General features: G+C 66.7%; 108 protein-coding genes (2 of these 108 cut by a window edge). 49 read left to right on the top strand and 59 right to left on the bottom strand.

Features of this window, described 5'->3' with window-relative positions:
- Window positions 1-6, bottom strand: partial view of a tRNA (adenosine(37)-N6)-threonylcarbamoyltransferase complex dimerization subunit type 1 TsaB gene (gene tsaB / locus VEA80_RS19250; protein ID WP_325062417.1) — the start only. 663 nt of this gene lie to the left of the window's left edge; only the first 6 of its 669 coding nucleotides appear in the window; the start codon lies at window positions 4-6; its stop codon lies beyond the left edge, outside the window.
- A protein-coding gene (locus VEA80_RS19245) for a DUF4160 domain-containing protein (RefSeq protein ID WP_325062416.1) crosses the window boundary here: on the bottom strand, window positions 1-230 show its 5' portion. The gene continues 61 nt to the left of window position 1, outside the view; the window shows 230 of its 291 coding nt (coding positions 1-230); its start codon is at window positions 228-230; the stop codon falls past the left edge of the window. Before VEA80_RS19245 ends, tsaB begins: the two co-directional genes overlap by 67 nt.
- Window positions 231-387: 157 nt before the next feature.
- On the bottom strand, window positions 388-966 hold the full coding sequence (locus VEA80_RS19240) for a NifU family protein (protein ID WP_325062415.1): 579 nt from the start codon (window positions 964-966) through the stop codon (window positions 388-390).
- A 31-nt stretch (window positions 967-997) separates the two neighbouring features.
- Complete coding sequence (locus VEA80_RS19235) at window positions 998-1,519, bottom strand: universal stress protein (protein WP_325062414.1); 522 nt, start codon at window positions 1,517-1,519, stop codon at window positions 998-1,000.
- A gap of 25 nt (window positions 1,520-1,544) precedes the next feature.
- Complete coding sequence (trpS, locus tag VEA80_RS19230; RefSeq protein WP_325062413.1) at window positions 1,545-2,591, bottom strand: tryptophan--tRNA ligase; 1,047 nt, start codon at window positions 2,589-2,591, stop codon at window positions 1,545-1,547.
- A gap of 113 nt (window positions 2,592-2,704) precedes the next feature.
- A complete protein-coding gene (murJ, locus tag VEA80_RS19225; protein ID WP_325062412.1) occupies window positions 2,705-4,306 on the bottom strand; it encodes a murein biosynthesis integral membrane protein MurJ in 1,602 nt (533 codons plus the stop codon).
- A gap of 40 nt (window positions 4,307-4,346) precedes the next feature.
- Complete coding sequence (locus VEA80_RS19220; protein WP_325062411.1) at window positions 4,347-7,166, bottom strand: [protein-PII] uridylyltransferase; 2,820 nt, start codon at window positions 7,164-7,166, stop codon at window positions 4,347-4,349.
- A 147-nt stretch (window positions 7,167-7,313) separates the two neighbouring features.
- Between VEA80_RS19220 and VEA80_RS19215 the strand changes: the two genes are divergently transcribed.
- Complete coding sequence (locus VEA80_RS19215) at window positions 7,314-7,682, top strand: hypothetical protein (RefSeq protein WP_325062410.1); 369 nt, start codon at window positions 7,314-7,316, stop codon at window positions 7,680-7,682.
- Between the two features lie 3 nt (window positions 7,683-7,685).
- Here the strand turns inward: VEA80_RS19215 and mutS are convergent, their stop codons facing one another.
- The gene (mutS, locus tag VEA80_RS19210; RefSeq protein ID WP_349257290.1) at window positions 7,686-10,307 is read right to left on the bottom strand and encodes a DNA mismatch repair protein MutS; all 2,622 of its coding nucleotides are present in this window, start codon (window positions 10,305-10,307) and stop codon (window positions 7,686-7,688) included.
- Between the two features lie 137 nt (window positions 10,308-10,444).
- On the opposite strand from mutS, the gene VEA80_RS19205 reads away from it, so the two are divergent.
- Complete coding sequence (locus VEA80_RS19205; protein WP_325062408.1) at window positions 10,445-12,739, top strand: NADP-dependent malic enzyme; 2,295 nt, start codon at window positions 10,445-10,447, stop codon at window positions 12,737-12,739.
- Here the strand turns inward: VEA80_RS19205 and VEA80_RS19200 are convergent.
- The 6 genes from VEA80_RS19200 to rsmI all read right to left on the bottom strand — a co-directional run bounded on the left by VEA80_RS19200 (window position 12,736) and on the right by rsmI (window position 20,002).
- Window positions 12,736-14,493, bottom strand: a complete 1,758-nt coding sequence (locus VEA80_RS19200) for an AmpG family muropeptide MFS transporter (protein ID WP_325062407.1) — start codon at window positions 14,491-14,493, stop codon at window positions 12,736-12,738. The genes VEA80_RS19205 and VEA80_RS19200 overlap by 4 nt on opposite strands.
- 18 nt (window positions 14,494-14,511) lie before the next feature.
- The gene (locus tag VEA80_RS19195; protein WP_325062406.1) at window positions 14,512-16,311 is read right to left on the bottom strand and encodes a response regulator; all 1,800 of its coding nucleotides are present in this window, start codon (window positions 16,309-16,311) and stop codon (window positions 14,512-14,514) included.
- 24 nt (window positions 16,312-16,335) lie between these two features.
- Window positions 16,336-17,856 carry a YifB family Mg chelatase-like AAA ATPase gene (locus VEA80_RS19190; protein WP_325062405.1) on the bottom strand — a complete coding sequence of 507 codons (1,521 nt, stop codon included), beginning with the start codon at window positions 17,854-17,856 and terminating at the stop codon, window positions 16,336-16,338.
- Window positions 17,857-18,013: 157 nt separating this feature from the next.
- Entirely contained in the window at window positions 18,014-18,694 is a 681-nt protein-coding gene (locus tag VEA80_RS19185) for a BON domain-containing protein (protein ID WP_325062404.1), read from the bottom strand.
- Between the two features lie 43 nt (window positions 18,695-18,737).
- A complete protein-coding gene (locus VEA80_RS19180) occupies window positions 18,738-19,103 on the bottom strand; it encodes a YraN family protein (RefSeq protein WP_325062403.1) in 366 nt (121 codons plus the stop codon).
- The gene (gene rsmI, locus VEA80_RS19175; protein ID WP_414731526.1) at window positions 19,100-20,002 is read right to left on the bottom strand and encodes a 16S rRNA (cytidine(1402)-2'-O)-methyltransferase; all 903 of its coding nucleotides are present in this window, start codon (window positions 20,000-20,002) and stop codon (window positions 19,100-19,102) included. The genes VEA80_RS19180 and rsmI overlap by 4 nt, the downstream gene beginning before the upstream one ends.
- 79 nt (window positions 20,003-20,081) lie before the next feature.
- Here rsmI and VEA80_RS19170 point away from each other — a divergent pair, with 79 nt between their 5' ends.
- Window positions 20,082-21,236 carry a penicillin-binding protein activator gene (locus VEA80_RS19170; protein ID WP_325062401.1) on the top strand — a complete coding sequence of 385 codons (1,155 nt, stop codon included), beginning with the start codon at window positions 20,082-20,084 and terminating at the stop codon, window positions 21,234-21,236.
- Here VEA80_RS19170 and hemW read toward each other — a convergent pair.
- Complete coding sequence (gene hemW, locus VEA80_RS19165) at window positions 21,233-22,366, bottom strand: radical SAM family heme chaperone HemW (RefSeq protein WP_325062400.1); 1,134 nt, start codon at window positions 22,364-22,366, stop codon at window positions 21,233-21,235. The two genes, VEA80_RS19170 and hemW, sit on opposite strands and share 4 nt — an antisense overlap.
- Window positions 22,363-22,956: an RdgB/HAM1 family non-canonical purine NTP pyrophosphatase gene (gene rdgB, locus VEA80_RS19160; RefSeq protein WP_325062399.1), complete on the bottom strand. Its 594-nt coding sequence runs from the start codon at window positions 22,954-22,956 to the stop codon at window positions 22,363-22,365. The genes hemW and rdgB overlap by 4 nt, the downstream gene beginning before the upstream one ends.
- A 97-nt stretch (window positions 22,957-23,053) precedes the next feature.
- On the opposite strand from rdgB, the gene VEA80_RS19155 reads away from it, so the two are divergent.
- Window positions 23,054-23,659 (top strand): DUF2975 domain-containing protein, encoded by a 606-nt coding sequence (locus VEA80_RS19155; protein WP_325062398.1) that lies wholly within the window; start codon window positions 23,054-23,056, stop codon window positions 23,657-23,659.
- On the top strand, window positions 23,659-23,910 hold the full coding sequence (locus tag VEA80_RS19150; RefSeq protein ID WP_325062397.1) for a helix-turn-helix transcriptional regulator: 252 nt from the start codon (window positions 23,659-23,661) through the stop codon (window positions 23,908-23,910). The genes VEA80_RS19155 and VEA80_RS19150 overlap by 1 nt, the downstream gene beginning before the upstream one ends.
- On the opposite strand, the gene VEA80_RS19145 is transcribed toward VEA80_RS19150, so the two are convergent.
- From VEA80_RS19145 to VEA80_RS19130, 4 genes are read right to left on the bottom strand one after another with little or no spacing between them, the layout of a single operon-like run.
- On the bottom strand, window positions 23,907-24,365 hold the full coding sequence (locus tag VEA80_RS19145; protein ID WP_325062396.1) for a hypothetical protein: 459 nt from the start codon (window positions 24,363-24,365) through the stop codon (window positions 23,907-23,909). The two genes, VEA80_RS19150 and VEA80_RS19145, sit on opposite strands and share 4 nt — an antisense overlap.
- Before the next feature lie 8 nt (window positions 24,366-24,373).
- On the bottom strand, window positions 24,374-24,883 hold the full coding sequence (locus tag VEA80_RS19140) for a hypothetical protein (RefSeq protein ID WP_325062395.1): 510 nt from the start codon (window positions 24,881-24,883) through the stop codon (window positions 24,374-24,376).
- 27 nt (window positions 24,884-24,910) lie between these two features.
- On the bottom strand, window positions 24,911-25,624 hold the full coding sequence (gene rph, locus VEA80_RS19135) for a ribonuclease PH (protein ID WP_325062394.1): 714 nt from the start codon (window positions 25,622-25,624) through the stop codon (window positions 24,911-24,913).
- A 57-nt stretch (window positions 25,625-25,681) separates the two neighbouring features.
- Window positions 25,682-26,548 (bottom strand): hypothetical protein, encoded by an 867-nt coding sequence (locus VEA80_RS19130; protein ID WP_325062393.1) that lies wholly within the window; start codon window positions 26,546-26,548, stop codon window positions 25,682-25,684.
- Window positions 26,549-26,635: 87 nt separating this feature from the next.
- On the opposite strand from VEA80_RS19130, the gene hrcA reads away from it, so the two are divergent.
- The 4 genes from hrcA (at window position 26,636) to VEA80_RS19110 (ending at window position 31,806) form a co-directional block, all read left to right on the top strand.
- Window positions 26,636-27,715, top strand: coding sequence for a heat-inducible transcriptional repressor HrcA (hrcA, locus tag VEA80_RS19125; protein ID WP_325062392.1), 1,080 nt, complete (start codon window positions 26,636-26,638; stop codon window positions 27,713-27,715).
- A gap of 13 nt (window positions 27,716-27,728) precedes the next feature.
- Window positions 27,729-28,292 carry a nucleotide exchange factor GrpE gene (gene grpE / locus VEA80_RS19120; RefSeq protein ID WP_325062391.1) on the top strand — a complete coding sequence of 188 codons (564 nt, stop codon included), beginning with the start codon at window positions 27,729-27,731 and terminating at the stop codon, window positions 28,290-28,292.
- A 181-nt stretch (window positions 28,293-28,473) separates the two neighbouring features.
- Complete coding sequence (locus VEA80_RS19115) at window positions 28,474-30,657, top strand: PPC domain-containing protein (protein ID WP_325062390.1); 2,184 nt, start codon at window positions 28,474-28,476, stop codon at window positions 30,655-30,657.
- Between the two features lie 135 nt (window positions 30,658-30,792).
- Window positions 30,793-31,806, top strand: coding sequence for an SDR family oxidoreductase (locus tag VEA80_RS19110; RefSeq protein ID WP_325062389.1), 1,014 nt, complete (start codon window positions 30,793-30,795; stop codon window positions 31,804-31,806).
- On the opposite strand, the gene VEA80_RS19105 is transcribed toward VEA80_RS19110, so the two are convergent.
- The gene (locus tag VEA80_RS19105) at window positions 31,803-32,861 is read right to left on the bottom strand and encodes an aldo/keto reductase (protein ID WP_325062388.1); all 1,059 of its coding nucleotides are present in this window, start codon (window positions 32,859-32,861) and stop codon (window positions 31,803-31,805) included. The genes VEA80_RS19110 and VEA80_RS19105 overlap by 4 nt on opposite strands.
- Window positions 32,862-33,066: 205 nt before the next feature.
- Window positions 33,067-33,945, bottom strand: a complete 879-nt coding sequence (locus tag VEA80_RS19100) for a dienelactone hydrolase family protein (protein WP_325062387.1) — start codon at window positions 33,943-33,945, stop codon at window positions 33,067-33,069.
- A gap of 101 nt (window positions 33,946-34,046) precedes the next feature.
- On the opposite strand from VEA80_RS19100, the gene VEA80_RS19095 reads away from it, so the two are divergent.
- From VEA80_RS19095 to VEA80_RS19085, 3 genes are read left to right on the top strand one after another with little or no spacing between them, the layout of a single operon-like run.
- A complete protein-coding gene (locus VEA80_RS19095) occupies window positions 34,047-35,414 on the top strand; it encodes a M48 family metallopeptidase (protein ID WP_325062386.1) in 1,368 nt (455 codons plus the stop codon).
- Window positions 35,411-35,830 carry a PIN domain-containing protein gene (locus VEA80_RS19090; protein WP_325062385.1) on the top strand — a complete coding sequence of 140 codons (420 nt, stop codon included), beginning with the start codon at window positions 35,411-35,413 and terminating at the stop codon, window positions 35,828-35,830. The genes VEA80_RS19095 and VEA80_RS19090 overlap by 4 nt, the downstream gene beginning before the upstream one ends.
- Window position 35,831: 1 nt before the next feature.
- Window positions 35,832-36,095, top strand: a complete 264-nt coding sequence (locus VEA80_RS19085) for a hypothetical protein (protein ID WP_325062384.1) — start codon at window positions 35,832-35,834, stop codon at window positions 36,093-36,095.
- Here the strand turns inward: VEA80_RS19085 and VEA80_RS19080 are convergent.
- Window positions 36,092-36,718, bottom strand: a complete 627-nt coding sequence (locus VEA80_RS19080) for an alpha-ketoglutarate-dependent dioxygenase AlkB (RefSeq protein ID WP_325062383.1) — start codon at window positions 36,716-36,718, stop codon at window positions 36,092-36,094. The genes VEA80_RS19085 and VEA80_RS19080 overlap by 4 nt on opposite strands.
- Window positions 36,719-37,018: 300 nt before the next feature.
- Between VEA80_RS19080 and dnaK the strand changes: the two genes are divergently transcribed.
- The 4 genes from dnaK (at window position 37,019) to VEA80_RS19060 (ending at window position 41,717) form a co-directional block, all read left to right on the top strand.
- Window positions 37,019-38,929, top strand: coding sequence for a molecular chaperone DnaK (gene dnaK, locus VEA80_RS19075; RefSeq protein WP_325062382.1), 1,911 nt, complete (start codon window positions 37,019-37,021; stop codon window positions 38,927-38,929).
- Window positions 38,930-39,037: 108 nt separating this feature from the next.
- Window positions 39,038-40,198: a molecular chaperone DnaJ gene (gene dnaJ, locus VEA80_RS19070; protein ID WP_325062381.1), complete on the top strand. Its 1,161-nt coding sequence runs from the start codon at window positions 39,038-39,040 to the stop codon at window positions 40,196-40,198.
- Window positions 40,199-40,411: 213 nt separating this feature from the next.
- Window positions 40,412-40,789, top strand: a complete 378-nt coding sequence (locus VEA80_RS19065; RefSeq protein WP_325062380.1) for a DoxX family protein — start codon at window positions 40,412-40,414, stop codon at window positions 40,787-40,789.
- Window positions 40,790-40,874: 85 nt separating this feature from the next.
- Window positions 40,875-41,717, top strand: coding sequence for an alpha/beta hydrolase (locus tag VEA80_RS19060; RefSeq protein ID WP_325062379.1), 843 nt, complete (start codon window positions 40,875-40,877; stop codon window positions 41,715-41,717).
- A 44-nt stretch (window positions 41,718-41,761) separates the two neighbouring features.
- On the opposite strand, the gene VEA80_RS19055 is transcribed toward VEA80_RS19060, so the two are convergent.
- On the bottom strand, window positions 41,762-41,935 hold the full coding sequence (locus VEA80_RS19055; protein ID WP_325062378.1) for a hypothetical protein: 174 nt from the start codon (window positions 41,933-41,935) through the stop codon (window positions 41,762-41,764).
- Between the two features lie 244 nt (window positions 41,936-42,179).
- Window positions 42,180-42,572, bottom strand: a complete 393-nt coding sequence (locus VEA80_RS19050) for a hypothetical protein (RefSeq protein ID WP_325062377.1) — start codon at window positions 42,570-42,572, stop codon at window positions 42,180-42,182.
- A 969-nt stretch (window positions 42,573-43,541) separates the two neighbouring features.
- Between VEA80_RS19050 and dapB the strand changes: the two genes are divergently transcribed.
- Window positions 43,542-44,348, top strand: a complete 807-nt coding sequence (gene dapB, locus VEA80_RS19045) for a 4-hydroxy-tetrahydrodipicolinate reductase (protein WP_325062376.1) — start codon at window positions 43,542-43,544, stop codon at window positions 44,346-44,348.
- Window positions 44,349-44,468: 120 nt separating this feature from the next.
- On the opposite strand, the gene VEA80_RS19040 is transcribed toward dapB, so the two are convergent.
- Complete coding sequence (locus VEA80_RS19040; protein WP_325062375.1) at window positions 44,469-44,966, bottom strand: DUF2244 domain-containing protein; 498 nt, start codon at window positions 44,964-44,966, stop codon at window positions 44,469-44,471.
- 47 nt (window positions 44,967-45,013) lie between these two features.
- Between VEA80_RS19040 and nth the strand changes: the two genes are divergently transcribed.
- Window positions 45,014-45,712, top strand: a complete 699-nt coding sequence (nth, locus tag VEA80_RS19035; protein WP_325062374.1) for an endonuclease III — start codon at window positions 45,014-45,016, stop codon at window positions 45,710-45,712.
- On the opposite strand, the gene VEA80_RS19030 is transcribed toward nth, so the two are convergent.
- Both VEA80_RS19030 and VEA80_RS19025 read right to left on the bottom strand, forming a co-directional pair.
- Window positions 45,637-46,512: a hypothetical protein gene (locus VEA80_RS19030; RefSeq protein ID WP_325062373.1), complete on the bottom strand. Its 876-nt coding sequence runs from the start codon at window positions 46,510-46,512 to the stop codon at window positions 45,637-45,639. The genes nth and VEA80_RS19030 overlap by 76 nt on opposite strands.
- Window positions 46,512-46,907: a hypothetical protein gene (locus tag VEA80_RS19025; RefSeq protein ID WP_325062372.1), complete on the bottom strand. Its 396-nt coding sequence runs from the start codon at window positions 46,905-46,907 to the stop codon at window positions 46,512-46,514. Before VEA80_RS19025 ends, VEA80_RS19030 begins: the two co-directional genes overlap by 1 nt.
- 90 nt (window positions 46,908-46,997) lie before the next feature.
- Here VEA80_RS19025 and VEA80_RS19020 point away from each other — a divergent pair, with 90 nt between their 5' ends.
- Window positions 46,998-47,996 (top strand): adenosine kinase, encoded by a 999-nt coding sequence (locus tag VEA80_RS19020; RefSeq protein ID WP_325062371.1) that lies wholly within the window; start codon window positions 46,998-47,000, stop codon window positions 47,994-47,996.
- Here the strand turns inward: VEA80_RS19020 and hslU are convergent.
- From hslU to VEA80_RS18990, 6 genes are all read right to left on the bottom strand, one after another.
- A complete protein-coding gene (gene hslU / locus VEA80_RS19015) occupies window positions 47,993-49,297 on the bottom strand; it encodes an ATP-dependent protease ATPase subunit HslU (protein ID WP_325062370.1) in 1,305 nt (434 codons plus the stop codon). The two genes, VEA80_RS19020 and hslU, sit on opposite strands and share 4 nt — an antisense overlap.
- A 55-nt stretch (window positions 49,298-49,352) precedes the next feature.
- A complete protein-coding gene (locus VEA80_RS19010; protein ID WP_325062369.1) occupies window positions 49,353-50,528 on the bottom strand; it encodes a hypothetical protein in 1,176 nt (391 codons plus the stop codon).
- Window positions 50,521-51,066, bottom strand: a complete 546-nt coding sequence (gene hslV / locus VEA80_RS19005) for an ATP-dependent protease subunit HslV (protein WP_325062368.1) — start codon at window positions 51,064-51,066, stop codon at window positions 50,521-50,523. The genes VEA80_RS19010 and hslV overlap by 8 nt, the downstream gene beginning before the upstream one ends.
- Window positions 51,067-51,097: 31 nt before the next feature.
- Entirely contained in the window at window positions 51,098-53,197 is a 2,100-nt protein-coding gene (locus VEA80_RS19000) for a putative bifunctional diguanylate cyclase/phosphodiesterase (protein WP_325062367.1), read from the bottom strand.
- 100 nt (window positions 53,198-53,297) lie between these two features.
- The gene (locus VEA80_RS18995) at window positions 53,298-53,819 is read right to left on the bottom strand and encodes a Smr/MutS family protein (RefSeq protein ID WP_325062366.1); all 522 of its coding nucleotides are present in this window, start codon (window positions 53,817-53,819) and stop codon (window positions 53,298-53,300) included.
- Window positions 53,816-54,436, bottom strand: a complete 621-nt coding sequence (locus tag VEA80_RS18990; protein ID WP_325062365.1) for a Tim44/TimA family putative adaptor protein — start codon at window positions 54,434-54,436, stop codon at window positions 53,816-53,818. Before VEA80_RS18990 ends, VEA80_RS18995 begins: the two co-directional genes overlap by 4 nt.
- 121 nt (window positions 54,437-54,557) lie before the next feature.
- Between VEA80_RS18990 and secB the strand changes: the two genes are divergently transcribed.
- On the top strand, window positions 54,558-55,079 hold the full coding sequence (gene secB, locus VEA80_RS18985; protein ID WP_325062364.1) for a protein-export chaperone SecB: 522 nt from the start codon (window positions 54,558-54,560) through the stop codon (window positions 55,077-55,079).
- Here secB and dnaQ read toward each other — a convergent pair.
- The 5 genes from dnaQ to VEA80_RS18960 are packed head-to-tail and all read right to left on the bottom strand — an operon-like array spanning window position 55,076 to window position 58,652.
- Window positions 55,076-55,816, bottom strand: coding sequence for a DNA polymerase III subunit epsilon (gene dnaQ, locus VEA80_RS18980; protein ID WP_325062363.1), 741 nt, complete (start codon window positions 55,814-55,816; stop codon window positions 55,076-55,078). The genes secB and dnaQ overlap by 4 nt on opposite strands.
- A gap of 10 nt (window positions 55,817-55,826) precedes the next feature.
- Entirely contained in the window at window positions 55,827-56,420 is a 594-nt protein-coding gene (coaE, locus tag VEA80_RS18975; RefSeq protein ID WP_325062362.1) for a dephospho-CoA kinase, read from the bottom strand.
- Window positions 56,417-57,238, bottom strand: a complete 822-nt coding sequence (gene aroE / locus VEA80_RS18970; RefSeq protein ID WP_325062361.1) for a shikimate dehydrogenase — start codon at window positions 57,236-57,238, stop codon at window positions 56,417-56,419. Before aroE ends, coaE begins: the two co-directional genes overlap by 4 nt.
- Window positions 57,235-57,828 (bottom strand): Maf family protein, encoded by a 594-nt coding sequence (locus VEA80_RS18965; RefSeq protein ID WP_325062360.1) that lies wholly within the window; start codon window positions 57,826-57,828, stop codon window positions 57,235-57,237. The genes aroE and VEA80_RS18965 overlap by 4 nt, the downstream gene beginning before the upstream one ends.
- Window positions 57,825-58,652 carry a pyruvate, water dikinase regulatory protein gene (locus VEA80_RS18960; RefSeq protein ID WP_325062359.1) on the bottom strand — a complete coding sequence of 276 codons (828 nt, stop codon included), beginning with the start codon at window positions 58,650-58,652 and terminating at the stop codon, window positions 57,825-57,827. The genes VEA80_RS18965 and VEA80_RS18960 overlap by 4 nt, the downstream gene beginning before the upstream one ends.
- Before the next feature lie 340 nt (window positions 58,653-58,992).
- On the opposite strand from VEA80_RS18960, the gene hemE reads away from it, so the two are divergent.
- The 5 genes from hemE (at window position 58,993) to VEA80_RS18935 (ending at window position 63,920) form a co-directional block, all read left to right on the top strand.
- The gene (hemE, locus tag VEA80_RS18955; protein ID WP_325062358.1) at window positions 58,993-60,033 is read left to right on the top strand and encodes a uroporphyrinogen decarboxylase; all 1,041 of its coding nucleotides are present in this window, start codon (window positions 58,993-58,995) and stop codon (window positions 60,031-60,033) included.
- A gap of 62 nt (window positions 60,034-60,095) precedes the next feature.
- On the top strand, window positions 60,096-61,127 hold the full coding sequence (gene hemH, locus VEA80_RS18950) for a ferrochelatase (RefSeq protein WP_414731525.1): 1,032 nt from the start codon (window positions 60,096-60,098) through the stop codon (window positions 61,125-61,127).
- Window positions 61,128-61,143: 16 nt separating this feature from the next.
- Window positions 61,144-61,614, top strand: coding sequence for a CopD family protein (locus VEA80_RS18945; protein WP_325062356.1), 471 nt, complete (start codon window positions 61,144-61,146; stop codon window positions 61,612-61,614).
- Window positions 61,615-61,819: 205 nt separating this feature from the next.
- Window positions 61,820-63,112 (top strand): transcription termination factor Rho, encoded by a 1,293-nt coding sequence (gene rho, locus VEA80_RS18940; RefSeq protein WP_325062355.1) that lies wholly within the window; start codon window positions 61,820-61,822, stop codon window positions 63,110-63,112.
- Between the two features lie 202 nt (window positions 63,113-63,314).
- Window positions 63,315-63,920 (top strand): glutathione S-transferase family protein, encoded by a 606-nt coding sequence (locus VEA80_RS18935; protein WP_325062354.1) that lies wholly within the window; start codon window positions 63,315-63,317, stop codon window positions 63,918-63,920.
- A gap of 99 nt (window positions 63,921-64,019) precedes the next feature.
- Here VEA80_RS18935 and VEA80_RS18930 read toward each other — a convergent pair whose 3' ends face one another.
- Genes VEA80_RS18930 through VEA80_RS18920 form a run of 3 tightly spaced genes read right to left on the bottom strand, consistent with a single transcriptional unit; the run spans window position 64,020 to window position 66,604 of the window.
- On the bottom strand, window positions 64,020-64,991 hold the full coding sequence (locus tag VEA80_RS18930; RefSeq protein ID WP_325062353.1) for a quinone oxidoreductase: 972 nt from the start codon (window positions 64,989-64,991) through the stop codon (window positions 64,020-64,022).
- 45 nt (window positions 64,992-65,036) lie between these two features.
- On the bottom strand, window positions 65,037-65,918 hold the full coding sequence (locus VEA80_RS18925) for a glycerophosphodiester phosphodiesterase family protein (RefSeq protein WP_325062352.1): 882 nt from the start codon (window positions 65,916-65,918) through the stop codon (window positions 65,037-65,039).
- Window positions 65,915-66,604 (bottom strand): dienelactone hydrolase family protein, encoded by a 690-nt coding sequence (locus tag VEA80_RS18920; RefSeq protein WP_325062351.1) that lies wholly within the window; start codon window positions 66,602-66,604, stop codon window positions 65,915-65,917. Before VEA80_RS18920 ends, VEA80_RS18925 begins: the two co-directional genes overlap by 4 nt.
- Window positions 66,605-66,684: 80 nt before the next feature.
- Between VEA80_RS18920 and VEA80_RS18915 the strand changes: the two genes are divergently transcribed.
- The 8 genes from VEA80_RS18915 (at window position 66,685) to VEA80_RS18880 (ending at window position 74,884) form a co-directional block, all read left to right on the top strand.
- Window positions 66,685-66,942 (top strand): DUF6489 family protein, encoded by a 258-nt coding sequence (locus VEA80_RS18915; RefSeq protein WP_325062350.1) that lies wholly within the window; start codon window positions 66,685-66,687, stop codon window positions 66,940-66,942.
- 21 nt (window positions 66,943-66,963) lie between these two features.
- On the top strand, window positions 66,964-68,283 hold the full coding sequence (mnmE, locus tag VEA80_RS18910; protein ID WP_325062349.1) for a tRNA uridine-5-carboxymethylaminomethyl(34) synthesis GTPase MnmE: 1,320 nt from the start codon (window positions 66,964-66,966) through the stop codon (window positions 68,281-68,283).
- A gap of 265 nt (window positions 68,284-68,548) precedes the next feature.
- The gene (gene mnmG, locus VEA80_RS18905; protein WP_325062348.1) at window positions 68,549-70,513 is read left to right on the top strand and encodes a tRNA uridine-5-carboxymethylaminomethyl(34) synthesis enzyme MnmG; all 1,965 of its coding nucleotides are present in this window, start codon (window positions 68,549-68,551) and stop codon (window positions 70,511-70,513) included.
- Window positions 70,510-70,860, top strand: a complete 351-nt coding sequence (locus VEA80_RS18900) for a DUF3088 family protein (protein ID WP_325062347.1) — start codon at window positions 70,510-70,512, stop codon at window positions 70,858-70,860. Before mnmG ends, VEA80_RS18900 begins: the two co-directional genes overlap by 4 nt.
- A 124-nt stretch (window positions 70,861-70,984) precedes the next feature.
- Window positions 70,985-71,620, top strand: coding sequence for a 16S rRNA (guanine(527)-N(7))-methyltransferase RsmG (rsmG, locus tag VEA80_RS18895; protein ID WP_325062346.1), 636 nt, complete (start codon window positions 70,985-70,987; stop codon window positions 71,618-71,620).
- Between the two features lie 27 nt (window positions 71,621-71,647).
- Window positions 71,648-72,436, top strand: coding sequence for a ParA family protein (locus tag VEA80_RS18890; protein WP_325062345.1), 789 nt, complete (start codon window positions 71,648-71,650; stop codon window positions 72,434-72,436).
- 91 nt (window positions 72,437-72,527) lie between these two features.
- Window positions 72,528-73,631 carry a ParB/RepB/Spo0J family partition protein gene (locus VEA80_RS18885; protein WP_325062344.1) on the top strand — a complete coding sequence of 368 codons (1,104 nt, stop codon included), beginning with the start codon at window positions 72,528-72,530 and terminating at the stop codon, window positions 73,629-73,631.
- A 107-nt stretch (window positions 73,632-73,738) separates the two neighbouring features.
- Complete coding sequence (locus VEA80_RS18880) at window positions 73,739-74,884, top strand: aminotransferase (protein WP_325062343.1); 1,146 nt, start codon at window positions 73,739-73,741, stop codon at window positions 74,882-74,884.
- Here the strand turns inward: VEA80_RS18880 and VEA80_RS18875 are convergent.
- Window positions 74,876-75,964 (bottom strand): DUF5694 domain-containing protein, encoded by a 1,089-nt coding sequence (locus VEA80_RS18875; protein ID WP_325062342.1) that lies wholly within the window; start codon window positions 75,962-75,964, stop codon window positions 74,876-74,878. The genes VEA80_RS18880 and VEA80_RS18875 overlap by 9 nt on opposite strands.
- Window positions 75,965-76,417: 453 nt before the next feature.
- Complete coding sequence (locus VEA80_RS18870) at window positions 76,418-77,743, bottom strand: dicarboxylate/amino acid:cation symporter (protein ID WP_325062341.1); 1,326 nt, start codon at window positions 77,741-77,743, stop codon at window positions 76,418-76,420.
- 1,099 nt (window positions 77,744-78,842) lie between these two features.
- Here VEA80_RS18870 and VEA80_RS18865 point away from each other — a divergent pair.
- Window positions 78,843-82,019 (top strand): FG-GAP-like repeat-containing protein, encoded by a 3,177-nt coding sequence (locus tag VEA80_RS18865; RefSeq protein ID WP_325062340.1) that lies wholly within the window; start codon window positions 78,843-78,845, stop codon window positions 82,017-82,019.
- Between the two features lie 16 nt (window positions 82,020-82,035).
- Here VEA80_RS18865 and holA read toward each other — a convergent pair whose 3' ends face one another.
- The 4 genes from holA to VEA80_RS18845 form a co-directional block, all read right to left on the bottom strand.
- Complete coding sequence (gene holA / locus VEA80_RS18860; protein ID WP_325062339.1) at window positions 82,036-83,058, bottom strand: DNA polymerase III subunit delta; 1,023 nt, start codon at window positions 83,056-83,058, stop codon at window positions 82,036-82,038.
- Window positions 83,055-83,549: an LPS assembly lipoprotein LptE gene (lptE, locus tag VEA80_RS18855; RefSeq protein ID WP_325062338.1), complete on the bottom strand. Its 495-nt coding sequence runs from the start codon at window positions 83,547-83,549 to the stop codon at window positions 83,055-83,057. Before lptE ends, holA begins: the two co-directional genes overlap by 4 nt.
- 161 nt (window positions 83,550-83,710) lie before the next feature.
- Window positions 83,711-86,431, bottom strand: coding sequence for a leucine--tRNA ligase (leuS, locus tag VEA80_RS18850; RefSeq protein WP_325062337.1), 2,721 nt, complete (start codon window positions 86,429-86,431; stop codon window positions 83,711-83,713).
- Between the two features lie 54 nt (window positions 86,432-86,485).
- Complete coding sequence (locus VEA80_RS18845; protein WP_325062336.1) at window positions 86,486-86,989, bottom strand: DUF3576 domain-containing protein; 504 nt, start codon at window positions 86,987-86,989, stop codon at window positions 86,486-86,488.
- Between the two features lie 290 nt (window positions 86,990-87,279).
- Between VEA80_RS18845 and VEA80_RS18840 the strand changes: the two genes are divergently transcribed.
- A complete protein-coding gene (locus VEA80_RS18840; protein WP_325062335.1) occupies window positions 87,280-87,741 on the top strand; it encodes an NtrZ family periplasmic regulatory protein in 462 nt (153 codons plus the stop codon).
- Here VEA80_RS18840 and VEA80_RS18835 read toward each other — a convergent pair.
- A complete protein-coding gene (locus VEA80_RS18835) occupies window positions 87,738-88,325 on the bottom strand; it encodes a thiamine phosphate synthase (protein ID WP_325062334.1) in 588 nt (195 codons plus the stop codon). The genes VEA80_RS18840 and VEA80_RS18835 overlap by 4 nt on opposite strands.
- Between VEA80_RS18835 and VEA80_RS18830 the strand changes: the two genes are divergently transcribed.
- The 6 genes from VEA80_RS18830 (at window position 88,324) to VEA80_RS18805 (ending at window position 93,207) form a co-directional block, all read left to right on the top strand.
- A complete protein-coding gene (locus VEA80_RS18830) occupies window positions 88,324-88,998 on the top strand; it encodes a YggS family pyridoxal phosphate-dependent enzyme (RefSeq protein ID WP_325062333.1) in 675 nt (224 codons plus the stop codon). The two genes, VEA80_RS18835 and VEA80_RS18830, sit on opposite strands and share 2 nt — an antisense overlap.
- Before the next feature lie 76 nt (window positions 88,999-89,074).
- Window positions 89,075-89,764, top strand: coding sequence for a response regulator transcription factor (locus tag VEA80_RS18825; protein ID WP_325062332.1), 690 nt, complete (start codon window positions 89,075-89,077; stop codon window positions 89,762-89,764).
- A 1-nt stretch (window position 89,765) separates the two neighbouring features.
- A complete protein-coding gene (locus tag VEA80_RS18820; protein ID WP_325062331.1) occupies window positions 89,766-90,263 on the top strand; it encodes a hypothetical protein in 498 nt (165 codons plus the stop codon).
- Window positions 90,263-90,793, top strand: coding sequence for a hypothetical protein (locus VEA80_RS18815; protein WP_325062330.1), 531 nt, complete (start codon window positions 90,263-90,265; stop codon window positions 90,791-90,793). The genes VEA80_RS18820 and VEA80_RS18815 overlap by 1 nt, the downstream gene beginning before the upstream one ends.
- A 57-nt stretch (window positions 90,794-90,850) precedes the next feature.
- Window positions 90,851-92,362, top strand: coding sequence for a serine hydrolase domain-containing protein (locus tag VEA80_RS18810; protein WP_325062329.1), 1,512 nt, complete (start codon window positions 90,851-90,853; stop codon window positions 92,360-92,362).
- A gap of 116 nt (window positions 92,363-92,478) precedes the next feature.
- A complete protein-coding gene (locus VEA80_RS18805; RefSeq protein WP_325062328.1) occupies window positions 92,479-93,207 on the top strand; it encodes a hypothetical protein in 729 nt (242 codons plus the stop codon).
- Between the two features lie 80 nt (window positions 93,208-93,287).
- Here the strand turns inward: VEA80_RS18805 and VEA80_RS18800 are convergent, their stop codons facing one another.
- The 5 genes from VEA80_RS18800 to VEA80_RS18780 all read right to left on the bottom strand — a co-directional run bounded on the left by VEA80_RS18800 (window position 93,288) and on the right by VEA80_RS18780 (window position 99,289).
- Window positions 93,288-93,455, bottom strand: a complete 168-nt coding sequence (locus tag VEA80_RS18800) for a hypothetical protein (RefSeq protein ID WP_325062327.1) — start codon at window positions 93,453-93,455, stop codon at window positions 93,288-93,290.
- An 18-nt stretch (window positions 93,456-93,473) separates the two neighbouring features.
- Window positions 93,474-95,381 carry a phosphoenolpyruvate carboxykinase (GTP) gene (locus VEA80_RS18795; RefSeq protein WP_325062326.1) on the bottom strand — a complete coding sequence of 636 codons (1,908 nt, stop codon included), beginning with the start codon at window positions 95,379-95,381 and terminating at the stop codon, window positions 93,474-93,476.
- Window positions 95,382-95,631: 250 nt separating this feature from the next.
- The gene (locus VEA80_RS18790; RefSeq protein WP_325062325.1) at window positions 95,632-97,488 is read right to left on the bottom strand and encodes a DUF885 domain-containing protein; all 1,857 of its coding nucleotides are present in this window, start codon (window positions 97,486-97,488) and stop codon (window positions 95,632-95,634) included.
- A 72-nt stretch (window positions 97,489-97,560) separates the two neighbouring features.
- Window positions 97,561-98,352: an exodeoxyribonuclease III gene (xth, locus tag VEA80_RS18785; protein ID WP_325062324.1), complete on the bottom strand. Its 792-nt coding sequence runs from the start codon at window positions 98,350-98,352 to the stop codon at window positions 97,561-97,563.
- A gap of 277 nt (window positions 98,353-98,629) precedes the next feature.
- Window positions 98,630-99,289, bottom strand: coding sequence for an outer membrane lipoprotein carrier protein LolA (locus tag VEA80_RS18780; protein WP_325062323.1), 660 nt, complete (start codon window positions 99,287-99,289; stop codon window positions 98,630-98,632).
- Between the two features lie 102 nt (window positions 99,290-99,391).
- On the opposite strand from VEA80_RS18780, the gene VEA80_RS18775 reads away from it, so the two are divergent.
- The 5 genes from VEA80_RS18775 to VEA80_RS18755 all read left to right on the top strand — a co-directional run bounded on the left by VEA80_RS18775 (window position 99,392) and on the right by VEA80_RS18755 (window position 101,248).
- Window positions 99,392-100,069, top strand: a complete 678-nt coding sequence (locus VEA80_RS18775; protein WP_325062322.1) for a hypothetical protein — start codon at window positions 99,392-99,394, stop codon at window positions 100,067-100,069.
- Window positions 100,070-100,303: 234 nt separating this feature from the next.
- Entirely contained in the window at window positions 100,304-100,510 is a 207-nt protein-coding gene (locus VEA80_RS18770; RefSeq protein WP_325062321.1) for a cold-shock protein, read from the top strand.
- 2 nt (window positions 100,511-100,512) lie between these two features.
- Window positions 100,513-100,761 (top strand): hypothetical protein, encoded by a 249-nt coding sequence (locus VEA80_RS18765; protein WP_325062320.1) that lies wholly within the window; start codon window positions 100,513-100,515, stop codon window positions 100,759-100,761.
- Window positions 100,762-100,776: 15 nt separating this feature from the next.
- Window positions 100,777-100,977, top strand: coding sequence for a hypothetical protein (locus VEA80_RS18760; protein WP_325062319.1), 201 nt, complete (start codon window positions 100,777-100,779; stop codon window positions 100,975-100,977).
- Window positions 100,970-101,248 (top strand): hypothetical protein, encoded by a 279-nt coding sequence (locus tag VEA80_RS18755; protein WP_325062318.1) that lies wholly within the window; start codon window positions 100,970-100,972, stop codon window positions 101,246-101,248. The genes VEA80_RS18760 and VEA80_RS18755 overlap by 8 nt, the downstream gene beginning before the upstream one ends.
- Window positions 101,249-101,252: 4 nt before the next feature.
- Here VEA80_RS18755 and VEA80_RS18750 read toward each other — a convergent pair whose 3' ends face one another.
- Window positions 101,253-102,635, bottom strand: a complete 1,383-nt coding sequence (locus VEA80_RS18750; protein WP_325062317.1) for a DNA-packaging protein — start codon at window positions 102,633-102,635, stop codon at window positions 101,253-101,255.
- A gap of 809 nt (window positions 102,636-103,444) precedes the next feature.
- On the opposite strand from VEA80_RS18750, the gene VEA80_RS18745 reads away from it, so the two are divergent.
- The 3 genes from VEA80_RS18745 to VEA80_RS18735 all read left to right on the top strand — a co-directional run bounded on the left by VEA80_RS18745 (window position 103,445) and on the right by VEA80_RS18735 (window position 106,045).
- A complete protein-coding gene (locus tag VEA80_RS18745) occupies window positions 103,445-103,768 on the top strand; it encodes a DUF1778 domain-containing protein (protein ID WP_325062316.1) in 324 nt (107 codons plus the stop codon).
- A 109-nt stretch (window positions 103,769-103,877) separates the two neighbouring features.
- Window positions 103,878-104,414 (top strand): GNAT family N-acetyltransferase, encoded by a 537-nt coding sequence (locus VEA80_RS18740; protein WP_325062315.1) that lies wholly within the window; start codon window positions 103,878-103,880, stop codon window positions 104,412-104,414.
- 185 nt (window positions 104,415-104,599) lie between these two features.
- Window positions 104,600-106,045: a hypothetical protein gene (locus tag VEA80_RS18735; RefSeq protein WP_325062314.1), complete on the top strand. Its 1,446-nt coding sequence runs from the start codon at window positions 104,600-104,602 to the stop codon at window positions 106,043-106,045.
- A gap of 136 nt (window positions 106,046-106,181) precedes the next feature.
- Here the strand turns inward: VEA80_RS18735 and VEA80_RS18730 are convergent, their stop codons facing one another.
- The 4 genes from VEA80_RS18730 to VEA80_RS18715 all read right to left on the bottom strand — a co-directional run bounded on the left by VEA80_RS18730 (window position 106,182) and on the right by VEA80_RS18715 (window position 111,036).
- The gene (locus tag VEA80_RS18730) at window positions 106,182-107,774 is read right to left on the bottom strand and encodes a DNA translocase FtsK (protein WP_325062313.1); all 1,593 of its coding nucleotides are present in this window, start codon (window positions 107,772-107,774) and stop codon (window positions 106,182-106,184) included.
- 85 nt (window positions 107,775-107,859) lie between these two features.
- Complete coding sequence (locus tag VEA80_RS18725) at window positions 107,860-108,567, bottom strand: DNA translocase FtsK 4TM domain-containing protein (protein WP_325062312.1); 708 nt, start codon at window positions 108,565-108,567, stop codon at window positions 107,860-107,862.
- A 208-nt stretch (window positions 108,568-108,775) separates the two neighbouring features.
- Entirely contained in the window at window positions 108,776-109,888 is a 1,113-nt protein-coding gene (locus VEA80_RS18720; RefSeq protein WP_325062311.1) for a serine hydrolase domain-containing protein, read from the bottom strand.
- A 110-nt stretch (window positions 109,889-109,998) separates the two neighbouring features.
- Window positions 109,999-111,036 carry a helix-turn-helix transcriptional regulator gene (locus VEA80_RS18715; protein ID WP_325062310.1) on the bottom strand — a complete coding sequence of 346 codons (1,038 nt, stop codon included), beginning with the start codon at window positions 111,034-111,036 and terminating at the stop codon, window positions 109,999-110,001.
- Window positions 111,037-111,204 lie beyond the last annotated feature (168 nt).

Below are 111,204 nucleotides of genomic sequence, written 5' to 3'. Positions count from 1 at the left end.
TCCCAATGAGCGACGATGATGTCGCGGTTGAGCTCAATCCACTGACGAACCAGCTCAAGATCCCGATTGCTGAGATCGCCCGCAAGCAGCTCCACGCTCGGGCGAACGGACACGGCAGCGACGAAGTTCGGCGGCTTTCCCACCTTCACCCGAACGTCGTGCCGGCCCTGCTTCTCGGAAATATAGACGACGAACGGCAATCCGCTCTCTGACGGCTGCACGTTCGACATGAGATACAGGTCCTCGCCCAAATCCTGCGTAGAGACGCTAGTATCCATCGGATGGTGTTCCCTGGGCAAGCTTGGCAAAAGCTGGCGGCCCTTTTGTGCGTACTACGCACATTATCACAAGGGACTTTGGAAGTAACCCTGGGGGGGTTAGCAGCAGCTAGACCACCTGCTCCACCCGGTTCACTTCCGGCACATAGTGGCGGAGCATGTTTTCGATGCCCTGCTTCAAGGTCAGCGTCGAGGACGGGCAGCCGGCGCAGGAGCCGCGCATGTTGAGACGGACGACGCCCTGATCGTGGTCCCAGGAATGGAAGGTGATGTCGCCGCCGTCGCGCGCCACAGCCGGGCGCACGCGCGCTTCGATGATTTCCTTCAGCTCCTTCACGATGTCGGCCGCCTCGCCTTCATAGGCGATGTCGGCTTCATCGGCGCCGTCCGCGGGCGCCGCGGCGTCGCCCAGCACGGGGCGGCCAGCGGTGAAGTGGTCCATGATCGCCGCCAACACATGCGGCTTCAGGTGCGGCCACTCGATCGCTTCGCTCTTGGTGACGGTGATGAAGTCGCCGCCCAGATAGACGCGCTCGACGCCGTCCACATCGAACAGCGCCATCGCCAGGGGCGACGCGAGCGCGGCGTCCGCGTCGGCGAATTCGCGGCTGCCCTGCCCCAGCACGTCGCGGCCGGGGAGAAACTTGAGCGTGCGCGGATTCGGCGTCGATTCCGTTTGGATGAACATGGCCGTCAGGTGGGCCTTTGCGCAAAACGGGTCAAGCGGGCGGCGGCGCCTCGGGCGGCGGCGGCGCAGCGCCGATGATGGCGAGTCGGCGAATCTCCTCGCGCGAAAGCGCGCCGGGCACCACCAGCACCGGCACCGGCCGCGGCCCGAGCCCGCCGGCTTTGCCCAGCTGCGCCACCAAGGGGCCCGGCCCGCCCGCGCCGGCCGCCGCCGCGAGCACGACCAGCTTGATCGAGCTATCCTCGTCGAGAAGCTTGCGCAGCTCCGGCTTCAAATCCCCTTCGCGCAGCACGGGCTCTGCGGTGACGCCGCATTCGGCCCACACTTCGGCAGCGAAGCGCTGGGTGAGCGATTCCGCCGCATCCCGCGCTTGCCGGCGCATCTCGTCGGTGATCGAGGCCCAAGGCGCCGGATCAGACGGTTCGATCACGCGCAGCATGACGAGGCGCCAGCCGCTGTTCCGGCACAGCAGGCCGGCATAGATCAGCGCGTCCGGAAACTCTTCGCTCTCGTCGGCGACGACGAGACAGGCGTAGGTCTTGGCCTCACTCATGGGCGGCGATGCTGGCGCAAAAGCCTCACGCGCGCCAGAGGCCGACCACGTCGCGGACCTCGGCCATGATCGGCTGCGCCACCGCGCGCGCTTTTTCGGCGCCGTCCTTCAGAATCGCGTCGAGCGTTGCGGTGTCGGCCTGAAGCCGGCGCATCTCGGCGGCGATCGGCGCCAGCTTGGACGACAGCGCCTCCGCCAGCGCCGGCTTGAACACGCCGAAGCCTTTGCCGCCGAATTCCGTCAGCACGTCCTCGACGCTGCGTTCGGTGACCGCGGCGAAGATGCCGACCAGGTTCTCCACCTCCGCTCTGCCGGCGAGACCATCCTTGGTCTCCGGCAGCGGCTGCGGGTCGGTGGTCGCCTTCTTGATCTTGGTGAGGATGGTGTCGGCGTCGTCGGTCATGTTGATGCGCGTCATGTCCGAGGGATCGGACTTCGACATCTTCTTCGTCCCGTCACGCAGACTCATGATCCGCGCGCCGGGGCCTTGGATCAAAGGCTCCGGCAGCGGGAAAAAACCCGGCGCATTGTGGTCGTTGTTGAACTTCTGGGCGATGTCGCGGGAGAGCTCCAGGTGCTGCTTCTGGTCTTCGCCGACCGGCACGTGGGTCGCCTTGTAGAGCAGGATGTCCGCCGCCTGCAGCACCGGATAGTCGAACAGCCCGACGCTGACGCGCTCGCTGTGCTTGCCGGCCTTGTCCTTGAACTGGGTCATGCGCTCGACCCAGCCCATGCGGGCGACGCAGTTGAACAGCCACGCGAGCTCCGTGTGCTCGCGCACGGCCGACTGGATGAAGATGGTCGAGCGCTTGGGATCGACGCCGGCGGCGACATAGGCGGCGGCGACTTCGCGGCAGCGGCTGACCAGATTCTCCGGATCGGGGCCGGTGGTGATCGCGTGCAGGTCGACGATGCAATAGATGCACTCGTACTGGTCCTGCAGCGCGACGAACTTCTGCAGCGCGCCGAGATAATTGCCGAGATGCAGGCCGTTGGTCGGCTGCATGCCTGAGAATACGCGTTTGGGGCCCTTGTAGTCGGGCGCCCTCGTCTCTTGGGGGGCGTCGGTCATGGGAAACTCCGGAACATGAGAACGGGCGCGCGTTTCGCTGCGCGCGGAAGCGGCGTCAGGTCAGGCCCGCCATCGCCAGAGGTGCGTTCTCGTGTTCATGACGCGCGCTTCTATCAGCCGTCCAAGCCCGGCGGCAAGCCGTCTCCCCCGTCCGGCGCCACGCGCTCCCGCCGCAGCGCGCCGCGGATCTCCGAGAGTCGGACCGCGCCGAAGGCCAAGGCGAGCACGGCGTACAGCAGGAATCCGGCGAGGCAGACCGCCAGAACCGCCACCTCCTTTGAGCCCAACGCTTCGACTACGACCGGCCGATAATAAGCGGCCGCGCCAATCGCGCCCGCCATGAGCGTCGTCGCCAAGGCGATGCGCACCAGTCGGGACGCCGCTGCGCCGCCGAGCCGATACATGCCTCTGCGGGCGAGCGTCAGGGAAAGCAGCAGCACGTTGACCCAGGAAGCGAGGCTAGTGGCGATGGCGAGGCCCATGAAGCCCGGTACGCCGAACTCGCGCAAACCGAAGAACAGCGCGACGCCGAAGACGACGTTGAGCGCCACGGTGACCAGCGCGAACTGCATCGGCCGCCGTGAATCCTCGCGCGCGAAGAATGGCGGTGTGAACACCTTCACGAGCACGAACGCCGGCACTCCCCAAGCAAAGTGCTGCAGCGCCAGCGCGGACATGCGCGCGTCCGCCGACGTGAATTCGCCGCGCGTCCAAAAGCCGTCGAGTAGGAAGAACGGCGCCACGCCGAGCGCGGCCGCAGCCGGCAGGGTAAAAGCCATCGACAGGGTGATGGCGTCGTCCATTGTGCGCGCCTCATCCGCTGAGTCGCCAATCCGCGTGGCGCGGGCGAGGCGCGGCAAAATGGCGATGCCGATGGCGACGCCGATTAGCCCGAGCGGCAGCTGATAAAGACGGTCGGCGAATGCCAGCCACGACTTGGCGCCGACTTCGAGCGACGCCAGCACCTGACTGACGACAATATTGATCTGCATCGCGGAGCCGGCCACCGCTCCGGGCACAGCCACGGCGACGATGCGCTGAAGGTCCGGCGTCCATCGCGGCAACGCGAAGCGCAACTTGACGCCGAGCCGCAGCATGCCGAACGCCAGCAAGACCGCTTGCAGGACGCCGGCTATGGTGACGCCAATGGAGGCGGCATAGGCAGCTTGGTATGGATCTTCGAAAGGCAGCACCGCCGCCAGTACGACGAGGTTCAGGAGCGTCGGCGCGAACGCCGAGAGCGCAAAGCGGCCGGCGCTGTTCAGGACGCCCGAGAACAGCGACGACATCGCCATGCCGACGAGATACGGCATCGTCAGCTGCGTCATCGCCACGGTGAGATTGAAGTGCAGCGGGTCGTCGCGATAGCCGGCGTGCACGACCAGCATGATCCACGGCATCGCGATCTGGGCGAGGATGGAGAACGCCGCCGTCGCCGCGAGCAGACCATTCATCGCTTCCGACGCCGCCTGCTGCGCCGCTTCGGGCCCGCGTTCGGCTTCGATGCGCGCGTAGATGGGCACGAACGCCTGGGCGAAGGCGCCTTCGGCGAAGAGGCGGCGGAAGAGGTTGGGAAACTGCAGGGCCGTTTGCCACGCATCACCGACCGGGCCGGCGCCGATGCGCGCAGCGATGACGGCGTCGCGCAGAAACCCGAACACGCGGCTGCCAAGCGTGAACGCGGATTGCACCAGCGTATTGCGGGCTAAGCTCATCGATTCCCCGGAGAAAGCAGCGCGCGTGTCTAGCGCAGCGTCAGCGCGCCGTCGAGGCGCGGGCGACTGCGAGCGGCGCCTTGGCCGGATCGGCCGGCGCCGCAGGTTCGGCGGCCCTTAGCACGCTCTCGAGTTTCGCCCGCACCGCCGCGATGCGGCGCGCGCTGGCGATCTGGCCCCCACCCTCCTGCTCCTGCACATAGAACACGTCCGAAGCACGCTCGCCGTACGTGTCGATATGCGCGCTGACGATCGAGACCTGCGCCTCAGCGCACACGCGCGCAAGCTCGGCCAGGAGACCCAGGCGATCGCGGCCCGACGCCTCGATGACGGTCGCTCCGGGCGTGATGTCGTTGTCGAGCCGCACCCAAGGCTCGATCGCGAACGCGGCGTTGCGGCGCGACGCCGGCTTGGCCGCAGGCGGGGGATGATCCGCCACTGCCGCATCTTTCAAACGCGCGATCAGCGCTTCCAACGCGTACGTGTCGTGCGCGCCGAACGGGCGATGGTCCGCGGTTTGAATCGAGAATACGTCGAACGCCGCCCCGTCCCTCGTCGTATGGACGTGCGCCCAGGCGATATCCGCGCCACTGGCGGAGATCGCGGAGGCGAGGCTTGCAAACAAGCCGGGCCGATCTTGCGCGTAGATCAGCACTTCGGTCACGCCCTGCACTTCGCGTATGCGGGTGGCGACATGCGGAATTGCTTGCGCGCTGCGCGCGCGCATGATTTCGAGCGCGTGCCAGCGCAGCGCGTCGGCGTCGTGGTTGAGCCAGTAGCCGTCCTCCAGCGCCTCGAGCCAGCCTTGCAGCACTTCCGCGCGCGCGCCGCCGATGCCGGAGATCAGCTCCTGCTTGGCGGCGGCGGCGATCTCGGCCATGTGGCCGCGTACGCCGTCTTCGTCGGAGCGGCCGCCGTGCAGCGCCGCCTCGGTGAGGCGATAGAGGTCGCGCAGCAGCTGGCCCTTCCAATCATTCCACACTGTGGGCCCGACGGCGCGGATGTCCGCCACGGTGAGGACGAGCAGCAGACGCAGGCGCTCGACATTGCCGACCACCTTGGCGAACTGCGCGACGGTGCGCGGATCGCCGATATCGCGCTTCTGCGCGAAATCGCTCATCACCAGGTGGTGGCGCACCAGCCAGCCGACGAGATCGACCTCTTCCTGCGGCAGTCCCAAGCGCTCGCATGCCGCGCGCGCGGATTTCTCGCCTTCGATCTGCTGATCGCCCTCGCCCTTGCCGGTGTCGTGCAGCAGCATGGCGAGATAGAGCGCGCGCCGGTTGATAATCTTGGAGAAGATCTCCGTCGACAGCGGATGCCGATCCTTGTGCCGGCCGTGCTCGATTTCCGCCATCGCATCGATGGCGCGCAGCGTATGCTCGTCCACCGTGTAATGGTGATACATATTGAACTGCATCTGCGCGACGATGCGGCCGAACTCGGGCAGAAATTTTCCGAGCACGCCGGCTTCGTTCATCAGCCGAAGCGCCGCCCCGGGGCGGCGCTTCGATGTCGCCACTTCGAGGAACGATGCGCGCGCGACCGGATTCTTGCGCCAGGCCGGGCCGGTCATGCGCGCGCGGCGGCCGGCTTCGCCGAACGCCGCCGGATGGATGTCAAGGTCGCGCTTCTCGGCGATCTCGAACAGTCGCAAGATGTTGGCGGGCTCGTCAAACACCGCGGGGGAGTCGATGTTGAGACGCCCGGCATCGATATGGAAGCCCGGCTCGATCGGCGCCGGCCGCTTGCGCGACGAAGGCAGCAGACGCTGCAGCCCGCGCGGCGATTGCTTGGCGTCGTCGGCCTCGAGCTGCGCGCATAGAACCCGCGTCAGCGCGCCGACTTCCTTCGCCACCAGGAAATAGCGCTTCATGAAGCGCTCGACTCCGCTCTGATTGGCGCGTCCTCCGTAGCCGAGGCGCTTGGCCAACTCCGGCTGCAGATCGAACGTCAGCCGCTCCTCGGCCCGGCCGGTGACGAAATGCAGATGACAGCGAACGGTCCAGAGGAATTCGAGCGCGCGCCGGAAGGCGAACCGCTCCTCTTCAGTGAACACGCCCGCCTCGACGTAATCGCGCGGGCGCAAGAAGCCGTAGCGATGGCGCGCCATCCAGAACAGCGTGTGCAGGTCGCGCAGCCCGCCCTTCCCTTCCTTGATGTTCGGCTCGACCATGTAGCGCGAGGAGCCTACGCGCGCGTGGCGTTCGTCCCGCTCCGCGAGCTTGGCGGCGATGAAGCCAGCATGATTACGCTCGGCCACTTCCTTGCGGAAGCGGGTCTGCAGCTCTTCTGAAAGCGAAACGTCGCCGGCTACGCGGCGCGATTCCAGCAGCGCGGTCTGGATCGTGTGGTCCTCGCGCGCGAGCTTCAGGCACTCGTCGACATTGCGCGACGAGTGGCCGACCTTCAGCCCCATGTCCCAGAGCATGTAGAGCATGTACTCGGTGACGCTTTCGGTGAACGGCGTCGGCTTGTAGGCGCGCAGGAACAGGAGATCGAGGTCGGACGAGGGCGCAAGTTCGCCGCGGCCATAGCCGCCGACGGCCATCACCGCGAAGCGCTCGCCGGCGGTGGGATTGCGGGCGCGGAAGACGTGCGTCGTGGTGTAGTCGTAAAGCGCGCTCACCACCTCGTCGGCGACGGCGCTGAGCAGCCGCGCCACCGAGAGGCCGTCCTCGCCCGCCTCCAATCGCTCCTTGGCGATCATCCGGCCCCGAAACAAAGCGCCGTGCAGCAGCTTGCGCACCGTGCCGCGAGCGCCCTCGCCTTCCGACTGATAGGCGGCGCTGAGCTGGGTGCGCAGATGCAGACCGTCGACGACGTCCTCGATGCGGGCAGGCTTCAGCCGGGCTGTCATGTCACGGATATTTCGTCATTCTGGGGATAAGGCGCCACAGCGAGAGGCACATGAGGTGACTTCTTCGTAAAACAGCACACGCAAACTTGCCTCAATTCGCGGGCACAGCCAAAGCTAGTCCCAGGACATGGGCGGGAGACCTCCTCGATGCGCAAAGGCGGCGGCAAGACGATTCGGCTGAACCCGGTCGATCAAGAGCATCAGGTGCATGACCACCCCGCTCGCGCCAACCTTGAAGCGCTGATGGACCAGAAGCTGTTCTTCCAGCGCATCAAAAGCGAGCGCGCTTCGGCTTATTGGTTCGCCGCTTCGCTTTGGGGCGTTTCGGGCTTGGTCCTGGGCGCCCTGTTGGGAGTGTTCCTCTCCGTCCTGGTGCAGACCGGCACGACGCCGCTCATTCGTGACAACATTATTTCCGGTGCGGCGATGGACGAGGCACGCGACACCGTGAACAGTCGGCCCCCGATGCTGACCGATCCGGCCGAACAGCCAGCGCAAGAGCCGCAGCAGCCCTAGGCTTTAATCCTCTGATTTCAGGGTCTTGAGCCGATAGAGCGCGTCCAGCGCCTGCTTCGGCGTGAGATTGTCCGGATTGATCTCGCCGAGCGCCGCTTCAAGCGGCGAGAGCGCGGTTTCGGCGATCACGGTCGCAAACAGCGGCAGCTCATCCACGATCTCTACACGCGCCGCCCCGCCGGTCGCCTCGAGCCGCGCGAGCACAGTGCGTGCGCGCTCGACTGCGCTGCGCGGCAAGCCGGCGAGCTTCGCGACCTGGATGCCGTAGGACCGGTCCGCCGGGCCAGGCGCCACCTGGTGCAGGAACACGAGGTCGCCCTTCCACTCCTTGGCGCGCAGGTGCGCGTTGGCGCCGGCCTCCAGCTTCTCCGCCAGCCTCGTGAGCTCGTGATAGTGCGTCGCGAACACGGCGCGGCAGCGGTTGGCTTCGTGCAGGTGTTCCGCCACCGCCCAGGCGATGGCGAGTCCGTCGAACGTCGCGGTTCCTCGGCCGATCTCATCCAGCACGACGAGGGCGCGCGCGCTGGCCTGGTTCAGGATCGCCGCGGTCTCGACCATCTCGGTCATGAAAGTGGAGCGTCCACGGGCGAGATCGTCGGAAGCGCCGACACGGGCGAACACGCGATCGACGACGCCGAGCCGCAGCTTGCGCGCCGGCACGAACGAGCCGGACTGCGCCAACACCGCCAGCAGCGCGAGCTGACGCAAATAGGTGCTCTTGCCGGCCATGTTCGGGCCGGTGACCACCATGAGGCGCGGCCCGGATTTCCCGTCCGCATCGAGGCGCGCGTCATTGGGGGTGAAGCCCTGCCCTTCGCGGCGCACGCCGGCTTCGACCACAGGATGGCGCGCGGCTTCAGCCAACAGCGCTGTGGTGTCATCGATCTCGGGCCGTGTCGCCTGCGCTTCTTCGGCCCACTCCGCCAGCGCGGCCGACACATCCAGCACCGCCAGCGCTTCGGCGGCGGCGCGGATCGCCGTCTCGTTGGCGGCCGCGCGCGCGGCGAAGTCCTTGAACAGCGTGAGCTCGCGCGCCAGCGCCGCCTCGCCGGCGCGCGATATCTTCGCGTCGAGCTCCGCGAGCTCGGTCGTCGTGAACCGCACCGATCCGGCGTTGGTCTGGCGATGGATGAAGCGCGCGTTGAGCGGCGGCGCCATCAGCGTTTCGGCCTGCTTCGCCGTCGCATCGATATGATAGCCGAGCACGTTGTTGTGCTTGAGCTTGAGGCCCGGGATTCCGGCCTCTTCGGCGTAGCGCGCCTGCAGCGCGGCGATCACCTTGCGGCTGTCGTCACGCAGCGCCCGCGCTTCATCGAGCGCCGCATCACAGTTCGGCGCTATGAAGCCGCCGTCTCGGGCCAGCAACGGCAGGTCGGGCGCCAGCGCCCGCTCCAACGCTTGCGCCAAGAACGCGCTGTCCGGATGCGAACTCAGCGCTAGCGCCGCGCAGGCACAGGCGATTTCAGCGGGCGCTTCGTCGCCCGCGCCGAGGAGACGCGCCGCGGCGCGTTCGCCGGCCTGCAAGCCGTCACGGAGATGCGCCAAGTCGCGCGGGCCGCCACGGCCAAGCGCCAACCGCGTCAGCGCGCGCGCCAGATCGCCGGCTGCACGGAGCTCCTCGCGCACGCCCGCGCGCCGCTCGCGCGCGCCCAGAAAGAACTGCACCGCGTCTAGCCGCGCGCCGATCGCGGCGACGTCCGTCAGCGGCCGCGCAAGCCGTTCGGCGAGCAGCCGTCCGCCCGCCGCTGTGACGGTGCGGTCGACGCATGCGAGCAGCGAGCCGTCGCGGCCGCCGCGGACGGAGCGGTCAATCTCGAGCGCCGCCCGCGTCGCCGCGTCGATCGCCATGAAGGCGCGCTCGGCGTTGCGCCGCGGCGGCATCAGGCGCGGCGCGGCGCCAGCCTGGGTGAGTTCGACATAATCGAGCAGCAGACCCATCGCCGAGAGTTCGGCTGCGCCGAACTCTCCGAACGCGTCGAGCGCCGCGACTTCGAACGCGGCCTTGATCCGCCGCGCCGCCGTTTTCGCATCGGCCTTCACGCTTGGCCGCGGCGTGAGCGCTGCGCCGATGAGACGCGCGGCCTCCTGCACCTTGTCCGCGTCGGCGTCGGCTGCCAGCACTTCCGCCGGCGCGAGCGCAGCAATCTCGCCTTCGAGCTCCGTCAGCTTCACCGCGCGTGTCTCGAACGCGCCGGTCGACACATCCGCCCAGGCGATCGCCGCCGCGTCGCCGTCGAACGCGACCGCCGCCAGCCGATTGGCGGCGCGCGCGTCCAGCAGCCCCTCTTCCGTCAGCGTGCCGGGCGTGACGACACGGACCACGCCGCGCTGCACGATCGATTTCGAGCCGCGCTTCTTCGCTTCGGCCGGATCTTCCAGCTGCTCGCAGATCGCCACCTTGAAGCCGGCGCGGATCAGTTTGGAGAGATAGTTCTCCGCCTGGTGCCACGGCACGCCGGCCATCGGGATCGGCTCGCCGCCGTGCTGGCCGCGTTTGGTCAAGGTGATGCCGATCGCGCCGGCGGCCTGCTCCGCATCCTCGAAGAACAGCTCGTAGAAATCGCCCATGCGGAAGAAGACGAGCGCGTCCGGATGCTCGGCCTTGGCGGCGAGGTATTGCGCCATGAAAGGGCTCGCCTTCACCGGCGCCGGATGGGAGGAATCGGCCACCGGCCAGCTTTAGCGGCTCGAAGGCCGGACTTCCATTGACCGGCGGACTCGCGCGGTTAGGGTGCGCGCCGACAAGCGGACCGCACTACCCCATGCCCGACAGCACGAAGAAGAGTTTCACCGACGCCGAGGCGCTCGATTTTCACCGCTCGCCGACGCCCGGCAAGATTTCGATCACGCCGACCAAGCCGATGGCGACCCAGCGCGATCTTTCGCTCGCGTATTCCCCGGGCGTCGCCGCACCGGTCAAGGCGATCGCGGAGGATGCGGACCGCGCCTACGATTACACCGCCAAGGGCAATCTCGTCGCTGTCATCTCCAACGGCACCGCCATTCTGGGACTCGGCAATCTCGGCGCCATGGCCTCGAAGCCGGTGATGGAAGGCAAGAGCGTCCTGTTCAAGCGCTTCGCCGACGTCGACTCGATCGACATCGAAGTGACGACGCAGGAGGTCGAGGAATTCATCACGACGGTTCGCAACATCGGCCCGACCTTCGGCGGCATCAATCTTGAAGACATCAAGAGCCCCGAGTGCTTCGTCATCGAGAGCCGGCTGCGCGACGAGCTCGACATTCCGGTGTTTCACGACGACCAGCACGGCACCGCGATCATCGCCGCCGCCGGCCTGCTCAACGCCTGCGAACTGACTGGGCGCAAGCTGGAGGAGATCAAGGTCGTCGTCAGCGGCGCCGGCGCCGCCGGCCTCTCCTGCATCGGACTGATCAAGCACATGGGCGTGCCGCACGAGAACGTCATCGTTTGCGACCGCGAAGGCGTCGTCTATCGCGGCCGTCCGACCGGCATGGACCAGTTCAAGGCCGCGCACGCCGTCGACACCAAAGCGCGCACGCTTGCAGAGGCCATGAAAGGCGCGGACGTGTTCATGGGCCTTTCCGTCGCCGGGGCGGTGACGAAGGACATGGTGAAGTCGATGGCCAAGCAGCCGATCGTCTTCGCCATGGCCAATCCCGATCCGGAGATCACGCCAGAAGAGGTGCACGAGGCGCGCAAGGACGCCATCGTCGCCACCGGCCGCTCCGACTATCCCAACCAGGTCAACAACGTTCTCGGCTTTCCCTACATCTTCCGCGGCGCGCTCGACGTGCGCGCGCGCACGATCAATGAAGAGATGAAAATCGCCGCCGCGCGCGCGCTGGCGCATCTTGCCAAGCAAGACGTGCCGGACGAAGTCGCCGCCGCCTATCACGGCCGGCGGCCGAAGTTCGGACCGGACTACATCATCCCCGCCCCGTTCGATCCTCGGCTCATCTCCGAAATCCCGCCCTTCGTGGCGCAAGCGGCGATGGACACCGGCGTCGCCCGCCGGCCGATCACCGACATGCAGGCCTACAAGCACGCGCTGGCGCAGCGGCTCGATCCGACCGCCGCGCTCATGCAGCGTGTGCAGACCGTGGTGCGCCGCAAGCCCAAATGCATTGTTTTCGCCGAGGGCGAAGAGTCCGCGGTGATCCGCGCCGCCTACGCGTTCCGCGAACTCGGGCTCGGCAATGCCGTGCTGGTGGGCCGCGAGGAGCTGGTCCGCGCCAACATGGCCCAGCTCGGCGTGCCCGCGCATGCGGAGCTGCGTATCGAGAACGCGCGCCTCTCCGAGCACAACGCCGAATACACGGACTTTCTCTACGGCCGGCTGCAGCGCTTCGGCTTCCTCTATCGCGACGCGCAGCGTCTGGTGAACCAGGACCGCAACGTCTTCGCCGCCTGCATGGTCGCCTGCGGCCACGCCGACGGCATGGTGAGCGGCGTGACGCGCAACTACGCCACTGTGCTCGACGACGTGCTGAAGGCGATCGATCCTGCGCGCGGCGAGCGCGTCATGGGCATGTCGATCGTGCTTATGAAGGGCCGCACGCTTTTCATCAGCGACACTTCGGTGGCGGAGTTTCCCAATCCGCCGGAGTTGGCGCAGATCACACTGCAATCGGCGGCGATGGCGCGCCAATTCGGCGCAACGCCTCGCGTTGCCCTACTCTCCCACTCCACCTTCGGCAATCCGAAGATGGAGCGCTCGGAGAAGATCCGCGACGCCGTGTCGATCCTCGACCGGCGCGAGGAGATCGATTTCGAGTACGAAGGCGAGATGAACGTCGACGTCGCGCTGCACGCGAACATGCGCGAGCTCTATCCGTTCTCGCGCCTGTCGGAGCCGGCCAACGTGCTGGTGATGCCGGCGCTGCACTCCTCCTCGATCGCCACCAGCCTGCTCGCCACCGCCGGCGGCGCGACCGTGATCGGCCCGGTGCTGACCGGCTTGTCGAAACCGATCCAGATCGCCCCGCTCGGCGGCGCTGTGTCTGACATCGTGACGTTCGCGACCTTGGCCGCGTTCCAGGCGGCGGAGGCGAAGGGCGAGGCCAAGCCGGCTTAAGCCGGCGCGGGATTCTCTTCCTTCTTCGTCGGCGGCGGCGCCTTGCGCATGATCAGCAACGCCAGCACAAGCGCCGCCACGCCGATGATTGCCGAGTAGATGAAGAAGGTCATGTAGCCGACCGCGAAGGCCTGCATCGGCACGCCGCGTGAAGCGGACACCGCGGCGAACGCTTCTGGCGACATGCCTGTGAACCAGGAGCGCAGCCAATTCATCTGCCCCGCCGTCGCGCCGGCGATCGCGCCTTCGACGATACGGCCCGAGATCGCCGCGAGTATCTTCCCCGGCAGTGCGTAGAGTGAAGAAAACAGCGCGTACTGGGTCGCGGTAAAGCCGAGGCTGGTCAGGCTCGACATGTAAGCGATGAGCGCGGTGCCTGCGATGCCGGCGGAGATATTGTCGACGGCGATGCAAAGGTAGAGCCCCGGCAGCCACGGCCCAGTGAACGTCAGCAGGCCGAACGCGACGTTCGACAAAGGCTGGAGCACCGCACCGATGATCAGTGAGCGCATCAAGCCGAATCGCGCCACTGCCCAGCCGCCGAGCCCTACGCCCAGCATTGACATCAGCACGCCGAACAGTTTGCGCGCGCCAGCGATCTCGTCGAGCGTAAAGCCGACATCGACATAGAACGCCGTCATCAGGTTCAGCACGAAATCGGCGATGCGATAGACGCAGATCATCGCCAGGATCAGCGCGCCAGTGCCGCGATAGCGCTTGAAGAAGTCCTCCAGCGGCTCCTTCAATGTGCCGGCAAAGTACGCGCTCGGCCGCGACTTGATGAGCGGATAGGTCGCCAGGGCGACCACGCCCAATCCGAAGGCGACAGCGATCACCTGCCAGATGGCGCCCCACGGCTTGCTGGCCCACAGCTCGGCGAAGCCTGGCGTAGCGTCAGCGAGACCTACCCACGGAAACATGAAGCTGATCGGCTCGGGTTTGCCCGAAAGGCCCGCGCCGATGAAGCAGGCGCCGAACGCCATCAGCGCAATCCGCGCCGCCCACTCGAGCGCTTCCATCCAGATTGGCGTCGTCGCCGGCGGCAGCGGCTTCGGCTCGACGCTGTTCTCGCGCGGCGCCAGCAGCACCCCAAGCACGCCAACCGCCATGACGATCGCCATGCTGGAATAAGCAGCGGTCCAACCAATACGCGAGGCGAGGAACAGCGGCGCCGCGCCGGAGACGACGACCGCTAGCCGGTAACCCCACTGGTACGCGGCCGCCATCACGCCCTGACGTTCGACGGCGGCGACCTCGATGCGCCAGGCATCGATGGCAATGTCCTGCGTCGCGCCGAACAGCGCCGTGATCGCCGCAAGCACGGCAACCACGCCAATGATGCTGATGTTTGGATCGGGCTGCACCGCGCCTTCGACGCTGCCGGCGACTGCGGCAGATACCGGCGGCATGTTCGCTGCAATAGCCCAGATGCCAATGACAATGCCGATTTGCGCCAGCAGCATCCAAGCCCGGCGTTTGCCGAACAGCTGATGGAAAATCGGCACCCGCACGCGATCGACCACCGGCGCCCAGAGGAACTTGATCGCGTATGTGATCGTCACCAAGCTGAACAGAGTGATCACATCGAGCGGAATCTTCGCCTGCCGCATCCACGCTGAAATCGTGTCATAGATGAGCAGGTTCGGCAGACCCGCGGCAAAGCCGAGCATCAGCATGATCAGCGCGCGGCGCTCGAAGAAGACCGAGATAGCGTCCCAAGTGGAGCGTTTCGGCTCCGCGGCTGCTTCCGACATCGAGGTTCCTCCGCGGCCCTATTCTTCCGCGAACGTGGCGGGGTTCGGGCGGCCGGTAAAGCGGGCTGCGACCGCGAGCAGCCGGCCGGCGTCAATCGGCTTGGTGACGAAGTCGTCCATGCCTGCCCGGCGCGCCTGTACGCGTTCCGCCTCGCCCGCATCGGCCGTCAGCGCCACGATCGGCGCGGCCGCCGACCGCCCTCCTCCCGCGCGGATGCGCTGCGCCGCGGCGAGGCCGTCGAGCCGCGGCATGCGGATATCAAGCAAGATGAGATCGAACGCCGCGGCGGCCGCGGCGGCCACCGCCTCCTCGCCGTCGCGCACGTCGGTGACGACACAGCCGGCGCGCGAAAGCAACGTGCGGGCGAGCAGCGCGTTGATCGGGTTGTCCTCGGCCAGCAGCACGCGCAGCCCCGTGAGCGCGAGCGGCGCCGCGTCCGCCTGCTGCACGTGCGCCAGCGTCTTGCCGTCTGCCTCCCCGAGCGCGACCTTGATGCGCTCGGCCAAAGAGCGGCGGCGCACCGGCTTCAGCGTGTAGTGTTCAAGGCCGGCGGCGCGGCAGCGTTCGATCGTCTCGCGCTCCTCCTGCGCGATCAGCGCGATCACGGCGCGGGCGCTGCGCTTCAGCGCGTCGATCTCCTCGCCGTCGACATCGTCGCGCCAATCGAACAAGAGGAGGTCGGGCCTGTCCTCGCGCTCCACGTTCTGTGCGCCGAGCGAAGCCAGCGAACCGCGCAGCGCCTGCGCCAGCAGCTGCGAGCGGCTGAGCACGCAGGCGCGCACGCCGGTGAGCGACGGCGGCGGGCTCGGCGCGTCTTCGGCAGGCGGCAGCGGCAGCTCGACCCAGAAGCTGGCGCCGAAGCCCGGACGCGAGACGAGGCCGACCTCGCCGCCCATCGCATGCGCCAGCTTCTTGACGATGGCGAGCCCGAGCCCCGTGCCGCCGTGGCGGCGCGCGACGCCGGCGTCGGCCTGCGCGAACTCTTCGAAGATCAGCGCCTGCTTCTCGGGCGCGACGCCCGGGCCGGTGTCGCGCACGTTGAAGCGCAAGCGCCCGTTCGGCCGCTGCGCCAGTTCGATCGTGACGCCGCCCTGCTCGGTGAACTTCACCGCGTTGCCGGCAAGATTGAACAGGATCTGCCGCAAGCGGCCGTCATCGCCGATGACGCGCGCCGGCGCCTCGCCGCGAATGGTCACGGCGATCTCGAGGCCCTTATCGTGCGCCTTCGGCGACAGGAGTTCGGCGACGTCCTGCATCGTCGCCTCGGGATCGAACGGCGCCGATTCCAGCACCACGCGGCCCGCTTCGAGCCGCGAGTAGTCGAGAATCTCGGTGATGATGTCGAGCAGCAATTCGCCCGATTGCTTGATGGCGCCGACATAGGTCTTCGCGTTCGGCGCCAGCTCGCCGAGATCGAGCAGGTTGGCCATCCCAAGGATGCCGTTGAGCGGCGTGCGCAATTCGTGCGTCAGCGTGGCGAACAGAGTGGTCTTGGCGCGCAGCGCGTCTTCCGCCGCTTCGACGTGGCGGGTGATGTCGCGGGCGATGGCGAGGCGCGCGCCGTCCGGCAGCACGCGTTCGGCCCATTCGAAGCGGCGCCCGTCCGGCGCGGGCGCTTCGAAGCGGCGCTCGCCCTTGACGAATTCGGGCGCTTGCACCCTGCCCCAGGGCGGGCGCTGCGGCCCAATCCAATGCCGGAATGTATCGCGGAACGGCGCATTGGCGCGCAGAAGCGCGCCATCCGCCGCAAGCAGCGCGACCGGGTCGGGCATTGCTTCGAACGCATCGAACGCATAGGCGGCGGCTGGCTGAGCCATGCCTCCGATAAGCGGCGCGGCGGGTTAAGAAACCTTAGCGAATGCGCCTTGCTCGGCGCCGGCCCACTGACGTTTCAAGCTGAGCGCCTCGGCGACATGGATGCGGCGCACGGCGTCCGAGCCGTCGAGGTCGGCGATGGTGCGCGCGACTTTCAAGGTGCGGTGGTAGGCGCGCGCCGAGAGGGCCAGCGATTCCGCCGCTTTCGCCAGCAGCGCCGCGCCTGGCGCATCGGGCGCGGCGACGCGCTCCAGATCTTCGAGCGCAAGCGTCGCATTGAGCCCTGCTTCGCGCGCGGTTTGCGCTTCACGGGCGCGGCCGACGCGCGCGGCCGCTTCCGCCGTGCCTTCGATCGGCGGCGGCAACGCCAAGTCGGCGGCCGTTACCGGCGGCACGTCGAGCTGGATGTCGATCCGATCGAGCAGCGGACCGGAGAGCCGCGCCTGATAGTCGATCGCGCAGCGTCCGCGCCGGCAGACGCCCGCGCCCGAGCCGCCGCCGCAGCGGCACGGATTCATCGCCGCCGCGAGGAGAATGCGCGCCGGATAGGTGACGTGATGATTGGCGCGCGCGATCAGCACCTGCCCCGACTCCAGCGGCTGGCGCAGCGCATCGAGCGCTTGTTGCGAAAATTCCGGCAGCTCGTCCAGAAACAGCACGCCCTGGTGCGCGAGGCTGATCTCGCCCGGTTTCGCCCGCAGCCCGCCGCCGACAAGCGCCGCCATCGAGGCCGAATGGTGCGGCGCGCGAAACGGACGCGTGCGCGTCAGCCGACCGCGCTCCAGCAGCCCCGCCACCGAATGCAGCATCGACACTTCGAGCAATTCTTCCGACGACAAAGGCGGCAGCAATCCCGGCAAGCGCTGCGCCAGCATCGACTTGCCGGCGCCCGGCGGGCCGACGAACAGAATATTGTGCGCGCCCGCCGCCGCGATTTCGAGCGCGCGCTTGGCCTGCTCCTGCCCGCGCACGTCGCGCAGGTCCGGCACGCTCGCGCCGGCGATGAGATCGCCGCGCTCGGGCGGCTTTAGCGCCGCGCCGCCGCGAAAGTGATTGACTAGCGACAGCAGCGACGGCGCGGCGATCACTTCGCCGCCGGCCCACGCCGCTTCGGCGCCGCACGCTTCGGGACAGATGAACGCCGCGCCCATGCCGTGCGCCGCCATCGCCGCGGGCAGCGCGCCTGGCGCCGGCGCCAGCGCGCCGTCGAGCCCGACTTCGCCGAAACAGACGACGCCATCCAACGCGTCGTGCGGCAGCGCGCCGATCGCCGCCATCGTCGCGAGCGCGATCGGCAGATCGTAGTGCGTCCCCTCTTTCGGCATGTCGGCGGGCGCGAGATTGATGACGAGCCGCCCCGCCGGAATGGCGAGGCCGATCGAGGCGAACGCGGCGCGCACCCGTTCGCGTGCTTCGGAGACGGCTTTATCCCCAAGCCCGACGATGACGATGCCGTGGGTCCCCGGCGCGAGTTGGACTTGGACCTCGATCCGGCGCGCTTCGAGTCCCGCGAACGCGACCGTGGCCACATTGGCGCATGTCTGCATGGCTGCCGCCCTTATCCACAGACGGAAGCTGATATCGTACAGATGTAGAACGAATGCGCAACAGAAAAAGAACGGAACGCCCGCCGCGCTACGTTACTCGCAAACTTACCCCCAGGCGGGCGGACGCGCCAAGGAAAACGGGCCGATTACTTGGAATTTAGTACGGGTCGGCGGAGGCGCTCTCGACGGCGTCGTCATCTCCATCGCCGCGATATTCCGGCGCCGGCGGCCTTGCCTCGGCTTGCGCGTAATAAGGCGCATCCGGCGCGCGCACCTGCATGAATGAAACGACCCGACGCACGCCGCCGACCACGCTCGCGATCTCGGCCGCGCGGCGCAACTCTTCTTCGGAGCGCGCGGTGCCCATCAGGTACACGTTGCCGTGGAACGTCTCGATGTTGACGTTGATCGCCCGCACGGCGCGGCTCGCCGTGAGGCGCGCGCGGATCTGCGCCGTGATCAATTCATCCTGCGCGTTGCGCACTAAGGTCGACGGCTGCCCGATCACGATCTCGTTGTAGACATTATCGATCGTGCGCACGCTGCGCGCGATCGTCTCCGCGGCCTGGCGATGCTCCGCCGTCGGCGCCGTGCCCGAGAGCAGCAGATTGCGGTTGGCGACTTCGACGTCGACCTCTTGGAAGGCGACGCGGTCGGCCGCCAACAGACGCACCTTAACCTGCTGCGACGCCGCCGCATCGTCGATGCCTTCGCCGATCGTGCGGTCCTGCGCAGCGTAGACGCCGACGCTGGCGACCGTGCCGATCGCGGCGGTGGTGCAGCCGCTCGCGCCGGCGCCGGCCGCGAACAGAGTGATGATGACGGCGAGTACGCGCATGATGCGGCCATTCTCCGCCTGGATCGTTTCGGCACACTTAAGATCAGGCGCCGAGCTGTTCGTAGTACCAAGCCGCGCGTTCATGTTTCGGCAACCATCCGGCGCCGACCACAACCAGATCGAACCGGATCGGCGCATGCATCAGCCGCCAGCGGCCGGCCAAGGTCTGCGCCGCGCGCGCGATCCGCTGCTGCGCCATCGGCGTCACCGCATAGGCGCCGGCGTCATAGGTGCGGCGCGCCTTCACTTCGACGATGACGAGAACATCATCCTTCCACGCCGCCACATCGACCTCGCCAAATGGCGTGCGCAAACGATGGCCGAGAATGCGATAGCCCTTGCAGATCAGATAGAGCATCGCCTGCCATTCGGCGATGCGGCCGCGGCGCTCGGCGCGCCGGCGGCTCACGCGCGATCCTTCAGTTCGAGCGCGCGTGCATAGGCGCGCTTGCGCGGCACGCCGAGTTCGCGCGCGGCGTCAGCGGCCGCGTCCTTCACGCCGCGCGGCAGCGCCGCGATCAAGAATGCATCGAGCGCTTCTTCGCTCACCTCCCCTTTCGGCAATGGCGGGCCCACCAGCACGACGATCTCCCCCTTCGGCGCCCCGGCTTCGGCGTAATGCGCCGCGAGCGCATCGAGCGTATCGCGGCGCGTCTCCTCGAACATCTTGGTCAGCTCGCGCGCCACCGCCGCCGGCCGCGCCCCAAGCGCCTGCGCTATGTCGGCAAGCGAGTCCGCCAAGCGCGGCCCGCTTTCGTAAAACACCAGCGTTGCGTCCGTCTCAGCGAGTTCGGCAAGTACGGCGCGGCGCTGTCCCTGTTTTGCCGGCAGAAAGCCCGCGAACAGGAAACGGTCGCTCGGCAGCCCCGAGACCACCAGTCCCGCCAACAGCGCCGACGCGCCCGGGATCGGAAACACGCGGTAACCGGCCGCGATCACCGCCCGCGCCAGCTTGAAACCGGGATCGGATACGAGCGGCGTGCCCGCATCCGAGATGAGCGCGACGCTTTCGCCGCGCGCCATCGCCGCCAGGATTTCCTCCCGCGCCGCTTCATCGCTGTAATCGTGATATGCCGCCAGCCGCGGCTTCAGCCCGTACGCATCCAAGAGCTTGCGGGCGACGCGCGTATCCTCCGCATACAAACGATCCACAGCCCCGAGCACGTCGAGCGCCCGAAGCGTGATGTCACGCAGGTTCCCGATCGGCGTCGCCACCACATAAAGGCCCGCTTCCAGCGGTGGACTGGGGTGGCGGGCGCCGATACGGTCCCGCCCGATCTCGTTGGGGTCTGACGAAGGGTTGTTCATGGCGTCCGCCAAATCATCGCCGCGCCCGCTGCGCGCGCCAAGCGTGAAGACGGCCGCGGCCGTCAGTTTGGCCGCTTTCATGGCCGCCTGCGCCTCTTCCCCGTCCAGCACGCCGCCGCCGGTTGGTCCGGTGGGGCCTGCCGCGCCGACCGAAGCGCAAGTGCAGACCCGCGACGGCGTGACGCCGCCCTTCATGCGCGGCCGGGAGGTCGTTCGTGTCGGGCTGCTGCTCCCCTTCTCGCTGCGTCCGCAGGAGGCCACGGCGATCTACAACGCCGCCGAACTCGCGCTCTTCGATCACGGCAACCAGAACACACTGCTGATCCCGCGCGACGCCGGCGCCGACGAAGCCTCCGCCAACGCCGCCGCACGCGCGCTGGTGACGGACGGCGCCGACATCATCATCGGCCCGGTGCTGCGCGAGGGCGTCATCGGCGCCGCGAACGCCGCCCGCAGCGAAAACATTCCGGTGATCGGCTTCTCCTCGGACCGCATGGTCGGCGGCAACGGCGCCTATCTGCTGAGCTTCCAGCTCGAAGACGAAATCTCACGTCTCGTTTCCTACGCAGCGCAGCACAACATCCGCACCATCGCGCTGCTCGCGCCCTCGAACGATTATGGACGCCGGGTCGAGAGCGCGCTCCGCGCCGAAGCGCAGCTGCACGGCGTCACCATCGTGCACAGCCGCCTCTACAACCGCACCGACGCCGAAGCGTCCGCTGCGGCGACGGCCGTCGCCAACGCCATCCGCACCCAGCCCGTGCAAGGCGTCCTGATCGCCGAAAGCGGCACAGCGCTGCGGTCGATCGGCACCGCCCTGGTGCAAGCGGGCGTCGACCGCAGCCAAGTGCGCTTCATGGGCACCAGCGTTTGGGCCGGCGACGCGCAACGCGAACCGACGCTCGCCGGCGGCTGGTTCGTCTCGCCCGACCCGGCGGCGCGCACCAGTTTCGAAAGCCGCTACCAGGCGGCGTTCGGCGCTGCGCCGACGCGGTTGGCGAGCCTCGGCTACGACGCCGTCGCGCTCGCCGCCCTGCTCTCGCGCGACGGCGGCGCCGACGGATTCTCGCGCGCGCGGCTGGAGAACAGCGAAGGCTTCGCCGGCTCGGACGGCCTCTTCCGCTTCCGCTCCAATGGCGCCATCGAACGCGGCCTCGCCATCATCGAAGTGCGCCAGAACGACGTCGCCATCCTCGACGCGGCGCCGCAGCAATTCCCGCGCTCGGGGACCTAAACCGCCAGCTCGGCCGCGACCGTATTGGCGACGATGCGCCCGCGCGTCGTCAGCCGAATGCGTCCGCCATCGTGCGTGACGAAGCCTTCCTCGACGAGCCACGCCAGCGCCTCCGGCTTGATCGGCCGGCTGCGCAACGCGGCGACGCGCAACGCGTCGGCGCCCTCGATCGTGCGCAGCCCCATCAGCAGCGTTTCGTCGGCCGCTTCCTCGCCGGTGAGCGTCGCTTCGGAAATCCAGCCGATGCCGTTCTCGCGCACGGCGTCGATATAATCGCGCGGCCGCCGCTGCGCCTCGAGCGCGATGCGCGCGCCGCGATGCGTCACCCGTCCGTGCGCGCCGGGGCCGACGCCGACCCAATCGCCGCCGCGCCAGTAGATCAAATTATGACGCGACCGCGCCGCTGGCGTGCGCGCGTGATTGGAGATCTCGTACGCATCGAAACCCGCGGCGGCGCACAGCTCCTGCGTGAGCTCATACAATGACGCCGCCAGTTCGTTGTCAGGCGGCGTGAGCTGGCCGCGCGCGACGCGACGCGCGAACGCCGTCTCCGGTTCGATCGTCAGCTGATAGAGCGACAGGTGCTCCACCGGCAGCGCGAGGGCCGCGCCGAGCTCCGCGCGCCAGGCTTCGAGGCTCTGCCCTTCCCGCGCATAAATGAGATCGAGCGAGACGCGCTTGCCCGTCGCCGCGGCCGCCTCGATGGCGCGGAGACCGGCCGCCGCATCGTGTCGGCGGCCAAGCGCCTTCAACGCAGCATCGTCGAACGCTTGCGCGCCGATGGAGAAGCGGTTGACGCCCGCCGCCGCTTGCTCGGCGAACAGGTGGGCGTCCTCCGGATTGGCTTCGAGCGTGATCTCGCATTCCTGGCTCAAGCCAAACGCCTGCGCCGCCGCCTCGATCAGGCGTGCGATTTCTTCGCCGCGGAGCAGCGACGGCGTGCCGCCGCCGAAGAAAAGGCTGTCCGCGTCGCGCCGCCCGAAACGCTGCGCATGCGCGTGCAGGTCGGCGACGATGGCGTCGAGCAACGGCGCGTTGTCGGCGCCGCGGGCGCGATAGACGTTGAAGTCGCAATACGGGCAGATCGCGGCGCAGTACGGCCAATGCACGTAGATGCCGAGCTGGTTCATCTCAGCGCCGCGAGCAATTTCTCGAACGCGCGGGCGCGGTGCGTCAGCGGCAGCTTCTCCTCGTGCGTCATCTCGCCGAACGTGCGGGTCTCGCCTTCGGGCTGGAAGATCGGATCGTAGCCGAAGCCCTTGTCCCCGCGCGGCGGCCAGACGATGGCGCCGCGCGCCTCGCCTTCGAACACCTCGACGCCCCCGCCGGGCTCCGCCAGCGCCAAGGCGCAGACGAAGCGGGCCGAGACATCCTCAGCCTTGCACGCGGCGAGTTCGTCGCGCACCCGCGCCATCGCCGCGGCGAAATCCTTCTGCGGCCCCGCCCAGCGCGCCGAATAGACCCCCGGATCCCCGCCCAGCGCGAACACTTCGAGCCCGGAATCGTCCGCCAGCGCCGGCAGCCCGGACGTCTCCGCCGCCGCACGCGCCTTGAGCGCGGCGTTGCCGGCGAAAGTGGTTTCCGTCTCCTCCGGCTCCGGCAGGCCGAGCGAAGCTGCCGAGACCGCCTCCACCCCCAGCGGGGCCAAGAGCGCGGCGATTTCCCGGACTTTCCCCGAATTGTGGCTGGCGACGACCAGGCGGCCGGTGAGCTTAGGCATGATCGGCAACCCTTGTTTGACGGCGGGGAGCTGGGTCTATATCGTTTATCAATAAACCCTGGCTAGGGTTCAGTCCTAAGGGAGCAAGACGCCGGAAATGAAAGCCCTGGGCAAAGGCTCGATCGCGGCTTGGGTGCAGATCGCACTCATGGTGGCTTGGGTGTGCCTTTGGATTGCGGCTGCGGCGCTCGTACTCGCTGCGGTAGGCTATGGTGTCCTGCTGGCGCTGATTGCGAACGGCAGCGTCGATCCGAGCGTGCTGACCGGCGGCGACGGCCAGATCCGTCTCGGCGACGAAGGCGGCGGCTCCTTCCAGGTCAGCTACGACGAGCCGGGCGGCGCGACTTGGCCCGTGGTCGTCCCCGGCCTCCTGATCGGCGCCGTCGCCGTGGCCGGCGCTCTCATCATCGTCTGGCGCCTGCGTAAACTGTTCGACAGCTTCACCTCGGGCGAGCCGTTCCGGCGCGAGAACGCGCGCCACCTGCGCGTCATCTGGATCACCATGCTGGTGATCGAACTCTCCCGCTACGCGCTGCTGGGGCTGACCGCGGCGCTGCTGGTGAATTTCGAACCGGACATCGACGCCGATTTCCGCATCAGTCTCGATATCTCCACCTGGGGTTCGATCCTCATCCTGATCGTGTTGGCTGAAGTCTTCCGCGAAGGCGCGCGCCTCAAGGAAGAGCAGGAGCTGACGATCTGATGGCGATCCGCGTCACTCTCGACCGCATCCTGCTGGAACGGCGCATGTCGCTGACGGATTTGAGCGAAAAGGTCGGCGTCACGCTCGCCAACCTTTCGATCCTGAAAACCGGCAAAGCCAAGGCGATCCGCTTCTCGACCTTGAATGCGCTCTGCCGCGTGCTCGAATGCCAGCCCGGCGAGCTGTTGAGCTACGAGGCCGGCGGCGACGAAGCTTACGAGGACGCGTCGGCGGAGACCGCCGACAATTAAACCGGCGCGCCGATCTCGAGCCGGAATTGCGCCAGGTCTTCGTCGGCGAGATCCGCCGCCCAAATGTAATCGGCCTCGCCAAACAGTGCGAACTGCCGGCCGGCGGCGTCGAACACATAACCGACATCGACCCGATAGGGATTGGTCATCGCCAGCCGGCGCGGATTGGAAAGCGCCGCGCCGATCAGCCACGGCAAATCGATGTCCTCGCTCGACCAGTCACGGGCGATCGCCGCGAACGTCTCCGGCTCCTCCGTGCGGAGATGGCCGTATGCGTTTTCGAACACCGTGCCTTCGAAAATCTGGACATCGGTCGCCGATTCGAAGCCGACTTCGATCGCAAAGATCACGCCGTTTTCGAACGCGATCTCGATCGGATCGTCGCCTCCGAACGGCGCATGCCCTACCCGCGCGACGCGCTTCACCGCGCCGGCGGCGCAGAGCCGATGCGCCATCTCGTGCATCAGTGCGGGTTCGCTTGCGTCATGACCCGCGTTCCGCTTCCATCCACGCGCACTTCCATTGACGGCGCTTCCGGGCGGCCTTCGGCGAACAATTCGTAGATCACGGCGCTGTCTTCGGTCTGAACGCTCTCGATCACCCGCACCGGCGTGAACGCGCCGGGCGACGCTTCCGCGACCGTACGCACGGACGCCGGCGCCGCGCTCCATGCAATCTCGCGCTGAACTTCAACCACGCGCCAGCCCTGCTCGGTCTGCAGAATGTCGAGTTCGATCTCCGCGCCGTCAGCGCGCAGTCCTTCGACGTCGTAATAGACCCGGCCGTCGCGCTCCTTGCGCTCCGCTTCCGAGACGGTGAAGCCCGGCGCGACCGCTTGCGCCGCGGCGACAACGTCCGCCGGCACGTCGGCGCCGGCGACTGCCGCGATGCTGTCAGGCGCTTCGACCTGAGCCGGCTGACTGCACGCCGCCGCCGCCAACACGCACAGCGTCAGAGCAGAAACACGCAGCATCGCCCTCTCCTTCACGATGGTCGGCCTTCACGACATGGTTTGGCGCTGCTTCTCGAACAACTGGCCGCAGCCGTGCTTGGCCAAGCGCATCAGCTCGGCGAACTCCTCGTCCGAGAACGGGCGCTGTTCGCCGGTGGCTTGCAGCTCGATCATGCGCCCGTCGCCGGCGAGAATGAAGTTGGCGTCGACCTCGGCGCTGGAATCTTCGGCATAATCGAGATCGAGCACCGGCGCGCCGTTGAACACGCCGCACGATATCGCCGCCACCTGGCCCGTGATCGGGTTGGACTTGAGCACCTTCTCCTCGACCAGGTACGCGCAGGCCTTGCTGAGCGCGACCCAGGCGCCGGTGATCGCCGCAGTGCGGGTGCCGCCGTCGGCTTGGATGACGTCGCAATCGAGCGTGATGGTGCGGTCGCCCAGCGCCTTGAGATCAATCACAGAGCGCAGGCTGCGCCCGATCAGACGCTGAATCTCCTGCGTGCGGCCCGACTGCTTGCCCTGCGCCGCTTCACGGCGCCCGCGCGTGTGCGTGGCCCGCGGCAGCATGCCGTATTCGGCGGTCACCCAGCCGCGGCCCTGCCCCTTCAGCCAGCCGGGCACGCCCTGCTCCACGCTGGCCGCGCACAAGACGTGCGTCTGCCCGAACCGCGCGAGGCACGAGCCCTCGGCGTAGCGGGAGACGCCGATTTCGAGCGTGACGTCGCGCAATTGATCGGGCGCGCGGCCGGAAGGGCGCATGTAACCTCCTGAACTTCGAGCGCGCTGCATGGCCGAAAGCGCGACGCGGGTAAAGCTCTAGACCGCGCAGCGCAACGTCATTCGCCGCGAACGCCGATCGACGCTGATCGAGGCGCAGCGCGACAAGGCCGAGCGGCCGAGCACAAGAATCGGCGGCGGCGCATCTTCCGCCTCCCCGCGCACCACGATCGCATCGTCCTCGGTTGCGCCGAGCAGCGGCGCGTTCGTGCGCGCATAGGCCGGACGCACTGGCAGACCGAACACGCTGAGTTCGGTCTCCACCGGCTGCATCATCGTCCGCAGCCCCAGGATCAGCGGCATTTCGGCGACGGCGCCCGCCGCCGGTATGTCGCCCGTCGCATCGAGCGCGCGCGATGCGGTGCGATTGAAGACGCTGGCGCTGTTGGCGACGTTGAAATTCACCTGAAATTGCTGGCCGCCAATCTGCGTGCGCACGGTCCAGTCATCCGCATCTTCGAGCGGCAGCACGATGTCGCGTGCGCCGGGCGGCTCCGGGTTGAGGACGATGGTGATGATGTCGTACGGCAGCGCCCCGGGCCCGATCACGCCATCGGCCCGCGTCGTCACCGGCGCCCCGAACACCCCGGCGAAGGCGCGCGCGGCGCGGCCCTCGAACAGGATGCGCGGACGGGCGATGCGGCCGCGCAAGGTGGCGTCGCTGCCCTCGATGCCGACGCCGATCTGCATCAGCGGCAATTGCCGCACGCGCAGCCGTCGCGCCGCGGCGGCGCTCAGCGCCAAGCCGCTCGGAAACCGCAGATCGACCTCGAGCCGCACCGCCCGGCCGTTGATCTCGGCGTCGACAATAGGCGCCGGCTCGGCGCGCAGCGTGATCGCCGTCTGCGCCGCCGCCGGCGCGGCGCAGCACAACAGAACAAGAAAAGCGAAGATCCCCAACCGCATGCGCCCTCCTCGCCAGGGAACACGGCGAAATCAAGTCGCGCCCTCTCCCGCTTGCGCGACGGGCGCTGTTCGCTACCTAGAGCGCCGATGGCGCAGCCCCCCGCCCCCGATCTCACGTCGTTGGACGCCCGCGCTCGCGAGATCTTCCGCGAGATCGTGGAATCTTATTTGACCACCGGCGAGCCGGTGGGCTCGCGCACGCTTTCGAAGCTCGGCGGCATGGGCCTCTCCGCCGCGTCGATCCGCAACACCATGGCCGACCTCGCCAGCCTGGGTCTTTTGCAGGCGCCGCATGCTATGGCCGGCCGCCTGCCGACTCAGGTCGGCTTGCGCTTCTTCGTCGACAGCCTGCTGCAGCTGGGCGACGTGCCGCCGGACGAAAAGCGCGAAATCGAGGCGCGCATCGCCCAAGCGGGCTCGAACCCGCAGGACGTCCTGGGCGCCGCGTCCGATCTGCTCTCCGGCCTCGCCGGCGGCGCCGGGCTCGTCGTGACGCCGCAACGCGACGCGCCGGTGCGCCACGCCGAAATCGTCGGCATCGGCCCGGGCCAGGCGCTGCTGGTGCTCGTCTTCGAAGACAACCAGATCGAGAACCGCGTCATCACCACGCCGCCGGAGATGCCGCCCGGGGCGCTGGCCGAAGCGGCGAATTATCTCAACGCGCGTTTCAAGGGCAGGACGCTGAACGAAGCGCGCGTTGCGGCGGCCGAGGCGCTGCAGCGCGACCGCGCCGAACTCGACGCCGCCGCCGCCAAGCTGGTGGAGAGCGGATTGGTCGAATGGTCCGGCGAGGACCCGATGCTCGGCCGTTCCCTGATCGTCCGCGGCCGCGGCAATCTGCTCAAGGATCAGCAGGCGATCGCCGATCTCGAACGCGCGCGCCAGCTGTTCGACGACCTGGAGAAGACCCGCGAACTGATCCAAGTGCTCGATCTCGCCAAGTCAGCCGAGACCGTCCGCGTCTTCATCGGCTCCGAAAATCCGCTGTTTTCGCTCTCGGGGTCGAGCTTGATCGTCGCGCCCTATATGAACGCCGAACGCAAGGTCGTCGGCGCGCTCGGGGTGATCGGGCCGACGCGGCTGAATTACGCCCGGGTGATCCCGGTGGTGGACTATACCGCGCGCGTCGTCGGCCGGGTGCTCGACGGCCGCGGCGGCGAACGCTGAAACGAGGAATGGAATGACAAACGAAACCGACAACCAGCAGCAAGTGCGGAACCAGCAAGACGAAGCGCCGGCCGAGACGCTCGACACCAGCGTGCTGGAAGCGGAGCTGGCGAAAGCGCGCGACGACATGCTGCGCGCGCTGGCCGAAGTCGAGAACACGCGCCGCCGCGCCGAACGCCAAGCCGCCGAAGCGCGCGCCTACGCCATCGATCGCTTCGCCGCGGACCTGCTGCCGATCGCCGACACTTTGGGCCGCGCTCTCGCCGCCGCGCCACAAGGCGCCGCCGATGAAGCGACGCGCAACCTCATCGCCGGTCTCGAGCTCACCGAGCGCACGATGGTGGATGTGTTCGCGCGCCACGGGCTGAAGCGCGTCGGCGCCAAGGGCGAGGCCTTCAACCCGAACCTGCATCAAGCCGTGGCGCAGGCCCCCTCCGATCAGCCGGCCGGCGTGATCCTCGAGGTAATGCAGCCCGGCTACGTCCTGAACGACCGCACGCTGCGCGCCGCCATGGTGCTCGTCTCCGCCGGCGGCGGCGCATCGGCGGCCGCGCCAACCGTAGACGTCAAGGTCTGAGCCTCATCCGCGGCCGAGCCATGCTTACGGCGCCCGCCGTCCTGCGGCGATGGGGCGCGTTACCGTCATTTCGCCCAATTCCCGCTTTGCCTGGAACATGAATGATCGTTAACCATGGCGACGAGCAGTGTTCGTCGTGGTCAAACGGGCCCCGAGGAGTCTGCGGAACTCGGAGGGGAATATGCGGGGAAAATTACTGTTCGGCGCGGCGACCGCTGCGTTGCTGATGAGCTTTGCCGGCGCGGCTTCGGCTCAGGACAATGACCCCGCGGGCGATGCCAGCACCACCGCCGCGCTGAACGGCGCCGTCGACGGCCAGATCGACAGCGCCGGCGACGTGGATTGGTACCGGCTGCGCGTGGAGCAAGGCCAGCGCTACAGCTTCACCCTCGACGGCATGCCCGGCGCCGACGGCCAAGCGCTCGATCCGATGATCGCGATCTATGACGGCGAAGGCGTGCAGCTCGCGTTCAACGACGACGCCAACGGCTTCAACTCGGCGGTGACGTACGCGCCCGGCGCTTCGGGCGAAGTGTTCGTCGAAGCGCGCGCATTCAGCGAACAGGCGACGGGCGGCTACCGACTCAGCGTCAGCGCCTCTCCCCTGCCGCGGGACGACGCCGGCAACAGCGCCGACACGCGCGCGCGCATCGCGCCCGGCCGCGCCGTCGGCGGCAGCATCGAATACGAAGGCGACGTCGATTGGTATCGCCTCGCGGTGCGCACCGGACAGCGCTATCGCATCACGCTCGACGGCGCCGACGACGTCGACACCGCCGACGGCGCGCTCGGCGACCCGATGCTGCGCATTATCGACGCCGACGGCAACGAGCTCGCCATGGGCGACGACACGGAAGAAAGCCTCAACGCGGCGATCGACTACATCCCGCGCGCCAATGGCGAAGTGTTCATCGAAGCGCGCGGCTACGCCGACGCCTACACCGGCGCCTACGCGCTCAACGTCGCCGCCGAGCGGCTGCCGACCGACGCGATCGCCAACAATCGCTCCACCCGCGGCCGGATCGATCTCGGCGACAGCGTCAACGGCAACCTCGAGTTTCCGACCGACACCGACTGGTATCGCGTCCGCCTCGCCGAAGGCGAGACCTACCGCTTCACGCTCACCAGCTCCGGCGACAACGCGTTCGACCCGCTGGTGCGGGTCTATGACGCCAACGGCCAGGAAGTCGCCGTCGACGATGACGGCGGCGAAGGCCTCAACTCCTATCTCGAGTTCACCGCCACGGCGGCCGGCAATTACTTCGTCGAAGCCGCGGGCTTCAGCGAAGAAGCGGTCGGCACGTACACTCTGGCGGCGATGAGCGGCGACATCCCGAGCGACGCCTCCACCGATGCGGTGATGAGCGCCGACGGCGATTATCGCGAAGGCGGGCTCGCGCCCGCCGGCGACCGCGATTGGTACCGGCTCGAACTCGCCGAAGGCCAAGCCGTGCGCATCAACGCCGACGTCGTCCAGACCGCCGACGCGCTCGGCGACCCCTACCTCGTGCTTTACGGGCCGGACGGGACCGAAATCGCGCGCGACGACGACGGCGGCGAAGGCCTGAACGCCTTCCTCGAATATCAAGCGACGGCCGCGGGCGCGCACTACGTCGAAGTGCGCGGCTTTGCCGAGGACGCCTCAGGCCGCTACGCGGTCGGCGTGATTGCCGGCGAAATCGGTCAGAGCATCGACAACGCCGACTATTTCATGCCGAACGGCGAAGGCCGCTTCAGCCGCATCGGCGCGGCCGACGACGCCGACTGGTACATGATCGAGATGATCGAAGGCCGGCCTTATCGGATCACGCTCGAAGGCGCCGGCGAGACCCCGCTCGCCGATCCCTATCTCACGCTCTACGACTCCCAAGGCAATGCGGTCGTCTCCGACGACGATGGCGGCATGGGCCTCAACTCGTATTTGAGCTACGCCTCGCCGACGGGCGGCACGTTCTTCCTCGGCGTCTCGTCCTACGGCGCCTCCGGCACGGGCCAGTACAATCTGCGCGCCGTCGACACCGACGTGCCCGGCAACGCCTACACCGACGAGAACCTCGACCCCGCCGACGACAGCCGCGTCAGCCGCATCGACATGCTCGGCGACCTCGATCAGTACCGCGTCACGCTCGAGGCCGGCGTACGCTATACGATCGACGTGCGCGGCGAGGGCGACAATCCGCTGGCAGACCCGTTCGTGACGATCCTAGATGCCAACGGCGAGAGCGTCGTCACCGACGACGACAGCGGCGACGGCTTGGATGCGCGCCTGCGCTTCACGCCGCAGACCGCCGGCGAATACTACATCCAGGCGAGCGGCCTTGGCGGCTCGCTCGGCGGCTATCAGGTTCAGATCGTGCGTCAGTAGGCTAAACGCGGGGACGCACGCTTGGGGCGGCGGCGCTGGACAAGAGCGCCGCCGCTTTTCTTTTGCGCCGGCTGAACCGGAACCGCTCGTTCGAACACGTCGTTGCCGCTGAGCAACGGCCGAAGGAGTTCGTCCATGCCGGATCGCGTCATCGTCATCACCGGCGCCAGCGCAGGCGTCGGCCGCGCCACGGCGCAGAGGTTCGCGCGCGACGGCTGGCGCGTCGGCGTCATCGCCAGAGGCGGACTGGCGGAAACCCTGGAAGAGCTGCGCACGCTCGGCGCAAAGGCGCACGGCGTCGAAGCCGACGTCGCCGACGCGGACGCGGTGGAGCATGCGGCGGCGGAGATGGAGCGCGCGCTCGGCGCGATCGACGTGTGGGTGAACAACGCAATGACCACAGTATTCGCCAGCGTCGACGACATGACGGCGGAGGAATTCGCGCGCGTCACCGCGGTGACCTATCTCGGCGCCGTGCACGGGACGATGGCGGCGTTGCGGCGGATGCGGCCGCGCAAGCGCGGACACATCATCCATGTCGGCTCCGCCCTCGCCTATCGCGGCATTCCGCTGCAATCGGCCTATTGCGGCGCCAAGCACGCGCTGGTCGGCTTCACCGAATCGCTGCGCAGCGAGCTGCTGCACGACAAAATTCCAGTGCACGTTTCGATGGTGCACCTGCCGGCGGTGAACACACCGCAATTCGATTGGGCCCGCTCGCACCGCGCCTACACGCCGAAGCCCGCGACCAAAGTCGTCTACCAGCCCGAAGCCGCCGCCACGGCGATCGCGCGGTGCGTGGCCCATCCCAAGCGCGAGTACTGGCTCAGCCTGATGACGGCGCAGACCATTCTCGGCGGCATGAGCGCGCCGGGATGGCTCGACCGCATTCTCGCGCGCACAACCGTCGAGGGCCAGGAGACGCGCCGCGCCTTGCCGGCGGAGCGGATCGACAATCTGATGCGTCCCGCGCCGACGCGTCACGAGGCGCGCGGCTCGTTCGGCGCGGGCGCGCGCACAAAGGGTCTCATTATCTCCGGCGCGGCCGGGCGATGGCTGCCGATCGGCGTCGGCGCGCTCGCCTGCGCCGCGATCGGCGCCCTGTTGGGCGCCGCACTGGCGCGGCGCCTAACGCGCTCGGCCGGCTAGCTCAACCCGCTCGCCCGCTCGCCGCCCTGGCGCTCCAGCATCCAGCCCGGATATTCCGGCTTCAGCTTCGACACCTCGTCCAGGCGCTTCAGATCGTCGCTCGACAATTCGACCGCGGTCGCCGCGAGATTGTCATTGAGCTGCGCCTCGGTCTTCGCGCCGATGATCACGCTGGTGACGTGCTTCTGATGCAGGAGCCACGCGAGCGCGATCTGCGCGACGGAGACGCCGCGCGCATCGCCCATTTCCTTCATCACGTCGATGATGTCGTAGGCCTTGTCCTTGTCGACCGGCGGGAAGTCGAACGAGGCGCGGCGGCCTTCGCCCGTGCTGTTGCGCGTGAACTTGCCCGAGAGAAAGCCGCCCGCGAGCGGGCTCCACGGCAGGATCGCGAGCTGCTGGTCCTTCGCCAGCGGCGCAACCTCACGCTCGAGATCGCGCCCGGCGATCGAATAGTACATCTGCAGCGACTCGAACCGCGCCAGCCCGTTGCGCTCGGATACGCCGAGCGCCTTGGCGATCTGCCAGGCGGCGAAATTGCAGAGCCCGATATAGCGCGCCCGGCCTGACTTCACGACTTCATCGAGCGCCTCGAGCGTCTCTTCGAGCGGCGTCACATTGTCGAACGCGTGCACTTGATAGAGATCGACGTAATCGAGCCCCAACCGCGTCAAGCTCGCGTCGATGGCGTCGAACACGTGCTTGCGCGAAAGGCCCCAGAGATTGGTGTTGGCGTAGCGGCGCTGAAACTCCGGCGTTTGCTCCGGGCTGTAGGCGCCCATGCGGCCGAACACCTTGGTCGCGATCACCAGTTCGTCGCGCGGCAAGTCGCGGATGGCGCGCCCGAGCACCTGTTCGGAGAGGCCGTTGGAATAGACATCGGCCGTGTCGATGAAGGTGACGCCTTGATCGAACGCCGTTCTGACCAGCTTGGTCGACTCCTCTTGTTCGAGCGCGCCGATGACTTTCCAGAAACCGTCGCCGCCGAACGTCATGGTGCCGAGGCAGATTTCCGACACGGCAAGGCCCGTGCGGCCGAGTTTGCGATAGCGCATGCGGATCGTCCTTCCTGGTGAGCTGCGGCCAACATAGGACGCGAGACAGCGAATCGTTAGGTGCGCGCACCGCTTCCACCGTCATCCTGGGGCTCGGCATAGCCGAGAGCCCAGGATCCAGAAGATCATAGAGCGCGACTGTCGCCCTTGGATCCTGGGCTCGCGCTGCGCGCGCCCCAGGATGACGGCGGAAGGAACGAGTGCGCTAACTCACGCCGTGCTCACGAAACCACGTCAACGCACGCGCCCAACCGTCGGCCGCCGCTTCGGCGTTGTAGCTCTCGCGATAATCGGCGTGAAAGCCGTGCTGCACGCCGGGATAGACGATGATCTCCGAGCCCGTCGGATTGTCCGCCGCCGAAAGCGCCGCGCGCATGTTCTCTACGCTCTCGAGCGGAATGCCACGATCGTTCTCCGCATAGAGCCCGAGCACCGGCGCGTGGATCGCCGCGGCGATGTCATACGGCCACGGCCGCTCCTCCTCCGCGCCCCAACTCCCCGCCGCCGGCCGCACCAAGCGTCCATACCAGGCGACGCCGGCCTTGATGTCCGGCGACAGCGCAGCCGCCATCCACACGACCGTGCCGCCCCAGCAGAAACCGGTGATGCCGATTGCATCGCGTTTCACGAAACGCTGCGCCTTCAGCCAATCGATCGCGCCTTGCGTGTCGCCCATCACTTGCTCGTGGTTCGCGGTGGCGACGATCGTGCGGATCTGCGCGAAGTCCGTCAGCGGCGCGGGATCGCCGGCGCGGTCAAAATAATCGGGCGCGAGCGCGACAAAACCTTCGCGCGCGAAGCGGCGGCAAACATCCTTGATGTACTCGTGGATGCCGAAAATCTCATTGACGACGATGACCGTGCCGCGCCGCCCCTGCCCCGCCGGCCGCGCCAGATAAGCCGGCAGCCGATAGCCGCCGGCGCCGGTGACGTGCACGTCCTCTGTGATCAGCTCGTCGCTCGGCGTCGTTACCGGACTCGCGCACGAGGAGAGCGCGGCGCTGGCGTAGCCGGCGAAGAACAACGACGCCGCCAGCGTGCGGCGGGTCGGCGGAAAATTGCCTTCGGGTCCATCGAGCCGCATTCGTTCGTCTCCTTTTGCAGAGCGCCTGCCGCGCCTCCCCTTGCGCCTCATCTGGGACAGAGGCAGGCTCCGCGCCAGTCAAATCTCGGGGGAGTGACGACATGCGATCCATCGGACTTGCGGCCTTCGCCGCCGCGACAGCCTTTGCTGCGCCCGCCGCCGCCGCCAGCCTGCCTTTCGATCCGGAATTGGCGACCCACGCTTGGCTCGCGACGCTGGGCCCGGAAGCCACCGCGCGCTCCAACGCCTATTTTGAAGGCGGCTACATCATCGACTTCGTCAGCACCGCGATTTCGATCGCGGTAGCGGCGCTGATCCTGTTGCTCGGCTGGGCCCGCGGCGTTCGCAGCTGGCTCGAAAAGACCGTGAAGTGGTTTCCGCTGGTGGCGCTCGGCGTCGGCTTCTTCGTCAACCTCGTCTCGACCGTCATCACCTTCCCGTTCACTTACTATGTCGGCTTCGTCCGCCAGCATCGCTACGATCTCTCGACGCAGACCTTCCCCGAATGGTTCGGCGAGCAAATGATCGGCGTCGGCATAGGTCTCGTGATCGGCTCGATCTTCATCGCCATCATCTACATGATCATTCGCGCGGCGCGGAACACGTGGTGGATTTGGGGTTCGGCCGTCACCATCGCCTTCGCCGCGGTGATGAGCATGCTCTTTCCGATCTACATCGCGCCGCTGTTCAACGAATCGGTGCCGATGGAGCAAAGCGAGCTGCGCGACGACATCATCGCCATGGCGCAAGCCAACGGCGTGCCGGCGGACAATGTCTACGTCTACGACCGCTCGCGCCAGACCAACAGCATCAGCGCCAACGTCTCCGGTTTCGGCCCGACGACGCGCATCTCACTGGCCGACACGCTGCTGGAACGCGCCAGTCCTGAAGCAACGCGCGCGGTGATGGCGCACGAGATCGGCCATTACGTGCTGGGGCACATGTATTCGGGCCTGATCATGAGCGCGATGCTGATCCTGTTCAGCTTCGCCTTCGTACACTTCACCTTCCGCGCCTTCGCCAAGAACGAGCGCTGGGGCATCCGCGATATCTCCGATCCCGCCGGCCTGCCGCTGATCCTGGTGCTGCTCTCGGTCGTCGGCCTCATCACCGCGCCGCTGCAGCGCAACTTGATCTATTTCAACGAGCAGCAGGCCGACATGTTCGGCCTCAACGCCGCGCGCGAGCCCGATGGTTTCGCCGAAGCTGCAGTGCTGCTCAGCGAATATCGCAAGATGCAGCCGAGCCAGTTGGAGGAATGGTTCTTCTACGACCACCCGTCGGGCTGGAATCGCGTCCACAACGCGATGGTCTGGAAAGCCCACGAAATCGCCGCCGGCCGTCTCCCGCCCTCCCCCGGCGGCCCGCCCGAAGGCTGGGTCCCAGATTTCGTGCGCGATCGGCAAGCGCAAAGCGAAACGCCGGATGCTACGCCGGCGTCGGAGGCGGCTGATGCTTCGGTGCAATGATCGTCATTGACACAAGCGTCGTCATCGCTGGCATTCGCAGCCCCACGGGCGCATCCGCCAAAGTGCTGGAAATGGTTGTGAGCGGCAGGCTCGAAGCTGCCGCCTCAACCGCGCTTGGCTTGGAGTACGAAGCGGTCGCCACGCGAGCGGAACATCTGGCTGCAGCCGGTCTAAGCCGCGCGGAGGCGCTCATTATTCTCGATGCGCTGACCGCAATGATGAAGGACACGCCGATCCGCTGGCAATTGCGCCCACTTTCATCCGATCCCAACGACGATCTAGTGCTGGAGGCTGCATTCAATGCGGGGGCGCATCTGATCGTCACCAACAATCCGAGAGACTTTGAACGGTCGAGCCCAGCTTTGGGCATTAGGACGATCGCGCCGCACGTGATACTTTCGGAAATGGAGCGCTAGAATGTCGAAGCCTTCAACCATTGATCTGCCCGCCGATTTGGCCGCGGAAGCGGCCGAGGCAGCTCGCGCGGCAGGCGAAGACCTCTCCACCTTCGTCGCACGCGCCGTGGCGTTCGAGCTTGAGCGGGAACGGACGGACAGGTTCTTCGCTGAACGTCGCCAGCGCGCCGATGTCGCCAAAGCGCTCGAGTTGCTGCGCCGAAGCGGCGGCCAGCTTCCAGAGCCCGGCGACGAACTCCCTCCCGGCTACAAGCCGGCCCGCTAACTCGGAACCGTCACCCGCCGCAGCGTCAGATTAAGCCGCCCGCCCTTCGGCAGCAGCCGCGACGTGCCCGGCAGAATCCGATCGACGCCGTGATAGGCGCGCCGCGCCGCGCCGGCGAGCAAGCACACATCGCCCGACGCCAGCCGCACGCTGCGCGTGGGATCAGAACGCAACGCGCCGCCGATGCGGAAGATCGCCGTGTCGCCGAGCGAGATCGACAGCACCGGCGCATCCCACGCCGCCTCGTCGCTGTCGACGTGCAGCCCCATGCGCGCATCGCCTTCGTAGAGGTTGACGAGGCACGCTTCCGGATCGGCGCCGTAGCCGGAAAGCTCGCGCCACAAATCCAGCACAAGCGGCGGCATCGCCGGCCACGGCATGCCCGTCTCGGGATGGAAATCCTGGTAGCGGTAGCCCTGCTCCTTATCCGTCACCCAGCCCAGCGGTCCGAAATTGGTCATCCGCACCCGCATCGGCTGGCCCGATTTCGGCATGCGCGGAATGTAGAGCGGCCCCGCCCGCATGCGCGCGAACACCTCGTCGCGCAACGCTTCTTGCGCGGCGCGGTCGAGCAGTCCCGGCCAGAGCCGGAAGCCGTCGAGGTCTGTGCCTGAACGGGTCATCTGCGAAGCGCTATCCGGGCATTCGGTTTCTTTTTTGTTCCGGCTGGAAACTTGAGCCGGATCAAGCGCATGCGGCGACGACGGAATTTCCTTGCCTGGATTGCGGATACTACCGTCCAAAAGCCTTGCACCATCTAGGCGATACACCACATGAACCCGGAACGAACGCGGCTTGGAGCTGGGACGGGGCGCCAGGCCGTACAATCGCTTGGATGAAACAGGACGCGGGCACTTCGCGGACGCCAGTCTATGGGTCCAGAGACGAAACCGCGCCGCTGAAGAAGGAACGAGGATAGAATTATGGGCAAAGTGATTGGCATCGACCTTGGCACGACCAATTCGTGCGTCGCCGTCATGGAAGGCGGCAATCCCAAGGTCATCGTCAACGCCGAAGGCTCGAACACGACGCCCTCTGTGGTCGCCTTCACCGAAAGCGGCGAGCGCCTGATCGGCATCCAGGCCGCGCGCCAAGCGATCACCAACCCACAGCACACCTATTACGCCGTGAAGCGCCTCATCGGCCGCTCGTTCGACGATCCCATCACCAAGAAGGACATGGACATCGTCCCGTACAAGATCGTCAAAGGTCCGAACGGCGACGCCTGGATCGAAGGCCGCGACAAGAAGTACGCGCCGTCCGAAATCTCCGCCTTCGTGCTGCAGAAGATGAAGCAGACGGCCGAAGACTATCTCGGCGAGCCGGTCACGCAGGCCGTCATCACCGTTCCGGCGTACTTCAACGACGCCCAGCGCCAAGCCACCAAGGACGCCGGCAAGATCGCCGGCCTCGAAGTGCTGCGCATCATCAACGAGCCGACCGCGGCCGCGCTCGCCTACGGCCTCGACAAGGAAGGCGCGAACAAGACAATCGCCGTCTATGACTTGGGCGGCGGCACCTTCGACGTCTCGATCCTCGAAATCGGCGACGGCGTGTTCGAAGTGCGCTCCACCAACGGCGACACCTTCCTCGGCGGCGAAGACTTCGACGTCCGCATCCTCAACTACCTGGCCGACGAGTTCAAAAAACAGAACGGCGTCGATCTGCGCCAGGACAAGCTCGCGCTGCAGCGGCTCAAGGAAGTGGCCGAGCAAGCCAAGAAAGAGCTCTCCTCGCGCACCGAGTTCGATGTCTCCGTGCCGTTCATCAGCATGGACGCGAACCGAAATCCGCTTCACCTCAACATGAAGCTGACGCGCGCCAAGTTCGAAAGCCTGGTCGAAGACCTGGTCCAGCGCACGCTCGGGCCCTGCAAGGCCGCGCTCAAGGACGCCGGCCTCTCCGCCAATGACATCAAGGAAGTCGTCCTGGTCGGCGGCATGACGCGCATGCCGAAAATCCAGCAGGTGGTGAAGGAATTCTTCGGCCGCGATCCGCACAAGGGGGTCAACCCGGATGAAGTCGTCGCCGTCGGCGCCGCGATCCAGGCCGGCGTGCTGCAGGGCGACGTAAAGAACGTCGTGCTTTTGGACGTGACGCCGCTCTCGCTCGGCATCGAGACGCTCGGCGGCGTGTTCACGCGCCTGATCGAACGCAACACCACGATCCCGACCAAGAAGAGCCAGATCTTCTCGACCGCGGAAGACAACCAGAACGCCGTCACCATCCGCGTCTTCCAGGGCGAGCGCGAAATGGCCGCGGACAACCGCCCGCTCGGCCAGTTCGACCTGGTCGGCATCCCCCCTGCCCCACGCGGCCTGCCGCAGATCGAAGTCACCTTCGACATCGACGCCAACGGCATCGTCTCGGTTGGCGCCAAGGACAAGGCGACCAACAAAGAGCAGTCGATGCGCATCCAGCCTTCGGGCGGCCTCAGCGACAGCGACATCCAGCGCATGGTCAAGGAAGCCGAAGAGCACGCCGGCGAAGACAAATCGCGCCGCGAGCTGGCGGAAGCCAAGAACCAGGGCGAAGCTCTGGCGCACGCGACCGAAAAGCAGCTCGCCGAAAACGGCGACAAGATCCCGCCGGGCGACAAGCAGGCGATCGAGCAAGCCATCGCCGCGCTGAAGACAGCGCTCGAAGGCAACGACACGGCCGACATCGCCGCGAAGACGCAAGCGCTCGTGCAAGCGTCGATGAAGATCGGCGAAGCCCTCTATGGCGGCGCAGGCGGCGGCGGTGACGCCGGCGGCGACGCGGGCGCAGGGCCCGACCAGGAAGGTGTCGTCGACGCCGACTTCGAAGAAGTCGACGGCAAGAAAAGCGCTTAAGCCAACACGTCATCGAGGTCGGGCGATGCGGCAGCGCTTTATCCAAACTGACATCGGGCGGCTTTCCTCCTTGTGGGGAGGCCGCCCCTTTCTCATCTCGGTGACACGATGAGCACCGGGCGCGATTATTACGAAGTCCTTGGCGTGCCGCGCGACGCGGACGCCGCGACGATCAAGTCCGCGTTCCGTAAGCTCGCGATGAAGCTGCACCCGGATCAAAACCCGGGCTGCAAAGTCTCCGAAGAGAAGTTCAAGGAAATCGGCGAAGCGTACTCGGTGCTTTCTGATCCGCAGAAGCGCGCCGCCTATGACCGCTACGGCAAAGCTGGCGTCGGCGGCGGCGCAGGCGGCGGTCCCGGCTTCGGCCCCGGCTCGGCCGGCTATGCCGACTTCTCCGACCTCTTCAACGAGATCTTCGGCGGCGGCTTCGAGGACATGTTCGCCGGCGGGCGCGCCCGCACCGGCCCGCAGCGCGGCGCCGATCTGCGCTACGATGTCGAGATCACGCTCGAACAGGCCTTCAAAGGCAGCGAGCGCGAGATCGTCGTGCCGCGCGCGCAAGTCTGCGAGCCGTGCAGCGGCTCAGGCTCGGAAGGCAATGCTCCGCTCGAGACGTGCCGCACCTGCGGCGGCGCCGGCCAGATCCGCGCCCAGCAAGGCATGTTCCGCATGGTGCGCACCTGCCCCGCCTGTCAGGGCCGCGGCCAGTCGATCAAGACGCCGTGCAAGAGCTGCGGCGGGCGCGGCACGGTGCAGAAGGAGCGCACGCTCTCGGTCAAGATTCCCGCCGGCGTCGAGGACGGCACCCGCATCCGCTTGGCCGGCGAAGGCGACGCCGGCGCCCGCGGCGGCCCGCCCGGCGATCTCTATCTCTTCCTCTCGGTCAAGCCCCACCCGCTGTTCGAACGCGACGGCCCCGACCTCTACTGCCGCGCGCCGACGCCGATGTGCAAAGCAGCGCTCGGCGGCGAAATCGAAATCCCCACCATCGACGGCGACCGCACCAAGGTGACGATCCCCGCCGGCGCGCAAACCGGCCGCCGCTTCCGCATCAAGGGCAAGGGCATGACGCACCTGCGCGCCAAGGACCGCGGCGACCTCCACGTCGAGCTCCTGGTGGAAACGCCGGTGAACCTCACCGCCAAACAGCGCAAGCTGCTCGAAGAATTCTCGAAAGAGTGCTGCGAAGAAGCCCACCCGCAAACGCAAAACTTCTTCGCCAGCGTCAAGAAATTCTTCGAAGGCGCCAGCGAAGGCCCGACGCGCTAAAGCCGGAAAGGTTGGACCGCGGCCTTCAGGCCCGCCGCCACTCGTCGAAACAACGTTGCGTAATCTCGCTGCTCTGACGTCCTTACGTGAGGCTGACGGGCGCAAATGCGCGGCCATCGGCCCGCAGATCAAAGCGCGCGGGGGAGCGGGATGAGCAACATCACACACGGCCTTCTGTTCTTGCCCGCCTTGAGCAGAGGCGCCGATACAGCTTTGCTCGCGCTCCGCGTCGTCGTCGGAGGCTTTTTGATCTGGGGCGTCTGGGACAACGTTCAGAGCGCGGACCGGATGGCCGAGTTCGCGGGTTTCTTGGCGCAACATGGCTTTGCCATGCCGGAGCTGATGGCACCGCTGTCGGTGTGGGCGCAACTCCTCTGCGGCCTGGCCTTCGTGCTTGGCCTTTTCACCCGCTGGGCGGGCGTGGTGTGCGCGTTCAATTTCATCGTGGCTTTGATCATGGTGGATGCGGCGCTGGGCGTGCGCGGCGCGTTTCCCGCCACGATGCTGGTGCTCGTTGGATTTTGCCTTGCCACCCTGGGCGCAGGCTCGTTCTCGGTCGACGCGGCGCTGACGCGGGCGCCCTCCAAATAGCCGCGAGGAACGCTGCGCGCCGCGCCGCTCTCGCACCCACGCCCCGCCCGCGCTAAGCTCCCGCACGTCGTCACCGGGGGAACGCATGCGCTCCGTCATCGCCGCCGTCGCGTTGCTCGCCGCCGCCTGCGCAAGCGCGCCGGCGCCCGCGTCACCGCCAGCGCCGCCCGCACCGCGCATAGAACGCCTCCAATCCGAAGACGGCGCGCCGCTCGAAGCGCACGTTTTCGATCCCGGACCCAGCGCCAACCCGCGCGCGGCGATCATCGTCTTCCACGGCGGCGGCTGGGCCTATGGCGACCCGACCTGGGCTTATCCGCGCGCGCGCCGCTACGCCGAGCGCGGCATGGTCGCCATCGCCGCGCAGTACAGGCTCTCGGACCAGGCCAACATCACGCCGCTCGAAGCCATGGGCGATGCGCGCGCGCAAATCCGCTGGGCGCGCGCGAACGCCGCACGCCTCAACATCGATCCCGCGCGCATCGCCGTCTACGGCTGGTCCGCCGGCGGTCAGCTCGCCGTCACCGCCGCCGAGCTGGGCGACGCCGCCGCTCGCCCCGACGCGCTGATCCTGCTCTCGCCCTCGCTCGCCCCCGAAGCTGACGGCTGGTTTGCGCGCCTGCTCGGCGCGCGCGGCGCAGCCGAAGACTCCTCGCCGCTGCGCCTCGTCCGCCCCGGCATGCCGCCGACGCTGATCCTGCAAGGCGACGTCGACACCGAAACGCCGCTCGGCCACGCGCAGGCGTTCTGCGCGGCGATGCTGGCGGCGCAAAACGTGTGCGAACTCGAAATCTACGAAGGCTACGGCCATCTCTTCACGCCCGCCGGCCAGGACGATCGCGGCCAACCCAGTCCCGATCCCGCCACCGCCGCCGCAGCCGCCAACCGCGCCGACCGCTTCCTCCGCGAACACGGCTTTCTGAATTAGCGCGCGCCTACTCGCACTCAGGTCCGCTCTTCGCCGGGAACGGACTATCGCCTTGCAGTGGGGATCAGCCGTTCCTTGGCCAAGGTCACTGCCCATTCGACTACTTCAAGCGGAATGTCCCCGCGATAGGCCGTGAACGTCATTTGATCGGTCTGGTCGGAGTAGAAGACCTCCAAAACATCAGGTTCGTCCTGGGTATCGGTGACTTCCAGATACATTCCATCACGCTGCACATCGCTGCCGACGACGCATTGGTACTCTTGCCCTCGACATGAGAATGGCATGGCTCGCTCCAACGACCTGAGGCCATGTTAGCACGACGTCGAACGTCGGCTTAGGGCCAAGCACGGATGTTCGCCAACATCGTCATTCCGGCAGATTCCGGTTCGCGCTTCGCGCGTCCGGAATGACGAGAAACGCAATGCAACCCGCCGCGTCCACCGCCTCAGACACGCGCACGCGTCAATCCGACAGCCACACCGTGCGAAACTCCGCGCCGGTCCAATAGATGAGGCCCTCGGACGCTTCTCTGCTCCCGAAGCTGATGCCGTCGTGTCGGGTCGCTACGGTTTCGCGCCGGTCGTCGAAAGGAAAGGTCTCGTAAACGCCGGCCGGTCGCGTGCCCAGAAAATCTCCGACGCGCTCGCGCGGCCCCTCGCGCACGACGATCGGCGCCTCCGGCGCTGCGCCGCGGCGAACCACCAGCCGAAAGCGCTCAGCATCGACTTCGAGCGCAGCCGTGTCGCGCAGCCCGTCGCCGTCAAAATCGCCTTCTGTCCGCAGCGTCGTTTCCGCGTGCACGGCGGTCGACGACACGAGAACCGCCAACGCCGCTCCGATCGAAATCAGCCGCATGCCGCGCGCTCCATTGCGTCGCCGCCATCGTAAGCGGTCAGACGGCGCATTCAATCGCTACCGCTCGCGCTAAGCCCGGTGAAGCACTAAGCGCGAGGCGGGATGAATGGGAGGATAGAGCCGACCGCTATCCTCCTATTCTCTGGCTAGGCGCGCGGGCCGTTAGCTCGCGTTTTGCGCCTGTCTTTCAACGGCTAAGGCCAGTGCGGACCTAAACGCCCGCGCTTTTCTTGACCGAATCAATCCGACCGCGCCCAAACACCCGTAGAATGTCTCTCGTCCGCACACGGGAGATTTCGAAGACGTCCGAAACTTTGGAATGTGCGGACAGCGGCCGGCGCGGCAGGCGTCGCTTCGATGGAGGAGCCTTTGTGACCTTTGTGCCAAGCTTCGTGCCTTCGTGTTCAAACACAAAGACACAAAGACCATCACGAAGGACACGAGGACTGACTTCATCGTTGAGAAAGTCCGCGGACGTGGATTGTCGAGAAGGCCTTCGCAGAAGGTACGACGCTTTCCAGGTTCGTTGGGCGAAAGCGAACGACGCGTGCACTGCCTTCGGGGCGTGAAACCGAAGGGTCCAGCGGCATCGGAGCTGCTGACGCGCTGAACCGGCTCGTGGCCATAAGGAGCCAAGGCCCCTGCATGCTTTCCATGCTGGTGCGCCAACAACTCCTGGTCGCCAATCCGGGACAAACGGCCGACGAACGGGGCGCGTTCGACGCGCGCGCCGTCTGGCGACAGGCGGCGCACCCTAGGCTCTAATCCGGCGCGTCCGACGCGCCCCGTCTCCCTCTTCAGGGATCGGTTATCGCGTCTCGGTTTTCGGGACTCGGGACGAGGGACTAGAGAACAGCGGCGCTCACACTGCGCGCGCTGACGATGCCGCGCATCCCTAGTCCCTAGTCCCTAGTCCCGAGTCCCGAACCCGCCCTTGCCGCCGCACCCACAAACCTCCATGGAGTCCACATGACCCTCTCCATCGCCATCGCCGGCGCGGCGGGCCGTATGGGCCGGGCGCTGATCCGCGCCGCCAGCGGCGATCCGCGCTTCACCGTCGTCGGCGGCACCGAACGCCGCGAGGGCCAGTTCCTCGGCACGGATCTGGGCGCGCTCGCCGGCATCGCCCCGCTCTTCATGACCACGAGCGACGCGGCCGATCACGCCGCCGACAAGGCCGACGTCTGGATCGATTTCACCACGCCCGAAGCCACCGTCGCCGCGCTTGAGGCGCTGACGCACACCACCGCGCGCGCCGCCATCGTCGGCACTACGGGCCTCAGCGCCGAGCAGGAGCACCGCGTCGCCGCGCACGCCCAGCGCATCGCCATCGTCCGCTCCGGCAATTTCAGCCTCGGCGTCAACCTGCTCGCCGCTCTGGTCGAGCAAGCGGCGCAGAAGCTCGGCCCCGAATGGGACATCGAAATCGCCGAAGCGCACCATCGCCGCAAAGTCGACGCGCCGTCCGGCACCGCCCTCCTCCTCGGCGAAGCCGCCGCGCACGGCCGCGGCAAGCGGCTGAGCGACCTCAAGCTCGCGCCTTACGACGGCGCCGCCGGTCCGCGCCCGGAGGGCCCGATCGGCTTTTCCGTCATCCGCGGCGGCGGCATCGTCGGCGCGCACGACGCGCGCTTCATCGCCGAACGCGAAATGCTGACGCTCTCGCACCAGGCCTTCGACCGCGCGGTGTTTGCCGACGGCGCGCTGGCCGCCGCCTTGTGGGCCGCCGACAAACCTCCCGGCCTCTACTCGATGCGGGATGTGCTGGGGCTTTGAATGCTGTGCGCGGTCACGCCGCGTCGCCTTCGACAAGCTCAGGCTGACGCTACCACTGACGCGAACGATGGAATTGGCGTCACGCTGAGCCTGTCGAAGCGCGACGCCACGCACCGGCCTCTAGGTCCCCCGCTTCGCCTTATGCAGCGCAGCATCGAGAGCCGCCGCGAAGCTGTCGCATTCCTTCGGCGAGAGAAACGCGCCGATCCGCATCTGCCCATCGCCCGCGCGGATCAGCACGCCGCGCCCATCGCGCGTCACCTTCGCCCAGATCGGATTGAGCACCCAATGCGTCGTCACGCCCTCGTTGTTCACCGCCGCGACATGCACCGCGCCCGGCGCGACCTGCACATATTCCGCGACTTGTCCGGCGCGATAATTCCAGCGGAACGCAAACCACAGCGCCAGCACGTCGAGGCCCAAGAATCCCGCCACCGGATAGGCGCCGCGCGCGATGAAAATGATCGACATGATCGCGTTGAGCGTGATCACCGCGACCAGCATCACCTTGAACGCCTTCATGCTCCAGCTGCGGTAAGGACGCAGCTCGGCGTCGAAGAAGAGCGGCTTGCCGTCGAGCGGCGGCGGGCCGGGCGAGCGTTCCCAGTGCGGGATCATGCGCCTAAGCTAGCGCAAACCGCACATCCGCCAAGGACCGCCGGCTGATGGCCAAGCGCCTGACCAGAGCCAAGGCCGAAGCGCTCTACGCGCGCCTCGCCGAACTGCGCCCGGAGCCGCGCACCGAACTCGAATACGCCAACCCCTACACCCTCCTCGTCGCCGTCGTCCTCTCGGCGCAGGCGACCGACAAGGGCGTCAACCGCGCCACCGGCCCGCTCTTCCAGCTCGCCGACACGCCGGAGAAAATGCTCGCGCTCGGCGAAGAAAAGCTGGCCGATCACATCAAGACGATCGGCCTCTGGCGCAACAAGGCCAAGAACGTTATCGCGCTCAGCCGAGCGCTGGTTGATCAGCACAATGGCGAAGTGCCGCGCGAACGAGAAGCTTTGGAAGCGCTGCCCGGCGTCGGCCGTAAGACCGCGAACGTGGTGCTGATGGAGATCTTCGGCGAGGGCACGATCGCGGTCGACACCCACGTTTTCCGCGTCGCCAATCGCACCGGCCTCGCCGATGGCAAAACACCGCTGGAGGTCGAAGCGCAACTGATGCGCATTACGCCGCCACACTACCTGCACGGCGCGCATCACTGGCTGATCCTGCACGGCCGTTACACCTGCTTGGCGCGCCGGCCAGAATGCCCGCGCTGCGTGATCGCCGATATCTGCCTCTACACGCCCAAGACGCGCGCGATCGCGCCGGCGAAAACGTCCGCGCCCTCGGGCGCGAAGTCGAGAAAGAGGTAAGGCTCGATGGCCTCGATCTCGATCACCCGCCAAGCGCCGTCGTCGCCCAGCACCAGGTCGATGCGCACATACAGCAAATCGCCCGGGGCACGGGCGCGCGCCGCTTCCGCAGCTTCCATCGCCGCCGCCGGCGGCGCTTCAACGACGAACCGCGTCTCGCCCGGAATGTTCGCGCGCCAGTCGCCGCCCTTCGGCACCTTGCGCACTGCGTGCGAGTATACGCCGCCGAACCAGAACAGCGAGCGCTCCCCTTCCGTCTCGATCGCGCGCAGAAACGGCTGGATCATCGCCGCCCCCTGCGGCCCGGCAATCAGATCGGCTTCGCTCCACGCATTGCGTTTGAGCCGCACCGTCTCCACCGAACCGGCGCCAATCTGCGGCTTCACCACGATCTCGGACGCATCCAGCGCGTCGAACGCCTGCGCCACCGTGCGCGCGTCCGCCCGCTCGACCCATACCGTCTCGATGGCCGCCGCGCCCAAATCCTTCAGATACGTCTTGCGCGAATTCCAGCGCACGACGGCGGGCGGATTGAACACGCGCACGCCGGCGCGCTCATGCGCCTCCAAAGTTTCGATGAAGTGTTGGGGGCGCAGATGATAGTCCCAGCACGAGCGGATCACGGCCGCGTCAAAGCCTGCGAGATTCTCGTCCCAGTACTTCACCTCGAACGCCATGCCGCGTTTGGCGCCGGCGGCGGCGATCAGCTCACGACTTTTCTCTTCGAGCGGATGAACCTCGCCCGGCGCAAATGGCGCGCCGGCGAAACTGCGCCCGGTCAGATACGCAACGCGCGCCATCACGACCGCCGCGCCGACGCCTCCGCCGCGCATTGCTCGACGCTGGGCGACGGCTCGCCCGACTGTCGCGCGCTCGGATGCACTTCCGCCAGGCGCATCTCGCCCCGCGCATCGGCCGAGAACAGCAACAACAGCGCGCAGGAGTCGAGGCGATACGTCCAGGCAGCGCCGGCGCCTTCACTACGCACGATGTCCGCCGCGCCGATCGCGCGCTCCACTTCCGCTTGGCTCGGCGCATCGGCGCGCCCGGCCGACGCGAAGAGCTGCGCCGCCAGCGACGAATACGAGGGCGCCGCGGCGTCGGCGCCCGTTTGCGTCGGCGGCGCGGAAGACGGCGCCGCGGTCGCGCAGGCGGCAAGGAGCGCCAATGCGGCGAGTGCTGTGAGGAATCGCATGACGCCAAGATGCCGCTCAAACGCCGCAGCGGCAATGCTTGCCAGCCGGCAGGGGCCACGCTTTAAGCGCCTTTTCTCCAGGATCTGCGCATGACCTCTTCGAGCTACGACGTCGTCGCCGTCGGCAACGCCATCGTCGACCTTCTTCAAGCCGTGCCGGACGCGTTCCTGGCGGAGGAAAATATCGCCCGCGGCGCCATGACCCTGATCGACGAAGCCCGCGCCGATCACCTCACAGCGCGGATGCCCGAGGCCGTCGTCGCCGCCGGCGGCTCCGCCGCCAACACCATGACCGGCGTCGCCAGCTTCGGCGGCAAGGCCGGCTATATCGGCAAGGTCGCCGACGATTCGCTCGGCGCCCGCTTCACCACCGAATTCCGCGCCGCCGGCGTCGCCTTCGACACGCCCGCGCGCTCGGCGCCTCCGGGCACCGCCCGCTGCCTCATCGCCGTGTCCGATGACGGCCAGCGCTCCATGAACACCTATCTCGGCGCCTCCACCCTGCTCGGACCGGAGGACATTGACACCGACCTGATCAAGGCCGGCGAGACGCTCTTCCTCGAGGGCTATCTGTTCGATCGTGACGAAGCGAAGGCCGCGTTCGTGCGCGCCGCCGAAATCGCGCGCAGCGCCGGGCGCAAAGTGGCGTTGACACTCTCGGACAAATTCTGCGTCGACCGCCACCGCGACAGCTTCCGCCATCTCGTCGCCGGCCACGTCGATATCCTGTTCTCGAACGAAAGCGAGATTCTTTCGCTCTACGAACAGGACGATCTCGGCGCCGCGCTCGAAGCCGCGCGCAAGGCGTGCCCAACCGTGATCGTCACCCGCTCGGAAATCGGCTCCCTCATCGCCACGCGCGAGGAGACGGTCACTGTCAACGCGTCTCCCGTCGCCAAGGTAGTCGACACTACCGGCGCCGGGGACCAGTACGCCGCCGGCTTCCTGTTCGGCTTCGCCCGCGGCCGCCCCCTCCCAGAGTGCGGCGCCCTCGCCTCACTCGCGGCGGCCGAAGTCATCTCGCACATGGGCCCGCGCCCCGAACAAAACTTGCGCGCGCTGGCGCTGACCAACGGGTTCCGAGTCTAAAGGATGAAGCGCGAGAGATCGGTGTTCTTGGCGAGATCGCCGACATTCTTGCGCACGTATTCGGAATCGATGCGAACGCTCTCGCCGCCGCGATCCGGCGCCGAAAAGCTGATCTCGTCGAGCAGTCGCTCCATCACCGTCTGCAGCCGCCGCGCGCCGATGTTCTCGACCGCCGCGTTCACATCCGCCGCAATGCCGGCGATGGCCTCGATCGCGTCCTCCGTGAAGTCGAGCGTCACGCCCTCGGTCTGCATCAGCGCCTTGTACTGGGTGACGAGGCTCGCCTCCGGCTCGGTCAAAATGCGGCGGAAGTCCTCGCGCGTCAGCGCCTTCAGCTCGACGCGGATCGGCAAGCGACCCTGCAGCTCCGGCAGCAGGTCCGAAGGCTTGGCGACATGAAAAGCGCCCGACGCGACGAACAGGATGTGGTCCGTCTTCACCGGCCCGTGCTTGGTGTTGACGATCGTGCCTTCGATCAGCGGCAACAGATCGCGTTGCACGCCTTCGCGGCTGACATCGCCGCCGCCCACGCGTTCGGAACGCGAGGCGATCTTGTCGATCTCGTCGAGGAATACGATGCCGTCCTCGGCGGTGAGCGTCAGCGCTTCTTTGACCAGGTTTTCCTGATCGATGAGCTTGTCGCCTTCTTCGCGCACCAGCGGCTCGTAGGCCTCGTCGACCGTCATGCGGACCCGCTTGGTGCGGCGGCCGAACGCCTTGCCGAAGATCTCGCCGATATTGACGACGCCGACATTGGGCTGGCCGGGAATGTCGAGCCCGCCGAGCGGCGAAGCCGTGTCTTCAACATCGATCTCGACGGCGGAGCCGCCAAGTTCGCTGTTGCGCAGCCGACGGCGAAAAGACTCGCGCGTGGCTTGGCTCGCGCCCTGCCCCACCAGCGCATCGAGCACGCGCTCCTCAGCGGCGGCCTCGGCCCGCGCCCGCACTTCGCGGCGGCGCTTTTCGCGCGCCATGTTGAGCGCGACCTCGACGAGATCGCGCACGATCTGTTCGACATCGCGGCCGACATAGCCGACTTCGGTGAACTTGGTCGCTTCCACCTTCAGAAACGGCGCGCCCGCGAGCCGGGCGAGCCGGCGCGCGATCTCGGTCTTGCCGACGCCAGTGGGGCCGATCATCAGGATGTTCTTCGGCGTCACCTCTTCGCGCAATTCGTCCGGCAGCTGCTTGCGCCGCCAGCGGTTGCGCAGGGCGATGGCGACGGCGCGCTTGGCGTCGTCCTGGCCGACAATGTAGCGATCGAGTTCGGAGACGATTTCGCGGGGCGAGAAAGTGGTCATCGCGCCCTCACTTAGTGGCGCAGCCCGTCCGCGTGAAGTGCGGCGGGTGTGCGCTTCAGGCTGCGGCCGGCGCTTCTGGCGGGAAAATCCGCGCCCAGGCGCCGTTCGGCTTCACCCAGGCGAGCAACGCACGGCGCACGGCGTGCCAGCCGGCCCCCAGGATCAGAACGAACGCGCCCAGCACGGTCAGCGTCGACGCAGCCAAGGCGCCGGCGCCGAGACCGACCGAGTTCATCAGAATGCCGATCGCCACGCCCGTCGTCAGCAAGGCCGACACGATCAACACACGCCGATTGATCAAGAGAGAAACAAGCCCCAGCGCAACGACGACCAGCAGAGTCGCAGCGGCCTGCAGCACTGCATCGCCCTGCACGCCGGCGGCGAGCAAACCGCCGCTGGGCGAGAGCGCCTCCAAACTGTCGCCGCCGAAGGCTTGGCCAATCAGGCCAAAAGCGCCATTGAGCAGGAAGGGCGCGGCGGCGAAATGCAGCCAGAAGCCATTGTCCGAGAAGCGCGTGTTCCGCTCCGGATCGCGTGCATCGAAGCCGACGCCGGCGGCGAACAGCAACAGGCCCAATCCAAGGTACAAAGCCGGCAACAGCGCCAGCGTCTGTTCCGCATTCCAGATCAGCGCCGCCACCACGACGAAAGCGGCGAACCCCCCGCCGGCGAGCCCGAGCGAAAACGGCAATCTGAAACGAGCGTAGAAAGCAAGCGGCGCAACGATGCCAAAGGCGGCGGAGATCAGAATGCCGTTGCGCAGTTCGGGCGGAATCGAACTCCAGTTCGGTTGGGTTTCGAACTCGCGTCCGAGCAAGACGCCGGCATAGATCAGAGCCGCGGCGATGATGGCGAAGATGGTGAGCGAACAGACAATCGCGATTGCCGGCAGGAACAGCCGGCGGCGGCGCGCGAACAGTTCGCCGAGCACCCACATCACCACGGCCGCCCCGGCGCAGAGCACGCCGGCGAGCGAAGTCCCGGAGCGGACGTCGCCGGCATCGGCCGCGAACGTGCCGATGCCGATCGCCAGGCCGATCGCGAACAGCGCGATGCCGATGGCGAGAAACACATCGTGGAAGTTGCGGATGAAACGGAGGTCTTCTTCGCCACCCGGCGCGGCGCGTACACCTGCGGCGCGGGAGGAAAGGAAATCGTGGAGAGGCCCGACTTGCTCGGGGTTGATCACGCCGGCGGCCGCAGCCGCCTCCAACGCGCCACGATCAGCCATCCAGTTTCTCCACCGTCAGATTGCCGTTGGTGTAGACGCAAATGTCGGCGGCGATCGCCATGGACTGGAGCGCGATCGTCTCGGCATCGTCAAGATGATCGTAGAGCGCGCGGGCGGCGGCAAGGGCAAAATTACCGCCGGAGCCGACAGCGACGACTTTGTGTTCCGGATCGAGCACATCCCCTGCCCCGGTGATCAGAAACGTCTCCTTCGCGTCCGCAACAATGAGCATGGCGTCCAGCCGGCGCAGCGCGCGATCGGTGCGCCAATCCTTAGCGAGTTCGACGCAGGCGCGGGCGAGCTGGCTCGGGAAGCGCTCCAGCTTCTGCTCCAAGCGCTCGAACAGCGCGAACGCGTCCGCCGTCGCGCCGGCGAAACCGACGATCACGCCGCCGCCGGCGAGCCGGCGCACCTTGCGCGCGTTGCCTTTGAGAATGGTCGGACCGGCCGACACCTGGCCGTCGCCGGCGATCACGACTTTTCCGTTCTTGCGCACGCACAGAATGGTGGTGCCGTGCCAGGTTTGCTGCTCGCTCATCCGCTTGATGTGGCGGAGCCTGCCCAGCGGATCAAGCCGCGTCTTCGGCCATCACGTCGTCGCCGGATTGGCGCCGAAGCAGCTCAGCGAACTCGGTCGCGGACACGGCCGCGCCGAACAGGAAGCCCTGCACCCAATGGCAGCCGCGCGCCGCCATGAACTGCATTTCCTCGCGCCGCTCCACGCCCTCGGCGACGACTTCGAGCTCCAGCGTGCGCGCCAGCGCCAGGATCATCTCGACGATGGCGCCGGCCTGCGCATCGCCGCGCTCTATCGCCCGGATGAAGGTCTGGTCGATCTTGATCACGTCAAATGGCAATTTCGACAGCGCCGCCAAGCTCGAATGACCGCAGCCGAAATCGTCGATCGCCAGGCGCACGCCCGCTTCGCGCAGCGGCTGGATCACCTGCAGCGCGCGGTCGGGGTCCTCGAGCGCGACAGTTTCGGTAATCTCGAGTTCCAGCTGCCCCGGCGCCAAGCCCGAGTGCTGCACCACGCGCAGCACGTTCTCGGCGAAACGATCGCTTCGGAACTGCAGCGCCGACACGTTGACCGCGACCTTGGCCGGCTGGCCGGCGCGCGCCCAAGCCGCCGCCTTCCAGCACGCCTCGCGCATGATGGCGTCCGAGAGCGGCCCGATGAGGCCCGTCTCCTCCGCCACAGGGATGAATCGGCCTGGGCTGATGATGGTGCGGTCCGGCCGAATCCAGCGCGCGAGCGCTTCGCAGGCTTCGATGCGGCCGGTGGCGACGTTGATCTTGGGCTGGAAATAAGCGCGGAACTCATTGCGTTCGAGCGCGCCGCGCATTTCGCGCTCCAAGGTCAGGCGCGCCACCGCTTCGCGGTCGAGCGACTGAGTGTAGATCTTCACCTTCGCCGTCGCCCCCTGCGCGGCGGCCAGCGCCATGCGCGCATGCCGGATCACGGCGTCGGCGTCGCGCCCGTCGCGGGGCGCCATCGCCACGCCGCAGCAAGCGCCCAGCATCAGCTTGTGGCCGCGCCAATCGAACGGCTGGTTCAGCGCCGCATTCATGTGCTGCGCGAAGCGAGCCGCTTCCGTTTGCGTGAGGCCGGGCGCGAACACCGCGAACTCCGTCACGCCGAGCCGCGCCGGCGTCGCGGCGCCCTCGCCCTGGCCGCGCCGGATGATGCGGTCTACGGTCCGCACCGACGATACGAACCGGTCGGCCACCACCCGAAGGAAGTCGCGCGCGGCGTCCGGATCGAGCGTCTGCATCAGCTTCGACAGCCGCTGCAGCTCGAACACGAGCACAGCGGCGGCGGCGCCCTCCCGCGGCTGCAGCATGAAATAACCCAGCTCGCGGGTGAAGCGCTCCTGGTTTGGCAGCCGCGTGGCGGGATCCACGAAGGCGATCTCCTGGATCTGCCGCATCGACGCATCCAGCCGCGAGGTCATGTTGTTGAACGCTGCGGCGAGCGTCTCGAACTCGTCTCCGGTGTGCAGATCGAGCGCCTCGGCGCGCCCCTGCTCGCCGACGCGTTCGGCGTAGCGCGCCAGCGCGTCAAGCGGGGCGATCGCGCGCCGCACCATGCCGCCCGTGAGTGGAACCGCGGCGAGAGTCAGGCAGGCGAGAATGAGCAGAAACGGCGACAACGCCGCCAGAACGTTGAAGCTGTACGCGCCCGGCTCCCACATCCGCGCGACGGCGCCGGTCACCTGCCCTTCGCGCACAATCGGGGCGGCCACCGCGAGCGCGCCGTCTTCTGCGCGGAGCGTCAGCGTCGTGCGCGCCGCCATGGCGCGATCGGTCAGCGCCGCCATCAGCGCCGTGTCGCGCGCGCCGCCGCCAGCCTGCCCCAACACCGCGCCGGCGCTGTCGCGCACATAGATGCTGCGCACTTCCTCACGCTGGGCCGCCCCATCGATCATGCGCGGCACGATGCGGCTGTTGCCGCGGGCCAGCACCTCACCCATGCGCGAGGCGAGATGCTCGGTGAGGTCGCGCGCGATCGCGAACTCCTGCCGCTGCCCTTCGCGATGCGCGCCGACCAGCACGATCGCCGCCGACAGCACCGAAGTGACTGCCACGAGCAGCGTCGTGAACAACACCGCGCGGGCAGCCAGCCCGCGTGGGCGGCGCGCATTCGCAAGGTTGAGCGGCGATGCCATCGAAACTCCCGCGCACGAGCGCGCGCGTACAAGTTCCATGGGAATGGTTAGTAGCCGCTGAAAACAGCTGATTTTCCGGTAAATCCGGCGTTGACGAAGCTTACTGTTCGGTTTCGCGCACGCGTTTGACGAACACGTAGAAGGCCCCCGCCCCGCCGTGTGAGCGGTGCGCCGGCGCAAAGCCGCTGACGACGCCGCGCAGCTCCGCCGCCGCGAGCCATTCCGGCAGCCGCCGCTTCAGCACGCCTTCGCCGCCGCGGCCGACGCCGGTGACGATGATCACCGCCGCGTCGCCGCGGTTTTGCGCGCGGCGGAGAAAGCGGATCACCGCGCTCCTGGCGCCGTCTTGGGTGTGGCCGTGAAGATCGAGCGTTGCGCCGATCTCGAGCTTGCCGCGGCGGACGCGCTTTTCGTTGGCGCGGTTCTGCGGCGGCGCGGTTTTCGCTGGAACCCGGTTCGGCTTCGGCGCCGCGACGGTTCGAGCAGCGGCTTTGACAATGGTCTTCGTCTCGCCCGGATCGATATCGTCGACGGGCGGCGGGCGGCGCGTTCTCACTCCGGCGGCGACGCGCCGCCAGAGTTTCTTTTCCTCGCTGGTGAGATCGCGCTTGCTTTTGCTCACGCTTCCTGGACGCGCGCCAGCAGCCAATTCGGATCGGACGAACGCACATTGCGCTCGAATGTCCAACGCTCACGCGCATCGCGCACGCCATGTGCGCCTTCAGCGAGCTCGGCTTCGAACTTGACCGTGACGCGGGCGATGTCGCTCTGCAGCGCCGCGTCGACGATCTCCGCCGACTTCAGCCGCACCAGCTCGGGGCCAGCGCCGCCGGTTTGCTCGCGTTGGCTGATCGCAGCCGCGTAAGATTCGTAGACGCGCGGCGTGAGCAGGCCGCGCAGCGCCTCGCGATCGCCCTTGGCGAAGGCGTTGACGATGAGCTCGTAAGCCGCGCGCGAGCCGGTGACGAAATGCTCGACGTCGAAATTCGGATCGGCGCGCACGATCGCCATCAGGCCCTCGCCAGCGGGGCCGCCAGGCGCCTGCGCCGGCATGCGCGGCGCGCCGGGGAGATCGCGCGGCAATTCGCCTTGTGCGGGCGCGGGCTGCGGCGGCCGATCGGCGCCGGTGCGCTTGCCCAGCGTGGTATAAAGCCGGAACAGCACGAAGCCGGCCACGAACGCCAGCACGACAAGTTCGATCAGGCTCTGGTCCAAAAGACGAAACTCCAGGGGCCGCATTCGCTGCGCCCAGATTTAAGATAATGCCAACAGCCGGGCACTTCTAGCGGAGTTGCGTAGCGCGCCCTTGCGCCCCATTCTAGCCGCCTAGTTCCCGATCCATCGCACCGAAAGCCGGCGCATGAACACGCACAATGCTCCTGACGGCGCCCCGCCCCCGGCAGATTCGCCTCATCTGCGCGTCCTTGCCCAATATGTGAAGGAGCTGTCATTCCGCAACGCCCAGGGCGCAGCCGCCCAGGCGTACGACATCCAACCGACCATCGATATGGGCGTCGAGGTGAAGTCGCGGCCGATGGGCCAGGGCGAAGCCACCGAGGTGGATCTCTGCATCAACGTCCACGCCAAGCGCCAGGACACGCTGATGTTCTCGGTTGACCTCGTCTATTCCGGCGTCTTCCAGTTCATGAATGTGCGCCCCGATGACGTCGAGCCGCTGATCTGGATCGAGTGCCCGCGGCTGTTGTTTCCGTTCAGCCGCCAGATCCTGGCGGAGATCACACGGGAAGGCGGCTATCCGCCGCTGCTGATCAATCCGATCGACTTCACGCCGCTCTATTGGGCCGAGCTGCGCGAGCGCGAAGCACGCGGCGACGTGCCGCTGGCTGATGTCTCCGGCGGCGCTTCAGCGGCGGCGTTCTAGCCGACCTTCCGCCAGATCGCGTTTTCGCCGAGCTTCTCGATAAAGGCCGCGTGCGCCGCCTGCTCTTCGGCGGTCACCAGCGCCGCAAGCGGCGCCGGGCGCGGCTGACGGCGCACGAACTCTACTGCGCGCAACACCGCTGCATTCTCGGTCGCCGCCTCCCCTGCGTCGAAGGCAAGGCGCTGCTCGCGGCCGCCTTTGAGGTGGAGGTAGACTTCCGCGAGGATGCGCGAGTCGACCAAAGCGCCGTGGCCGCCGGCGCCCTTGCGCGCGGCGAGATCGAAGCCGTAGCGGTCGAGCTGAAAGCGCTTAGCCAGAGCATCGAGCGAACAGGACGCGCCGGGAAAGCGCTTGCGGGCGATGGCGAGCGTATCGACGAAACGCTCGTTTCCGAGCAGATCGCGCCCGCAACGCCTCAGTTCGGCGTTGAGGAAGCCCTGGTCGAACGAAGCGTTGTGCGCCACCAGCGGCGCATCGGCGATGAATTCCAAGAGCTCGGCGACGACTTCGCCGAATCGCTTGTGGTTGCGCAGGAATTCGAGCCTCAGCCCGTGCACCCGCACGACCTCCTCCGGCACGTCCCGATCCGGATTGAAATAAGCGTGAAACTCACGGCCGGTGCGCTCGAGATTCACAACCTCGACGCAGCCGATCTCGACGATGCGGTCGCAGAGTTTTGGGTCCTCGTGGTCCGGGAAAACGCCCGTGGTTTCCGTGTCGAACAGGATCTCGCGCATGCGTTCGGGGCTAATCCTGTTCGCGCAGTGCGTCCAGCACGGCCCTGACTTGGGCGCGCGTGGCGTCGAACGGGCCGCTGGTGTCGATGACGAAATCGGCGCGGGCGCGCTTCTCGGCGTCCGGCGTCTGCCGGGCGAGGATAGCGTCGAGCTTCTCGGCCGTCATGCCAGGGCGCGCCAGCACGCGCTCGCGCTGCACGTCGGCCGGGGCGGAAACGACAACCACCTTGTGCACCAGCGCTTCTGCGCCGGTCTCGAACAGCAGCGGTATGTCGAGCACGACGATGTCCGCGCCCGCTTCCATGTTGGCCTTCAAGAATTCGGCCTGGGCTTGGCGGACGAGCGGATGCACGAGCGCTTCGAGCCGCCGGATCGCGTCCGCATCGCCAACCACGCGTTCGGACAACAAGGTGCGGTCGATGGCGCCGTCCTTCGCCACGCCGGGAAAGGCTGCCTCGACTGGCGCAACGGCGCTGCCGCCTTTGTCATAAAGCGCGTGCACGACCGCGTCGGATTCAAGGAATGGCGCACCCTCCTCCGCGAACATGCGCGCGACCGTCGACTTGCCCATGCCGATCGAGCCGGTGAGGCCAAGCACCATCATGCGAGCGCCGCCGTCAAACGCGCCCGCGCCTTGGCGGGGTCGGGCCTCACGCCGAACCAAAGCTCGAACGCCCGCGCGCCCTGGTGGATCAGCATACCGATACCATCCATGGCGACGAGACCACGCGCACGCGCGCCGCGCAGCAGCGCCGTTTCCAGCGGGCGGTAGACGATGTCGGCGACGATCGCAGTCGGCCGGCAGAGCGCCACTGGCCAATCGTGCTCCGGCTGGCCCTCCATGCCGAGCGTCGTCGTCTGCACGATCAGATCGGCCGCGCCGAAGCCGCGCTCCATGTCCTCCCAGCGCAGCACCCGCCCGTTGGACAAACCCGCCGCGGCTGCTTCGCCGCGCGCGTGCGTGCGGTTCGCGAAGTGAATCGTGTCGACGAACGGCGCGAGCGCGTGGCCGATGCCGACAGCGGCGCCGCCGGCGCCGACGATCAACACCCGTTTCACGCGCGCGCGCCAATCCGGCGCAGCTTCGGAGAGCGCATCGATGAAGCCTTGTCCATCGGTGTTGAACGCGGAGAGAAGGCCGTCCTCATCCCGCCTGAGCACGTTGGCGACGGCGACGCCGGCGCGATCGGCGGCCTGGGCCGCCGTCTCCTTGTACGGAACGGTGACGTTGAGACCGCTGAAGCCGAATCCCTTTATCGCCCTGATCGCCGCGACAGGATCGGCCGCCCGAAGCGGCAGCGCGACGTAGACCGCGTCGATGCCATGATCGCCAAACCAACCATTGTGCATCAGCGGCGAGAGCGAATGGCTCACCGGATCGCCAATGACGGCGAACACCTTGGTGGCGGCGGTGATGGTCATGCGGGCACGACGCCGTGTTCGCGTAGGAACGCCAGCAGCGGAAGCAGCGGAAGCCCGAGGATCGAGAAGTAGTCGCCCTCCACACGCTCGAACAATTGGGCGCCGAGGCCTTCGAGCTGGTAGGCGCCCACCGAGCGAAGCACCTTCTCCCCTGCCTGCGCGAGGTATTGATCAAGGAATGCGTCGGAGAATGCGCGCATGCGCAGCCGCGGCGTATCAATGTGCCGCCAGATCACGGCGCCATCCGTGGCGACGACAGCGGCGGTGAGCAGTTCGTGCGTGCGCCCGCGCAGCGCAAGCAGGTGTTCGCGGGCCTCGTTCGTGTCCTTCGGCTTGTCGAGCACGCGGCCTTCCACCGCCAGCATCTGATCGGCGCCGATCACGAACCCTGCGCGCGCGCGTGAAACTGAGAGCGCTTTCAGCTCGGCCAGCGCTTCCGCCTGGTCGCGCGGCTTCAGCCCCTCGGCCCGCAAGCTGGCCTTCGCCGCTTCTTCATCCACGCGCGGGACGTCGACCTCGAAGACGAGGCCAGCGGCGTCCATCATCTCGCGCCGCGCGGCGCTTGCAGAAGCGAGGATCAGGGGGGTCACTGCTCGCGATGCTCCGCCAACAGGTTCAGCACTTGCGCGGCCGTCTCCTCGATCGAGCGCCGCGAAACGTCGATCGTCGGCCAGGCTTCGCGCTCGAACAGTTTCTGCGCTTCCATCACTTCGCGGCGCACCGCATCCTCATCGGTGTAATCGCCGGCGCGGGTTTCTTTCATCGCCGCCAGTCGGTTGCGGCGGATGTGAATGAGGCGATCCGCCGAAATCAGCAGTCCGACCACCAATGGCCGCTTCTCCTGGAACAGGATGTCCGGCAGCGGCACGCCCGGCACCATCGGCACGTTCGCAGCCTTCACGCCGCGGTGCGCGAGATAGACGCTGGTCGGCGTTTTCGAGGTGCGGCTGACGCCGACCAGGATCACGTCGGCGTCGGTGAGTTCGACCGCCTGCTGGCCGTCGTCGTGATACATCGCATAGTCGAGCGCATCGATGCGCTTGAAGTATTCCGCGTTCAGCTTCCGCGCCGCCCCTACCCTGTGGTTCAGCTCAAGCCCGAGATAGCGCGAGGTGACGTCAAGCACCGGATCCAGCACCGCCACGCAGGGCATCGCCATCTTGGCGCACGCCTCCTCCAGCATCGCCCGGTGCTCCAAGTTCGACAGCGTGAACATGACGAGCCCCGGGGCAGCCTCGATCTCCCGGATCACTCGCTCCAGCTGCCGCGCCGAGCGCACCAGGAAGTAGGAATGTTCCACCGGCAGGATGTTGTCGAACTGAGCGCAAGTGGCGCGCATGACGCCGGCCAAGGTTTCCCCAGTGGAGTCCGAGACCAGGTGCACGTTGAAATAGATGGCCAGGCGTTCACGCATTGGGCCCACATATCAGACCTGGCGCGGATGTGGACAAGCTGTTGGCTCTGTTCAGGACAAAAGCAGCAAGGACGCGAGAAGGCCGGTCGAGCCCCTGATTCCCGAGCTGGCATGGGCGATTCCCTAAACGGCTATCCACACGGGCGGGGTGCGACGAAAAAGGAATCGCCTCCTTTGCCGCCCGCCCACTAAGCCTTGCCGGACAATGGCTTCCGCCGTGGCGCCGCGTAGAGCAACTCTGTGGATGACTTGTGGGCATCCGAGTTGTCCTCGTTTACGGATCGCCACAACAACGAGTCCTCATTAATCGATATTCAAATTTTAGGTTTGGAAGGACGAAATGGCCGACCGGGAAAAGCTTCCCGCCCTCCTTCGCGTTTTGAACGGCGAGAGGCTCGACCCACCGCCGATCTGGATCATGCGACAGGCCGGCCGTTACCTCCCGGAATACCGGGAGCTCCGGAAGCGGGCGAAGAGCTTTCTGGATTTCTGCTATTCCCCTTCCCTGGCGACCGAAGCGGTGATGCAGCCGCTGCGGCGCTTTCCGCTCGATGCGGCGATCTTGTTCTCGGACATCCTGGTCGTGCCGGATGCGCTCGGCCAAAAGGTCTGGTTCGTCGAAGGCGAAGGCCCGCGGCTGGAGCCGCTGATCGGCCGCGACAGCTGGACGCTCGGCGATCCGGCGAAGGCGATCCAGCGGCTCGCGCCGGTTTATGAAACGGTCGAGCGGATCAAGGCCAACCTCGATCCGAGTGTCGCGCTGATCGGCTTCGCCGGCGGACCGTGGACGGTTGCGACCTACATGCTGCAGGGCCGCGGCGGCGACAAGGACGAGGCGCGCCGCGCCGCCTATCAGAGCCCGCGCGCTGTCGAAGACTTGCTCGACGCGCTGGTCGAGACGACGGCGCAGCATTTGGCCGCGCAGGTCCGCGCCGGCGCGGACTGCCTGCAGATCTTCGAGAGCTGGTCCGAGGGCCTCTCGCCTGCTCTCTTCCAGAAGCTGATCGTTCTTCCGACCCGCAAGCTGGTGACGCGTCTGCGTGAGCTCGGCGTCACTGCGCCGATCATCGGCTTTCCGCGCGGGGCCGGTGCGCAGATCGCTGCGTACGCGCAAGAGACCGGAATCACGGCGCTCGGCGTCGATACCCAGACGCCGGCGTCCTACGCGTTCGACGTTGCGCCGGAAGGCATGGCGCTGCAGGGCAATCTCGATCCGCAAACCCTGGTAGTCGGCGGCGAAGCGATGGAGGACGCCGCGCGCGAGGTGCTGATCGCGTTTAGGGGCATGCCGCACATCTTCAATCTCGGCCACGGCATCACGCCGGAGGCGACACCGGAAAACGTCGAGCAGCTGGTGCGTCTTGTGAAGAGCTGGGCATGACCGCCGAGCCGCTGCGGAGGGATCTCGCTCCGGTCGAAGCCGACGCGCCCAAGCTGCGCGTGATGACCTCGCGGCGCGTGGCGATCATCCTGTTCAATCTCGGCGGCCCGGATTCACAAGAGGCCGTGCGGCCGTTCCTGTTCAATCTGTTCAACGACAAAGCGATTATCGGCGCGCCGCAGCCGATCCGCTTCTTCCTTGCACAGCTAATTTCACGCACGCGGGAAAAGCTGGCCAGGGCCAACTACGCGCTGATGGGCGGCGGTTCGCCGATTTTACCGGAGACGGAAAAGCAGGCCGCAGCGCTCGAATCGGAGGTTTCGAAGCGCGTCAGCAACGTCACGTTCAAGTGCTTCCCGGCGATGCGCTATTGGAAGCCGTTCGTGAAGGACGCCGCCCGCGCCGCGGAGGCCTGGGGCGCTACCGACGCGATCCTGCTGCCGCTTTATCCGCAATATTCCTCGACCACCACGGCCTCCTCTCTCAAGGCCTGGCGCAAGGCGAGCGTGCTGCCCGCGTCGACGATCTGCTGCTATCCGGCCGGCGCGTCGTTCGCGCGCGCACATGCCGACGTTATCATCGAGACTTGGCGTAACGCCGGCTCGCCGCAGCGGCCGCGCGTGCTCTTCTCCGCCCATGGCCTGCCGCAGCGCGTGATCGACCGCGGCGACCCGTATCAATGGCAGGTCGAACAGAGCGTCGCCGCCGTGAAGCTCTTGCTGCCGGCCGACTGGGATGCGCGCATCTGCTATCAATCGCGCGTCGGCCCGCTCAAATGGATCGGCCCCTCCACCGAAGAGGCTATTCGCGAAGCGGCGAACGAGGGCGTCGGCGTCGTGATCTCGCCGATCGCCTTTGTCTCCGAACACGTCGAGACGCTGGTGGAGCTCGACATTGAGTACGCTCAACTCGCCCGGGCGCTGAAGCTGCCATTCTATTTGCGCGCCCCTGCCCCGGGCGCGGCCCCGCGCTTCATCGACGCGCTGGCGGAATTAGCCGAGCGCGCGCTCGCGGCGCCGGGTAAGACACAGTCCGAATCCGGGGCTAGGCTGTGCCCGGCGCAATGGGGCCTGTGTCCGCAGCGCGGGGCTTGAGGAGCGAAACGGGGCGATGGAGCACGTAATCGGCTACGACCTCGCACGGGGCCTGCACATCATCGCCGTGATCGCCTGGATCGCCGGCCTGCTGATGCTGCCGCGCTTCTACGCCTACATCACCGCCTCCCAGCCGGGCGGCGAGCTTGAGGCCGCCATGCAGAAAGCGGCGCGCAACCTACGCGTCATCATCCTCACCCCGAGTTTCGTTCTGGCGTGGGCGTTCGGGATCTTCCTCTTCGTCACCTACATCGCCGGCGACTGGGACCGCCCCATCGGCGACCTCCTCGCCACCGTCCCGCACTGGTTCTGGGCCAAGTTGATCCTGGTGCTGGGCTTGAGCGGTTATCAGGGCTTCCTATCTGCGGAGGGCCGGCGCCTCCTCAAAGGCGAACGCCGGCACAGCGAACGCTACTGGCGGTTGTTGAGCGAGGTCCCGTTTCTCGTGGCCATCGCCGCCGTGCTGCTGGCGACACTTGAGCCCTGAACCGATGGGCGCCGGTTAAGCTTCGCTTGACGCGTACGGCGCTATGTGGTGTCCATGCGGCCGACGCGCTTTCCCCAAGCGCGTGAGCGACGGCGGCGCCGCAACTTTTCTTACCCGCCGACATTCACTCAATCTGACGGCCCTGCCCGAGCGTTCCCGCGCCCGCAGTCCGTCTCCAGACCTTCCTTCCGAGACAATCCAAACCATGACTGAGACCCAAGCCCTCGAAGAGCTCACCTCGCTCACGCTGCAGGAGCTGAAGCGCAAGCCGGCCGCGGAACTGCTGGCGCTGGCTGAATCGCTCGAGATCGAGGGCGCCAACACGCTGCGTATGCAGGACATGCAGGCCGCGATCTTGAAGCACGTCGCTGAGCGCGGCGTCGAGATCGGCGGCGCTGGCGTCATCGAAATTCTGCCGGACGGCTTCGGCTTCCTGCGCTCACCGCAATCGAACTATCTGCCTGGCCCGGACGACATCTACGTCTCGCCGCAGCAGATCCGCAAGTTCGGCCTCCGCACCGGCGACACCGTCGAAGGTCAGATCAAGGCGCCGAAGGACGGCGAGCGCTACTTCGCGCTGATCAAGGTGAACGCGATCAATTTCGAGGACCCTGACCGCGTCCGCCACAAGGTTCACTTCGACAATCTGACGCCGCTCTATCCGACCGAGCGGCTGAAGATGGAGATCGATGATCCGACGCTGAAGGACAAAACCGGCCGCGTTATCGATATCGTCGCGCCGATCGGCAAAGGCCAGCGCTCGCTGATCGTCGCGCAGCCGCGGACGGGTAAGACCGTCATCATGCAGAACATTGCCAAGGCGATCGAAGCCAACCATCCGGAAGTGTTCCTGATCGTCCTGCTGATCGACGAGCGCCCCGAGGAAGTCACCGACATGCAGCGCACGGTGAAGGGCGAGGTCATCTCCTCGACCTTCGACGAGCCGGCCACACGCCACGTCGCAGTGGCGGAGATGGTGATCGAAAAGGCCAAGCGCCTCGCCGAGCATGGCAAGGACGTCGTCATCCTGCTCGATTCCGTCACCCGCCTCGGCCGCGCCTACAACACGGTCGTGCCCTCTTCCGGCAAGGTGCTGACCGGCGGCGTCGACGCCAACGCCCTGCAGCGCCCGAAGCGCTTCTTCGGCGCCGCGCGCAATCTCGAGGAAGGCGGCTCACTGACCATCATCGCGACGGCGCTGATCGACACCGGCTCGCGCATGGACGAAGTCATCTTCGAAGAGTTCAAGGGCACCGGCAACAGCGAGCTCCAGCTCGACCGCAAGGTCGCCGACCGCCGCATTTTCCCGGCGATCGACGTGCTCAAATCCGGCACGCGCAAGGACGAGCTGATCACGCCGAAGGAGCACCTGCAGAAGATGTACGTGCTCCGCCGCATCCTCTCTCCTATGGGCACGCAGGACGCGATCGAGTTTCTGCTCGATAAGCTCAAGTCCTCGAAGAACAACGACGACTTCTTCCAGAGCATGAACACGTAACAGCGCTACCCATTCCCGGGGCTCGGCGGAGCCGAGGGCCCGGGACCCATAAACACTTTTGTTGAAGGGCGTGGCGCAGGCCGCGCCCTTCTTCTTTGCATTGGTGTCTATGGATCCCGGACTTGCCCTAGCGGGCAATCCGGGAATGGGTGGATGGGCTGGCTCCAGGATGTTAAAGCGTCACCCATCGGAGGGACCGCTCATGCTGAAAATCTACCACTCGCAAGGCGCACGTTCGCTGCGCGTGCTTTGGCTGTGCGAAGAGATGGGCGTGCCGTACGAGACCGCGGAAGCCTCGTTCTTCAAGCCGAGCGACGAATTCAAAGCCGTCAATCCGCTGCGCACCGTGCCGGCGATGACGGACGGCGACGTCAGCATGATCGAGTCCGTCGCCATGATGATCTACATCATGAGCAAGCACGGCCCGACCGATCTCGAGGTGAAGCCGAACGAACCTGGCTACGCCGACTATCTGCAATACCTGATGTTCGGCGAAGCGGGCATCGCCGCCTATGGCAATCCCCTCGTCGCCACCCGCTTCCTGGCGCCCGACGACCAGAAGCAGAACTGGACGGTCGAGTATCTCACCAACGCCATCGTCAAGCGGCTGGAGTTTGTGTGCGAGCGTTTGGGCGATAAGCAATACGTCGCCGCCAATCGCTTCACCGCGGCGGACATCTCCGTCTCCTACATCGTCAACGCTGCGAAGTTCGGCGGCATCGACGAGAAGATCCCTGCTCGCATGCGGGCGTATTACGACAATCTGGCGCAGCGGCCCGCGTTCCAGCGCGCTGCGGCGGTGAAGTGAGTGTGTGACGTCGCCCTTCGACAAGCTCAGGGTGACGCGATCGATGCTCCGGCGTTTGAATTGGCGTCATGCTGAGCTTGTCGAAGCACGACGCCACGCTCATGGCGCCAGCACCAAGCTGCCTGTCGTCTTGCGCGCTTCCAGATCTCGATGCGCTTGTGCGGCATCGGCCAACGCGTAGCGCATCGGCGGCGCGATCTTCACGGCGCCGCTCTCGATCACGGCGAATAGATCGCGCGCTGTTTCGTCGAGCAATTCCGGCGTCGCCACATAATGCCCGAGCGTCGGCCGCGTGAGGAAGAGCGATCCCTTCTGCGCCAGCACGAGCGGGCTGATCGGCGGCACTGCGCCGGACGCATTGCCATAGCTCACCATCGTGCCGAGCGGACGCAAGCTGTCGAGTGAGGCGTCCCAGGTGTCTTTGCCGACGCCGTCATACACGACATCGGCGCCGGCGCCGTCCGTGATCTCGCGCACGCGCTTGGCGATGTCGTCACGCCCCTGCACGATCACGTCGTCGGCGCCGAGATCGCGCGCGATCTGTGCTTTCGCTTCGCTGCCGGCAGTCGCGATCACGCGCGCGCCGAGATGCTTGCCCCATTGCACTAGGATCTGGCCGACGCCGCCGGCGGCGGCATGGACGACGATCGTGTGCCCACGTTCCACGCGAAACGTCTTTCTCAGAAGATAACGCGCGGTCATGCCCTTGAGCAGCGAAGCCGCCGCGATGTCGAACGCGATCGCCCCTGGCAAACGCACGGCGCGGTTCTCGCTGACGACATGCGCATCCGCGTAAGCGCCCAACGCGCCGAGCGAATAGGCGACGCGATCGCCCAACCCGAACCGCGTCACGCCCTCGCCGACGGCGTCGACGACGCCCGCCGCTTCCTGTCCCAATCCGCTCGGCAGCGCGATCTTGTACAACCCGGTGCGGTGATACGTGTCGATGAAGTTGACGCCGACGGCTTCGTGGCGAACGCGGATCTCGTGTGGGCCGGGTTCGGGCTGGTCGACATTCGCGAGCCGCATCGCCTCCGGCCCGCCGTGCTGCTCGATGCGTATGGCCCTCATGTGCGCACTCCTACCGCCGGGATGTGTGGTGGCGGCGTTCGCGCTTCAATCCGCGCTCGCGCACTGTAGCGCCGCGTAGCCCTCTTCGCCGTCCGCGGCGTCGAGCGCCTCGACCGCCGCCGCCGTCTCATCCACGGCGATGCTCTGGACGCCGGCGGCGGCCGTCGCGGCGAAGCGGTCGTCGCGGCCGAACAGGCCGAAGCGCGATTCCACGCCGCGCGCGGCGAGCGCCGCCGCCAGCTCCTGGTCGAGTTCGCCATCGCCGAGCCAAGCGACGATGTGCGAGAGGTCGACGCCGCGTTGCTGCAATGTGTCGAGATCGCGCGCGCTTTCGATCGTGGTGTAGATCATTGCTGCGGGCGCTACGCGCGCGAGCCGCGAGGCGCCGTCGACGCTGTAGGTGATGAAAACGACCCGCTCCATCGCGCCGGCCGCATCCACCTCGCGCACCACATCCTCGTAGGCGACGCCGCGCTTGATATCGAGTTCGAGGATCGCGCGTCCGTGCGCCCAATCGAGCGCTTCGCGCAAAGTCGGCGGCGCGGCGGCGGTCGCGCGGCCATCCTCGTCGCGCAGCCGCAGCGCCTTGAGCTGCGCCAGCGTCAACGCGCCCACGGCGCCCGTGCCGGTGGTGGTGCGGTCGACTGTGTCGTCGTGCATGAGCACGAGCGCGCCGTCGCTCGTGCGCGACACGTCCACTTCGAGGAAGGCCGGTGCGTAGGTCAGCGTGCGGGCGAGCGTCGCGATCGCATTCTCCGCGTGTCCGGGGGCCGGGCCGCCGCGATGGGCGGAAGCGACGGCGGCGCCGCTCTCGCGCAGGCAATCGAAAAACGCTGGCAGATCGGCCGGCGCCAAAGTGTGCTCGCGGCCGGCGATCGGCGTGCAGGCCGCCGCCGCGAGCGCGATCGAGATCAGCACGCGCCTCATGCGAGGTGCTGGTTGAAAAACGCGATCGTCCGTCCATCCGCCAGCTTGGTCGCGTCCGCGTCGTAGTGCTTGCCGCCTTCGCGGGTGAAGGCGTGATCCTGATCGGCGTATTCGTGCACTGTGACGAGCGGATTGCCGGCAAGCGTCTCGCGGATCGTGTTCAGCGCCTCGACCGGGATGAAGCTGTCCTTCATCGGGTTGTGCAGCATCAGCGGCTTCCTGATGTTCTTGGCTTCATCCAGCGCCGTGTGAATCCCGCCGCCATGATAGGCGACGGTCGCGTCCGCATCGGTCCGGCACGCGGCCAGGAACGCGATGTAGCCGCCCATGCAATAGCCCATCACGCCTGCCTTGGCGCAGCCCATCGCCCGCGCGTGCGCCAGCGTCGCCGCGACGTCCTTGACGCTCGCGTTCTTGTCGAGCTGGTTCATGTAGTCGAGCGCCTGTTTCCACTCGGCGTCGGTCTGGTCGGTGATGTCGATGCCCGGTTTGATCCGCCAGAACAGGTCCGGCGCGATCGCAAGGAACCCTTCGCGCGCGAGCCAATCAGCCTTGCCGCGCATGACGGCGTTCACGCCGAAAATCTCCTGCACCACCACGACCGCGCCCTTCGTCGTTCCGCTCGGCCGCGCCACATAGGCCTTGAACGCGCCGTCCGGACCCTTGACCTCGACCCATTCGCCCATGGCTCTCGCTCCGTCTGTCTCTGAGGGTGTGGCCGCGTTATAGACCCAGCAGCGGCGGCAACGCGAAAGGATTTGGAGCCATGAAGTTCACCGTCAACGTGGAATGCTCGCCGGAGGAAGCGCGCCGCTTCATGGGCCTGCCGGACGTCACGCCGATCAACGAGAAGCTGGTCGAGGAGATGGGCAAACGGATGGAGTCGAATCTCGCGCTGATGAGCCCGGAAACGATGATGCAGTCCTGGATGAGCGTCGGCACGCAGGCCCAGGACGCGTTCGTCAAGCTGATGACGTCGGCCGCCGGCGGCGCGATGGGCGGCGCTTCACGTGAAAAGCCCTAATCGCGGCTTAGATATTTTCACATGAAACCGGACACCATCGTCGCGCTGGCCTCTGGCGCGGGCCGCGCCGGCGTCGCGGTGATCCGGCTTTCCGGCCCCGCCGCCGGCGCCACGTTGGGCGCGCTCACCGCCCGCGATCTGCCCAAGCCGCGCGCGGCCACCCGCGAAGCGTTCTGCGACCCGCGCACGGGCCGGTCGCTCGACGACGGCCTCGCGCTCTGGTTTCCCGGCCCGCACAGCTTCACCGGCGAAGACGTCGCCGAGCTGCAGATCCACGGCGGACCGGCCGTCATCGCCGCGATCATCGACGCCTGCCTCAGCCAACCCGGCGTGCGCATCGCCGAGCCCGGCGAATACACCCGCCGCGCTTTCGAGAACGGCAAGCTCGACCTAGCCGAGGCCGAAGGCCTCGCAGACCTCGTCGACGCCGAGACCGAGGGCCAGCGTCGCCAAGCGCTCCGTCAACGGCGCGGGGCGCTCAGCGCCGTTTACGAAGGCTGGCGCGGCCGGCTGATCGAGGCAGCGGCTTTGATCGAGGCCGAGATCGATTTTCCGGACGAAGACTTGCCTGGCGAGCTTTCGCGCCGCGCCGGCCCGCTGTTGCAGGCGTTGGCCGACGACATGGCCCGCCACCTCGACGACGCTCACCGCGGCGAGCGCATCCGCGACGGCTACCGCATCGCCATCATCGGCCCGCCCAACGCCGGCAAGTCGAGCCTGCTGAACGCGCTGGCTCAGCGCGAAGCCGCTATCGTCAGCGACATCCCAGGCACTACCCGCGACGTGGTCGAGGTCCGCCTGGTGCTGGCCGGCTACCCGGTCTGGATCGCCGACACGGCGGGGCTGCGCGAAGCCGCCGATGCGATCGAGGCCGAAGGCGTGCGCCGGGCCCTGGCGCGGGCCGAGGAGGCTGATCTGCGGATCGCGCTCGTGGAGGTCGGCCACGAGGTTCCGCCCGAGCTAGCGGCCGCCGTCCGCCATGGCGACTTGCTCGTCCGCTCCAAGGCCGATCGGCTCGAGGCGCACAAGTCCGGCGACATGCTGGAGGTCTCGGCGCTGACCGGCATAGGCTTGGCCCAGCTGCACGCCCAGCTTGTCGAACGCGTCGCCGAAGCGCTCGGCCGAGAGGAGGCGCCGGTGCTGACGCGGGCGCGTCACCGCCGGCTGGTGGAAGCGGCGCGGGGCGCCTTGCTGCGCGCGTTCCCGGCGCTCGATCACGGCGCTGAATTGGCGGCCGAGGACGTGCGCGTCGCCGCCGATCAGATCGGCCGTTTGACCGGCCGGATCGATGTGGAGGATTTGCTCGGCGAGATCTTCTCAAGCTTTTGCATCGGCAAGTGAGTCTGCACGAAAACCTGCATGGAATGCGGCGTTTCACGCGAAACTGGTGAACCGCCGTTAGCGTGTTTCGTGTGAAGCATCAGTGCGTCGCGTCGCCCTTCGACAAGCTCAGGGTGACGCCGTCTAAGAGCGGAACGACATGTCGAAGCATCCAGCGCCGACGCTCGAATTGGCGTCATGCTGAGCTTGTCGAAGCAGGACGTCACGCACCAGCAGTGGTGAGCAAGTGACGAGGCGGGGCCGCTCCTATATGAAGCCGGCACACATGAGCACCGAGCGCTCCTACGACGTCATCGTCATCGGCGGCGGCCACGCTGGCTGTGAGGCCGCGGCGGCGGCTGCGCGCCTCGGCGCGCGCACGCTGCTGCTGACGCACAAGCTTGAGACCATCGGCGAGATGAGCTGCAACCCAGCCATTGGCGGCCTGGGCAAGGGGCACCTTGTCCGCGAGATCGACGCGCTCGACGGCGTCATGGGCCGCGTGGCCGACGCGGCCGGCATCCAGTTCCGGCTGCTCAACCGCTCCAAGGGTCCCGCTGTCCGCGGTCCCCGCGCCCAGTCGGACCGCAAGCTCTACCGCCGGGCCATGCAGGCGGCGCTGGCGGAGCAGGCGAACCTCACGATCCTGGCGGCTGCCGTCGAAGACCTCATTGTCGAGGAAGGGCCCACCGGCTTCGACAAGCTCGGCCTGACGCCGGTGGGTGTCAGCAATGAGCCCAGCAGCGTCACCCTGAGCTTGTCGAAGGGCGACGCGGCGCGGTCCGTCACGGGCGTCATTACGCAGGACGGACGGGAGTTCCGCGCGCCCCGCGTCGTGCTCACCACCGGCACGTTCCTGAAGGGCGTCATCCATATCGGCGACAAGCGCATCCCCGCGGGCCGCCATGGCGAGGCGCCGGCGATCGGGCTTTCGGACCGCTTGTACGGCGCGGGTTTCACGATGGGGCGGCTGAAGACCGGCACGCCGGCGCGGCTCGACACCAACACCATCGACTGGGCTTCGCTGGAATTGCAGCACGGCGATGACGAGCCCTCGCCATTCTCGTTCCTGACCGAGCGGATTACGAACGAGCAGGTCGCGTGCGGCGTCACCTACACAAACGCCGAAACGCATCGGATCATCGAGAAATCGCTGTCGAAGAGCGCCGTCTATTCCGGCGCGATCAGCGGCCGCGGACCGCGGTACTGCCCGTCGATCGAGGACAAAGTCGTGCGCTTTGCCGATAAGTCGGCGCACCAGATTTTCCTCGAACCCGAAGGGCTCGACGACGACACCGTCTATCCGAACGGCATCAGCACCTCGCTGCCGGAGGACGTGCAGGAGCGCTTCATCCGCACGATCCCGGGGCTCGAGCACGTCGTCATCAAGCGCCACGCCTATGCGATCGAGTACGACTATGTCGATCCGCGCGAGCTGATGCCGTCGCTGGAGACGAAGCGGATCAAGGGGCTCTATCTCGCCGGCCAGATCAACGGCACGACCGGTTACGAGGAAGCCGCAGCGCAAGGGCTGATCGCGGGCCTCAACGCAGCCCGCGCCGCAGGCGGAGCAGGGCTGTTCGAGGTGACGCGCGCCGAGGGCTATATCGGCGTCATGATCGATGATCTCGTCACGCGCGGCGTCACCGAGCCCTATCGCATGTTCACCTCGCGCGCCGAGTATCGGCTCAGTCTGCGCGCCGACAACGCCGATCAGCGGCTGACGCCGAAGGGCATCGAGCTCGGTTGCGTCGGCGGCGAGCGGGCGCGCGTTTTCGCCAATAAAATGCGGGAAATCGAAGCGGCGCGCGCATTGGCGCATGCGCTCAATCTCACGCCCGCGCAGGCCGAGACGCGCGGCCTCAAAGTCAATCAGGATGGCCAGCGCCGCGATGCGCTGCAGCTGCTTGCGTATCCCTCGATCAGCTACGAGCAGCTCGCCGCGATCTGGCCCGAGCTCGGTTCGTTGTCGCGCCAAGCGCGTGAGCAGCTTGAGATCGACGCGATGTACTCCGGCTATCTCGAACGCCAGGCGCTCGACGTCGAAGCGTTCAAGCGCGACGAGGATCTGCGTCTCTCGCCTGATCTCGATTACGCCGGCGTTGGCGGGCTTTCCAACGAGGTGCGCGAGAAGCTCGCCGCCGCGCGCCCCGTCACGCTCGGCCAAGCCTCGCGCATCGAGGGCGTCACGCCCGGCGCGCTCACGGCATTGCTGGCGCATGTGAAGCGCGAACAGAGGAAACGTGCATGAAGCTTGCCCGCGATACGCTTTTCATCCTGCGCGCGCCGTTCGAGGACGCAGCGCTCGACGGCACCTGGTTCTGCACGTCGTGCGCGACCATGGAAGGCGCGCTGCTCGCCAACCCGCATTGGGCGACGCACATCGAGGTGAAGCGCATGCCGTTCCCGCGGCCGCGGCACGAGATGATCGCGCTGATCGGCGAGGAGAACCAGTCGATGCCGGCTTTGGTGCTGGCCGACAGCTCCAAGCCGCCGGAAGGCGCCAAGCAGTTCGAGGGCGTGTATTACCTCGACGAGCCCAAGCCGATCACCCGCTACCTCGCCGCGACGTACGGCGGAGCAGGGCCGCACCCGTGAGTCTGAGCCGCCTTTGTGCTCCCCCGCGCGCGGGGGAGCTGCCGAGCGCGGCGAGGCTGAGGGGGGCGTCGGCAACTTCCCCCTCCGTCGCCTTCGGCGACACCTCCCCCGCAGGCGGGGGAGGATGCAAGTGACCCACGGCCCCGCGGAGTTCCAGGCCGCCCTCAATGTTTCACGCGAAACCATGGAACGCTTGGTTACCCACGAACGCTTGCTGGCGGAGTGGTCGGAGCGGATGAATCTAGTCGGGCCGAAAGAGCTTGATGCCTTTTGGTCGCGCCACGCCCTGGATAGCGCACAGCTGATCCAGCTCGCCCCTGAGGCGAAAAGCTGGGTCGATCTCGGTTCCGGCGCGGGGTTCCCGGGGCTGGTAGTGGCGGCGTTCCTGGCTGAGCGGCCGGGAACGTCAATGCACCTGGTTGAATCCACCGGGAAAAAGGCGGCCTTCCTGCGCGCGGTAGCTGAGGAAGCGGGCCTGCCGGTGACGGTCTTCAACCAGCGGATCGAGGCTTTTGGCGCCGGTCGCGGCCCATATGACGTGGTTACCGCCCGCGCCCTCGCGCCCTTGAACCGACTCATCCCCTATGCGAAGCCGATTCTCGATCGCGGCGCGATCGGGCTCTTCCCAAAAGGCGCGAACCTCGACGCCGAGCTGGCCGCCGCGACAGACGTCCTGAATGGTGGGGCGTACCGGGCAGACGTGCTGGAGAGCCTCAGCGATCCGCGCGGCCGCATTGTACGCGTTACAAGGGCCGCCTGATCCTGTCGCTCTGCAAAGGAGTGGGACATGCGCGCTTTGGCGATCGCCAACCAGAAGGGCGGCGTAGGCAAGACGACGACCGCGATCAATCTCGGCACAGCCCTGGCGGCGGCTGGGAAAGGCGTGCTGATCTTCGACACCGACCCGCAGGGCAACGCCTCTACGGGCCTCGACATTCATCCGCACGACCGCAGCGTCACCAGTTATGACGTGCTGGTCGGCCAACTGCCGCTGGCCAAGGCGATCCTGCCGACGAAGGTGCCGCAACTCTACATCACGCCTGGCGATGCGCGCCTTTCCGGCGTCGAAGGCGAGCTTATGGGCGAAGCGCAGCCGCAATTCTTTCTGCGTAATGCGATCGATCAATTCCGCGCCGAACAGTCGCTCGGCATCGACTACGTGCTGATCGACTGCCCGCCGTCGCTGAACGTGCTGACGGTGAATGCGCTGACGGCGGCGGACGGGATCCTGGTGCCGCTGCAGACGGAATACTTCGCGCTCGAAGGCCTCGCGCAGCTTTTGGCGACCATCAACGCGGTGAAGGTGAACCTCAATCCCGCGCTCGAGATCCAAGGCGTTGTGCTGACCATGTACGACAAGCGCACGTCGCTTTCTGAGCAAGTGGCGCAAGAGGTGAGGGCGCACTTTCCAGACAAAGTCTACGAGACGGTGATCCCGCGCAATGTGCGCATCAGCGAGGCGCCGAGCCACGGGCTGCCCGCGATCATCTACGATCAGAACGCCGCCGGCAGCAAAGCCTACATCAAGCTTGCGAAAGAGCTGATTGATCGCGAGCGTTTGTTGAACGCGGCGTGAGGAAGGGCCGGAAATTTTTACCCATGGGCAAGGATTGCCCAGCAAGTTGTTAAGCATACCGAATCGGGTCGGGTGTGCAGGAGACGGGACGATGAGCGAGTTTGCGAGACGGGGATTGGGACGCGGCCTCTCGGCTCTGCTCGGCGAACCGGTGCGCACCGAACCGCCGAAGCCGGCGAACAACAATCCGATCAATCCCCAAGCCGAAGCGCCGCGCGCGCCGATCGAGCCGCCGCGCAACGTGTTCGAACTGCCGATCACCAACGCGCAGCCGACCCCGGCGCCGTCGCCTGCTCCGGTTGCGCCACCGGTCGTGAACGAAGCGCCTGTCGCGCCGCCAGTGGTCGAAGCGCCCGCGCCTGCTCCTGTCGCGGCGCCTGCGCCGGCCCAAACGCAGGCGGCGGCCAGCGACGGCCCGCGTTCGATCCCGATCGACCTGGTGCAGCGCAATCCGCAACAGCCGCGCAAGCACTTCGACGAAGCGGACCTGAGCGAGCTCGCGTCCTCGATCCGCACGCACGGCGTGCTGCAGCCGATCCTGGTTCGCCCGATCGCGGACGGCCGCTTCGAGATCGTCGCCGGCGAACGCCGCTGGCGCGCCGCGCAGCGCGCGGGCCTGCATTCGATTCCGGCGGTGATCCGCGAGCTCAACGAAGTCGAAGTGCTCGAGATCGCGATCGTCGAGAACGTGCAGCGCACGGATCTCAACCCGATCGAAGAGGCCCAAGGCTTCCAGGCTTTGATCGATCGCTTCGGACGCACGCAGCAGGAAATCGCCGACGCGGTCGGCAAGTCGCGCCCGCATATCGCAAACATGCTGCGCCTTCTGGCGCTGCCGGACGATCTGCAGGAGATGGTGCGTGACGGGCGACTTTCGTCGGGCCATGCGCGCGCGATCCTCACCGCGCCCGATCCGCGCGGCCTGGCGCAGAAGGCGATCACCGAAGGGCTGAACGTCCGCGAAGTCGAACGCTTGGCCCAGATCGCCAAGGACGAAAAGCACGGTCCGCGCGTGACGCCCGGCGGGATCGAGACGAAGAGCGCCGACACGCGCGCGCTGGAGCAATCGCTCTCTAACGCGCTCGGGCTCGAGGTCACGATCACCGACAAGAACGGCGCCGGCGAAGTGAAGATCGCCTACAAGACGCTTGAACAGCTTGATGACGTGATCCGCAGGCTGCGCGGCGGGTTCTGATCTGATCCTCCTTCCATCGTGACGGCGCAGTGTAAGCGCGCGCGGAGAGGGGGAGGATAGATTTTCACGCTTGGCGCAAGCGCGCGCTTCGCGCTTACTGCCGGCGCATGAACAGCGTCTACGCTTCGCTCGGCACCACGGTGTTCGAGACCATGTCGCGCCTCGCGGCGGAGAAGGGTGCGGTCAATCTCGGCCAGGGCTTTCCCGAGGACGGCGGCCCGCGCGACATCCTCGAAGCGGCCGCGCGCGCGACGCTCGACGGGCCCAACCAATATCCGCCGATGCGCGGCCTGCCGGAGCTGCGCCAAGCCGTGGCTGCGCATTATCGTGCGCACCAGCAGATCGACCTCGATTGGCAGCGCGAGGTGACCATCACATCCGGCGCCACTGAAGCGATCGCCGCGGCGCTGCTGGCGTTCATCGAGCCGGGTGACGAAGTCGTGCTGTTCGAGCCGATGTACGATGCGTATCTGCCGATGGTGCTGAGGGCCGGCGGCGCGCCGCGGATCGTCCGGCTCCATCCGCCGCATTGGCGTTTGGAGCGTGGGGCGCTCGCGGCGGCGTTCAGCGAGCGCACGCGCGTCGTCGTCATCAACACGCCGCACAATCCGTGCGCCAGCGTAATGAGCGCGGACGAGTTGGCGCTGCTGGCCGAGCTTTGCCGTGAACACGGCGCCATCGTCATCAGCGACGAGGTGTGGGAGCACGTGACGTTCGACGGCGTGCGCCACGTCTCGATGCTCGAACACCTGCGCGAGCGGACGCTGAAAATCGGCTCCGCCGGCAAGATGTTTTCGCTGACCGGCTGGAAGGTCGGCTTCGCCTGCGGCGCGCCGGCTTTGACGGATCAGTTCGCCAAGGCGCATCAATTCCTCACCTTCACGACGCCGCCCAATCTGCAGCGCGCCGTCACCTATGCGCTGGGCAAGGACGCCTCCTACTTCGACGAGATGCGCGCCGCTTTTCAGCGCTCGCGCGACCGGCTTGTCTCCGCGCTGGAAGGCGAGGGCTATGTGCTGCTGCCGGCGAAGGGCGCCTATTTCGTCAGCATCGATCTTCCCGCCTCCGGCATCGGCATGAGCGATGTCGCCTTCGCGCAGCATGCGATCGAGCACGGCGTCGCCACCATTCCGCTCTCCGGCTTCTACCCCAATCCCGATCCGCCCAACCTGGTGCGCCTCTGCTTCGCCAAGCGCGACGACACGCTCGACCGCGGCGCAGCGGCGCTGATCAAGGCCAAGCGCTCAGCGTAGCACGCGGCTTGCGTCGACCACCTCCACGTCCGTCATCATGCGCAGGTACGCGTCGAACCATGGCTTGTGCGCGGAGCCGACAATGACGAGCACGCGCGCGCCGGGCTGTTGCGCCATCGCTTCGCGGATGTTGGCGACCTGGCGGAGATTGCGCACCTCCCAGTCGGCGACGCGGGTGCGGCCGATGGCGTTCGGCGTTTCGCGGTTGATCATGTTGAGCCACTGGCCGTTCGCGTCGGTGTGCCCGGTGCGCGGGGCGTTGAGCATGCGATAGGTGTCGAGCGCTTGGCTCGGCGTGCGCAGATTGCGCGCCGCTTCGCGCAGCGGGGTGAACGCGGGGTCGCGCATCAGTTCGGCCATCCAGGCTTGGCTCATCAGCGCTTCGAGATCGGCGATGCGCGCAGAGCCGATATCGTCGCTGCTGTGGTCATCGACCGGATAGAGCCGCTCCAAGCCGAGCCGCACGGCGAGGCGCGCGCCGATCATGTGGTTCTCGTTCTTGCGCGTGTCGTACTGCGCCATCTGCTCGACCATCAGCGCGCTGACGCCGTCCTCGGCAATGCGCTCGGCGGGATCGAGTCGCCACCATTGCACCAAGGCCGAGCTCGGATCGCCGGAAGCGACGAACAGCGCCGCCAGTCTGCGCCGCTGTGCGGCCGTAGGCTCGGCCGGCCAGTCGGCGAGCGTGCGGCGCACTTCGGCTTCGGCGTCTGGAAAGTCGCGCTGCAGGCCGTGGCGCACGCCGGCGGCCATAGTCATCGGGCGGCCGCCATAGCTCGTCGCGCTCTCAGGGTAGATGTCGCGATAGCGCCAGAGCGCGTCGATGCTTTCGCCGGAGAGGGCTTCGATGGCGATAATGTCGGGATCGAAGGCGGCGAGCCGGTCAAGCAGGGGCTCCAGCACGGCGGGATCGAAGTCGTCGGGCGCGCCGCTCAAGTGCGGGGTGCCGAGCACGAGCACTTGCGTCGGTTCGCCGACGACGCGGTCCTGGTAGGCGCGCGGATCGAAGGCGCGGGTTTGGGCGGCGGCGGGCGCGGCGATGGCGGAAAGAAATACGGCCGCGGCTAGAACGACTCTCATGCTGTCCCTCTCGAAAGCTTCCTGTCGTGGACGCGTTCCGGGCCGCGATTGGATGCAGAGGGATTGTACGGCCGCGCGGAGAGGGGGCGGATAGATTTTCATAAGCGAAGGCCGCGGAGGGGGAGCATCCTCCGCGGCCTTGCTTGTGCGCCGTCCCTGGGGGCGATCGTTCGCGGGGAGCTACGCGACGATTTGGGCGGCTTGGTTCATCACGCTCAGCGCAACGGGGGCGAACACGGCGCAGGCGGCGATCAGGGCGTAAAACTTGGTCATTGGAATGCTCTCGAAACTGGATTGGCGCTTAGGCGACGATCATCGCGGCTTGGTTCAGCGTGGCGTAGGCCATCGGCGCGAACATCAGGGCCGCGAACAGGATCGAATAAAACTTGGTCATCTCAGGTGCTCCTCTGGCCGAAGCGCCATCGCTTCGATGAGGAGAACCTAATGCGGCCCTCAGCTGGGCGATGTGACCGGAGTCACGGCCGGCGCGACGGCCTCGACCGGGTCCTTTTCGCCGCGCGACACCACTGTCGCCACCACCAGGTCGCCCGTGACGTTGAGCGTGGTGCGGCACATGTCGAGGAAGCGGTCGACGCCGAGCACGAGGCCGATGCCTTCGGGCGGCACGCCGACCATCACCAGGATCATGGCGATCACCGGCAGGGACCCGGCCGGCACGCCGGCGGTGCCGATGCCGCCCAAAATGCACACCAGCATGACGATGACCTGCTGAGTCAGCGTCAGGTCAATGCCGAAAAACTGCGCCAGGAACAGCACCGTCACGCCCTCGAACAAGGCGGTGCCGTTCTGGTTGGCGGTGGCGCCGACGGTCAGCACGAAGCGCGAGATCTTGCGCGGCAGCTTGAGCTCGGTTTCGGCGGCGCGCAGCGAGATCGGCAACGTCGCGTTTGAGGAGGCGGTCGAGAACGCGACCACCATCGGCTCGCGCACCTGGCCGAAAAACGCGAACGGATTCTTGCCGCCAAAGATCAGCAGCACCAGCGGATAGACGACGAACATGTGAATCGCCATCGCCGCCACGGCGACGCCGGTGAAGGCGGCGAGCCGCACCAATAAATCCCAGCCGAACAGCGCGGCCAGGTTGAACATCAGGCAGGCGATGGCGATGGGCGCCAGTTTGATGACGAGGTTGATGAGCTTCATCATCACCTCGAACAGGCCGTTGATGGTCTGCTGCAGCTGATCGGTCGCCGGCGAACGCGTCATGACGAGGCCGATGCCGAACAGCAGCGCGAACACCATCACAGGCAGCACGAGATTGTCGCTGGCGGCCGAGAACACGTTCGAGGGGACCAGCTCGAGGAAAAACTGGCCGAGATTCACCTGGTCCGGCGCATTCTCGACGATGCCGGCGGCGCCCTCGGCGCCTTGCGACAAGAGCTGCTGAGCCAGCGCGGGATCGACGCCGTCGCCGGGTCGCAACGCGTTGACCATGCCGAGACCGATCAACACGGCGATGGTGGAGACGACGATCGTCATCAGCAGCGTCTTCCAGCCGACACGGCCGAGCGCGCCCAAATCGCCCATCTCGGCGACGCCGATGACGAGCGCGCTGAACAGCAGCGGCAGCACCAGCATGAAGAGGAGGCGCAGGAAGATCTGACCGAGCGGGCCGGTGACGTTGGCCGTCAGCCACACCACCCAGTCCGTCTCCGGGCCGATGTTGAGATTGACATAGAGCCCGGCGCCGAGGCCGACGGCGAAGCCGAGCAGCATCAGCCAATGCAGCGGCACGCCGCCTTTCTTGGTCGTTTCCATGTCTCTCCCCGGCGCCTGTTCTTGTTGTGAGCAGCTTGGCTAGCGGCGCGGGCCCGGCCAATCAACCCGCGGCGCTATAGCTTTTCAGTCTACCCGACCGCGAAAACGGAAATCGCGCACGGCTTTTGTTCGCTCTCGCGTCACGCGAAAAGCGGAGGGCCGGAGACGCGGGGTCGCGCGTCAAAGAAAGTGCGCCGTTGGTTCGGCGCGTTATGACGCGAAAGCCCGCGTCTCCGCGATCGTTGGGGCGCCGGCGCCGTCGCCAGGGGTATTTCACCCTGGTAGGCGGCTCGGCCGGCGGCGCGCGGGTTGTCGTGTTCGACGACAGGCCCCTGTGCCTCTTCCCGCGTTTGGCGCGGGCTTCTGCGGCTTCGGCGCTACGGCGGTTGGAGCTGGCGAGTAGTTGCGCTCGCCACGCGCTCGCTTCGCTCGGATCCGCCGCCTTCCTCGCGCGCCGCGCGGACGCCCAGTCCGCGCTCGCGTTTCGAAGAAGCCTTGCCGCTTCACGCTCGATCGCACCGTCTTCGCGTCGGCTGAACAGGGTACCAACTGCCCTCCAGCGAAGACGATGGCGGCAGTATACGCCCGGTCCGGAGGGGCGGGGATAGATTGTAATGTTTGAAAAAGCGAAGGCCGCGGAGGGGGAGCATCCTCCGCGGCCTTGCTTGTGCGCCGCCCCTGGGGGGCGATCGTTCGCGGGGAGCTACGCGACGATTTGGGCGGCTTGGTTGAGGGTCGCCATCGCGAACGGCGCGAACACGGCGCAGGCGGCGATCAGGGCGTAAAACTTGGTCATGGGATTGCTCTTGAAACTGGGCTTTGGCGCTTAGGCGACGATCAGGGCGGCTTGGTTCAAGGTGGCGTAGGCGGCCGGGGCCATCAGCAGCGCCGCGAACAGGATCGAATAAAACTTGGTCATCTCAGGTGCTCCTCTGGCCGAAGCGCCATCGCTTCGATGAGGAGAACCTAGGCGCTGCCGGCGCAGGACGATGTGACGGTGGTCACGCTCTGCAGCGGCGCCACCATGTTCACAGTCCTGTCGTTGCCGGACACGCCTTGGGCAATTAACCTCAGCCGAAATATCGGGTGGGGAAGTCAAATGCCGACATTCAACGGCACGCCAAACGCGGATCCGATCTCCGGCACGAATTCTGCCGACACGATCAACGGCTTCGGCGGCGACGACACGCTAGGCGGCTTTGGCGGCGACGATACGATCAATGCCGGCGACGGCGCAGATACGGTCATCGGCGGCTTTGGCAACGATACGATCCTTGGCGACGCCGGCGACGATCTGCTGCTCGGCGAAGGCGGCAACGACTTCATCCGCGGCGGCGAAGGCTCGGACATCCTTGCCGACAACGACCTGTTCGTCTCCGGCGGCATCGCCAGCCCGATCCCGGATACCAACAGCGACGATCTCCGTGGCGAAGGCGGCGACGATTTCCTGAGCGGCGGCGCGTTCGACAATTTCGATGGCGGGACCGGCAACGACCTCGCGCTGATCGATCTGAGCGGCTTGGGCGCCAACGCGGCGGTCGATCTGCGCCCGCTCAGCACCGGCGGCGTCGGCCAGCTCTCCACCTTCAACACGATCCGCAATGTCGAAGGCGGCATCAGCATCACCTTCGCCAGCTGGACCAACACGGCCTATGGCTCGGACTTCCTCGAGGAGTTCTATGGCGGCAACGGCAGCGACACGTTCTATGGCGGCGGCGGCGACGACTTGCTGAGCGGCGGCGGCGGCAGCGACGTGCTCCGCGGCGAGGCGGGCTTCGATACGCTGGTCGGCGGCGAGGGCGGCGATTCCTATTACATCGATGTCGACGACACGATCAGCGAGACCGGCGCGAGCGGCAGCGATCACATCTTCGTCGGTTACGACTACGCGCTTTCGGCGGTGTTCGAGAATTTGACGCTGCTGGGCGCCGCGCGCTTCGGCACCGGCAACGCGCTGGCGAACTCCATTTACGGCAACGATCAAGACAACGGCCTGATGGGCCTCGGCGGCAACGACAATCTGTTCGGCTATGCCGGCGTCGATACGATCGAAGGCGGCGACGGAAACGACACGCTCGATGGCGGCGCCGGCGGCGATGTGATGACCGGCGGCATCGGCAACGACACGTTCGTCGCCGGCGACGGGGCCGACACGATCGACGGCGGCGGCGGCGCGGACACGTTGGACTATTCGGCGTCCGGGCAGGGCGTCACGCTGAACCTCGCGACGAGCGCCGCTTCGCACAACGGCGTGAGCGACCTCATCACGGCGATCGAAAACGTGACCACGGGCGCCGCCGCCGATCATCTGACCGGAGACGCCAACGCCAACGCCTTCACCGCGGGCGACGCTGACGATTGGCTCGACGGTGCAGGCGGCGACGACACGCTGCGCGGCGACGCCGGCCACGACGATATCCATGGGGGTGTCGGCAACGATTCGCTTTTCGGCGGCGCCGGTGACGATCAGCTCTACGGCGGCGATGGCGCCGACACGATCAGCGCGGCCGACGGCGCCGATCACGTCGAGGGCGGCGCGGGCGACGACATATTGTCCGGCTTCCAGGTCGTGACGCCGGCCAACCAGCACTTCGACGGCGGCGCAGGACTCGATCGGCTCTCCTTCGGCGCGACTGCGTTGGTGATCAACATGCCGGCCGGCACGGTGACGTTCACCAACGGCGCGGTCGCCACGTTCGTGGGCGTCGAGACGATCGAGGGCAGCTTCTACGACGATGTCTATTACGGCGACGATTCAGGCGCCGTGTTCGATGCGCAGACGGGCGACAACACGATCTATGGCGGCGCCGGGGCGGACACGTTCGACGCGGAGTACGGCAACGACGAGATCCATGGCGGCGGCGGCGACGACGTCATCAATGCAGGCTCGGGACTCAATGTCGTTCACGGCGACGGCGGCAACGACACAATGGTCGGGGGTCACGACGTCGATCAAATCTACGGTGACGACGGCGACGATCATATGGAAGGCTATTACGGCGACGACACCCTCGATGGCGGCGCCGGCAACGACGTGGTGGACGGCGAGGATGGCAACGACACGCTCCACGGCGGCGCAGGCGACGATGTGCTGATCGGCTATTTCGGCAACGACACCGCGCACGGCGGCGACGGCAATGACAGCTTCGAGGGTCACTGGGGCAACGACACGTTTTATGGCGGCGCCGGGGACGATTTCTTCAATGGGAGCTTGGACGTCGGCTTCTTCGACGGCGGCGAAGGGTACGATTCCGCCCAGTTCGCATGGACGGCGGCAACCGCGACCTGGCATCGGAATCCTGACGGCAGTTGGACGTTCACGTATTCGGATGAAACGGACACGTACGTGAACGTCGAGCACGTCACGTTTGTCGGCGGGGGCGACGTCTATCTGCGCGCGCCGAACCGGACGCTCACCGGCGACGGCACGTCGGACATGCTGTTTCTGCGCAATGACGGCTTCCTGGCGAGCTGGAGCGTCAACGGCACAGCCATCACATCGGTGCAAGGGCTCGCGACGCTGACGCCGGGGTGGACCGTGCTTGGCACGGCGGACTTCAACGGCGACTGGCGCGACGACCTCCTGCTGCAGGATGCCAACGGACGCGTGTTCAACTGGCAAATGAACGGCGCCGCGATCGAGGCCGAAGCCGACGTCCTGACGCTTAGCTCCGAATGGAGCTATCTCGCCGCCGGCGACTTCAACGGCGACTGGAAGGACGATCTCATTTGGCGCCATGCCGACGGCACCGTTGTCATGTGGCAGATGGATGGCGCGGCGATCGTCAACGGGGGCGCGCTGACGGCGCTCGGCCCGGAATGGACGCTCGACGGCGTCGGCGATTTCAATCGTGACGGCCGCGAAGATCTGTTGTGGCGGCGCGACGACGGGCTCTCTTTCATCTGGAACATGGACGGCATGAGCATCGCCGGCGCGGCGCCGACGTCTGCGTTCGCTGGAACTGAATGGAGCCTGGGCGCGGTCGCCGACATCAATGGCGACGGCTATTCCGACCTGATCTGGCAGCGCGACGACGGCTTGATCGTCAGCTGGCAGATGGAGAACGGCGTGCTGACGAGCGCGGGCGTGCTGGCCAGCATCGACCCCGCCGAATGGACTCTGCAGACCGTAGGCGATTTCAACGGCGATGGCCGCGATGACGTCGCCTGGCAGAACAACGACACCGGCACCGTGTTCGTCTGGCTGTTGAACGGCAATGCGATCCAATCCGCCGGCGCGCTGGCGACGCTCGGCGACGAGTGGGGCTGGATCTAAGGCCGCGGCCTAATTGCTAACCCACCAGCTTCGCAACGCCGCGATAGGCGTCGGCGGCGATCAGCTCTTGCGGGGCGCCGGCGGTCTTGGAGCGGAGTTCGGCGGCCCAGAGGATGTCGAAAGCGGCGTTGAGTTTCTTGCCGCTCCAGAGCCGGACTTGCGCGGCGACGGCGTCGCGCTCTTTCCAAAACACGGGCGGGCGGAGTTTGCCGACGGCGTCGGTCGCGCTCATGCCGCCATCCATCAAGAGGCGCGCCTCGCGCAATTGATGCATGCGCCTGAGCAGCGCACGCAACGCTGAGACGCCGGAGAGCGCGTCGATGCGGGCGAGCGCTTCCACCGCTTGCGCCGCGCGGCCTTGCGCGGCGGCGAGGCTGGCGGCGTCGAGCGCGCTTTCGCCTTCGTCCGTCATCAGCGCTTCGAGATCGGCCGTGCTGATGGGGCGGCCGAGGCCGTGGGCGTAGAGCGCCAGCTTCTCGATTTCTTTCGTCGCGAGGCCGCGATCGACGGGCAGGGCGCTTAGAAACGTCTCCTCCGCATCGCGTTCGAACGTGATGCTCATTTCCTTCGCCAGCGTGCGCGCGTGCTGGGCGCGCTCGGCGTCGGTCTCTTCGTAGAAGGCGATAACGGCGGCGTTCTTGGCGGCGGTGAACTTCTTCACCAGCTCGGCCGTCGAGCCGAGATCGCCGGCTTCGACGATGAGATAGCCGAGCGGCTCGTCACGCTCGTAGCCTTCGAGCGCATCGACGATGGCCGCGTCCGCGCCTTTGCCGGCGAGGCGCGCCCACACCACGGTCGGCCCGCCCAGCAGCGACTGCGCCGAGAGCGCATCGACGAGCCGCGCGGCGTCTTTCTTGATGTCGTCGTCGCCGAGTTTGGTGATTGCGTAGGGATCGTCGCTCTTGCCGACAGCCCAGGCGGCGAGCTTTTGCGCCGCTTCGTGGCTGAAACTTTCGTTGGGACCGTAGAGCAGGACAGCGCGGACGGTTTTGTCCGGCTTGTCGAGGAAGCGCCGGATCGAGGCGCCCTGGATTTTCACCGCGCCGCGCCGGCCTCGCGCGCCTGCGCCATACGCAGCGCAAGCTCGGCGCGGAAGCGTTGCGCCATGGTCTCGGCCGCGCGCTCGCGCGCATCGTCCTGCGCGGCGATCTCGCCGAAGGCGGCGGTGGGGATGTCGTAATTGACAACGGTGACGACCGAGCCGCGCATCACTTGCGCGCCGGGCTGCGGCGGCGTCAGCACGTAATTGGCGATCAGGCGAAGCTCGGCGCGCGTGGCGGACTCGTCGCGGCGGATGCCGAGCGGGGTGACTTGTTCGAGCAGCGTGATCTCGAGCTGTGACGGTGGGGCATCGCCGTTCTCGACCGAAAGGATGCGGCTGAGCTCGGTGCGCAGCACGTGGCCGGCTTTGCCTTCGATCTCCTCGATCGAGACAGGGCCGATGGCGGGGCCGCCGCCGGCGGGCGCGTACATGGGCTGGAAGCCGCAGGCGGCCAGAAGCAGTGTCAGACTGGCGATGAGCACACGCATACAAGGCACTCCGGAGCGATCACCTTAGCTCGTCATTCCGGACGCGCGTAAGCGCGATCCGGAACCCAGGGGATCGTAGGGCGCCTCAATTGCCCCTGGGTTCCGGGTTCTCGGCTGCGCCGAGCCCCGGAATGACGATGAAAACTCGATCCGCCCAAATCTCAATTGGCAACGATATTCACGATCCTGTCGGGAACGACAATGACCTTGCGGATGGTGACGCCCTCCAGGAAGGGCTTAACCGCAGCGTGTTGCAGCGCGAGCGCCCGGACATCGGCCTCGGCCGCGCCCTTGGGCGCCTCGATCTCGGCGCGTTTCTTACCGTTCACCTGGATCGGCAGCGTCACCGTGGTGCGCGCCGCCAGGGCCGGGTCGGCGACCGGCCAGGGCTCGACGGCGACGAAGCCGACCAGGCCCAGCTTCTCCCAGCACTCCTCCGCCAGGTGCGGCATGAACGGAGAGATCAGCTGGATCAGGATGCGCAGCGCTTCGCCGCGAGCGAAGATCGAGCCGCCATCGTCAGCCTTCAGCTTGGCGATGGCGTTGACCAGCTCGTAGCAGCGCGCGACGGCGACGTTGAAGCGGAAGTGCTCGATGTCGTCGGTGACGGCCTGGATGGTGCGGTGCGCCAGCTGACGCAGGGCGTGCGCTTCGGGGTTCGTGGCGGGCGCCGCGTCTTTTTCCTTGGGCGCGGGGTGGCCGTGATTGTCCACCAGCGTCCACACGCGCTGCACGAAGCCCCAGGCGCCTTTGACGCCGGAGGCGGTCCATTCCACATCGCGCTCCGGCGGTGAATCGGAGAGCACGAACCAGCGGGCGACATCGGCGCCGAAATCCTGCACGAACGCGTCGAGATCGACGACGTTCTTTTTGGACTTCGACATCTTCTCGATGGCGCCGATTTCGACGGCTTGGCCGGTGGCGAGATCGATACGCTTGCCGTCTTTTACGTCCGTCTCTTCCGGCAACAGCCAAGCGCCGCTCTGAGACTTGTACGTCTCATGCACCACCATGCCTTGCGTGAAGAGGCTGGCGAAGGGTTCGCCGTTGGCGGGGCCGTCGAGATAGCCGCAGTCGCGCATCGCGCGGGTGAAGAAGCGCGCATACAAAAGGTGCAGCACCGCGTGCTCCACGCCGCCGACATACTGATCGACCGGCAGCCAATAACTGGCGAGTTTCCTGTCGAACGGCGCGTCCGGATTGTTCGGATCGGTGAAGCGGGCGAAGTACCAGCTCGAATCCACGAACGTGTCGAGCGTATCGGTCTCGCGCTGCGCCTCGCCGCCGCAGGAGGGGCACTTCACATGCTTCCAAGTCGGATGGCGGTCGAGCGGATTGCCGGGCCTGTCCTTGTCGAACGTCACGTCCTCGGGCAGCGCGATCGGCAAACTCTCGGCCGGCGCCGGCACGACGCCGCATTTGGCGCAGTGGATCGCCGGGATCGGGCAACCCCAATAACGCTGGCGCGAGACGCCCCAGTCGCGCAGACGCCATTGCGTCGTCGCCTCGCCCTTGCCGAGCTTCACCAGTTCGTCGATCGCGCGCGCGATCGCGTCGCGCGTGGAAAGGCCGTCGAGGAAGCGCGAATTGTAGATCACGCCGTCGCCGGTGAAGGCTTCGGTTGTGATCGTATGCGTCGCGGCATCGGCGCCGGGCGGCAGCACCACCGGCTTGAACGGCAGCTTGTATTTGTTGGCGAAGTCCAAATCGCGCTGATCGCCGGCGGGCGAGCCGAAGATTGCGCCCGTGCCGTAGGTCGAGAGCACGAAATTCGCGCCCCACACCGGCAAAATCCAATCCGGATCGAACGGGTGGCGCACGCGCACGCCGAGATCGACGCCGAATTTCGGCGCTTTCTCGATGTCGGCCTCCGACGTGCCGAGATGGGCGCATTCCTCGATGAATTTCGCCACCGCCGGATTGTGCTTGGCGATCGCTTTCGTCAGCGGATGATCGGGCGCGAGCGCGAGGAAGCTCGCGCCGAACAATGTGTCCGGGCGCGTGGTGTAGATTTCGATCGGGTCGCGCGCATGATTGGGCTCGCTCTTTCCTCCCCCGTTTACGGGGGAGGTGTCGCCGAAGGCGACGGAGGGGGCAGTTGCACGCGCCCCCTCCGGCTCGCTGGCGCTCGCCACCTCCCCCGCAAGCGGGGGAGGAAATGCGGCGATGTCCCACCAAATCTTGGCGCCCTGGCTTTTGCCGATCCAATTCGACTGCATCAGCCGCACTTTGTCCGGCCATTTGTCGAGGCCGCCGATCGCTTGCAGCAAATCTTCAGCGTAGGCGGTGACGCGGAACATCCATTGTTCGAGTTCGCGCGTCTCTACCGGCGCGCCGGAGCGCCAGCCCTTGCCGTCGACCACCTGCTCGTTGGCGAGCACGGTCATGTCGACCGGGTCCCAGTTCACTTTCTGCTTCTTGCGATAGACGAGCCCCTTTTTCCAAAAGGCCAGGAACATCGCTTGCTGGTGTTTGTAATAGGCCGGATCGCAGGTCGCGAGTTCGCGCGACCAGTCGATGGCGAGGCCGAGCAGCTTCAGCTGCTCGCGCATCGCGGCGATGTTGTCGTAGGTCCAGCCCTTAGGATGGATGCCGCGCTCCATCGCGGCGTTTTCCGCCGGCAGGCCGAACGCGTCCCAGCCCATCGGGTGCAGCACATTGTAGCCGTTCGCGCGCCGGAAGCGCGCGATCACGTCACCCATGGTGTAGTTGCGCGAATGGCCGACATGGATGCGCCCCGACGGATAGGGGAACATCTCCAGGACGTAGGCCTTCTTCTTGCCCTTGGCTTGCTCTGGCGAGAGCGCGCGGTCGATGCCGGCGTCGGCCCAGCGGGCGCGCCACTTCGGCTCGACTTCGCGATGATTGTACCTTGACGACATGGCTGCTCACGCCCCTTCCGGAGCGCTGTTAAGACGAAAAACGAACGCTCTTGTCTAGCGGACGTTGCTAAGTCGCAGCTGGCGCGCGCGCGTCAGGATCGCGTTCTCGATCTGAATCTCGGTGTCGGGATCCACCGCCGCGTCGACCCATTGGCCGTTCGCCTGCGTCTGCTTGAAGATCGAGACGTTGAGCGCGTCGGCCCTGAGGCGCGTGTCGAGGATGTAGACGGTCGCCTTGAAGCGCTCGTTCGGCGTGGTCGGGTCCGAGTACCAATCGGTGATGATGACGCCGCCGAACGGATCGGCCGACTCGAGCGGCATGAAGTTCAGCGTGTCCAGCGAAGCGCGCCACAGGAACGAGTTGACGCCGATGCCGGCTTCCTGGTCGTCGCCGCCGCCGCCGCCGAACAGGGAAATGCCGCCGCGATCACGGTCGGCGTCGGCGCGCGATTGCCCGGCCGGGCTGTCGTCGCCGCGGAACATCGAGCACGCCGAAAGCGCTACGGCCGCCACCATGAAGAGAGCGCCCTTCAAGAGCGTCCGCCCAGCCTGCGTCATCAGATATTCCCTCCAGGTGATCGTTACCGCCGCCTTCATCCCCGGGCGGGGCAGCCCATATATCATGCGCCCGGATGAGAACCAGTGGTCCACTGCGAAGCTGGCTATGTTGTGGCTGCGAGTTCTCCAGATTCACTAATCGGGGAAATCGCGAGCAGATCGGGAACAAAGGCCGCCGCCAAGATTTTGACGAAATATTCGCTGGGACGTGTGACCTTAAATTCACAGCACCGCCCAAGCGATTCGGTTATAGTGGGCAGCTAGGGCCTAGAGCTGAGGGGAAGAGTCGGGTGTTTCGGCCAGCTACATTCGTGATCGCGGGAGCCGCCGTTCTGGCGACGGCCGGCGTCGCGCATGCGCAGCAGGCCCCGGCCGCCTCGGTCAGCCCGGTGGAAACCACGGCCACGCGCGCGGCGGTTCCCTGGTACCAGCGGTTCACCACCTCGAACGGCGTGACCGAGTCGATCACCGGCGAGAACGAGAACGACCGCATCCTGGCGCCGGCCTGGACGCTCAACCAGCGTTGGGGCGTCACGGTTGACCTGAGGGAAGCCCAGCGCATCGAACGGTCGCCGGAAGGCAGCCGCGGCGATCAGGCTTCGCTCGGCGCTTATTACCAGTTCACGCCGAACATGCGCGTGGGCGGCGAAGTCAGCGTCGAAACTGAAGAGCGCCCGATCGCCATCGCCCCGGTCGACCCGCGCGACGAGCCGCGCGCCGATGTCCGCATCGAGTCCGCGTTCCGCTTCTAAGCCGCGAACGCGTCCACAGCCGCCAGCCCCGCGAAGCCGCGTCCGCCGAGGCGCCGCGCCGTGTCCGCGTTCACCCCGCCCAGAGCGATCACCGGCGTTCGCGCCGCGCGCGCCAGCTGGCTGGCGCGGAAGAGGCCGAGCGGCGGCCGGCCAGACGCACTGCGGGTGGGAAAAATGGGCGCGAGCACGCACGCGTCGGCGCCCGCTGCTTCGGCCCGGGCGAGGCCTTCGGCGCCGTGGGCGCTCACCGTCATGAGCCGGCCTACGCGCGCGGCCGTCAGCCTTTCCGGCCAATGCACGCCGTCGGCGCCCACGCGCTGCGCCAGCTCCGGATCGGCGGCGATCAGTAGAAGGAGCCCGCGGGCGCGCGCGATCGAAGCCAGTTTCCCCGCGGTTTGCGCACGTTCCGCCGCGCCGAAGTGGCGATAGACGATCGCCGTCGCGCGCGGCAGGCGGCGGGCGATGGCGCAGGGGTCGGGCGTGCGCTTGGGGTCGGTGAAGAAAAACAGCGCCGGAATGGCCGGCCCGCCCGCATCGCGGTTGAGGCGCTGCGCTTGCGCGGCTAGTGCGTGAACCGAGCTCATGGACATCGCCTCCGAAATCGCCGCCGCGCGCGCTTCGCTCCTTGCCCGCATCGCCGCCGCCGCCCACGCCGCCGGCCGCGCGCCCGATGCAGTTGCGCTGGTCGCGGTGTCAAAGCAACAGCCGGACGAGCGGATCGAAGCGATGCTCGCGGCCGGGCAGTGTTTGTTCGGCGAGAACCGAGTCCAGGAAGCGCAGGCGCGCTGGGCCGAACGGCGCGCGCGCCATCCCGATCTGCGTCTGCGACTCATCGGACCGCTCCAGTCCAACAAGGCGCTCGACGCGGTCCGCCTGTTCGACGCCATCGACAGCCTCGACCGGCCCAAGCTGGCGGCGGCGTTGGCTGAAGCGGCGCAGAAGGCGGGCCGTTGCCCGGAGCTGCTGGTGCAGGTGAACACCGGCGAGGAGCCGCAGAAGGCCGGGATCGCCCCCGCCGAGGCCGACGCCTTCATCCGCGAGGCCCGCGAGCGCTATGGCCTTCCGATCGCTGGCCTCATGTGCATTCCACCCATCGACGAGGAGCCGGCCATGCACTTCGGCCTGCTCGCAAAAATCGCCGCCCGCAACGGCTTACCGGAACTTTCCATGGGCATGAGCGATGATTTCGAAACGGCCATCCGCTTCGGCGCGACGCAGGTCCGGGTGGGTTCGGCGCTGTTCGGCGTGCGGGCCTGACCGCCTTCCCCAAGGGCTCCCGGTTGCAAAAGCTTGAAAGGACATGGTCATTACCTCCAGGGTAAGTTCACGACCGATGGCCCGCGACACGATCATCCTCATCATCGACGACGACGCCGACCTCAGGCAGGCGCTGGTCGAGCAGTTCGACCTCGAAGAGGGGTTCGGGGGCGTTGGCGCCTCCAGCGCCGCCGAGGGCTTCGCCGCCGCAGCCGAGCACAAGCCGGCGGCGATCGTGCTCGACGTGTCGCTGCCGGACATGGACGGTTTTGACGCCTGCCACCAATTGCGCGAGCAGGGGGTCAAGTCGCCCATCATCATGCTGACCGGCGCCGCCCAGGAAGAGGAACAGCAGGTCCGCGGGCTCGACGCCGGGGCCAACGATTACGTGCTGAAGCCGTTCAAGTTCTCGGTGCTGCTGGCGCGCATCCGCGCGCACCTCCGCAGCCACGAGGCCAGCGAAGACGCTGTCTATCGCATCGGCCCGTACGAGTTCCGCCCGGCCATGCGGCTGCTGGTCGATCCGCAGGAGAAGAAGATCCGCCTCACCGACAAGGAGGCGTCGATCCTGCGCTATCTCTATCGCTCCGGCGAAAAGCCGGTCGGGCGGGACGAACTCTTGCGCGAAGTGTGGGGCTACAACGCCAACGTGACGACGCACACGCTGGAGACGCACATCTATCGCCTGCGCCAAAAGATCGAGCCCGACGCGCAAAGTCCGAAGCTGCTGATCACGGAGACGGGCGGCTATCGGCTGCAGGTGTGACGTGACCCGCGCGGAGCGTTTGTCGCTCGCCAGCGATTTCGCCACTTCCGCCACAACTTGGAACGCCGCGGCGCTGCGGGGCTTCTGCACGCAACGCGGCATCGCCGAAGATCGAGAGAAAGCCTTGTGGCCGCGCGGCGTCCGCTCGCTCGCGCGCGACCTGAACGAAGCCGCAGACGAGCGCATGCTCCGCCGCTGGCAGAACGAAACGCCGACACTGTACGACGTTTTGGTCTGGCGCTTCGCGGACAACGAGTCTTTGCGCCCGGCGGTAGCCGCGCTTGCGAGATCCGACCTGTGGCATCCCGCGGACACGCTCGCGCGCACGGGGATCACGGCCCGGCGCATGCTGCGGCTTGCCGGCAAGAGCGGTGAGATTCGCGTTTGGCTGCTGGTGCTGGCCTATAGCGCCGCAGTGCTGGTGTGGCTCTTGGACGGCTCAGCCGGGCGGAGAGCAACGACGAGCGCTTGCCGCGCCGCCGCCATGGCGCTGGGCTGATGCGGTGGGACCTCACCGATGCGCCGGCGGAGAAAGTCCGACTGGCCCAGGCTCTGGTCGAACGTTCCGCGAAGGCCGGTTGGAACAGGTGCACGCTCCAAGCGGCCGCCGTTGACGTCTGCGCAGACAGTGCGGCCTGGCGCCGGCACTTTCCGCGCGGCTCGCGTGACGCAATCTGGTTCATCAGTGAAGCCTCGGACGCCAGCATGGCGGCCGCTTTCCGCGGCCGAGCGGCGCCGAATCTTGCGGCTGTGATTATCGAGCGCTTGCAGCAGAACCTGTCGCTGAAGCCGTTCGTGCGCCGGGTCATGCTGTTCGACATCGCTCATCCCGCACAAGCGCTGGCGCGCATGCAACGGACCGCCGATGTGATGCTCGGATGCCTGCGGCCCCAGGCCAAGTCGCCGTCGGCTTCGGCGCTCAATCTGGCGTACACCGCGATCGTGTTCGTGTGGCTCTTCGACCGCTCGGCGGGCGACGCCGCGACGGAGCGCACCACACGCCGGCTCGTGGCGCTGATCGGCGGCTAGGCTCGCCTTTCCCCGAAACACGTGGCACCTTGGCGCCACATCGATCGGGGAGACCTCATGCGGAGCTGGTTGGCGGCGGTGTTCTTCGTGGCGTTCGCGCCGACACCCACATTCGCGCAACCCGTCGCGCCGCGCACGCTGGAGCAGGTCATCCCCGAGATCGACGCTGTGTTCGCGCAATACCAGCGCGATGCGCATGTGCCCGGTCTGATCTACGGGATCGTGATCGACGGCGAGCTCGCGCACACCACGGCGATGGGCGAGCTGGATATCCGCACGCATCGGCCGGTCGAACGCGACAGCCTCTTCCGCATCGCCTCGATGTCGAAGGCGTTCACGGCGCTGGCGATCCTGAAGCTGCGGGATGAGGGCCGGCTCCAGCTTGACGCGCTGGCCGAGACGTACGTGCCAGAGATGCGCAGCTGGCGCTATCCGACGACGGACTCCCCGCGCATCCGCGTACGCGATCTGCTCTCGCATGTCGGCGGGCTCGTCACCGACGATCCCTGGGGCGATCGCCAGACGCCGCTCTCGGAAGAAGACTTCACCCGCATGCTGGCCGAAGGCGTGCCGTTCACGCGCGCGCCGCAGACGCAGTTCGAGTACTCGAACTTCGGCTACGCGCTGCTCGGTCGCATCATCACCAACGTCTCGGGCCGGCCCTATGCGGATTACATCGAGCAAGAGATCATGCGTCCGCTTGGCATGACGTCCACCGGGTACGATGTCTTCGCCGCCCCACAACAGCGCCGCGCGCTCGGCTATCGCTGGGAGAACGAGCGTTGGACGCGCGAACCGGACATGGCGCACGGCGCTTTCGGGGCGATGGGCGGGGTGCAGACGAGCGCGCACGATTACGCGCGCTGGGTCGGCTTTCTGCTCTCGGCTTGGCCGGCGCGGGACGGTCCGGAAACCGGTCCGGTGCGGCGCTCGAGCGTGCGCGAATTGGCGCAAGGGCTCAACTTCATCACCACGCGCTCCCGTCCGGGGCTCGAGGGCGAAGAGCCTTGCCGCATCGCGCTCGCCTATGCGATGGGGTTCAACCTGGTGCGCGACTGCGTGCTCGGCACGGCTATGTTTCACGGCGGGGGCTATCCGGGCTACGGCTCGTATTTGCTGCTGCTGCCGGAATACGGCGTCGGCGTTTTCGCGTTCGCCAACCGAACCTATGCCGGCCCCGCGCCGCCGGTGACGCAAGCGGCGCTGATGCTGCATCGCGACGGCCTGCTGCGCCGGCGCGAGCTGGCGGTGAGCGACGATCTCGCGCGAACGTACGCCGCCGCGCAGGCGATGTTCGAAGCAAGCTCGATTGAGCCCGGCCGCCGGCAGCTGGCGATGAACTTCCTGATGGATCGCTCAGCGGCGAACTGGCGTCGGGAGTTCCGGCGGCTCAAGGCGGAAGCGGGCGAATGCGATACCGATGACGAGATCGTCGCGACCGGCGCGCTGGCGGGACAATTCCTGTGGCGCTGCGAGCGCGCTGACATCCAGGGCGTGCTGCTGCTGGCGCCGACCAATCCGCCGACGATCCAGGCGCTCCGGCTGAATGTGACGCTGCGCGGGGACTAGCATTTTGCTGCGGCCGTGACTGCGACGCGAGCGCCGGGTTTGATCTGCATCAAACGCATTCGTAAAGGACGCTGGTTGGCTCTCCGCCTTCAGCAAAGGGCGGGGCCGCGAGCGGCATGCGGTATACGATTTCGGGGCGGGGCAAGAACAACCAGACGCCGGTCGGCGTCTTCTTGGCGCGCAGTTTCGGACACATTCCGCACCCTGAGATCGACAGCCTGTTCGGCTTCGCCGAGTACACGCCGCTCTATGGCGGCCGCATCTTCGGTCAGCCCGAATTCTCGCCGCGCGATGTCGAGGAGCTTTATCAGCTGGGCATCGCGCTCCGGCTGCCGCTGACGAACCATTATGTCGACAAAGAGGAGTACCTGCAGAGCAGGCAGCTGCTGGAGAAGTATCATCGACCCGGCAACGCCGCGATTGTCACCAATGACAACCTTGCGCGCTGGATTCGCCGGGATTTCCCCGAGTATCGGATTGAGGCGAGCGTCATCAAGAACGTCAAGAGCTATGCTCGGATCGAAGCGGCGTTCGAGCTTTACGACACCGTCGTGCTGCCGATGGAGCTGAACGAGAACGAAGCCTTCCTTGCCGGCGCGCCGAAGAAGGAGCGGATCACGCTGTTCGCCAACGCCGGCTGCGCGCTCACCTGTCCGTCGAAAATCTGCTACGTCTCGATTTCCAAGCTCAACAAAGGCCGCGGCGGACAGTTCAAGTGTTCGCAGACAGTGAAGGAGCGCGAGCTGCGCGGCATGGTCGACTTCGACCTGGATAGGCTGCAGGCGCTCGGCTACTCGCGCTTCAAGCTGCTGCGCGCGCGGCCCGACGGGCTGACGGGACGGTAAATCTCTTTGCGCACCGCACCGAACACGAGAAAGGCCCGGATCGCTCCGGGCCTTCACAAACTGGCGCGTGTGACTAGCGCCTAGTGCTGCTCTTCGCCGTGGCGCTCGCCGTGATCGCAGCATTCGCAATCGGCGCGATCTTCGCAGCAACAGCACTCATTGGCGGCTTGCGCCTCCGCATAGGCGATGCCTGCGCCGGCGACTGCCATGGCGGTGAGGGCGGCGGCGAAAACAGTCTTCAGACGCATGCGCAATCTCCTTTGGTTTTACTTCGCGACGGCTTCGTTGGCCTTCGCGGTCGCGCGCGGGGCGTTTGGGCCGCGCGCGGCGGCGATCTTGGCCGCCGGTTTGCCGGTGCGGGCTTCGCCGAGTCGTTCGATCAAAGCGGCGTATTCGTCCCAGAGACGTTGCGGCAGGCGATCGCCGAACTTCTCATAGTGACCGGGGATCAGGTCAGCTTCCTCGGCCCAGACGTCGAGATCGACGCTGGTCAGCAGTTCGAGCGACTCCTCGGCGATATCGAGGCCGCTCACATCGAGCGCGCCTTTCGCCGGCACCGCGCCGATCGGTGTTTGCTTCGCTTCGGCCGTGCCGTCGATGCGTTCGCTGATCCATTTCAGCACGCGCGCATTGTCGCCGAAGCCTGGCCAAATGAACTTGCCGTTCTGATCCTTGCGGAACCAGTTGACGAAATAGATCTTCGGCAGCTTGGCGCCTTTGCGCTCGCCGATTTTCAGCCAATGGGCGAAGTAGTCGCCCATGTGATAGCCGCAGAACGGCAGCATTGCGAACGGATCGCGCCGGAGTTCGCCGACTTTGTTCTCCGCCGCGGCCGTGCCTTCCGAGGCGACGTTCGAAGCCAGAAACACGCCATGCGCCCAGTCGAATGCTTCGGTCACCAGCGGCACCGCGCTGGCGCGGCGGCCGCCGAACAGGATGGCGTCGATCGGCACGCCGGCGGGATCTTCCCACTCGGGCGCGATCACCGGGCATTGGCCCGCGGGCACGGCGAAGCGCGCATTCGGATGTGCGGCCGGCTCGCCGAGTTCGGGCGACCACTTGCGGCCCTTCCAGTCGGTCAGGTTCGCCGGCGGCTCCTTGGTCATGCCTTCCCACCAGACGTCGCCGTTCTCGGTCAGCGCGACGTTGGTGAAGACGGTGTTGGCGTAAAGCGTTTCGATCGCGCTCTTGTTGGTTTTCGAACCGGTGCCCGGCGCGACGCCGAAGAAGCCGGCTTCCGGGTTGATGGCGTAGAGGCGCCCGTCTTCGCCGAAACGCATCCAGGCAATGTCGTCGCCGATGGTCTCGGCCTTCCAGCCGGGAATCGTCGGCTGCAGCATGGCGAGATTGGTCTTGCCGCAGGCGGACGGGAAGGCGGCCGCGATGTACTTCGCTTCGCCCTTCGGGTTGGTCAGCTTCAGGATCAACATGTGCTCGGCGAGCCAGCCTTCATCGCGCGCCATCACCGAAGCGATCCGCAGCGCGTAGCACTTCTTGCCGAGAAGGGCGTTGCCGCCGTAACCCGAGCCGTAGCTCCAGATTTCGCGCGACTCGGGGAAGTGAACGATCCACTTTTCGTCGTTGCAGGGCCACGGCACGTCCTTCTGGCCCGGCGCAAGCGGCGCGCCCAACGTATGCACGGCCGGGACGAAGAAGCCGTCTTCGCCCATCTGCTCGAGCGCGGCTTTGCCCATGCGCGTCATGATCCGCATCGAGGCGGCGACGTAACCCGAGTCCGTGATCTCGACGCCCAGGGCGCTGATCTTCGAGCCGAGTGGGCCCATCGAGAACGGCACCACGTACATGGTGCGTCCGCGCATGCAGCCGTCGAACAGGCCCGCGAGTTTTTCGCGCATCTCGGCCGGGTCGATCCAGTTGTTGGTCGGACCGGCGTCGCCCTTCTTCTCGGAGCAGATAAAAGTGCGGCTCTCGACGCGGGCGACGTCCTTCGGGTCGGAGGCGGCGTAGAACGAATTCGGCCGCGCTGCCGGGTTCAGCTGCTTTAGCGTGCCGGCGGCGACGAGTTCGCTCGTCAGTTGCTTCCACTCCGCTTCCGAACCGTCGCACCAGTGGACGCGGTCCGGCTTGGTCAGCGCGGCGATCTCCTCGACCCATTTTACGAGTTTGGCGTGCTTGGTCGGTGCCGGGTGAAGGCCGGCGATGGTAGCGGTCAACGGAATCCCTCCAGCCGCCGTGAGAACGGCGCGCATATCTATTTTCATCACCAAATGTGCTTGGTGAGGGGCATGTCAAACGCGTTCTGCGGGGTCGAGATGACCGGCTGCCGCATTCGCAATTGCCACCGGTAGCAATCGCGTTTGCAGAGCAGAATTGCGCAGATGCTTCTCTTCGCAGGTGCGAAGCTTGGAATGCCTCTGAAACGGTAAGCGCGCGCGCTTCCGCCCGCCTCGGTCCGCGTCTTGGTTAAGCGCGCTGCGTCGCCACCCAATTATCCACGATGCGTGCGAGCACTGAGAGCGGCACGGCGCCGTTCGCCAGCATCGTGTCGTGGAAGCCTTTCAGATCGAAGCGGTCCCCCAGGGCGGTGCGCGCGCTGTCGCGCATGCGGTTAATGGCTTGGCGGCCGACCATGTAGCTGCAGGCCTGGCCTGGCCACACGCAATAGCGCTCGATCTCAGTAGTGATGGAGCTTTCCTGGTCGCCGGTCGCTTCGACCATCGACGCGATCGCCTGCTCGCGGCTCCAGCGCTTGTGGTGAATGCCGGTGTCGACGACGAGGCGCGAAGCGCGGAACGTCATCGACTGCAGGTAGCCGAGCCGACCGAGCGGATTGTCGGCATAGACGCCGAGTTCGTCGGCCAGCTGTTCGGCGTAGAGGCCCCAGCCTTCGCTAAAGGCCGAGAAGCCCAGCATCGCGCTGCGAATGAACGGAATCGCGCCGGATTCCTGCTGGATCGAGATTTGCCAGTGATGGCCGGGCACGCCTTCATGGTAGTTGAGCGTCGGCAGCGTGAACCGCGGCCATTCGTGCGTGTTGCGCAGGTTGATGTAGTAGGCGCCGGGGCGCGAGCCGTCGAGCGCGGCGCGCTGATAGTAGCCGCCAGGCGCGCCCGCTTCGGTCGTCACCGGCACGCGGCGGATTTCGAGCTGCGCGCGCGCCAGCGTGTTGAACGCTTGCGGCATCAGCGACTCGATGTGGCGCGTCTGTGCATTGAGATCGGCGAGGATCTGCGCACGTCCTTCATCGGTGTTCGGATAGAGCTGATCGGCGCGTCGCGAGAGCTGCTGCACGCGCTGGGCCACGCTGCCGCGGCGCATGCCCTCGGCGCGCAGGATCGCGTCCATTTCGCTGTGGAAGCCGCGAATGAGTTCGACGCCCATGTCGTGGATTTCATCTGGCGACATGGTCGTCGTCGTGCGGCTGCGAAGCGAGGCGGCGTACATCTCCGCGCCTTGCGGCAGGCGCCAGATGCCGGCGTCGTGCACGGCGTTGCGGCGCACTTCCGTCAGCGCCGCTTTCTGCCGCTCGTACGCGGGCAGGATCGCATCGCGCACCGCCGCTTCGGCGCGCGAGATGTAGTTGGCGCGCTCGGCCTCCGGAATTTCTGCAACATTCGGCAGGCGCCGCACCAGCGTCTGCACCAGCACGATCTGCGCCGGCGCCGTCGAGGTGAACGCGTTCATCTGCTCCAGCGCACGATCGATGGCGAAATCCGGCGGGATCACCCCGGCGGCGGCGTCTTCGCGGATGATCGCGGTCTCCTGATCGAGCACACGCACATACTCGTTCAGTCGCGCCATGTAGCCGTCGGCTTCGTCGCGCGTGCGCAGCGGATGCTGCGAATCCATGAAATCGGGGAAGTCGCCGTACGAGCCGGTCAGCTGGGTCACCACGTAGGGCGCGCCGGCGCCGCCGCCGACATTGAAGGCGGAGTTGGCGAGGCTGTTCTCATACGACGTGGTGACGACGTCGACGGTCACGTTCTCCTGCGCGCTCAGCGCCGAGCGGTCGATCGCGCGCAGTTCGCCGACGGCGGTCTGCAGAATGGCGCGGAAACGCTGCGTGCTCGCCTTCGAGGCGTCGCTCAGCTTGTCGATAAAGCGATAGCCGGCGCGTTCTTCGGTGAGACCGAGAGCCGTGCAGCGTTCGGGCGATTCCCGCAGGATCGCGGCAACCGTGCGGTCCAAGGTCGCGGTGAGCTGCTCGCTGGCGGTCGGCGCCGCGGCGGGCGCTTCGGGGGCAGCGCCAGTCGCGCAGCCGGCCAGAACCGCCGCGCCGGCGGCGCCGGCGCCGAGAAGTGCGCGTCGAGAAATGTGCATTGTGATCCCCCTAAGTGGTTGGCGCGCATGCTAGCGGCGCGAGCCCGCCGCTCAATGCCGCTTGCGACGAAGCTACAGTTTGAGGCCGGCGACGACCGGGACGTGGTCGCTGGGGCGCTCCCAGGAGCGGCAGGGCACATGGATATGGAAGGCCTCGGCGCGTGAGGTCACAGCGATGTCGCTGGTGGCCCAGATGTGGTCGAGGCGGCGGCCGCGATTGTTTTTGGTCCAATCGGGGCTGCGGTAGCTCCACCAGGTGAACAGCTTCTCCGGATCGGGCCGGTGCTGGCGCGCGAGGTCGACGAAGCCGCCGAGATCGCGCACGGCGTCGAGCCGGTCGGTTTCGCCCGGCGTATGGCTGACGACGTTGAGCAACTGCTTGTGGCTCCAGACGTCGAACTCGCCCGGCGCGACGTTGAGATCGCCGACCAGCACCGTCGGAGTCACACCCTTGCGCTTTTTGTAGAGGCTCTTCATGCGGTCGAGCACTTTGAGCTTGTGGGCGAACTTGGGGTTCGTCAGCTCAGGCAAGTCAGCGCCGGCGGGCACATAGAGATTGTGCACCTCGACGCCGTCGATCTTCGCCGCGGCGATGCGCGCTTCTTTCTTGGGGCAGATCGGCGGGGCTGCGACGGGGTCGAGCTTCAGCTTCGAGACGATGGCGACGCCGTGCCAGCCCTTCTGGCCGACGACGTGCATGTGCTTGTAGCCGGCTTCCTTGAAGGCCTTGGCCGGAAACTCGCCGTCGCGGCACTTGATCTCTTGCAGGCAGAGGACGTGCGGCTGCGCTTCGGCGAGGAAGCGGCGCACGGTTTCGATGCGGAGCCTGACAGAGTTGATGTTCCAGGTGGCGATCTTCAGCATTACGTGCGCTTCATGGCCTCTGTTGCGATGACGCGAAAGAGGCCCGGCGCCTTCGGCGGCCGGGCCTCTCGAGCGCCTTGAGGGGGGCGCATGTCGCCGGCAGGGGATGTCCGGCTTCGCGGGCGCCGCGCTGGATCCGTCAGCGGGGGACGACGCTATCCAGAGGGGATGAGCGACGACCGCTGAGTTGCATATACGCCACAAGCTCAATTTTTTCAAGCTCGGCGCCGGGGAAACAGCTTGCAATCGCAGCAAGGTTCGGCTTGGCGCGGCGGCCCTAGCGGCGCCCCGGGGTCGAGACCTGATCCGGCAGGCGGAAGAGGCTGCGATCGAGGCTGGCGGGCTGGGTCACGTTGCTGAGCGTGATGCGGGTCCGCGCGCCGGTGGCGTCGACCACGTCCCACGAGCGCAGCTCGCCGTTGTTGAACTGCAGTGTGATGGTGCCGTCGGCTTGGCCGCGGCGGTCGCGCGCGGTGACGAGCGTCCACGGGCCTTCGCGCGAAACGCGGATGATGCGCGCATTGCGCTCGAGATCGATGCGTTCGCCGAGGATCAGCGAGAGCGGCGTCGAGCGCAGCGGCGTGCGTTCGGTGGTGCGCAGCGCCGTATCGCGCAAGGCGACGACGCTGCCGTCGGCAACGATCAGCATGGTGGCGGGCGGATCGTATTCGAACCGGAGGCGCCCGGGGCGCTGCATGTAGAACGTGCCCGCGGCGCGGCTGCCGTCCGGCGAGGTCTGCACGAAGCGGCCTTGCAGGCGCTGGATCGAGTTGAGCTCAGCGTTGATGGCGGCGAGCGCTTGGGCGCGGTCGGCGCCGTTCAGCGTCACCAAAGCGGACGACGCCGCGGCGACCGTGCCTGGGCTCGCGCTTTGCGCGAGCGCGGGGGCGGAAAGCGCCAGAGCGGCGACAGCGGCGAGGGCGAGTGATTTCTTCATCCGGGTCATGTGCCGCAAACGCATGGCGGAAAAAAGGGTTCTGCTTGCCCTGAAATGCCCTTTTCGGTTCAGATGCGATTCATTTGGGACCGGGGGCACTCCATGTTCGGCGCTGAAGCTACGATGCTGCCCTCGATCGGCTGGGCGGGCTTTCTCGACTGGCAGTACTTGGTTCAGGCGTTCGCGGCATTGGTGCTCGCGACATTCCTCGGTGCGGTGATCGCGTTTCATCCGACCACGGCGCGCACCGTGGATACGCGCGAAGAGGCCGAGCTGCCGAAGGTGCTGATCATGTACGCGCTGGTCGGCGCGGTGATCGGCGAGATCGTGTTGAAGTACGGCATGGTGGTCGGCTTCGTGATCTTCGGCCTCGGCGGGCTGATGCGCTTTCGCACCGATGCGGCGTCGACGCGCGATACGAGCCGCCTCATCATGGTGACGCTGATCGGCCTCATCGCGGGGCTCAACCTGCCGCACTTTGCGGTGATGGCGACGGCGTTCGCCTGGGCGCTCATTTACGTGTTCGACGGCCATCCGGTGTGCGAACTCGAAGTGCATGAAATTCCGAAGGGGCGCGTGAAAGACGCGTCGGATGCGTATCGCGCCGTGCTCGGCGACATGAAGTGCAAGCTGATCAGCGAGAACAAGCAATTCTCCAAGCAAAGGATCGATTACGTTTTCCGCATGCCGCGGGCCGTCACGCAGGAGCAGGTGCACAAGGCGCTGTGCGAACGCGTGTCGCCGGAGGTGCGCGGGGAGATCGATTGGGAGATCGAGTAGGTGTTGGGTTTTAGGTGTTGGGTTTTAGGCGCCAGCGCGCCCTAACACCTAACCCCTAAAACCCAACACCTCTCCTGCATTGGACATTTCGGCCCATAGCCCCTATATCCCTCTCATCGATCCTCGTCGCGTCACGCATTGTTCCTCGCGCTCGCGCCGGATTTTTGTCGTTTCCCTCGATTTTCGATGTCTGCCGTGGAAGGTCCACGCGGACGTTTTGATAGGAGGCGGCAAATGGCTGTCGGTACAGTAAAGTTCTTCAACACCGCAAAAGGCTTCGGCTTCATCGCTCCGGAAACGGGCGGCAAGGATGTGTTCGTGCACATTTCCGCGGTCGAGCGTGCGGGCCTCAATGGCCTGAGCGACGGCCAGAAGGTCTCGTTCGATCTCGAACGCGACCGCCAGGGCCGTGACTCTGCGGCGAACCTGAAAGCGGTGTAACCATGACGGAGATCGATCAGCGCATACCTGATCTCTCCGACAAGGAGCTGGAGCGGCTGCACGCGAACGCAGTTCGCTTGTCGCAATCCGGCACGCCGAAACAGCGGGAGCAGGCGGAAAGCTTGCTCCCGCTTCTTGGCGTCGCGTTGGAGGATCGCCACGCCGCGCGCGCCGCTGCGCAAGCCGAGACGCGGCGCGCGGCGACGGAAAAGCGCGCCGTGGCGCGCAAAGCGGCGAAGCCCGCGGGATAGAAAAAGGATCAGGCGATGGCGCAAACAAAATTCGGCGCCGGACAGCGCGTGTCGATCGTGCGTTCGGGCGCTTTCAGTGCGCCGTCCGGCGTCTACCGCGTGCTCAATGCGTTGCCGCGAGAGCGCGGGCCGCAGCAATACCGGGTCAGGAACGAGACCGAGAATTTCGACCGGGTGATGGACGAAGCGCGGCTCGAGGCGATGGCCTATGAGTGAGCACAAATTGTTCGTGCGGCCGGAGCGGGCGCCGCAAGTGGTGCCGAAGACGCTGAAGTACCGCGATGACCAGGAGCATCTGCTGCGCCGCCTGGGCGGCGCTTTGGTGTTGCAATGGGATGAATTGCCGGACGCGTTGCAGGATCTCATCATCGACCAGGCCGCCGCCGTCGACGATCGCGATGCGGCGCCGCACGCGGCCGAAGACATCGAGCGCTTCATCCGCAACGTGAAGACGATGGCGCTGGCGAAAGCGCCGGACGGCAAATAGGCCATTAGAGCAGCCTGATCCGCGGCTCGAGACGCCGCGTCAGCATCAGATCCGAGAGCGCCCAGATGGCCGCGTCGGCGCGGTCGGTGTTTTCCGCGTTCGCATCGGCGCCGAGCGCCAGCAATTCCTCTTCGAGCGGCGCCAAGCCGGCGCAATGAAAGATACGCTCTTGTTCGTAGAGCAGCGCGATCGGTTCGGCGCGGGCGCGTTTGCCTTCGCTGGCGTGCACGAGATTGACGGGGCAGGGCGGGTTCGCTTGCGACAGCACCGTGCGCACCATTTCGCCGCCCTGATTGGCTTCGGCGACGATGCAGGTCGCGTTCCACCGCCGCGCGGCATCGGCGACGCGGCTGGCCCAGCCGAGCGGGGAGAGGCCGTGTGCGCTCGCGTCTTCGAGAATGTATGCTCGGGGCTGGGTGCTGGGTTCTGGGTGCTCGGGATTTGCCAGCACCGAGCCCCCACCACCCAGCACCGAACCAGCGACGACAATCCCGCACGCCGAGCCCGTGCGGCCCGCCGGCGGATCGACGGCGACGACGATGCGGTCGAAACGGGCGGGCGGCGCGGCGCGGAGGCGCGCGAATTGGGCGGCGCTGAAGAGCGCGGATTCGTTCTCGACGATGAGGCCTTCGAGTTCTTGGGCCTCTAATCGCGTGCCGCCATAGAGCGCGCGAACGTGGGCGAGGAAGGCGGGCGAGAGGTGCGCGGCGTTCTCCGTCGTCGGCGCGAGCGTGGTGATGCAGCCGGGTTCGGCGCGCAGGCGCTTCAAGCTTGCGAGCGGCTTCGGCGTTGTGGTGACGACGAGTTGCGGATTGGGGCCGCGGCGGAGCGCGAGGCGCAAGTTCGAGAGCGTGTCGGCGGGCTTGGGCCAGACGCAGAATTCATCGGCCCAGGCGGCGTCGAATTGCGGCCCGCGCAAACGCTCGGGCTCTTGCGCGCTGAAGCAATAGGCGATCGCGCCATTGGGCCAGACGAGGCGTTGGCGCGAGGCTTCGTAACGCGGCATCGGCCGATGCGTGAGCGCCCGCAAGCCGGAGACGCCGTCGATCATCACTTCGCGCACGTCGCGGTGCGTCGCGCCGATGAGGGCGAAGACGCCGCCCGGCGCGCTTTCCGCGCGCTCGGCCAGCCATTCGGCGCCGGCGCGCGTCTTGCCGGCGCCGCGGCCGCCTTGGAAGAGCCAGGTGGCCCAGGGTGTTTGCGGCGGCAGTTGTGCGGCGTGGGCGATGCTGCGCCAGAGTGCGGCTGCGGATTGGGGGTTGGGTGTGGTGCGCAGTGTTCGCACGGCGGCGCGCGCGGTGTGCAGCGGCACGCCGAAGCGGGCGGCGATGTAAGCGAGATTGCGTTCGTTGTGGGCGAGCTGTGTGCGCCAGGTGCGTTGTTTCACGTGCTTTAAGTCTCCTCTTTTTGCGACTCCCCGCCCCATTGCGGGGCGGGGTTGGGGGTGGGGGTGACGGCGGTGTTTTTCCGGATGGCGTGCCGCCCGCACCCCCCTCCCCAGCCCTCCCCCGCAAGGGGGGAGGGAGTCGCTGCGTTTGCGGCGCGCGCGTCATCCTTGGTGATCTGGTGGATCGAAAAACTTGCTCTCGAAACCGAGAGGTCGGGGCGCGTCGGACGCGCCGAGGTAGTCTCAAAATGTCCTCCTCCGCCAAGGCTTCGGAGGACGCGCGTCGAACGCGCCCCGTGTGTCGGCCGTTATTCCCGGATTGGCGAGCCAGGAGTTTTTGGCTCAGCTGCATGGTTTCGCACGCAGCGGCCTTAGCTCCTTATGACCACGAGCCGGTGCAGCGCGTCAGCATCTTCCGAAGGATGCTGGACCTCGCGGTTTCATGCCCCGCGAGCAATGCAGACGCCGTTCGCTTCGTCCGATGATGTTGAAGGCCTTCTACATCACCGGACTTTCTCAACGATGGTGCGGAAGATCGTCTTTTCCGTCTCATCGAAGCGACGCCTGCCGCGCCGGCCGATGTCTCCACATTCCAAAGCGTTCGGAGCTCTTCGAAACCCTCCCGTGTGGAGACAGGAAGCATGATACGGCCGGTGGAAGGGGTGTAGGATACGAAATTTTGGTAAGGTTGGGGTGGCGTTGCTCGTCGGCGGGGACCAACGCCGGTATTGACAGGGTCGCTACGTAGCGCCAATGTCAATACACGGGCAAGGACTAAGCTTTAAACTCGCGCGCGAAGGAGAACGTCCATGGCCGCCAAGGCAAAACGGAAGCGGGCTCAGGCGGAACGGGTCACGGCGGTGCGAACGAAGGCCGCGCCCATGAGCTTCCGCATCGATGCGCAGACGCGTGGCCTACTTGACCGCGCCGCCGCGGCCGCGGGGCAGAACCGCACCGAATTCATGCTGGCGGCGCTGCGTGAGAAGGCGGCCGAGGTGCTGCTGAACCAGCGGCTGTTCACGCTGAACGATGCGGATTGGGACGCATTCGTTGCACGTCTGGACGATCCGCCGCCGCCCAACGCGAAGCTCAAGGCGCTGCTGGCGCGCACGCCGGTCTGGGATCGATCGTGACCCGGTCGGCTCGTCATTCCGGGGCATCGCGCAGCGATGAACCCGGAATCCAGGGGCAAACGACGAAGCGGCCGCCCCTGGATTCCGGATCGCGCTGCGCGCGTTCGGAATGACGAAGAAACAGCAAGCGGTGGCGAAGCAGAGCGCGAAGATATCAAAGCCCACCGCGCTCAAGGCCGGCCACGACGTGGCCGGCTTCAGCTGCGGGCGCGCGCAGATCGACGACTGGCTGAAGAACCGGGCCAAGAAGGCGCTCGAGAGCGACACCGCGCGCACCTACGTCGTGTGCCGCGGGCCGAAGCGTGTGATCGGATACTATGCGCTCGCGGCGGGCGCGGTCGCGCGAGAGAGCGCGTCTGGCGCGCTGAGCCGGAATGCGCCTGATCCGATTCCGGTGATCATTCTGGCGCGGCTCGGCGTCGATGCAGGTGAGCAGGGGCAGGGGATCGGCCGCGATCTCTTGGCCGATGCGATGCGGCGGTCGTTGCAGGCGGCGCGCATCATCGGCGCGCGTGCGCTGCTAATCCACGCGCTCGATGCGGACGCGGCGCGGTTCTACGAGGGGCTGGGATTCGCGCGCCTGAAGGCGCCGGAGGAGACGACGTTTTTTGTGACGATGAGGGAGATGCGGGAGGGGTTGGGGTAGGGGCTGATGAGCGCCAGTGCCACCGCATTCTGATGGTCGGCACCGACTCGCGCTAGATTCATATTATGAGCCTTAGTGACGATAGGCGACAGGCACTTAAGAGGCTGCGCAAGAACCTTTGCACAGCCCAAGACGCACCGTTCTTCGACTTATGCTGGGCGATTGAGGCCGTCCAAACAGGGAGGGTGGCCGAAGCCCGCAGATACATGCAATTTCCACCGGAAGCTGCGGACGCTCGTTTCAAGTCCCCTTATGCCGTCTTTCCGTGGGAGATCGAAACGCTGCTAAGCGAGCTGTTGATTGTCCCGAAGCGGCCTCTCAGAGACGGACCAAACAAGGTTCTCAATTGCCGGAAGTTCGGCGCGATCGTGAAAATCATCAATGCCCTGCGCGATCTTGAGAACGCTGAGTCCGGCATCTATTTGCGCCGAATGAACATACTCGACGAGTTGCATCGCATCGCTCAGCGCGAATTTCCATGGCAGTCAGGCTACTTCAATCGCATTCAGTTCTATCGATACTCATACATCTACGGAGGGCAAGACTGCGCCACGTTCTTCGAGCAACAATATGGCGTCTCGCCGAATGCTGTCTCGCTTTTTGGTTTCGGAATGCATGGGCATTTTTTGCGGCGTCCCGCGTTCCGAGGTAGAATTGACCTTGCGGTATTTGGACTCACTGACGCAAACGCCCGGGCCGCCCTCAAGCTAATTGGCGCGCCGCTACCGACAATACGAACGACCTTCAAGGCCGAACTTGATCAGGTATCTCGTAAGTGGGGGCAGGCTCCCCCGATCGCATACAGGCCAAGCGTATTTCGACGGTATCCTCTTGTGGAATTCCCGGACGGACTCGTCAGATCGCCGCTTCCGGAACTGATCCTGCAGCGGGTAACGTCGGGTTTGTACTACGATCTTCTCCCCGGCGGCGGGAGCCTTCGTAATGAAGCGAGCCGTCGGTTCGAGCGTTACTCGGGCGAATTGCTGGGCGCTCTAATCTCAAGTGTCGATGTAACGTATGAGTACCAATACCGGCACCTGGGCCGAGGCTATCGATCGCCCGACGTCCTCGGATCGGCCCGCGGTCTTTTGCAACTAATCATAGAGTGCAAGGCGACGAAGCTGTCGTTGGATGCCCAGTACGCGGAAGATCCGATAAAACTCGCACAGGCCGGTTACGATGAACTTGCGAAAGGTGCCTATCAAATTTGGCGCCACGTAGCGCACGTCAGAGGGGGAAGCACTCGTCACACTCTTCATCCAAACGCATTTGGCGTTGTACTAACCCTGGACAATTGGATGATGATGTCACGTGAGCTGCGCAAGGCCGTGCTCAGAAAAGCAGAAGCGCTTTGCGAAGCGGTCGATGACATTCAGCGCGAAGACAAAATCCCGGTAGTCTTTTGTTCGATCAAGGACTTTGAGAACGTTTTGCTGCAGGCAGATCACGAAGGTCTTATAGCGGCTCTAGCAGCTGCCGCCGCCGAGAACTACGCCGGCTGGCAACTTCCCGATGTCCACAAAGACATCGGGCGACCGAACCTTGAGAAGTCCTATCCTTTCGATATGGGCGACGTCCTTCCTTGGGTGAGATTGGTTGAGGAGGAGGCGAGGCGTCGCAAAGCTGATTAGTTTAGCCCTGTTGTGCGGTGCGGGAGTGCCCGCCCCGGCTCTGGTGCTCAAGCATTGACGAGATGAACGTGCGGCGAGCCGGTGCGGCATCGCCCCTCCGTCTCGCGCGGTGCAATGCGGAGGGAGGAAACATCGCCTAATCTTCATCCACCACATCGACCAGAATATCCCGCTTCCCGGCCGCATTCGCCTCCGAGATAATCCCCGCCTTTTCCATCTTTTCGATCAGCGTGGCGGCGCGGTTGTAGCCGATTGAGAGGCGGCGCTGGAGATAGCTGGTGCTGGCTTTGCGGTCGCGTTGGACGATTTCGACGGCGCGGTCGAACAGGTCGTCGCCGCCTTCGCCGTCGGCGAACAGTTCGGGATTGTCGTCGGCGCCGTTCTCGTTCGGCTCGGCGGTGACGTCGGTGCGATATTGCGGCGCGCCTTGGGCTTTCAGCATGTCGACGACGCGTTCGACTTCGGCGTCGGTCACGAACGGGCCGTGCAGGCGGCGGATGCGGCCGCCGCCGGCCATGAACAGCAAGTCGCCTTGGCCGAGCAATTGTTCGGCGCCTTGTTCGCCGAGGATGGTGCGCGAGTCGATCTTGCTGGTGACCTGGTAGGAGATCCGGGTCGGGAAGTTGGCCTTGATCGTGCCGGTGATGACGTCGACGCTGGGGCGCTGCGTCGCCATGATGACGTGGATGCCGGCGGCGCGCGCCATTTGCGCGAGACGCTGCACGGCCGCCTCGATCTCCTTGCCGGCCGTGATCATGAGATCGGCCATCTCGTCGATGACGACGACGATGTACGGCATCGGCTCTAGCGGGAGTTCGCGGGTTTCGTAGATGGGCTCGCCGGAGGTGGGGTCGAAGCCGGCGTGCACGGTGCGCTCGAGGCGCTCGCCGCGTTCGAGCGCGTCGCGGACGCGGTCGTTGTAGCCGGTGATGTTGCGCACGCCGAGCTTGGACATGCGGCGATAGCGGTCCTCCATCTCGCGCACGGTCCATTTGAGCGCGACGACGGCTTTCTTCGGATCGGTGACGACGGGGTGCAAGAGGTGCGGGATGCCCTCGTAGACGCTGAGCTCCAGCATCTTCGGGTCGATCATGATGAAGCGGCACTCGTCCGGCGTGTGCTTGTACAAGAGCGACAGGATCATGGCGTTGATGCCGACCGACTTGCCCGAGCCGGTGGTGCCGGCGATGAGCAGGTGAGGCATCTTGGTGAGGTCGGCGGAGAAGGGATCGCCCTCGATGGTCTCGCCGAGCGCGAGCGGCAGATCGCCCTGCACGCCGGCGAAGGACGGCGAGTTCAAGAGCGAGCGCAGGAAGACGGTTTCGCGCTTGGCGTTGGGCAGCTCGATGCCGATGGCGTTGCGGCCGGGAATGACGGCGACGCGCGCGGCGGTGGCGTTCATGGTGCGCGCGATGTCGTCGGAAAGGCCGATGACGCGGCTGGATTTCACGCCGGCGGCGGGCTCGAACTCGAACAGGGTGACGACGGGGCCGGGGCGGGCGCTGAGCACTTCGCCCTGCACGCCGAAATCGGCGAGCACGGTTTCGAGCTGGCGGCTCATGGCGTGCAGCGTCTGCGGATCGTGCTGCGTGGCGCGCTGCTTCGGGGTGGTGAGCAGGTCGGTGTCCGGCAGCTCGAAGTCGCGGCCGAAGTGGAAGGAGCTGTGCTGCTTCTCCTTCTTGGGCGCTTTCGGCTTGGGCGCTTCGGAGCGCCGGCTTCCAGCCGGCATGCTTGAACGTCGCTCTTCTTCGGCAGGCCGGCGTGTCGGCGGCATTTTGCCGGCTGGAAGCCGGCGGTCCTCGGCGGGGGCTCGTTCAATGCGGCGCGTTTCGTCCTCGACGGGGCGGCGCGTTTTTTTCTTGCACGTAGCCGATGGCGCGCTGCGTGGCTTGCGCGCCGCCTTGCGCCGCGCGTTGCGCCACTTGCGCGGCGTTCTTCACGTCGTCGGGGCGGATCTGGAACGCACAGCCGGTAGCGACGATGCCGCCAATGGCGCAGACGAGGCCAGTCAAGATGTGCGGGAATGGAAGGCCCGGCATGGAGGCCATGCCGGCGATGAAGCCGGCCATGCCGTCGCCGAGCAGGCCGCCGAAGCCGACTGCAAGCGGCCAGCCTTCCGGCGTCGGGATCACGGACGCGGCAGCGGCCAAGAGCAGAATGCCGATCAGCGAGACGAGAATGCGCCGGCCGTTGATGCGCGCGACGAGCTGGCGGCGCATGATGCGCATGGCGCCGGCCGCGAGCAGCGCCGCGAACGCCAGCGGGGCTGCGGCGCCGAGAATCTGGATCGAGAGATCGGCGAGCACGGCCCCGGGGCCGCCGAAAATGTTGTGCGTGGCGCCGCTCGATGCGGTGTTGAGGCTCGGATCTTCGGGCGAATACGTCACGACAGCGCCAAGGCCATACGCGCCGACGATCGCCGCGCCCACGGCAAGCGAGGCGCGCTTTAACGCTAATCTGCCCGCGGCCGAGGAGGCGACGGAAGGGGCGCGTTCCCCCGGGCGGTAGGCGTCGTCAGTCATGTCGTGGAGGCGCTCGTTCTGGGGCCAGCTTCAAGGCGGCACCTTTGGCCCTTCCGGTAAACGAGCGATGAAGTTTCGGGCGCGAACAGGGTTACCCGCGCATTCATGCGACAGTCGCGAAACCCGCATTAGCACAGATGAAAATGCGTGAATCGCGCGCGGAATGAGCCGTGGACGAAACGGCGCGCCGCGCGCGATCCGTGACGCGTTAACGGTCGAGGTAAAGTGCTGGGAGCTCGTTACGGACGGCTTCGAAGAAGTAGGCGCGCCCGCCCATCCAGTTGGCGTTGACGATGCCGGAAATGGCGAGGCGCTGTTCGGGATAGTAGCGGACCGTTGCGTAAGCGCCGTTGGTTTCGCCGCCGTGCTCGTAGAAGAGGCGGCCTTGGGCGTCGCGGCTGACTTGCCAGCCGAACGTGTAGCCGACGCCTTCGCCAGCGGCATTGCGCTGCTCGGTGGTGAGACGTTGCAGGGAAGCGGCGTTCAGGTATTCGCCGGCGAATACGGCGCTGGCGAAGCGGACGAGGTCTTCCGCGCTCGAAAGCACGCCGCCGGAGGGATAGTAATCGCTGGAATCGCGCCAGATGGTGTTGCGCACCACACCATCGGGAAAGCGCGTATAGAAGCGCGTGCGGCGCTCGATGATTTCGAGCGGGTGGTCGATCATTGTGTTGCTCAAGCCGAGCGGGCCGGTGATTTCGCGAGCGAGCAGTTCGCCGTAGCTGGCGCCAGTGGCGCGCTCTTCGGCGACGCCGAGGATGTTGAAGCCCAGACTGGTGTAGTGATGCGCCTCGCCCGGCTGGCTGAGCAAGGGATCGCCGACGTAGCGCGACAGCGCCTCCGACGGCCCGGCCGCCAAGAACATCACGTTGTTGGCTTCGAGATAGTTCTGGAAATTGTACTGGCGGATGCCGGAGAGATGCGCGGCGATCAGCGCGGGCGTGATCGCGCCACGCTCGGGCGCGCGCAGTTCGGGGACGTGGGTGCGGATATCGCCGTCTAGATCGAGCGCGCCGCGTTCGGCCAGGCGGAGCGCGAGGACGGCGGTGAAGGTTTTCGACACGCTGCCGATGCGCATGCGGGTGTCCGTGGTGAGCGGCACGCGCGCTTCGAGGTCGGCGTAACCGGCGGCGCCGCTCCACACCAGTTCGCCGTCACGCATCACCGCGGCCATCACGCCGGGGCCGCCGTCGCGTTCGAGTACCGTTTGCAAGAGTACGTCGGCGGGCGAGGCAGCGCTTGTCGCAGGTTCGTCGGGTGACCCGGCGCAGGCGCCGAGCGTGAGTGCGAGGATGAGGGCGCGGAAAGGTTTGGCTGACATGCGAGCTCCGTTGAGTGGAGCGCGACAAGAGAAGCACGCAGGCGCGCGGCGCAAACAAAAGCCTGTCCGGATGGGCGTTGACGCGTCCGGAAACGCAAATCCGGACCAGTTCAAGCCGCTTGGTCGCCCTTTGAGCGGTAGTCCTGTGGGCTCATGCCGGCTTGCGTCTGGAATGCTGTGTAAAAGCTCGAGCGCGAGCGGAAGCCGACGAGCTGGGCGATGGCTTCAATCGAGGTGCGCGCTTCGGCGGGGTCCCGGAGCAGTCGCTTGGCTTCGGCGATCCTGAGGCTGTTGACATAGGCGCGGAAATTCACGCCGCGCTGGCTGTTGAGGTATTGCGAGAGGCGCTGCGTCGTCGTCTGCATCAGCGCCGCGGCCTTGGGCAACGATAGATCCGGATCGAGATAGGCGCGGCTTTCAGCCATCTTCGCGTCGAGGGCGGCGCCGAACGTGTCATCTGCTGTGGCGGCTGCGCGTTGCGCGGCGAGGCTGCGCAACGTCTGTGAGCCAATCATGGCGTAGCCGGCGAAGGCGATGAGCCCGAGCGCGCCGATCAGCGGCACCAGGTCATAGAGGAAATTGGCGGTCGGCGCGGCGATCCGGAGGACTTGTGCGACGTGCAGAAGCACGAGGCCCGCCAGCAATACGGGTAAGTGCAAGTGCTCGCTGCGTTTGCTCCAACCGGGCGGTAGCGTGGTGCGGGCGCGCAGATACGCCCAGATCGCGACGGCCGAATAGACGATTTGGATGGCCACGATCGGCGCGAAGTCGCCGGGCGGAAAGAGCGGCGCGCCTCTTATCAGCGCGGCGACGAAGTAGGCGAGGGGCGGCGCGTAGGGCCAGAGGCCGAAGCCGCGCTGCGACACGGACGTGGAGACGTAATCCAGCAGCAGTGCGCCGCAGAGGAGGGCTGCGACGTCCATGGCGATGCCGATTTGCGTGACGTAGCGGATTTGGCCGGTGTCGAGCAGCACGAACAGCGCGAGCAGCGCCGAGACAATCAGCAGGAAGCCGGCAAGGCTCGTGCGCGTGCGCACCGGGCCGAAGCGCTCCTGCGCGAGCAGAACGATGCCGACGAGCGCGCCGTTGAATGCGGCGATGAGGTTGAGCGTGGCAAGCACGCGCGCCGCTTTGCGCACCGCGCTCATGGGGTCAAGCGTCTTTCGTCGGCAGCCCTAGTGCCGCAGTTCGCCGCTGGAATTATGCGCGCGTCCGACACGTTGGCCGGTGTCGAGCGCGGCGGCGAATTTCATGCGCGAGCGTACGCGCGGGTCTCGCGAAAACAGACGAATTCGGATGGATGCAGTCTCGGTCGG

This window comes from Vitreimonas sp., from assembly GCF_035627415.1.
Lineage (GTDB): Bacteria > Pseudomonadota > Alphaproteobacteria > Caulobacterales > Aquidulcibacteraceae > Vitreimonas.
The sequence above is the reverse complement of the archived record's forward strand: the minus strand, read 5'-3'. Positions and strand labels throughout refer to the sequence as shown.

Excerpts from the sequence above, each read along its gene's own strand:
- VEA80_RS19240 (WP_325062415.1), bottom strand. The coding sequence starts at position 966 with ATGTTCATCCAAACGGAATCGACGCCGAATCCGCGCACGCTCAAGTTT.
- VEA80_RS19235 (WP_325062414.1), bottom strand. The coding sequence starts at position 1,519 with ATGAGTGAGGCCAAGACCTACGCCTGTCTCGTCGTCGCCGACGAGAGC.
- trpS (WP_325062413.1), bottom strand. The coding sequence starts at position 2,591 with ATGACCGACGCCCCCCAAGAGACGAGGGCGCCCGACTACAAGGGCCCC.
- murJ (WP_325062412.1), bottom strand. The coding sequence starts at position 4,306 with ATGAGCTTAGCCCGCAATACGCTGGTGCAATCCGCGTTCACGCTTGGC.
- VEA80_RS19220 (WP_325062411.1), bottom strand. The coding sequence starts at position 7,166 with ATGACAGCCCGGCTGAAGCCTGCCCGCATCGAGGACGTCGTCGACGGT.
- VEA80_RS19215 (WP_325062410.1), top strand. The coding sequence starts at position 7,314 with ATGCGCAAAGGCGGCGGCAAGACGATTCGGCTGAACCCGGTCGATCAA.
- mutS (WP_349257290.1), bottom strand. The coding sequence starts at position 10,307 with ATGGCGCAATACCTCGCCGCCAAGGCCGAGCATCCGGACGCGCTCGTC.
- VEA80_RS19205 (WP_325062408.1), top strand. The coding sequence starts at position 10,445 with ATGCCCGACAGCACGAAGAAGAGTTTCACCGACGCCGAGGCGCTCGAT.
- VEA80_RS19200 (WP_325062407.1), bottom strand. The coding sequence starts at position 14,493 with ATGTCGGAAGCAGCCGCGGAGCCGAAACGCTCCACTTGGGACGCTATC.
- VEA80_RS19195 (WP_325062406.1), bottom strand. The coding sequence starts at position 16,311 with ATGGCTCAGCCAGCCGCCGCCTATGCGTTCGATGCGTTCGAAGCAATG.
- VEA80_RS19190 (WP_325062405.1), bottom strand. The coding sequence starts at position 17,856 with ATGCAGACATGCGCCAATGTGGCCACGGTCGCGTTCGCGGGACTCGAA.
- VEA80_RS19185 (WP_325062404.1), bottom strand. The coding sequence starts at position 18,694 with ATGCGCGTACTCGCCGTCATCATCACTCTGTTCGCGGCCGGCGCCGGC.
- rsmI (WP_414731526.1), bottom strand. The coding sequence starts at position 20,002 with ATGAACAACCCTTCGTCAGACCCCAACGAGATCGGGCGGGACCGTATC.
- VEA80_RS19170 (WP_325062401.1), top strand. The coding sequence starts at position 20,082 with ATGGCCGCCTGCGCCTCTTCCCCGTCCAGCACGCCGCCGCCGGTTGGT.
- hemW (WP_325062400.1), bottom strand. The coding sequence starts at position 22,366 with ATGAACCAGCTCGGCATCTACGTGCATTGGCCGTACTGCGCCGCGATC.
- rdgB (WP_325062399.1), bottom strand. The coding sequence starts at position 22,956 with ATGCCTAAGCTCACCGGCCGCCTGGTCGTCGCCAGCCACAATTCGGGG.
- VEA80_RS19155 (WP_325062398.1), top strand. The coding sequence starts at position 23,054 with ATGAAAGCCCTGGGCAAAGGCTCGATCGCGGCTTGGGTGCAGATCGCA.
- VEA80_RS19150 (WP_325062397.1), top strand. The coding sequence starts at position 23,659 with ATGGCGATCCGCGTCACTCTCGACCGCATCCTGCTGGAACGGCGCATG.
- VEA80_RS19145 (WP_325062396.1), bottom strand. The coding sequence starts at position 24,365 with ATGGCGCATCGGCTCTGCGCCGCCGGCGCGGTGAAGCGCGTCGCGCGG.
- VEA80_RS19140 (WP_325062395.1), bottom strand. The coding sequence starts at position 24,883 with ATGCTGCGTGTTTCTGCTCTGACGCTGTGCGTGTTGGCGGCGGCGGCG.
- rph (WP_325062394.1), bottom strand. The coding sequence starts at position 25,624 with ATGCGCCCTTCCGGCCGCGCGCCCGATCAATTGCGCGACGTCACGCTC.
- VEA80_RS19130 (WP_325062393.1), bottom strand. The coding sequence starts at position 26,548 with ATGCGGTTGGGGATCTTCGCTTTTCTTGTTCTGTTGTGCTGCGCCGCG.
- hrcA (WP_325062392.1), top strand. The coding sequence starts at position 26,636 with ATGGCGCAGCCCCCCGCCCCCGATCTCACGTCGTTGGACGCCCGCGCT.
- grpE (WP_325062391.1), top strand. The coding sequence starts at position 27,729 with ATGACAAACGAAACCGACAACCAGCAGCAAGTGCGGAACCAGCAAGAC.
- VEA80_RS19115 (WP_325062390.1), top strand. The coding sequence starts at position 28,474 with ATGCGGGGAAAATTACTGTTCGGCGCGGCGACCGCTGCGTTGCTGATG.
- VEA80_RS19110 (WP_325062389.1), top strand. The coding sequence starts at position 30,793 with ATGCCGGATCGCGTCATCGTCATCACCGGCGCCAGCGCAGGCGTCGGC.
- VEA80_RS19105 (WP_325062388.1), bottom strand. The coding sequence starts at position 32,861 with ATGCGCTATCGCAAACTCGGCCGCACGGGCCTTGCCGTGTCGGAAATC.
- VEA80_RS19100 (WP_325062387.1), bottom strand. The coding sequence starts at position 33,945 with ATGCGGCTCGATGGACCCGAAGGCAATTTTCCGCCGACCCGCCGCACG.
- VEA80_RS19095 (WP_325062386.1), top strand. The coding sequence starts at position 34,047 with ATGCGATCCATCGGACTTGCGGCCTTCGCCGCCGCGACAGCCTTTGCT.
- VEA80_RS19090 (WP_325062385.1), top strand. The coding sequence starts at position 35,411 with ATGATCGTCATTGACACAAGCGTCGTCATCGCTGGCATTCGCAGCCCC.
- VEA80_RS19085 (WP_325062384.1), top strand. The coding sequence starts at position 35,832 with ATGTCGAAGCCTTCAACCATTGATCTGCCCGCCGATTTGGCCGCGGAA.
- VEA80_RS19080 (WP_325062383.1), bottom strand. The coding sequence starts at position 36,718 with ATGACCCGTTCAGGCACAGACCTCGACGGCTTCCGGCTCTGGCCGGGA.
- dnaK (WP_325062382.1), top strand. The coding sequence starts at position 37,019 with ATGGGCAAAGTGATTGGCATCGACCTTGGCACGACCAATTCGTGCGTC.
- dnaJ (WP_325062381.1), top strand. The coding sequence starts at position 39,038 with ATGAGCACCGGGCGCGATTATTACGAAGTCCTTGGCGTGCCGCGCGAC.
- VEA80_RS19060 (WP_325062379.1), top strand. The coding sequence starts at position 40,875 with ATGCGCTCCGTCATCGCCGCCGTCGCGTTGCTCGCCGCCGCCTGCGCA.
- VEA80_RS19055 (WP_325062378.1), bottom strand. The coding sequence starts at position 41,935 with ATGTATCTGGAAGTCACCGATACCCAGGACGAACCTGATGTTTTGGAG.
- VEA80_RS19050 (WP_325062377.1), bottom strand. The coding sequence starts at position 42,572 with ATGCGGCTGATTTCGATCGGAGCGGCGTTGGCGGTTCTCGTGTCGTCG.
- dapB (WP_325062376.1), top strand. The coding sequence starts at position 43,542 with ATGACCCTCTCCATCGCCATCGCCGGCGCGGCGGGCCGTATGGGCCGG.
- VEA80_RS19040 (WP_325062375.1), bottom strand. The coding sequence starts at position 44,966 with ATGATCCCGCACTGGGAACGCTCGCCCGGCCCGCCGCCGCTCGACGGC.
- nth (WP_325062374.1), top strand. The coding sequence starts at position 45,014 with ATGGCCAAGCGCCTGACCAGAGCCAAGGCCGAAGCGCTCTACGCGCGC.
- VEA80_RS19030 (WP_325062373.1), bottom strand. The coding sequence starts at position 46,512 with ATGGCGCGCGTTGCGTATCTGACCGGGCGCAGTTTCGCCGGCGCGCCA.
- VEA80_RS19025 (WP_325062372.1), bottom strand. The coding sequence starts at position 46,907 with ATGCGATTCCTCACAGCACTCGCCGCATTGGCGCTCCTTGCCGCCTGC.
- VEA80_RS19020 (WP_325062371.1), top strand. The coding sequence starts at position 46,998 with ATGACCTCTTCGAGCTACGACGTCGTCGCCGTCGGCAACGCCATCGTC.
- hslU (WP_325062370.1), bottom strand. The coding sequence starts at position 49,297 with ATGACCACTTTCTCGCCCCGCGAAATCGTCTCCGAACTCGATCGCTAC.
- VEA80_RS19010 (WP_325062369.1), bottom strand. The coding sequence starts at position 50,528 with ATGGCTGATCGTGGCGCGTTGGAGGCGGCTGCGGCCGCCGGCGTGATC.
- hslV (WP_325062368.1), bottom strand. The coding sequence starts at position 51,066 with ATGAGCGAGCAGCAAACCTGGCACGGCACCACCATTCTGTGCGTGCGC.
- VEA80_RS19000 (WP_325062367.1), bottom strand. The coding sequence starts at position 53,197 with ATGGCATCGCCGCTCAACCTTGCGAATGCGCGCCGCCCACGCGGGCTG.
- VEA80_RS18990 (WP_325062365.1), bottom strand. The coding sequence starts at position 54,436 with ATGCGGCCCCTGGAGTTTCGTCTTTTGGACCAGAGCCTGATCGAACTT.
- secB (WP_325062364.1), top strand. The coding sequence starts at position 54,558 with ATGAACACGCACAATGCTCCTGACGGCGCCCCGCCCCCGGCAGATTCG.
- dnaQ (WP_325062363.1), bottom strand. The coding sequence starts at position 55,816 with ATGCGCGAGATCCTGTTCGACACGGAAACCACGGGCGTTTTCCCGGAC.
- coaE (WP_325062362.1), bottom strand. The coding sequence starts at position 56,420 with ATGATGGTGCTTGGCCTCACCGGCTCGATCGGCATGGGCAAGTCGACG.
- aroE (WP_325062361.1), bottom strand. The coding sequence starts at position 57,238 with ATGACCATCACCGCCGCCACCAAGGTGTTCGCCGTCATTGGCGATCCG.
- VEA80_RS18960 (WP_325062359.1), bottom strand. The coding sequence starts at position 58,652 with ATGCGTGAACGCCTGGCCATCTATTTCAACGTGCACCTGGTCTCGGAC.
- hemE (WP_325062358.1), top strand. The coding sequence starts at position 58,993 with ATGGCCGACCGGGAAAAGCTTCCCGCCCTCCTTCGCGTTTTGAACGGC.
- hemH (WP_414731525.1), top strand. The coding sequence starts at position 60,096 with ATGACCTCGCGGCGCGTGGCGATCATCCTGTTCAATCTCGGCGGCCCG.
- VEA80_RS18945 (WP_325062356.1), top strand. The coding sequence starts at position 61,144 with ATGGAGCACGTAATCGGCTACGACCTCGCACGGGGCCTGCACATCATC.
- rho (WP_325062355.1), top strand. The coding sequence starts at position 61,820 with ATGACTGAGACCCAAGCCCTCGAAGAGCTCACCTCGCTCACGCTGCAG.
- VEA80_RS18935 (WP_325062354.1), top strand. The coding sequence starts at position 63,315 with ATGCTGAAAATCTACCACTCGCAAGGCGCACGTTCGCTGCGCGTGCTT.
- VEA80_RS18930 (WP_325062353.1), bottom strand. The coding sequence starts at position 64,991 with ATGAGGGCCATACGCATCGAGCAGCACGGCGGGCCGGAGGCGATGCGG.
- VEA80_RS18925 (WP_325062352.1), bottom strand. The coding sequence starts at position 65,918 with ATGAGGCGCGTGCTGATCTCGATCGCGCTCGCGGCGGCGGCCTGCACG.
- VEA80_RS18920 (WP_325062351.1), bottom strand. The coding sequence starts at position 66,604 with ATGGGCGAATGGGTCGAGGTCAAGGGTCCGGACGGCGCGTTCAAGGCC.
- VEA80_RS18915 (WP_325062350.1), top strand. The coding sequence starts at position 66,685 with ATGAAGTTCACCGTCAACGTGGAATGCTCGCCGGAGGAAGCGCGCCGC.
- mnmE (WP_325062349.1), top strand. The coding sequence starts at position 66,964 with ATGAAACCGGACACCATCGTCGCGCTGGCCTCTGGCGCGGGCCGCGCC.
- mnmG (WP_325062348.1), top strand. The coding sequence starts at position 68,549 with ATGAGCACCGAGCGCTCCTACGACGTCATCGTCATCGGCGGCGGCCAC.
- VEA80_RS18900 (WP_325062347.1), top strand. The coding sequence starts at position 70,510 with ATGAAGCTTGCCCGCGATACGCTTTTCATCCTGCGCGCGCCGTTCGAG.
- rsmG (WP_325062346.1), top strand. The coding sequence starts at position 70,985 with ATGCAAGTGACCCACGGCCCCGCGGAGTTCCAGGCCGCCCTCAATGTT.
- VEA80_RS18890 (WP_325062345.1), top strand. The coding sequence starts at position 71,648 with ATGCGCGCTTTGGCGATCGCCAACCAGAAGGGCGGCGTAGGCAAGACG.
- VEA80_RS18885 (WP_325062344.1), top strand. The coding sequence starts at position 72,528 with ATGAGCGAGTTTGCGAGACGGGGATTGGGACGCGGCCTCTCGGCTCTG.
- VEA80_RS18880 (WP_325062343.1), top strand. The coding sequence starts at position 73,739 with ATGAACAGCGTCTACGCTTCGCTCGGCACCACGGTGTTCGAGACCATG.
- VEA80_RS18875 (WP_325062342.1), bottom strand. The coding sequence starts at position 75,964 with ATGAGAGTCGTTCTAGCCGCGGCCGTATTTCTTTCCGCCATCGCCGCG.
- VEA80_RS18870 (WP_325062341.1), bottom strand. The coding sequence starts at position 77,743 with ATGGAAACGACCAAGAAAGGCGGCGTGCCGCTGCATTGGCTGATGCTG.
- VEA80_RS18865 (WP_325062340.1), top strand. The coding sequence starts at position 78,843 with ATGCCGACATTCAACGGCACGCCAAACGCGGATCCGATCTCCGGCACG.
- lptE (WP_325062338.1), bottom strand. The coding sequence starts at position 83,549 with ATGCGTGTGCTCATCGCCAGTCTGACACTGCTTCTGGCCGCCTGCGGC.
- leuS (WP_325062337.1), bottom strand. The coding sequence starts at position 86,431 with ATGTCGTCAAGGTACAATCATCGCGAAGTCGAGCCGAAGTGGCGCGCC.
- VEA80_RS18845 (WP_325062336.1), bottom strand. The coding sequence starts at position 86,989 with ATGACGCAGGCTGGGCGGACGCTCTTGAAGGGCGCTCTCTTCATGGTG.
- VEA80_RS18830 (WP_325062333.1), top strand. The coding sequence starts at position 88,324 with ATGGACATCGCCTCCGAAATCGCCGCCGCGCGCGCTTCGCTCCTTGCC.
- VEA80_RS18835 (WP_325062334.1), bottom strand. The coding sequence starts at position 88,325 with ATGAGCTCGGTTCACGCACTAGCCGCGCAAGCGCAGCGCCTCAACCGC.
- VEA80_RS18825 (WP_325062332.1), top strand. The coding sequence starts at position 89,075 with ATGGCCCGCGACACGATCATCCTCATCATCGACGACGACGCCGACCTC.
- VEA80_RS18815 (WP_325062330.1), top strand. The coding sequence starts at position 90,263 with ATGCGGTGGGACCTCACCGATGCGCCGGCGGAGAAAGTCCGACTGGCC.
- VEA80_RS18810 (WP_325062329.1), top strand. The coding sequence starts at position 90,851 with ATGCGGAGCTGGTTGGCGGCGGTGTTCTTCGTGGCGTTCGCGCCGACA.
- VEA80_RS18805 (WP_325062328.1), top strand. The coding sequence starts at position 92,479 with ATGCGGTATACGATTTCGGGGCGGGGCAAGAACAACCAGACGCCGGTC.
- VEA80_RS18800 (WP_325062327.1), bottom strand. The coding sequence starts at position 93,455 with ATGCGTCTGAAGACTGTTTTCGCCGCCGCCCTCACCGCCATGGCAGTC.
- VEA80_RS18790 (WP_325062325.1), bottom strand. The coding sequence starts at position 97,488 with ATGCACATTTCTCGACGCGCACTTCTCGGCGCCGGCGCCGCCGGCGCG.
- xth (WP_325062324.1), bottom strand. The coding sequence starts at position 98,352 with ATGCTGAAGATCGCCACCTGGAACATCAACTCTGTCAGGCTCCGCATC.
- VEA80_RS18780 (WP_325062323.1), bottom strand. The coding sequence starts at position 99,289 with ATGAAGAAATCACTCGCCCTCGCCGCTGTCGCCGCTCTGGCGCTTTCC.
- VEA80_RS18775 (WP_325062322.1), top strand. The coding sequence starts at position 99,392 with ATGTTCGGCGCTGAAGCTACGATGCTGCCCTCGATCGGCTGGGCGGGC.
- VEA80_RS18770 (WP_325062321.1), top strand. The coding sequence starts at position 100,304 with ATGGCTGTCGGTACAGTAAAGTTCTTCAACACCGCAAAAGGCTTCGGC.
- VEA80_RS18765 (WP_325062320.1), top strand. The coding sequence starts at position 100,513 with ATGACGGAGATCGATCAGCGCATACCTGATCTCTCCGACAAGGAGCTG.
- VEA80_RS18760 (WP_325062319.1), top strand. The coding sequence starts at position 100,777 with ATGGCGCAAACAAAATTCGGCGCCGGACAGCGCGTGTCGATCGTGCGT.
- VEA80_RS18755 (WP_325062318.1), top strand. The coding sequence starts at position 100,970 with ATGAGTGAGCACAAATTGTTCGTGCGGCCGGAGCGGGCGCCGCAAGTG.
- VEA80_RS18745 (WP_325062316.1), top strand. The coding sequence starts at position 103,445 with ATGGCCGCCAAGGCAAAACGGAAGCGGGCTCAGGCGGAACGGGTCACG.
- VEA80_RS18740 (WP_325062315.1), top strand. The coding sequence starts at position 103,878 with ATGACGAAGAAACAGCAAGCGGTGGCGAAGCAGAGCGCGAAGATATCA.
- VEA80_RS18730 (WP_325062313.1), bottom strand. The coding sequence starts at position 107,774 with ATGCCGGCTGGAAGCCGGCGCTCCGAAGCGCCCAAGCCGAAAGCGCCC.
- VEA80_RS18725 (WP_325062312.1), bottom strand. The coding sequence starts at position 108,567 with ATGACTGACGACGCCTACCGCCCGGGGGAACGCGCCCCTTCCGTCGCC.
- VEA80_RS18720 (WP_325062311.1), bottom strand. The coding sequence starts at position 109,888 with ATGTCAGCCAAACCTTTCCGCGCCCTCATCCTCGCACTCACGCTCGGC.
- VEA80_RS18715 (WP_325062310.1), bottom strand. The coding sequence starts at position 111,036 with ATGAGCGCGGTGCGCAAAGCGGCGCGCGTGCTTGCCACGCTCAACCTC.